Origin of the sequence: Pseudoalteromonas sp. Of7M-16, assembly GCF_022347805.1 — a bacterium.
GTDB classification, from domain to species: Bacteria; Pseudomonadota; Gammaproteobacteria; order Enterobacterales; family Alteromonadaceae; genus Pseudoalteromonas; species Pseudoalteromonas luteoviolacea_F.
Window position 1 is genome coordinate 1 of record NZ_JAKRFY010000001.1, and the last position, 115,343, is coordinate 115,343.

At 42.7% G+C, this 115,343-nt stretch carries 101 protein-coding genes and 3 tRNA genes (1 of these 104 running past the window's edge); 31 read left to right on the top strand and 73 right to left on the bottom strand.

Translation table 11 applies throughout. The annotated features are described in order from the left end of the window. Positions 1-243: 243 nt before the first annotated feature. Complete coding sequence (locus MHN81_RS00005) at positions 244-1,182, bottom strand: porin (protein ID WP_023399944.1); 939 nt, start codon at positions 1,180-1,182, stop codon at positions 244-246. Between the two features lie 165 nt (positions 1,183-1,347). Beyond that, positions 1,348-2,196, bottom strand: coding sequence for a LysR family transcriptional regulator (locus MHN81_RS00010; RefSeq protein WP_023399943.1), 849 nt, complete (start codon positions 2,194-2,196; stop codon positions 1,348-1,350). Between the two features lie 84 nt (positions 2,197-2,280). Between MHN81_RS00010 and maoP the strand changes: the two genes are divergently transcribed. Next, on the top strand, positions 2,281-2,655 hold the full coding sequence (gene maoP / locus MHN81_RS00015) for a DUF413 domain-containing protein (RefSeq protein ID WP_023399942.1): 375 nt from the start codon (positions 2,281-2,283) through the stop codon (positions 2,653-2,655). Positions 2,656-2,833: 178 nt separating this feature from the next. Further along, the gene (locus MHN81_RS00020) at positions 2,834-4,069 is read left to right on the top strand and encodes a response regulator (RefSeq protein WP_023399941.1); all 1,236 of its coding nucleotides are present in this window, start codon (positions 2,834-2,836) and stop codon (positions 4,067-4,069) included. A gap of 44 nt (positions 4,070-4,113) precedes the next feature. On the opposite strand, the gene rarD is transcribed toward MHN81_RS00020, so the two are convergent. Further along, positions 4,114-5,016, bottom strand: coding sequence for an EamA family transporter RarD (gene rarD / locus MHN81_RS00025; protein ID WP_023399940.1), 903 nt, complete (start codon positions 5,014-5,016; stop codon positions 4,114-4,116). A gap of 266 nt (positions 5,017-5,282) precedes the next feature. Between rarD and recQ the strand changes: the two genes are divergently transcribed. From recQ to MHN81_RS00040, 3 genes are all read left to right on the top strand, one after another. Then, positions 5,283-7,097, top strand: coding sequence for a DNA helicase RecQ (gene recQ / locus MHN81_RS00030; RefSeq protein WP_036976516.1), 1,815 nt, complete (start codon positions 5,283-5,285; stop codon positions 7,095-7,097). A 12-nt stretch (positions 7,098-7,109) separates the two neighbouring features. Continuing rightward, the gene (locus MHN81_RS00035; protein WP_023399938.1) at positions 7,110-7,409 is read left to right on the top strand and encodes a DUF3630 family protein; all 300 of its coding nucleotides are present in this window, start codon (positions 7,110-7,112) and stop codon (positions 7,407-7,409) included. A gap of 70 nt (positions 7,410-7,479) precedes the next feature. Then, positions 7,480-9,174: a BamA/TamA family outer membrane protein gene (locus MHN81_RS00040; protein WP_023399937.1), complete on the top strand. Its 1,695-nt coding sequence runs from the start codon at positions 7,480-7,482 to the stop codon at positions 9,172-9,174. Positions 9,175-9,206: 32 nt separating this feature from the next. Here the strand turns inward: MHN81_RS00040 and MHN81_RS00045 are convergent. After that, positions 9,207-9,281 (bottom strand) — tRNA-Arg (locus MHN81_RS00045). 210 nt (positions 9,282-9,491) lie between these two features. Here MHN81_RS00045 and MHN81_RS00050 point away from each other — a divergent pair. Beyond that, entirely contained in the window at positions 9,492-9,674 is a 183-nt protein-coding gene (locus MHN81_RS00050; RefSeq protein ID WP_239424739.1) for a helix-turn-helix domain-containing protein, read from the top strand. Between the two features lie 28 nt (positions 9,675-9,702). Here MHN81_RS00050 and MHN81_RS00055 read toward each other — a convergent pair whose 3' ends face one another. The 16 genes from MHN81_RS00055 to trmJ all read right to left on the bottom strand — a co-directional run bounded on the left by MHN81_RS00055 (position 9,703) and on the right by trmJ (position 23,690). Beyond that, a complete protein-coding gene (locus tag MHN81_RS00055) occupies positions 9,703-10,518 on the bottom strand; it encodes a phosphotransferase (protein ID WP_239424740.1) in 816 nt (271 codons plus the stop codon). Beyond that, positions 10,505-11,125, bottom strand: a complete 621-nt coding sequence (gene pnuC, locus MHN81_RS00060) for a nicotinamide riboside transporter PnuC (RefSeq protein WP_023399934.1) — start codon at positions 11,123-11,125, stop codon at positions 10,505-10,507. Before pnuC ends, MHN81_RS00055 begins: the two co-directional genes overlap by 14 nt. Next, positions 11,125-11,379 (bottom strand): YkoF family thiamine/hydroxymethylpyrimidine-binding protein, encoded by a 255-nt coding sequence (locus MHN81_RS00065; RefSeq protein ID WP_023399933.1) that lies wholly within the window; start codon positions 11,377-11,379, stop codon positions 11,125-11,127. Before MHN81_RS00065 ends, pnuC begins: the two co-directional genes overlap by 1 nt. A gap of 77 nt (positions 11,380-11,456) precedes the next feature. Then, positions 11,457-11,957: a nuclear transport factor 2 family protein gene (locus MHN81_RS00070; RefSeq protein WP_239424741.1), complete on the bottom strand. Its 501-nt coding sequence runs from the start codon at positions 11,955-11,957 to the stop codon at positions 11,457-11,459. 69 nt (positions 11,958-12,026) lie between these two features. Beyond that, complete coding sequence (locus MHN81_RS00075; RefSeq protein ID WP_239424742.1) at positions 12,027-13,400, bottom strand: Gfo/Idh/MocA family oxidoreductase; 1,374 nt, start codon at positions 13,398-13,400, stop codon at positions 12,027-12,029. 371 nt (positions 13,401-13,771) lie between these two features. Further along, entirely contained in the window at positions 13,772-14,839 is a 1,068-nt protein-coding gene (locus MHN81_RS00080; protein ID WP_036976512.1) for an aminoglycoside phosphotransferase family protein, read from the bottom strand. A gap of 43 nt (positions 14,840-14,882) precedes the next feature. Next, positions 14,883-15,770 carry an NTP transferase domain-containing protein gene (locus MHN81_RS00085; protein ID WP_239424743.1) on the bottom strand — a complete coding sequence of 296 codons (888 nt, stop codon included), beginning with the start codon at positions 15,768-15,770 and terminating at the stop codon, positions 14,883-14,885. Between the two features lie 136 nt (positions 15,771-15,906). Then, positions 15,907-17,340, bottom strand: coding sequence for an NAD-dependent succinate-semialdehyde dehydrogenase (locus MHN81_RS00090; RefSeq protein ID WP_023399928.1), 1,434 nt, complete (start codon positions 17,338-17,340; stop codon positions 15,907-15,909). A 66-nt stretch (positions 17,341-17,406) separates the two neighbouring features. Then, positions 17,407-17,745, bottom strand: a complete 339-nt coding sequence (gene fdx / locus MHN81_RS00095) for an ISC system 2Fe-2S type ferredoxin (RefSeq protein ID WP_023399927.1) — start codon at positions 17,743-17,745, stop codon at positions 17,407-17,409. Between the two features lies 1 nt (position 17,746). Further along, positions 17,747-19,609, bottom strand: a complete 1,863-nt coding sequence (gene hscA, locus MHN81_RS00100) for a Fe-S protein assembly chaperone HscA (RefSeq protein WP_239424744.1) — start codon at positions 19,607-19,609, stop codon at positions 17,747-17,749. 32 nt (positions 19,610-19,641) lie between these two features. After that, positions 19,642-20,166: a co-chaperone HscB gene (gene hscB / locus MHN81_RS00105; protein WP_023399925.1), complete on the bottom strand. Its 525-nt coding sequence runs from the start codon at positions 20,164-20,166 to the stop codon at positions 19,642-19,644. 63 nt (positions 20,167-20,229) lie between these two features. After that, positions 20,230-20,553, bottom strand: a complete 324-nt coding sequence (gene iscA, locus MHN81_RS00110) for an iron-sulfur cluster assembly protein IscA (RefSeq protein WP_023399924.1) — start codon at positions 20,551-20,553, stop codon at positions 20,230-20,232. A 10-nt stretch (positions 20,554-20,563) separates the two neighbouring features. Then, entirely contained in the window at positions 20,564-20,947 is a 384-nt protein-coding gene (iscU, locus tag MHN81_RS00115; protein ID WP_023399923.1) for a Fe-S cluster assembly scaffold IscU, read from the bottom strand. A 59-nt stretch (positions 20,948-21,006) separates the two neighbouring features. Continuing rightward, complete coding sequence (locus MHN81_RS00120) at positions 21,007-22,221, bottom strand: IscS subfamily cysteine desulfurase (RefSeq protein ID WP_023399922.1); 1,215 nt, start codon at positions 22,219-22,221, stop codon at positions 21,007-21,009. 22 nt (positions 22,222-22,243) lie between these two features. Beyond that, positions 22,244-22,735, bottom strand: a complete 492-nt coding sequence (gene iscR, locus MHN81_RS00125) for a Fe-S cluster assembly transcriptional regulator IscR (protein ID WP_211010968.1) — start codon at positions 22,733-22,735, stop codon at positions 22,244-22,246. Positions 22,736-22,967: 232 nt separating this feature from the next. Continuing rightward, on the bottom strand, positions 22,968-23,690 hold the full coding sequence (trmJ, locus tag MHN81_RS00130; protein WP_023399920.1) for a tRNA (cytosine(32)/uridine(32)-2'-O)-methyltransferase TrmJ: 723 nt from the start codon (positions 23,688-23,690) through the stop codon (positions 22,968-22,970). Between the two features lie 182 nt (positions 23,691-23,872). Here trmJ and suhB point away from each other — a divergent pair, with 182 nt between their 5' ends. After that, positions 23,873-24,676, top strand: coding sequence for an inositol-1-monophosphatase (suhB, locus tag MHN81_RS00135; RefSeq protein ID WP_023399919.1), 804 nt, complete (start codon positions 23,873-23,875; stop codon positions 24,674-24,676). A 67-nt stretch (positions 24,677-24,743) separates the two neighbouring features. On the opposite strand, the gene MHN81_RS00140 is transcribed toward suhB, so the two are convergent. The 4 genes from MHN81_RS00140 to MHN81_RS00155 form a co-directional block, all read right to left on the bottom strand. Then, positions 24,744-25,919: a mandelate racemase/muconate lactonizing enzyme family protein gene (locus MHN81_RS00140; protein ID WP_023399918.1), complete on the bottom strand. Its 1,176-nt coding sequence runs from the start codon at positions 25,917-25,919 to the stop codon at positions 24,744-24,746. Positions 25,920-25,927: 8 nt separating this feature from the next. Then, positions 25,928-26,695, bottom strand: a complete 768-nt coding sequence (locus MHN81_RS00145) for a class II aldolase/adducin family protein (RefSeq protein WP_023399917.1) — start codon at positions 26,693-26,695, stop codon at positions 25,928-25,930. A 151-nt stretch (positions 26,696-26,846) separates the two neighbouring features. After that, positions 26,847-27,170 (bottom strand): c-type cytochrome, encoded by a 324-nt coding sequence (locus MHN81_RS00150; RefSeq protein ID WP_023399916.1) that lies wholly within the window; start codon positions 27,168-27,170, stop codon positions 26,847-26,849. 121 nt (positions 27,171-27,291) lie between these two features. Further along, a complete protein-coding gene (locus tag MHN81_RS00155; protein ID WP_023399915.1) occupies positions 27,292-27,834 on the bottom strand; it encodes a DUF2058 domain-containing protein in 543 nt (180 codons plus the stop codon). A 254-nt stretch (positions 27,835-28,088) separates the two neighbouring features. Here MHN81_RS00155 and MHN81_RS00160 point away from each other — a divergent pair, with 254 nt between their 5' ends. Next, a complete protein-coding gene (locus tag MHN81_RS00160; protein WP_239424915.1) occupies positions 28,089-29,240 on the top strand; it encodes an MFS transporter in 1,152 nt (383 codons plus the stop codon). On the opposite strand, the gene MHN81_RS00165 is transcribed toward MHN81_RS00160, so the two are convergent. Then, positions 29,204-29,707 (bottom strand): prolyl-tRNA synthetase associated domain-containing protein, encoded by a 504-nt coding sequence (locus tag MHN81_RS00165; RefSeq protein WP_023399913.1) that lies wholly within the window; start codon positions 29,705-29,707, stop codon positions 29,204-29,206. The two genes, MHN81_RS00160 and MHN81_RS00165, sit on opposite strands and share 37 nt — an antisense overlap. Further along, positions 29,704-30,105 (bottom strand): hypothetical protein, encoded by a 402-nt coding sequence (locus tag MHN81_RS00170; RefSeq protein ID WP_052027392.1) that lies wholly within the window; start codon positions 30,103-30,105, stop codon positions 29,704-29,706. The genes MHN81_RS00165 and MHN81_RS00170 overlap by 4 nt, the downstream gene beginning before the upstream one ends. Before the next feature lie 109 nt (positions 30,106-30,214). Here MHN81_RS00170 and MHN81_RS00175 point away from each other — a divergent pair. Continuing rightward, positions 30,215-30,290 (top strand) — tRNA-Ala (locus MHN81_RS00175). Positions 30,291-30,321: 31 nt separating this feature from the next. Continuing rightward, positions 30,322-30,397: transfer RNA gene (locus MHN81_RS00180), tRNA-Ala, on the top strand. A gap of 5 nt (positions 30,398-30,402) precedes the next feature. Here the strand turns inward: MHN81_RS00180 and MHN81_RS00185 are convergent. Further along, positions 30,403-31,650 carry a glutamate-5-semialdehyde dehydrogenase gene (locus MHN81_RS00185; protein WP_023399911.1) on the bottom strand — a complete coding sequence of 416 codons (1,248 nt, stop codon included), beginning with the start codon at positions 31,648-31,650 and terminating at the stop codon, positions 30,403-30,405. Positions 31,651-31,919: 269 nt separating this feature from the next. On the opposite strand from MHN81_RS00185, the gene MHN81_RS00190 reads away from it, so the two are divergent. Next, positions 31,920-33,776 carry a sodium:proton antiporter gene (locus MHN81_RS00190; protein WP_023399910.1) on the top strand — a complete coding sequence of 619 codons (1,857 nt, stop codon included), beginning with the start codon at positions 31,920-31,922 and terminating at the stop codon, positions 33,774-33,776. Position 33,777: 1 nt separating this feature from the next. On the opposite strand, the gene MHN81_RS00195 is transcribed toward MHN81_RS00190, so the two are convergent. The 11 genes from MHN81_RS00195 to MHN81_RS00245 all read right to left on the bottom strand — a co-directional run bounded on the left by MHN81_RS00195 (position 33,778) and on the right by MHN81_RS00245 (position 45,933). Further along, the gene (locus tag MHN81_RS00195) at positions 33,778-34,401 is read right to left on the bottom strand and encodes a flagellar protein MotX (RefSeq protein WP_239424745.1); all 624 of its coding nucleotides are present in this window, start codon (positions 34,399-34,401) and stop codon (positions 33,778-33,780) included. Between the two features lie 116 nt (positions 34,402-34,517). Continuing rightward, positions 34,518-35,834, bottom strand: a complete 1,317-nt coding sequence (locus MHN81_RS00200; protein WP_023399908.1) for an adenylosuccinate synthase — start codon at positions 35,832-35,834, stop codon at positions 34,518-34,520. 185 nt (positions 35,835-36,019) lie between these two features. Next, positions 36,020-36,898, bottom strand: coding sequence for a protease modulator HflC (gene hflC / locus MHN81_RS00205; protein WP_023399907.1), 879 nt, complete (start codon positions 36,896-36,898; stop codon positions 36,020-36,022). A gap of 5 nt (positions 36,899-36,903) precedes the next feature. Further along, positions 36,904-38,067, bottom strand: a complete 1,164-nt coding sequence (gene hflK / locus MHN81_RS00210; RefSeq protein WP_023399906.1) for an FtsH protease activity modulator HflK — start codon at positions 38,065-38,067, stop codon at positions 36,904-36,906. Between the two features lie 91 nt (positions 38,068-38,158). Beyond that, a complete protein-coding gene (gene hflX / locus MHN81_RS00215; protein WP_023399905.1) occupies positions 38,159-39,448 on the bottom strand; it encodes a ribosome rescue GTPase HflX in 1,290 nt (429 codons plus the stop codon). Positions 39,449-39,469: 21 nt separating this feature from the next. Then, positions 39,470-39,733, bottom strand: a complete 264-nt coding sequence (gene hfq / locus MHN81_RS00220) for an RNA chaperone Hfq (RefSeq protein WP_023399904.1) — start codon at positions 39,731-39,733, stop codon at positions 39,470-39,472. A gap of 77 nt (positions 39,734-39,810) precedes the next feature. Next, positions 39,811-40,701, bottom strand: coding sequence for a tRNA (adenosine(37)-N6)-dimethylallyltransferase MiaA (miaA, locus tag MHN81_RS00225; protein WP_023399903.1), 891 nt, complete (start codon positions 40,699-40,701; stop codon positions 39,811-39,813). Between the two features lie 28 nt (positions 40,702-40,729). Continuing rightward, positions 40,730-42,646, bottom strand: coding sequence for a DNA mismatch repair endonuclease MutL (mutL, locus tag MHN81_RS00230; RefSeq protein ID WP_023399902.1), 1,917 nt, complete (start codon positions 42,644-42,646; stop codon positions 40,730-40,732). A 2-nt stretch (positions 42,647-42,648) separates the two neighbouring features. Next, the gene (locus MHN81_RS00235) at positions 42,649-43,989 is read right to left on the bottom strand and encodes an N-acetylmuramoyl-L-alanine amidase (RefSeq protein WP_023399901.1); all 1,341 of its coding nucleotides are present in this window, start codon (positions 43,987-43,989) and stop codon (positions 42,649-42,651) included. Then, positions 43,982-44,458: a tRNA (adenosine(37)-N6)-threonylcarbamoyltransferase complex ATPase subunit type 1 TsaE gene (gene tsaE, locus MHN81_RS00240; protein ID WP_023399900.1), complete on the bottom strand. Its 477-nt coding sequence runs from the start codon at positions 44,456-44,458 to the stop codon at positions 43,982-43,984. The genes MHN81_RS00235 and tsaE overlap by 8 nt, the downstream gene beginning before the upstream one ends. Further along, entirely contained in the window at positions 44,455-45,933 is a 1,479-nt protein-coding gene (locus MHN81_RS00245) for a bifunctional ADP-dependent NAD(P)H-hydrate dehydratase/NAD(P)H-hydrate epimerase (protein ID WP_023399899.1), read from the bottom strand. Before MHN81_RS00245 ends, tsaE begins: the two co-directional genes overlap by 4 nt. On the opposite strand from MHN81_RS00245, the gene queG reads away from it, so the two are divergent. Then, positions 45,913-47,082 (top strand): tRNA epoxyqueuosine(34) reductase QueG, encoded by a 1,170-nt coding sequence (gene queG, locus MHN81_RS00250; protein ID WP_239424746.1) that lies wholly within the window; start codon positions 45,913-45,915, stop codon positions 47,080-47,082. The two genes, MHN81_RS00245 and queG, sit on opposite strands and share 21 nt — an antisense overlap. An 18-nt stretch (positions 47,083-47,100) precedes the next feature. On the opposite strand, the gene MHN81_RS00255 is transcribed toward queG, so the two are convergent. Further along, positions 47,101-48,234 (bottom strand): response regulator, encoded by a 1,134-nt coding sequence (locus tag MHN81_RS00255; RefSeq protein WP_239424747.1) that lies wholly within the window; start codon positions 48,232-48,234, stop codon positions 47,101-47,103. Positions 48,235-48,290: 56 nt separating this feature from the next. Continuing rightward, a complete protein-coding gene (locus MHN81_RS00260) occupies positions 48,291-50,243 on the bottom strand; it encodes an ATP-binding protein (protein WP_023399896.1) in 1,953 nt (650 codons plus the stop codon). A gap of 344 nt (positions 50,244-50,587) precedes the next feature. Here MHN81_RS00260 and MHN81_RS00265 point away from each other — a divergent pair, with 344 nt between their 5' ends. From MHN81_RS00265 to MHN81_RS00280, 4 genes are all read left to right on the top strand, one after another. After that, complete coding sequence (locus MHN81_RS00265; protein WP_023399895.1) at positions 50,588-51,121, top strand: glutathione peroxidase; 534 nt, start codon at positions 50,588-50,590, stop codon at positions 51,119-51,121. A gap of 71 nt (positions 51,122-51,192) precedes the next feature. Next, on the top strand, positions 51,193-51,474 hold the full coding sequence (locus MHN81_RS00270; RefSeq protein WP_023399894.1) for a peptidylprolyl isomerase: 282 nt from the start codon (positions 51,193-51,195) through the stop codon (positions 51,472-51,474). Between the two features lie 152 nt (positions 51,475-51,626). Continuing rightward, entirely contained in the window at positions 51,627-52,205 is a 579-nt protein-coding gene (locus MHN81_RS00275; protein WP_023399893.1) for a glutathione S-transferase N-terminal domain-containing protein, read from the top strand. Positions 52,206-52,224: 19 nt separating this feature from the next. Next, complete coding sequence (locus MHN81_RS00280; RefSeq protein WP_036976436.1) at positions 52,225-52,575, top strand: DUF2750 domain-containing protein; 351 nt, start codon at positions 52,225-52,227, stop codon at positions 52,573-52,575. Here MHN81_RS00280 and MHN81_RS00285 read toward each other — a convergent pair. The 10 genes from MHN81_RS00285 to ndk form a co-directional block, all read right to left on the bottom strand. After that, complete coding sequence (locus MHN81_RS00285) at positions 52,552-52,941, bottom strand: VOC family protein (RefSeq protein ID WP_239424748.1); 390 nt, start codon at positions 52,939-52,941, stop codon at positions 52,552-52,554. The genes MHN81_RS00280 and MHN81_RS00285 overlap by 24 nt on opposite strands. 163 nt (positions 52,942-53,104) lie before the next feature. Beyond that, positions 53,105-54,577: a ribosome biogenesis GTPase Der gene (der, locus tag MHN81_RS00290; protein WP_023399890.1), complete on the bottom strand. Its 1,473-nt coding sequence runs from the start codon at positions 54,575-54,577 to the stop codon at positions 53,105-53,107. A gap of 73 nt (positions 54,578-54,650) precedes the next feature. Continuing rightward, positions 54,651-55,826 (bottom strand): outer membrane protein assembly factor BamB, encoded by a 1,176-nt coding sequence (gene bamB, locus MHN81_RS00295; protein WP_239424749.1) that lies wholly within the window; start codon positions 55,824-55,826, stop codon positions 54,651-54,653. A gap of 9 nt (positions 55,827-55,835) precedes the next feature. Beyond that, positions 55,836-56,450: a tetratricopeptide repeat protein gene (locus MHN81_RS00300; RefSeq protein WP_239424750.1), complete on the bottom strand. Its 615-nt coding sequence runs from the start codon at positions 56,448-56,450 to the stop codon at positions 55,836-55,838. A 9-nt stretch (positions 56,451-56,459) separates the two neighbouring features. Continuing rightward, entirely contained in the window at positions 56,460-57,737 is a 1,278-nt protein-coding gene (hisS, locus tag MHN81_RS00305) for a histidine--tRNA ligase (protein ID WP_239424751.1), read from the bottom strand. 143 nt (positions 57,738-57,880) lie between these two features. Beyond that, the gene (gene ispG, locus MHN81_RS00310) at positions 57,881-59,002 is read right to left on the bottom strand and encodes a flavodoxin-dependent (E)-4-hydroxy-3-methylbut-2-enyl-diphosphate synthase (protein ID WP_023399886.1); all 1,122 of its coding nucleotides are present in this window, start codon (positions 59,000-59,002) and stop codon (positions 57,881-57,883) included. A 5-nt stretch (positions 59,003-59,007) separates the two neighbouring features. Further along, on the bottom strand, positions 59,008-60,006 hold the full coding sequence (locus tag MHN81_RS00315) for a RodZ domain-containing protein (RefSeq protein WP_239424752.1): 999 nt from the start codon (positions 60,004-60,006) through the stop codon (positions 59,008-59,010). Further along, positions 60,003-61,682, bottom strand: a complete 1,680-nt coding sequence (gene pilW / locus MHN81_RS00320; protein ID WP_023399884.1) for a type IV pilus biogenesis/stability protein PilW — start codon at positions 61,680-61,682, stop codon at positions 60,003-60,005. The genes MHN81_RS00315 and pilW overlap by 4 nt, the downstream gene beginning before the upstream one ends. 67 nt (positions 61,683-61,749) lie before the next feature. After that, the gene (locus MHN81_RS00325) at positions 61,750-62,880 is read right to left on the bottom strand and encodes a bifunctional tRNA (adenosine(37)-C2)-methyltransferase TrmG/ribosomal RNA large subunit methyltransferase RlmN (protein ID WP_023399883.1); all 1,131 of its coding nucleotides are present in this window, start codon (positions 62,878-62,880) and stop codon (positions 61,750-61,752) included. A 190-nt stretch (positions 62,881-63,070) separates the two neighbouring features. Then, positions 63,071-63,502, bottom strand: coding sequence for a nucleoside-diphosphate kinase (ndk, locus tag MHN81_RS00330; RefSeq protein WP_023399882.1), 432 nt, complete (start codon positions 63,500-63,502; stop codon positions 63,071-63,073). 216 nt (positions 63,503-63,718) lie between these two features. On the opposite strand from ndk, the gene yegQ reads away from it, so the two are divergent. The 4 genes from yegQ (at position 63,719) to MHN81_RS00350 (ending at position 67,633) form a co-directional block, all read left to right on the top strand. Then, entirely contained in the window at positions 63,719-65,077 is a 1,359-nt protein-coding gene (yegQ, locus tag MHN81_RS00335; RefSeq protein WP_023399881.1) for a tRNA 5-hydroxyuridine modification protein YegQ, read from the top strand. Positions 65,078-65,080: 3 nt separating this feature from the next. After that, a complete protein-coding gene (locus MHN81_RS00340; protein ID WP_036976504.1) occupies positions 65,081-65,338 on the top strand; it encodes a YfhL family 4Fe-4S dicluster ferredoxin in 258 nt (85 codons plus the stop codon). Between the two features lie 198 nt (positions 65,339-65,536). Further along, entirely contained in the window at positions 65,537-66,688 is a 1,152-nt protein-coding gene (locus tag MHN81_RS00345) for a M23 family metallopeptidase (protein ID WP_023399879.1), read from the top strand. Positions 66,689-66,916: 228 nt separating this feature from the next. Next, positions 66,917-67,633, top strand: a complete 717-nt coding sequence (locus tag MHN81_RS00350) for a response regulator transcription factor (protein WP_023399878.1) — start codon at positions 66,917-66,919, stop codon at positions 67,631-67,633. Here MHN81_RS00350 and MHN81_RS00355 read toward each other — a convergent pair. From MHN81_RS00355 to MHN81_RS00370, 4 genes are read right to left on the bottom strand one after another with little or no spacing between them, the layout of a single operon-like run. Next, the gene (locus tag MHN81_RS00355; RefSeq protein WP_023399877.1) at positions 67,599-68,432 is read right to left on the bottom strand and encodes a CsgG/HfaB family protein; all 834 of its coding nucleotides are present in this window, start codon (positions 68,430-68,432) and stop codon (positions 67,599-67,601) included. The two genes, MHN81_RS00350 and MHN81_RS00355, sit on opposite strands and share 35 nt — an antisense overlap. Then, positions 68,432-68,845, bottom strand: a complete 414-nt coding sequence (locus tag MHN81_RS00360) for a curli assembly protein CsgF (protein WP_023399876.1) — start codon at positions 68,843-68,845, stop codon at positions 68,432-68,434. Before MHN81_RS00360 ends, MHN81_RS00355 begins: the two co-directional genes overlap by 1 nt. A 2-nt stretch (positions 68,846-68,847) precedes the next feature. Continuing rightward, entirely contained in the window at positions 68,848-69,246 is a 399-nt protein-coding gene (locus MHN81_RS00365; protein ID WP_023399875.1) for a curli assembly protein CsgE, read from the bottom strand. A gap of 33 nt (positions 69,247-69,279) precedes the next feature. Then, positions 69,280-70,812 (bottom strand): hypothetical protein, encoded by a 1,533-nt coding sequence (locus MHN81_RS00370; protein ID WP_023399874.1) that lies wholly within the window; start codon positions 70,810-70,812, stop codon positions 69,280-69,282. A 716-nt stretch (positions 70,813-71,528) separates the two neighbouring features. Here MHN81_RS00370 and MHN81_RS00375 point away from each other — a divergent pair. Then, entirely contained in the window at positions 71,529-74,030 is a 2,502-nt protein-coding gene (locus MHN81_RS00375) for a S8 family serine peptidase (RefSeq protein ID WP_239424753.1), read from the top strand. A gap of 47 nt (positions 74,031-74,077) precedes the next feature. On the opposite strand, the gene MHN81_RS00380 is transcribed toward MHN81_RS00375, so the two are convergent. From MHN81_RS00380 to MHN81_RS00400, 5 genes are all read right to left on the bottom strand, one after another. Then, positions 74,078-74,692 (bottom strand): flavin reductase family protein, encoded by a 615-nt coding sequence (locus MHN81_RS00380; protein ID WP_239424754.1) that lies wholly within the window; start codon positions 74,690-74,692, stop codon positions 74,078-74,080. A 104-nt stretch (positions 74,693-74,796) separates the two neighbouring features. Next, positions 74,797-75,936 (bottom strand): sigma-70 family RNA polymerase sigma factor, encoded by a 1,140-nt coding sequence (locus MHN81_RS00385; RefSeq protein ID WP_239424755.1) that lies wholly within the window; start codon positions 75,934-75,936, stop codon positions 74,797-74,799. A gap of 188 nt (positions 75,937-76,124) precedes the next feature. Continuing rightward, positions 76,125-78,545 carry an ATP-binding protein gene (locus tag MHN81_RS00390; RefSeq protein WP_239424756.1) on the bottom strand — a complete coding sequence of 807 codons (2,421 nt, stop codon included), beginning with the start codon at positions 78,543-78,545 and terminating at the stop codon, positions 76,125-76,127. Between the two features lie 312 nt (positions 78,546-78,857). Next, positions 78,858-79,412 carry a hypothetical protein gene (locus MHN81_RS00395; protein WP_023399869.1) on the bottom strand — a complete coding sequence of 185 codons (555 nt, stop codon included), beginning with the start codon at positions 79,410-79,412 and terminating at the stop codon, positions 78,858-78,860. A 99-nt stretch (positions 79,413-79,511) separates the two neighbouring features. Beyond that, positions 79,512-80,423, bottom strand: coding sequence for a LysR family transcriptional regulator (locus MHN81_RS00400; protein ID WP_239424757.1), 912 nt, complete (start codon positions 80,421-80,423; stop codon positions 79,512-79,514). Positions 80,424-80,546: 123 nt separating this feature from the next. Here MHN81_RS00400 and MHN81_RS00405 point away from each other — a divergent pair, with 123 nt between their 5' ends. Continuing rightward, positions 80,547-81,392, top strand: a complete 846-nt coding sequence (locus tag MHN81_RS00405) for a type 1 glutamine amidotransferase domain-containing protein (protein ID WP_239424758.1) — start codon at positions 80,547-80,549, stop codon at positions 81,390-81,392. Between the two features lie 317 nt (positions 81,393-81,709). Next, complete coding sequence (locus MHN81_RS00410) at positions 81,710-82,582, top strand: SDR family oxidoreductase (RefSeq protein WP_239424759.1); 873 nt, start codon at positions 81,710-81,712, stop codon at positions 82,580-82,582. 42 nt (positions 82,583-82,624) lie between these two features. On the opposite strand, the gene MHN81_RS00415 is transcribed toward MHN81_RS00410, so the two are convergent. The 3 genes from MHN81_RS00415 to MHN81_RS00425 form a co-directional block, all read right to left on the bottom strand. Beyond that, positions 82,625-84,979, bottom strand: coding sequence for a response regulator (locus MHN81_RS00415; protein WP_239424760.1), 2,355 nt, complete (start codon positions 84,977-84,979; stop codon positions 82,625-82,627). After that, positions 84,976-86,004: a cytochrome c peroxidase gene (locus MHN81_RS00420; RefSeq protein WP_023399867.1), complete on the bottom strand. Its 1,029-nt coding sequence runs from the start codon at positions 86,002-86,004 to the stop codon at positions 84,976-84,978. Before MHN81_RS00420 ends, MHN81_RS00415 begins: the two co-directional genes overlap by 4 nt. A 480-nt stretch (positions 86,005-86,484) precedes the next feature. After that, positions 86,485-87,546, bottom strand: a complete 1,062-nt coding sequence (locus MHN81_RS00425) for a hypothetical protein (protein ID WP_023399866.1) — start codon at positions 87,544-87,546, stop codon at positions 86,485-86,487. A 648-nt stretch (positions 87,547-88,194) separates the two neighbouring features. On the opposite strand from MHN81_RS00425, the gene MHN81_RS00430 reads away from it, so the two are divergent. The 5 genes from MHN81_RS00430 (at position 88,195) to MHN81_RS00450 (ending at position 95,568) form a co-directional block, all read left to right on the top strand. Then, positions 88,195-89,913, top strand: coding sequence for an alkaline phosphatase D family protein (locus MHN81_RS00430; protein WP_239424761.1), 1,719 nt, complete (start codon positions 88,195-88,197; stop codon positions 89,911-89,913). 388 nt (positions 89,914-90,301) lie between these two features. Further along, positions 90,302-91,423: a DNA cytosine methyltransferase gene (locus MHN81_RS00435; RefSeq protein WP_239424762.1), complete on the top strand. Its 1,122-nt coding sequence runs from the start codon at positions 90,302-90,304 to the stop codon at positions 91,421-91,423. Positions 91,424-91,541: 118 nt separating this feature from the next. Beyond that, positions 91,542-93,500: a DUF262 domain-containing protein gene (locus MHN81_RS00440; protein ID WP_239424763.1), complete on the top strand. Its 1,959-nt coding sequence runs from the start codon at positions 91,542-91,544 to the stop codon at positions 93,498-93,500. After that, complete coding sequence (locus tag MHN81_RS00445; RefSeq protein ID WP_239424764.1) at positions 93,497-94,651, top strand: DUF3696 domain-containing protein; 1,155 nt, start codon at positions 93,497-93,499, stop codon at positions 94,649-94,651. The genes MHN81_RS00440 and MHN81_RS00445 overlap by 4 nt, the downstream gene beginning before the upstream one ends. A gap of 2 nt (positions 94,652-94,653) precedes the next feature. Further along, positions 94,654-95,568, top strand: coding sequence for a hypothetical protein (locus MHN81_RS00450; RefSeq protein WP_239424765.1), 915 nt, complete (start codon positions 94,654-94,656; stop codon positions 95,566-95,568). A gap of 1,221 nt (positions 95,569-96,789) precedes the next feature. On the opposite strand, the gene MHN81_RS00455 is transcribed toward MHN81_RS00450, so the two are convergent. Further along, on the bottom strand, positions 96,790-97,977 hold the full coding sequence (locus tag MHN81_RS00455; protein ID WP_239424766.1) for an NAD(P)/FAD-dependent oxidoreductase: 1,188 nt from the start codon (positions 97,975-97,977) through the stop codon (positions 96,790-96,792). Between the two features lie 366 nt (positions 97,978-98,343). On the opposite strand from MHN81_RS00455, the gene MHN81_RS00460 reads away from it, so the two are divergent. Next, a complete protein-coding gene (locus tag MHN81_RS00460; protein WP_023399855.1) occupies positions 98,344-100,476 on the top strand; it encodes a S8 family peptidase in 2,133 nt (710 codons plus the stop codon). Positions 100,477-100,926: 450 nt separating this feature from the next. Here MHN81_RS00460 and MHN81_RS00465 read toward each other — a convergent pair whose 3' ends face one another. The 4 genes from MHN81_RS00465 to prlC all read right to left on the bottom strand — a co-directional run bounded on the left by MHN81_RS00465 (position 100,927) and on the right by prlC (position 107,196). After that, positions 100,927-102,849 carry a methyl-accepting chemotaxis protein gene (locus tag MHN81_RS00465; RefSeq protein WP_036976428.1) on the bottom strand — a complete coding sequence of 641 codons (1,923 nt, stop codon included), beginning with the start codon at positions 102,847-102,849 and terminating at the stop codon, positions 100,927-100,929. 169 nt (positions 102,850-103,018) lie between these two features. Next, a complete protein-coding gene (locus tag MHN81_RS00470) occupies positions 103,019-103,786 on the bottom strand; it encodes a class I SAM-dependent methyltransferase (RefSeq protein ID WP_023399853.1) in 768 nt (255 codons plus the stop codon). A gap of 87 nt (positions 103,787-103,873) precedes the next feature. Continuing rightward, the gene (locus MHN81_RS00475; RefSeq protein WP_023399852.1) at positions 103,874-105,028 is read right to left on the bottom strand and encodes a response regulator; all 1,155 of its coding nucleotides are present in this window, start codon (positions 105,026-105,028) and stop codon (positions 103,874-103,876) included. Between the two features lie 122 nt (positions 105,029-105,150). Next, positions 105,151-107,196: an oligopeptidase A gene (prlC, locus tag MHN81_RS00480; RefSeq protein WP_239424767.1), complete on the bottom strand. Its 2,046-nt coding sequence runs from the start codon at positions 107,194-107,196 to the stop codon at positions 105,151-105,153. Between the two features lie 152 nt (positions 107,197-107,348). Between prlC and gorA the strand changes: the two genes are divergently transcribed. Both gorA and phnW read left to right on the top strand, forming a co-directional pair. Next, complete coding sequence (gorA, locus tag MHN81_RS00485; protein WP_239424768.1) at positions 107,349-108,707, top strand: glutathione-disulfide reductase; 1,359 nt, start codon at positions 107,349-107,351, stop codon at positions 108,705-108,707. A 277-nt stretch (positions 108,708-108,984) separates the two neighbouring features. After that, positions 108,985-110,073: a 2-aminoethylphosphonate--pyruvate transaminase gene (phnW, locus tag MHN81_RS00490; protein ID WP_239424769.1), complete on the top strand. Its 1,089-nt coding sequence runs from the start codon at positions 108,985-108,987 to the stop codon at positions 110,071-110,073. A gap of 65 nt (positions 110,074-110,138) precedes the next feature. Here the strand turns inward: phnW and MHN81_RS00495 are convergent, their stop codons facing one another. The 6 genes from MHN81_RS00495 to MHN81_RS00520 form a co-directional block, all read right to left on the bottom strand. Next, the gene (locus MHN81_RS00495) at positions 110,139-110,831 is read right to left on the bottom strand and encodes a UTRA domain-containing protein (RefSeq protein WP_239424770.1); all 693 of its coding nucleotides are present in this window, start codon (positions 110,829-110,831) and stop codon (positions 110,139-110,141) included. 6 nt (positions 110,832-110,837) lie between these two features. Then, the gene (locus MHN81_RS00500) at positions 110,838-111,389 is read right to left on the bottom strand and encodes a phosphohydrolase (RefSeq protein ID WP_239424771.1); all 552 of its coding nucleotides are present in this window, start codon (positions 111,387-111,389) and stop codon (positions 110,838-110,840) included. Continuing rightward, the gene (locus tag MHN81_RS00505; RefSeq protein WP_239424772.1) at positions 111,386-112,780 is read right to left on the bottom strand and encodes an FAD-dependent oxidoreductase; all 1,395 of its coding nucleotides are present in this window, start codon (positions 112,778-112,780) and stop codon (positions 111,386-111,388) included. The genes MHN81_RS00500 and MHN81_RS00505 overlap by 4 nt, the downstream gene beginning before the upstream one ends. Continuing rightward, positions 112,777-113,583, bottom strand: coding sequence for a phosphonoacetaldehyde hydrolase (gene phnX, locus MHN81_RS00510; RefSeq protein WP_023399837.1), 807 nt, complete (start codon positions 113,581-113,583; stop codon positions 112,777-112,779). The genes MHN81_RS00505 and phnX overlap by 4 nt, the downstream gene beginning before the upstream one ends. Then, positions 113,580-114,962: a DUF5690 family protein gene (locus MHN81_RS00515; protein WP_239424773.1), complete on the bottom strand. Its 1,383-nt coding sequence runs from the start codon at positions 114,960-114,962 to the stop codon at positions 113,580-113,582. The genes phnX and MHN81_RS00515 overlap by 4 nt, the downstream gene beginning before the upstream one ends. A 61-nt stretch (positions 114,963-115,023) precedes the next feature. Further along, positions 115,024-115,343, bottom strand: partial view of a TonB-dependent receptor gene (locus tag MHN81_RS00520; RefSeq protein WP_023399835.1) — the 3' portion only. It continues 2,518 nt past the right edge of the window; the window shows 320 of its 2,838 coding nt (coding positions 2,519-2,838); its start codon lies off the right edge, out of view — the gene reads right to left on this strand; its stop codon occupies positions 115,024-115,026.

Genomic DNA, 115,343 nt, shown 5'->3' on the forward strand with positions numbered 1-115,343 from the left:
TTAAGCTTTCCGTTTAACTTTGACCTTCACTTTGGTTTGCGTTTTCTCTTGCAGCCCGCCGTGTCAGTGGGTGCGCATTATAGGGAGATTTAAGATTGGTGCAAGCGTTTTTTGTAAAAAAATACGAAACACAGCCTAATCGTTCAAAAATAAGACAACCCGTGCGATCAGCACAAAAAAGCCTGCTTTTTATATCAAAAAGCAGGCTTCCTTAATTCTTGCTTATTCTAATGTACTTTTTAATTAGAATTTATATTCAATACCTAATCCTAGGTAATCTTCTTCAGTGCCAGCATCTTCATCAACAGAAGAATAGAAAGCGTAAAGTTTTGCTGCTTTTGCAAGCTTGTGGTCAATACCAATGCTGATACCATCTACGTCTTTTGACGCTGCGGCATCAAAGTCAATCATTTGATATTGCACTTTAAGTGTATTTGCACCAAAGCTATAAGCTGCGTTTAATAAGAAACCATCTGCAGTACCTGTTCCATCTACTTTTTCTTGCTTTTGGTACATCGCACCTAACTTCAGGTCATCTGTTGCTTTGTATTGGCCAGACAAACGTAATGCATCATAGCCTTTTACTTCACTGTCACCAGCAAGTGCTAAATAGAACTTAGACTTTTTAAGTTTAGCGTCACCGTATGTAACTGCACCTGAATATCCGTTTTCACCGTCTGTTGCATCTTCAGCGATAAAAGTACCTAGAACTTTAAAACCATTATAGCTAGCTGATTTAAACGAAAGAGAATCTCCTAAGCGGTTTTCACCTTTCCAGATATTTTTAATATCAGCTTCTAAATCGTTGAATAGGTCCATTTTGCCTTGAGACTGTTTAAATGCAGTGTCATTGCGGCCAATCACCACTTCACCGAATTTACCTTTCAGACCTACATACTGATTACGAGCAGTGATATTGTCATCGTCACCTTTCGAATCTGCATCAGAAACGTCTACTTGAAATTCTAACTTGTATATAACCTCAAGTCCTGAATTTAGTTTTTCAGAACCTTTAAAACCAAAACGTGAAGCATTGCTTTTTACTTCAGTAAATGAACCGTCACCTTCGTCAGAAGATTGTACAGAAAGGTTTGCTTTACCATATACATCAACATCGGCATGAGCATTCAAAGATAGACCACTAAGAATCGAGAGTAATAATGCTGATTTGGTTAGTTTCATGTGTATTTCCTCAATATCGCAACACGTAATTTTTTAGACAGGCGCAGTCTGCCAGCTATAAGTGACAGAAATATTACACACAAAATAAAAATGACATTTAATTGAAACTGAAATTTCAGCTTTGTGTCATAAATAGGTAATTATAATTAAAACAACATGATTAAATTACTCTGCAATAGAGGCTAATAGATTTACGACTGTTTCTATATGCTCCAACTGCTCATTCCCTTTATGATAAGCAACAAACACTTCCCGAAAACTTTGCGAAACGGCCTCAACAAGAAACAGCTTTTGCTCTTCTATTAGATCCGCAGCTAACATTTTAGGTAAGTAAGCTGAACCACCACATTGTAAAATAAGCTCCAAGGCAATACGCCCAGTATTAGTACGAAAATAAGGCGGTCCAGCTCCTTCGCATTGCTTTGCATGCCATAGCGAAAAAGAAGTTCCCCAATCTACATAAACATACTGTTTGCCAAAAAAGTCATCTCTATTTGTATAATTAAAAGTACTGACTGGAATTATAGACAAATTTTTAACTTGTCTAACGATTAATTCATCAACTTTTGGTGGGTCAAAAAGTACAGCAATATCCAGTGTGCGCTCTAACAAAAGTCTGACACTCTCTTGATGAGCTTTTACTTCGGCAACTAGTGATACCTCTGGTATTGATGAAATAACTTGATTAATACCAAAATGTAAATATGCATCCCAAATATTTGGCGTTCCCGCCAACGAAAGTTGCTGTTGCCGATTGTTAGCCAAGGCCACATCTAACCGCGCTCTCTGCATTGCGGTCAACAGCATTTTAGCATGAGGGAGTAATCGTTCTCCTGCTGCGGTTAGTTGGATATTGTTTCGCTGTCGGGTGAATAAACTTACTCCGAGGTTTTGTTCCAATTGCCGAATCCTAAAACTCACAGCAGACTGAGTAATGTATAAGTTTTCTGCAGCGCGTCCAAAATGACGGGTTTTTGAAACTTCGACAAAAGTTTTTAATAGTTCTTTGTCCATCACCCTACCTTTTAATAAAAAATATTCGTTTAAAAAAGCAGCTGCGTTAGTTCATACTTTTCCAAACAATGTGAGGAAACCATCATGGATATGACTATAGCCGAACTAAAAGAAGCTTTTGCTGCATCTAAGCCTTTTTATGATGATGCAAACTTCCCCCGAGGATTCTCTCGAAGTGGACACTTTACGTTACTTGAATCGGAGCTATTGCAGCAGCATGGACAGCTTCTGTTGAGTTTATACAAACAAAAGTACCCGCCAACCAACTCTCTTCAACAGCAATTTGTAGACACCTTCATCCAACATAAAAGCCCCTCCAATCAGATGGAGAAAATATGGTCAAAGTACTTAGATTTGACTACTCGGAAACATAAAATCCACACTTTGAGCAGCCAAAAGCCGTTCACAAAAAGCCATAGTGTAGCCGAACAACCTGAAGTCGAAGCCAGTTTAGAATAATACTTTAGATTTAACGTCAATCAGCCTCTTTTAGATCAAACCCACGCCTGTAGGCGGGTTGACGTTATCAACAGAGATATTAAACAGAGAATTGCCCTAGTGAATCTTATAATCATCATTGCTTTTTTCATGCTTTCAGTTAAAACTGAAGTAAAGAAAAGCTGTTAAGGTTGAGCATGTGTTGAGAAAGGTGCTGATAATAGAAGACACTCCAACTATCGCAAAAGTTCAGAAACATATTGCCAGCTCCGTCGGTTATGATGTTGACGTTGCAACCACTTTAGAGAGCGCAAAGCGACTGATAAACGAGCACAATTATTTTTGTGCTGTTGTAGATTTTGTTTTGCCTGACGCCTCGAATGGGGAGGCGATCCCATATACGGTTAAAGCCAATATTCCAACAATAGTTATGACAGGTAACCTCGAATCCAGCACACGAGATACTGTGGATAAATACCCTGTTATTGACTACATCACCAAAGAAAACAAGCAAGCTTATCAATATTTAAAAAGACAGTTACAGCGTCTGCCACGTAATGAGCAGGTTAAAGTACTAGTTGTCGACGACTCGGCAGCTACAAGGCGACATATTAGTTCATTGTTGCAACGCCATAAATATCAAGTATACGTCGCTGAGGATGGTATAAAAGCCTTGGCTACGCTAAACGAAAACCCAGACATTGATGTCATCATTACTGACAACGAAATGCCTAACATGCGTGGAGAGGAGCTCTGTGCAGAGATTAGGCGATTGTATAGTAACGATGATAAGGCCATTATTGGTATCTCTGGTACAGACAATGCCTATTTATCCGCTAGGTTTTTGAAAAGTGGTGCCAACGATTACTTGCGTAAACCGTTTAACCCAGAAGAGTTTTATTGTCGTCTAAGCCAAAACGTAGATATGTTGGAAAATATCGCCACGATTAGACGTCAAGCGAATACCGACTATTTAACACAACTACCTAATCGACGATACTTCTTTGAGCATGCGAGCAAACAGCTCACGATGAATAGCAGGCAAAATCATGGCTGTATGCTCGCCATGATCGATATCGACTTTTTTAAAAAAATCAACGACCAACATGGCCACGATGCTGGTGATAAAGTGCTCCAGTCGATAGGGGAGTGTTTCGAAAAGTTTTTTGAACATGATCTGTATGCAAGGTTAGGTGGGGAAGAATTTGCAGTCCTATTTCGATCTCAAGATAGAGAAAAAAACGCGCAACAATTAGAGCACTTTAGACTCTATTTGGAGAAAAACAGTAGCTCACTGACGCCGTACCACATCCCATTTACAGTTTCTATTGGTGTTGCAGACAAGGGGGTCGAAAGCATAGACCCACTAATTAAAATCGCTGACGAAAATCTCTATAAAGCAAAGGAATCTGGTCGCAATCAAATCGCCTTCTGACCTTATATAAGGCAGAAGGCTATGTTATCTGCACTAGAACGAGATCAATTGGCATTAACTAATTTTGATTGACTCGCTTTCCAAGAGTCGATACTAAATAAAATTAAAGCACCCCATATAAAGACAAAAGTGACCGCCCTTTCAATATCAAATGACTCTCCGTAAAAGGTTACTGCCAACATGAACATTAAGCTTGGCCCAATATACTGGAAAAAGCCCAATGTTGAATAAGGAAGCCTTTTCGCTGCTGCTGTAAAACTCAGTAATGGTAATGTGGTCACGACACCAGCTGCAATTAACAACATATTTAAGTCGATGTCATTCAAAAGCATATTACTGGTTGAACTCGGCGCCATCATTAGCCAATAGGCACCTGCCAATGGCAACAAAATAACCGATTCGATCAGTAGGCCCGGTAAAGACTCAACAGCCATTTTCTTTCTCAGCAGTCCATAAATTGCAAAGGAACAAGCGAGCGATAGCGCAATATATGGAAAAGACCCAAAACTAATTAATTGGATCACGACCCCAGTAGAAGCCAGTAACACTGCTATTTTTTGGCCTGTTCGAAGCGTTTCAGATAAAAATAACATACCCAAAAGAACGTTAAGTAACGGGTTAATGTAATAACCTAGGCTCGCATCAAGCATATATCCATTGTTTACGGCCCAGATAAATAGACCCCAATTGAAACCTAGTAGCAATGCCGTGACCACTAACATCAATAAAAGTTTAGGGTTCACCAAGATAGCGTATACTTTACGCCAATTGTTGCGCAGCGCAATCACAGCAACAACAAACACAACAGACCAAACGACTCGATGTACCAAAATTTCGAGCGCTTCAACTTGTTCTATAGACTTGAAATAAATTGGTGCCAAGCCCCACATAATGAAAGCAAGGATGGCATATATATAGCCTTGCCTCGCGTTAGTATCCCCTGCCATTTCACTCCCCTATTCACCCAGATGCGAAGAAGGCGAGCATTATACAGATATAATACTGCATCTCCATTTTACTGTGCCATTGCAATAACGCGTCAGCATTGCGATGTTTACAATAGTGTATCGAACTGCTGCCACCGATATTCCCCCTGTACAATATCATTGTCATTAATGGCTAATAGCCAACATTGACTAAAACTCCCTCAACTCGCATTAAGAATAATCATTAAAGGAAGACAATTACATCAAAACCCTCTAAAATGCGCGCAATGGACACTCTTGCAACTCAACAATCATTGACTCCCCAATCTGTACTAAAAGAATTTTTTGGTTACACCACTTTTCGCGCGGGACAACAGGACGCGATAGAAGCATGCCTTGCTGGCCGTGATAGCTTAGTGTTACTGCCCACAGGAGGCGGGAAGTCTTTATGCTACCAGGTTCCGGCACTGATGTTACAAGGTGTCACAATCGTAGTTTCGCCACTTATTTCTTTAATGCAGGATCAAGTCGCGCAATTACAAGCTCAAGGAATTGCAGCTGAGTTTGTTAATAACAGTGTAGAGTGGCAACAACAGCAACAAATCTATCAGCGTTTACACAACGGCGAAATTAAAATGCTCTATGTTGCTCCTGAAAAGGTGTTACAAAGAGAATTTATCGATCGCCTTCAAAGTTTGCCTTTATCATTATTTGCAATTGATGAAGCCCACTGTGTCTCACATTGGGGTCATGACTTTAGGCCGCACTATTGTAGGCTGAGCGAACTAAAACAATTATTTCCTCATGTTCCTACCATTGCGCTTACAGCAACCGCTGATATGGCCACGCGCAATGACATTATTTCGCAACTCAACTTGAATGATCCATTCGTTCACACTGGCAGCTTCGATCGCCCAAATATTCGCTATACCATTGAAGAGAAATTCAAACCGCTTTCGCAGCTCATGCGATATTTAAAAACACAAAAAGGCCAAAGCGGTATTATTTACTGCTCAAGCCGCCGGCGTGTTGATGAGATAGCCGAAAAGCTCTCTGAAGGTGGGTTTAATGCAGCTGCTTACCACGCAGGTATGGACAATGAACAGCGCCAGTTTGTGCAAAATGCGTTCGCGCGTGATGACGTTCAAATTGTTGTCGCAACCGTTGCATTTGGTATGGGGATCAATAAGCCCAACGTCAGGTTTGTATTACATTATGACATTCCCAAAAGTATAGAGTCCTATTATCAGGAAACAGGTCGTGCCGGACGTGATGGACTGGCAGCGGAAGCTATTATGTACTTTGACCCAGCGGATATAGGTAGAGTGAGACGCTTTTTCGAAGATATCCCTGATGAGCAAAGACGTAAGGTGGAGCAACAAAGATTTAATGCAATGGCGAACTTTGCGGAAGCACAGACCTGCCGCAGACAAATTTTACTCAATTATTTTAGCGAGTATCAGCGAGAACCTTGTGGCAACTGCGATATTTGTTTGAACCCTCCTAAACACTTCGATGCGACTATCGTTGCACAAAAAGCGCTGTCTTGTGTATATCGTGCCGAGCAACGTTTTGGGCTGGGGTATATTGTCGATCTACTGCGTGGTGCAAACACTGCACGCATACGCGATAACCAACATCATAATTTAAGTACCTACGGTATAGGTAAAGATCAAAGCAATGAATACTGGTTGAGTGTGCTTAGACAGCTTATTCATCACGGCTTGTTGGCTCAAGATATTACTCAAGGGGCTACTTTAAAACTGACTGAGGCAGCCCGTGCAGTACTTAAAGGTGAATATACGTTAAATTTAGCTGAACCTAGATTACAAGCAAGCCACGTATACCAAGATAAACTTGCACAATTTAATTATGATAGGAAGCTATTTGCTAAGCTGCGCAGTTTACGTAAGGAGCTCGCAGATCAAGATGATGTGCCACCTTATGTGGTATTCAATGACAAAACGCTGGCAGAAATGGCACAGCAAATGCCAACCGAAGACAGTGCTTTTCTTAAAGTATCAGGTGTCGGTTTTACAAAATTAACTAAGTATGGTGCTCCCTTTATGCAGCTGATCCGTAATTATTTAGCCGCAGAGTAAGTCGAGGAATCTATGACCAATATAAAATTACTGAGCGACAAAAGTACCTTACAAGTCATACCCAGCGTATTTCCAGATAGCGATGAATTTCAATTGTGGGGAAGTATATTTCTCACGATGGATGCCCTTACCACACTCGAATTTAACGAAGGTGCAGATCGCCACCAGTGGCGCTTTAATTACCAACATCAATCGTTTTGTCTTAATTTCGAATACTATAGCGAGAGCATTTGGATCTCACCTGAAGGGGTTGAAGCTACACAGCTGATCCCAAGCCTGCATACTTACCTTAGATTAAATTTACAACAATAATATAGACTTGCCGAAGCATGTATGCCTAACATAAGCCATACTAATAATAATAGTAGCGTTAGGCATACACATGGTGATATCTAGGTTTTGCTTCTTTGTTTTTTTGGCCACATCAATTATTGGTGTTGCAACACCTACTCATGCAAATGAGCAAACGGCAACTCCTGTTAGTTGCTCGAATGCTTCTTACGATACTCATAACAATTACAGCCAAGAATTAAGTACAGAACATACCTTGCCCAAAAAAAACGGTGGGAAGATAAGCTCTATTGAATTACACCAGCTCAATGTATTTGATACATCTTTGCCTGAAGAAGATAATGCGCTGTTTAGATTCGCTAATGAGGCACACATAACAACGAAACCAGAAGTTATTAAAAGTGTCTTATTATTTACCGAAAACTCAGCCTACGATCCGCAATTATTAATTGAATCAGAGCGTTTATTACGACAGCAATCCTATTTGTACGATGCTCGAATATTCGCCGAAGAAAATTGCCACGGTGATATTACGGTCACCGTCGTCACCCGTGATCTTTGGACTCTCTTGCCCGACCTCAGCTTTAGCCGTAGCGGGGGGGAGAACTCAAGCCGCATAGGGTTTCGCGAAAGTAACCTATTTGGATATGGCAAGCGCCTCTCCCTCACACATATTGAAGATGCAGACAGAAGCGGCTATTTATTTGTATACGACGACCCTAATATCTTATCTTCTCGATATCAAGGCCGAATTGAATATTCAGATAATGACGACGGAGAACGCCACTACATCGGCGTAGATTATCCTTTTTTCTCGACGCGTACTCCCGTTAGCTATGGCTTCCTAAACTTTGCCAATAAACGCATTGAGCCCCTGTATGAAAATGGGGAAACCGTCTCGGAGTTTGAACAAGATACTGAAGTTACCCAGCTTTATTACGGCATAGCAACAGCTCAACAAGCAAACTGGACTCGCAGAGTCATCGCCGGATATAGAGATCAGACGGAATCATTTCGTGAAGTAAAAGAAACAACTTTGCCCATTGCGCAACAACGAAAACTCAGCTACCCATACGTGCAAGTGCAATGGTTAGAAACGAATTTTATCAAAGTCAAAAATTTTGACTCCATCTACAGAACAGAAGACCTGAACTTAGGTTGGAATATCAACTCGCAACTGGGTTACTCTAACGATTCTATTAGCAATGATGATTCAAGATGGATATTTAATACGACCATCAGCAAGGCTCATTATACTTCTGAAAGAAGTTTGTTTCGGGTCAACTTTGCATTCAATGGGTATTGGAACTTAGAAAAAGGTGAAAGTGAAAACCTCATTACACAATTAAACCTGGAGTATCACTTAGCGACTGGAGATTATCAATCTTGGTATTCTCAGCTCAATATAGCCCATGGCAAGCACTTGACCGAAGACAGGCAACTGACATTGGGTGGAGAAACCGGGCTAAGAGGCTTTCCTGCGAGGTACTTACAAGGCGATAGACGTATCGTGTTAAACTTAGAAAAGCGATACTACTGGGAATATGACTTACTACATTTATTTAAAGTAGGTGGAGCCGCGTATTTTGATATAGGCCGCGTAGATGGTAAAACCCTTTTCAACGTAAACCATAAGTTTTATAAAAATGTCGGGTTTGGTATTCGCATGGCACCAAGTAGAGCCAACTCAGGCTTGGTACTGCATTTAGACTTGGCTGCACCAATTGATAAACCTAGCGGTGTGGACACACTACAATGGCATTTTACTGTGAAAAACAGATTTTAACTTAACAGGAAAGCATGTTCGTAGGGCTTAACTGGCGCTCTCGACAGGGATCGAACCTGTAACTTAGCTTCCGGAGAGCCACGTGATATCCATTTCACCACGAGAGCACAGCAATTTAAGCAGCCCCATAATAATCACATCTTAAATGAAATGCCAGCCTAGTGACGTTTGTATGACTATTTATTAAACTAAGATGCGAAAAAACATCACTAACTAGACTAAAAGTCATATATTTAGCTATGATTAAAGTTCAAAAATAATAAATGTGTTTGGATTTTAGTAGCCAAGCTACCAACATCATCTTGAGGATTTGTATTATGACCCCTATGACCACTGAGCAAGTTGCTGAATTTTTAAGTGTAAAAGTGGAGCGTGTAAGGCGGCTAGCGAGAGAAAACTTGTTAGTTGCGAAGGAACATGATGAAAATGGAGAGCCTATATTCGACAAGGATGATGTTGAAAGATATAAAGAGTTAGCCAAAAGACTAGGCGGAATTTAAAAGTATCACGCCTCGTAAAACCTCACATTTACGAGGCATAAACCAAGTTGCGCTGTCGGCACCAAGATTTAAACTGCTTATCTAATATCTCCATTTCAGTATTGATATTTTTTTGTTTATACCAAGCAATACTAACCAGCAAATAAATACCTCGAAACATGTCTAACTTACGTATTGCGTGATCCGGCTTTAGGCTGCGTCGATAAAAAAAGTAACGCTCTAACAAAGCCTGCCTTTGTTTTTCGTTTAGTTGGTAGGAGCAGCAGATCGCTGCTAAATCAAAAAAGCAGTCGTTGTATTGCGCATATTCAAAATCAATAATTCGTGCACCGCTAGGTGTATTTAACACGTTACCTTGCACCAAATCATTGTGGCAAAAACAAATATCAGGTGGCAACACCGATAATTCACCAATTAAGTACTCGCCAAGCCTAGTATGCTGTAAAAAGGAAGCAGCCTCCAAGATCGCAACCTTTAAATTGAGCAGTGACGACTTTTCAACAGACAAACTATGTATACCAGATAATAACTTTGGAATTTGCTCTTCTAGACAGATAGGGGCTTCAACGGCGGTTAAAAACTCTAGCACAGCGACGTTATCTACTTTATCTAGGCATAAAATAGCTTGAGAAATTTGCTGCTGCGCCAGTGTATTTTGCGCATTCAATGCGGTTGCAGGCACTACACCGTTAAACGCTTTCAACAAACAGGGTTGGGCGTCCAGCTCAAAATAGAAGTTATGGTTACTTAGCCCTTTATCTAACTTAGAAACCTGTTCAATTAAACTACCGGGAAATAGCCTTTGTAGCACTTGCAATGCGCAGCTTATATCAAAGCTGCGCAAGTGTTTTGCCTGCTCTGTTACTATGCTCTTCGTACCACTTCATGTAACCCCAACACGCCATGAATGTATAAAAGATATATAACGCAAGTGTTGGGTAATAACCTTTTAAATAATACAGATACATAGATGCCGCATCGATCACTACCCAGTAGAGCCAGTTTTCAAGTACCTTTTTTGCCACTAAATAAGTAGTCACAACCGCAAAACAAGTTGTAAAGCTATCCAGATAAGGCAGATCGGCATGGGTGTAATTATCTGTCATATAGCCCATAAATACGGCGACACAGCCCGTTATTAAAATGATTTTCATATGCTTGGTAAATGACCAGGATACTATCTTTGATTCAGTATTTTTTTGTCCTGAACGCCACATCCACCACCCGACAAACGCCATAACCAAATAATAAAAGTGCAGCAAGGACTCCATCAAAAGCGCACCATTCCAATACATAATGGTGTATATAAATGTGCTTAAAAAAGCGGCTGGCCAACACCAAATATTTTCTCTGATTGCCAACAATAGATAAAGTATCGAGAGTGCTACAGCCAAATACTCCCAGCTAGACATAGCGGTAAAGCCAGCAAGAGTCTTAGTTATTAATTCCATTATGCCTCAGGGGATAAATCACCAGAAATAAACTTACAAACAAATACGCACTTTCCGTATTGTTCAAATGACGCTTTCATTTGAGATTGAATTACCGACATGACGAGATCAAACTCACCAAACACTTGAGTCGACATGGTATTGGTGATCACAGTTAACCCTTCATGCTCATTCAGCCTTTCAATAAAAGACTTTATAAAAGGGATATAGTCAGAATGAAGTGGGTACTTACTAATCTCTACAGAAAGCTGCATAAGATGTTCCTAATTCTCAAATTTCAAAATAGTTGCAATGCAGTTTACAGGTAAATGCAATATTTAGGTAAAATAACTTACTCGTCAGAGTTTAAGTTTGGTGCCTCTAACACAAAACTTCTCGGAAAGTAGTTGATCCAATCTTGATGATAATAAATTAAACCAGCACCGTTGAACTTTAATACGGTTGTAAATCGCCATGGTCCTAGTTGCTGACCATTGTAGGAAAAAAGATTAAAAGTGCCGCGTATAACAGCAGTACCTTGCTCTTGGGATATTATTATTTGTTCAACCGAAAAGGTCTTATTTGAGTCCAGTACATGTACTTGTTCCGCATCCCAGTTAAAGAAATCAGCTAACTGCTGCTTACTTGTTGTTTTATATCCATACAGCATATCTTCAAGCACAACGTCATCTGCATAAAATGCTAGAAACCGCGCAAAATCAGAGCGTGCTTGATAAACCTTGATATAGTTTTCCACTACTTCATTTAAGCTAGGCTCACTACTTTTTGTTTTTGTACTAGTACAACCTACTAACATGAATGTGAACATCAAACTGACAATAAACTTATACATTGTTTACCCTTAATAAGTCGTTTGACCATATTTAAACATAAAAAAAGCGCCCTTTGGCGCTTTTCTTTTCTAGGCTCCGACAATCCCTAGCGGTTTAGCTGTTTGCCAATGACCTCGGGTAAAGTCTGGAATTGATACTGACTCGCTGCGATTGGCAACTGACTGAGCTGACAATGGAGATATAACTGACCAGGCAGCCCCATCATAAACATCTTGATCTAATGGCTCACCATTTCTTAAACAGTAAATCATGCGCCAGAACATCAAAAAGTCCATACCGCCATGCCCACCATTACGCTCAGCTTCCTCTCCCATCTTCACCCATAGTGGATGATCGTATTTGCCGTACCAGTAATCCATATCCTCATCCCAATCATGAAATGAGCCTCTGCCTCCTTGCTCCAGCGCAATTCGGTTGGGGAACCCTGCAAAAACACCATTGGTCCCTTGGATCAGGTTGTGACGTGAATATGGTCTCGGTGTAGTAGTATCATGTTGGACCACAATTGAACGGCCATTTACCGTTTTGATCATGGTGGTATTCATATCGCCACAAACATAGTTCCATTGGTTACGCTGGTGCGTTTTTGGAAATTCCCTTTGCGCATAAGCGGCTCGCCCAAGTGCTGGAGAACTCATAGAAGTGAGGTAGTCAAATCTATCCCCTCGGTTGATATTCATATACTGAGATACCGGTCCAAGGCCATGAGTGGGATATAGATTACCGTCTCGTCTGGTGTGCCATTCTGTCCGCCAAGAACCCGTTTTATGCTCTAGCTCTTTCATTTGCCAGCGCAGCTCATGAATATACGCAGCTTCACCATGTAAAAGCTCACCAAACAGTCCTTGACGGACCATATTCAGCACCATCAGTTCATCGCGACCATAGTTCACATTTTCCATCATCATGCAGTTTTTCTGCGTACGCTCAGCTGTGTCGACAATCTGCCACATTTCTTCTACTGTCAATGCAAGCGGCACTTCTACGAATGCATGCTTTCCGCTCTCCATGGTGTCAATGGCCATCGGCGCATGCCACTTCCAGGGGGTAGAAATAATCACAATATCAATATCTTCACGTTCAAGCATTTCTTTATATGCAAGCTCTCCTGTCCCATACAGTGCTGGTTTTTGTAGCCCTTTGTCAGTGAGAAATTTTGCAGAACGTTCCAAAACTTCATTGTGAGTATCGCAAATAGCGACAATCTCAGCGCCTTCAATATGACTCATGCGCTTCACATGTCCATATCCTCGCTGGCCCACACCAATAAATGCAACTCGGACTACATCCATTTTAGGCACCACAAGCCCGATAACAGACTTACCTTTTGGACTGGAAGATAGTGCGCTGTTGCTATTCGATTGTGCACAACCTGCAACTACACCAGCAGCTGCAGCTACGCCTGCTGCTTTTAAAAAATGTCTTCTATTTATTTGTGTCATGAAGGATCCTAGATTACCACTTTATTCTAATTCTTAATTTCATTTTTATGCTTTCCAGTACGGCTGGGAAATCTGAAAAAGCTTTATTATTTTCAGGCCCCTCAACTTATACTTGTTGTTATGACAACGCTATCGTATGCAGCGCAGAGAATCAAAACAGATGCGACTAATCCGCTGATAAAAGTGTCTGATGCTTAGCCTATTCGTCACTCACCAACTAAATAAGCGCTGTCATGTTGGTTTTCTCCAAGCTCAACTATTCTGAGGTAAAAAGTGAGCACGGATCTGACGCTATTTGTAACTAGCTCAGCCCAAAAAAAAACCTGATGGTGATTCATCAGGCTTTTATTCGTTAATTGGCGCAAAACAATCTAGTTTATCAAAGCACTTAATTGCGTTTCTTTTTTCAGAATATCTTGATAAAGCGCGAATTGATTGCGTGCTCGCTCCAAGTTATGGGTTTCATGGTGCGTTGCAAAATAATTGTCACCATCCAAGTAGTCGGTCAAGAATCGAATACCTATCATGAGTGGCATCACTTTCGCGCCAAGTATTAAACTCTTTCTTTCAATATCAGTTAACTTTTCTGATACTTCTGCGATATACCCCTTTACGATCGCTTCAAAGATTTCAACGCGAACCACAACATTACTTAAATTCGTAGAATCTTCTGGTTCAGGAGAACAAAAGGTACGAACCATATCACCAAAATCATACAGCCAATACCCAGACATACAGGTATCAAGATCTATAACAGCTTTGGCTTTATTGGTAGAGGCATCAAACAACATGTTGTTTATCTTGGTATCATTGTGGCAAACACGCAATGGTAGCAGTGCTTCCATTGCTGTTACTTCATTCGCGAGACGGTATTGCGATTGGCAAAACTCGATAACGTCTAAACACGTATCAACACGACCAACAGGATCCGCTTCAATCACACTTTTTAATTTATCGATTCTCATTGCTAAATTATGAAAATCAGGGATCACCGGAAACAACTGTTTTGCATCAAAGTCATTTAATGCGTTAGCAAAGCATCCAAACGCACCTGCAGCAGTTTGCGCTTTAATCGCACAATCTACGACATCTTCACTATAGCTCTTGCCAATAAATTCAAGCGCGCGCCACACCTCTCCTTGGTATTCAACCAAGAACTTGCCAGCACGGGTAGGCACGTGTTTTATGATACCTAATTCGTAAGAGCCTGAATCTAATTTAGACGCCAGGTGCTGTTCAATTAAACGAGCATTTTCAACCAGCTGATTAGGTTCAGGAAATACAGTTGTATTTAATTTTTGAACTACCAACACACGTTTGCTGTCCTTTAAAAGCATGGTGGTATTAATATGCCCGCTGCCAATAGGTTTCATTGAGATTTCTTCCTCACACAGGCCGTACTGCACAGCCAAATGCTCAGCGATTGAAAGGTATTCCATACTTACCCTATAAACTGGCTTATTAATTACACTTGCGGTTAATTCATCCGTGACGTAGTTCATATATTTTTCCTGCGACACTATCTATTTCTTCTTTATAAGTAACACCAAACCACCTGTCGTGAGCTTCAAATACTCGGACGGCAGCTTGGTCAAAATTAATCATATGCTGAATACAATCGGGTAGATAATACTCTTTTTTGACATCGCTGTCATGAGATTCTAGAAAATGCTCGAATAACATTTCAAGATTATCAAAAAGTTGCTGAGTTACTCCCCAGCATGTCATCGAAACGAGGCTGTTTGCTGCGACATGTACGTCTCTGTTATTAAAACACCCTCTATAGCCATCGTCGACCCGACGTATATTTAAGTACTCATGCACTTGCGTAAGGTAGTTTTCTGACAAGGCACATATGCCCCTATTTACTCCACCAAGCTCTGACATGGTTTGGGTTAAAGGATAGGCTACTATCGCCATTTCGCTAGTATTATGATCTTTATTACAAAAATGCGAAACTAGCTGCCGATATGCACTAGGTCCATAGTAGTCGTCCGCAGTAATTACAATGGCATTACCTGCGATATTTGAACGGGCACACAACAACGCATGACCTGTTCCCCAAGGCTTTGAACGTTTTTCGGCAATATCTTTAAACCGCTCTGGCACACACTCAATTGACTGCTCTACCAGCTCAACTTTTAACTCGCGAGGCAGTCTAGGTAATATCACTGACTCAATGGTAGATCTGACCAAGTCATTAATCACCAACACGACGTGCCGTACACCAGCGCTATAGGCATCTGCAATGCTCAGCTCCATGATTGTTTTACCCAATTTTGGTAACTCTGCTATCTGCTTATTGCCACCAAAGCGAGTACCTAACCCGCCAGCAAGTACAACCAAGGTTGGTAAGTCTGCGCTTGTCATTATATTTTTATATAAAATTGAAAACTACAGCGCAGTCTACCTAGCTTTTTTACAAATTTAAAGCAATTGCAAAAATTGCATTGTTCCAATAATAATTTTTGTCGTCATGTTTGAGTTCTTATCTCTGGCATTGTCTTTATAAAGTACGCTGGCAAATATATTTAGTTTCCAGATACTCCTCAAGTCCTTCTGCTCCCCCTTCTTTGCCTAACCCAGATTCTTTCATGCCTCCAAAAGGGGCTGCTGGATTGGATATTCCCCCTTCATTAATGCCTAGCATCGCAAAATCTAGGTTTTGCGATACACGTGCGATTTGTTTGATATCTTGAGAATAGAAATAAGCAGCCAGCCCGGCATCAACTTCATTCGCCTTGTCTATCACATCAATTTCAGATTCAAACTCTATAATGCAAACTACTGGCGCAAAAATTTCACTATGATAAATCGCCATCTCAGAGGTCACTTTTTCTAGTATTACTGGAGACATACTAGAGCCATCTAGCGCTTTAGTTGAGTAAGTTGCATAAGCCCCTTTACTAAGCGCGTCTTCGATTAATTGTGTAGCCTTATCTTTGGCTAGCTCTGTGATCAGTGGACCAATATCATAGTGCTCATCCAACCCAGAACCTACTACTAATGCACCTACACGGTTTATTAGTTTCTCTAGAAATTTTGTCCGTATTGCTTGGTGCACAAAGATACGGTTTGCGGCAATACAGGTTTGCCCAGCATTTCTAAACTTGGCTGCGATTAACCCGTCAACGGCAGCATCTACATCGGCACTCTCGAATACAATAAATGGCGCATTACCTCCCAACTCCAATGAAACATGTTTCATCGTGTCGATGCATTGTGCATACAGCAACTTGCCAACTTGGGTAGAACCGGTAAAAGTCAGTTTTCTAATTTCTTTCTTGCTCGTTAGATGTTTTACCAACTGCTCGGGCTGTGCGCTTACTAACACTTGAAAAGCTCCGCTTTCCATACCAGCTTCAAGTGCCAACTTCGCAATTTCTATCGCACTAATCGGCGTTAATTCAGAGGGCTTTAAAATAAAGCTACACCCTGCCGCATAAGCTGGCGCGACTTTACGCGTTATCATAGCCAACGGGAAGTTCCATGGCGTTACACCAAGTACCACACCGACGCCCTGTTTCACTGTCAATAGCTGGTGATTTTGCGAGTGGGCGGGGATAACTGTGCCATATGCGCGTTCGGCTTGTTGCGCATACCACCTCACATAGCCCGCAGCATAAGTAACTTCAGCCAGTGATTCTTTTAGAGGCTTACCTTGCTCTAAGGTGATTATTTCAGCTAAGTGAGCGCGCTTTTCCATTATTAGTTGATACCAACGATAAAGCGTATTACTGCGTGCCTGTGCGGTGGTGCTTTTCAGCTCGAGAAAACAGGCATGGGCACTCTCTAGTGCTTGGTCAGCTTCAACTAAACCCGTTTGTGTCACCTGTGCAAGTAAAGAACCATCAGCCGGGTTATGTACGGCCAATAACTTGTCACTTTGGTGATTTAATCCGTTAATGATTGAACAAATAGTCTGACCGTTTAAGTACATAATTTTTCACTCCAAATAAAAAAGGCTGTAGTGATAAGCTACAGCCTTTTCGATAAAATTTATGAATTAGTGCTCTTCATTAACAATGTTTAAATTATATTTTGGAATTTCTACAACCAAATCTTCATCGTTAATTACAGCCTGACAACCCAGACGTGATTCAGGTTCCAAACCCCAAGCCTTGTCTAACATGTCATCTTCAAGCTCATCACTTTCTTCCAGCGAGTCAAACCCTTCGCGGATAACAACATGACATGTCGTACAAGCACATGACTTTTCACATGCATGAGGGATACTGATCCCATTTTTTAACGCGACATCTAGCACTGTATCACCAGATTTTGCGTCGATCGCCGCGCCCTCAGGACAAAGCTCTTCATGGGGTAAAAAGATAATTTGTGGCATATTAAACCTCGTCTACAGACTGACCTTGCAGTGCCTGTTTGATTGATACATCCATGCGGCGAGATGCAAATTCACTACTTGCTTCATCAACCACTTCAATTGCATGCTTTATCGCATCTGGATCCGATGCATTTTGGCGTTTTTCATCTAACATCGCCATCGCCTCTCTTAGGCAATTTAACTCTTCTTCGTTCAATAACGCAGACTCTGTTGCCAATGAAGCTTCAAGGGCTTCAAGTACTCTCAGCGCCTCAACCTGCTGCTCTTTGAGCATACGTGCTTGCATGTCTTCTTTAGCAAAACTCATCGAGTCTTTTAGCATTTGTGCAACCTGATCATCGCTCAAACCGAATGACGGCTTTACTTGGATCTCGGCTTGAACGCCAGTCGACTTTTCACTCGCAGACACGCTCAACAAACCATCCGCATCAACTTTGAACGTAACGCGAATATGTGCAGCACCTGCCGCCATGGCAGGAATGCCTTTGAGACTGAATTTAGCCAGCGAGCGACAATCATCCACTAATTCTCGTTCACCTTGCAGTACATGTAATGACATCGCAGTTTGACCATCTTTGAAGGTGGTGAACTCCTGCGCACGAGCAACTGGGATGGTTGTATTACGTGGAATGATTTTTTCTACCAAACCACCCATAGTCTCTAGACCTAAAGACAGAGGTAAAACGTCCAATAACAGCATATCCGAGTCAGGCTTGTTACCAGCTAAAATATCGGCCTGAATGGCAGCGCCAATAGCTACAACTCGATCAGGATCAATGGAGGTCAATGGCTCTTTTTCAAAAAACTCACCAACCGCTTCACGGATCACTGGCATACGGGTTGACCCACCAACCATCACGGCTTCAAGTACTTCTTCTTTGCTGATACCTGCATCTTTTAGCGCTCTACGGCATGCTCTGAGCGTTTGTTTAACAAGTGGTGCAACTAGCTCAGCGAACTGTTCTTGCGTCACTGATACCAAATGCTCAGTTGAGCGCAGTTCGAGTTTCACGTTGACTGTTAAATAGCTACTTAAGGCTTCTTTACAGGCTTTTGCTTTTTGGATCAATAAACGTAGCTCTTGTGGCGTTAGCTCACTCAGCCCTAACTCTGACTTAAAGTGCTCAACCAGCACAGCATCAAAGTCGTCTCCACCTAAACTTGAGTCACCACCCGTTGCCAATACCTCAAAAACACCTTGATTCAAACGCAGTATTGAAATATCAAACGTACCACCACCTAAATCATAAACGGCAATTACACCTTCTTGGCCTGAGTCTAAGCCATATGCAACCGCTGCTGCTGTTGGCTCATTGAGTAATCTTAGAACTTTTAAACCAGCTATTTCAGCAGCATCTTTGGTACTTTGCCTTTGTGCATCATCAAAGTAAGCAGGTACAGTGATAACACTCCCTACTATATCCTCTCCCGCAAAGCTCTCTGTCGCTCGCTGATAAAGGGACTTTAAAATTTCTGCTGATGCTTGGATTGGGTTGATTGGGCCTGCAACCGTGTTGATTGCCAGTGCGCCCTGATGTTCAACAAACTCATAAGGTAGGCTTTGGTAGCGCGTGGTAACTTCCGCAACAGATTTGCCAAGAAAACGCTTCACTGAAATAAGCGTATTAGTTGGATCTTCAACCGCAGCCAATTGCGCTTGTTGACCTACAGTGACATTCTCAGCATGGTATCTTACGACAGACGGCAGCATAGCGTCGCCATTAATATCCGCAAGCGTTCTGGCTTCACCACTTTGTACTGTGGCCACCAAAGAATTAGTTGTACCTAAGTCGATACCTATTGCCAGTTTGTGTTCGTGAGGTGCCGCGCTCTGCCCCGGCTCAGCAATTTGCAATAATGCCATAATGCTCTTTTAACTTAAGTGGTGACGCTAGATTAATCGAAAAGGCTATCTTCAATACGAGACAGCTCTTCACGTAATTTATATATGAATTTTAACTTGCGAATATTGTCGGCAGCAACTTCTAACACCGCGAGATCTTGATCAATAAGCTGCTCAGCTAGTTTCGCGCTGTACTGTTGGTCCAGCACTTTAATTTGGGCTTCAAACGCATCGATTTCATCTTCTGGATCGCTGCTATGCTGAATGTCCTCCAGTGCCTCTCTTAGCTCCATTTGCTGCATTAAAAATGCTGGGTCTTGCAGTGTTTGCTGCTCCGCTCTGATATCGACACCTTGCTCACTTAACATATACTCAGCACGCTTCACAGGGTGTTTCAAAACCGCTAAAGCGTCATTTATCTCAGACGTTTTTTGCACAGCAATTAGCTTTTCACGCTCACTTTTCCCCGCAAACTTATCGGGATGAACGGCACGCTGTAGTTCTAAATAACGCTGATTTAATACTGATAAATCTACGTCATAACTTACTGGTAAATTAAATAATTCAAAATATCGCATACGGACCTAATACAGCAAAGCCCTACCAAGGCAGGGCTTTAGCTCACTATCTGTTATAGATGGTTAAACGGTAAAGCTTTCACCACAACCGCATTCGTCTTTTTGATTTGGGTTGATAAACTTAAACCCTTCATTAAGACCTTCTTTGGTGTAGTCTAGCTCGGTACCGTCAATATAAACCAAGCTTTTTGCATCAACGATGATTTTTACGCCCATTTCTTCGAACACTTCATCACCTTCTGCAAGCTCATCAACGAACTCGAGTACATACGCAAGACCTGAGCAGCCAGTGGTTTTAATTCCCACTCGCAAGCCAAGACCTTTTCCTCGGTTCGCAAGGAAAGTCTGCACACGATTTGCAGCTGCTTCAGTTAATGTCACTGCCATAATTTATCTCTTACTTCGCCTGCTTGTTTTTGTAGTCTGCAATCGCTGCTTGAATTGCGTCTTCAGCAAGGATTGAACAGTGGATCTTTACAGGCGGTAGTTCAAGCTCAGCAGTAATGTCTGTGTTTTTAATTTCTGCAGCTTGGTCAAGAGTCTTACCTTTCACCCACTCTGTTACCAAAGAAGATGAAGCAATCGCACTACCACAGCCGTATGTCTTAAACTTTGCGTCTTCAATAACACCTTCGTCAGACACTTTAATTTGCAGTTTCATTACGTCGCCACAAGCCGGTGCACCAACCATACCAGTTGCTACATTTGGATCGTTTTTGTCTAACGTGCCTACATTACGTGGGTTTTCCACGTGGTCAATTACTTTATCACTATATGCCATAACTCTTTCCTCACTAACCGCTTATATACTTGCTACAGTGTCAATACAAGCTGTCTTGTTTAATGGTGTGCCCATTCAACTGAATCTAAATCAATACCGTCTTTAAACATTTCCCAAAGAGGAGACATCTCTCTCAAACGACCGATTGAGTCTTTGATAAGCTTGATGGTGTAATCAATTTCCTCTTCTGTTGTAAAACGACCGATACTGAATCGAATTGAGCTATGTGCCAATTCGTCATTGCGGCCTAGTGCACGAAGTACATAAGACGGTTCAAGGCTTGCTGATGTACAAGCAGAACCAGACGAAACGGCAATATCTTTCACAGCCATCAGAAGAGATTCACCTTCAACATAGTTGAAGCTGATATTAACAATACCCGGTACAGATTGGTCTACAGTGCCATTGAAATACACTTCTTCCATATCCATAATGCCGTCAATTAGACGCTGGCGTAGTGCGCTAATGTGTGCATGATCTTTGTCAAAATCATCCTTAGCGATACGGAAGGCAGAACCCATGCCCACAATTTGGTGTGTTGCTAAAGTACCTGAACGCATACCACGCTCATGACCACCACCGTGCATTTGCGCTTCAAGGCGAGCACGAGGTTTACGACGCACATATAACGCACCAATGCCTTTAGGGCCATAAACTTTGTGGCCAGAAAAAGACATGAAATCAACTTTTAACTGTTTCATGTCGATTGCAACTTTACCTGCGCTTTGTGCACCATCTACATGGAACATGATTTTGCGCTCGCGGCACATCTCACCGATTGTCGCAATGTCTTGAATAACACCCAGCTCGTTATTTACATGCATAACGCTGATTAAAATAGTGTCTTCGCGGATTTCACTTTCTAGCTTTTTAAGATCTAATAGGCCGTTTTCTTCTACATCCATATAAGTGACCTCAAAGCCTTGACGCTCTAGTTCACGACATGTATCAATGACCGCTTTATGCTCAGTTTTAACTGTAATGATGTGCTTACCTTTCTTTTGATAAAAGTTCGCAGCACCTTTAATTGCCAAGTTATTTGATTCAGTTGCGCCAGAAGTAAATACGATTTCACGCGGGTCTGCGTTAATCAAATCAGCGATATCATTACGTGCTTGGTCAATTAGTTCTTCGGCCTGCCAACCAAAACGGTGTGAACGGGACGCAGGATTACCAAAGTTACCATCCATTGTCAGGCATTGCATCATCTCGTCAGCAACGCGCTGATCAACCGGCGTGGTCGCAGCATAATCTAAATATATCGGTAATTTCATTTCTTTCTCCGCTTGACGCCAATTATAGTTGGCAACTCACTTGAATATTATCTAATTGCTTCATCGCATCGCTAACGCTTCTATCTTGACGTGATGCAACTGATTGCACATCAGAGTTAGCGACTAGCTCGGCAAGGGAAATACTGTTTAAAAATTCTTCTATTCGCACGCTTAAATCCGACCACAAGGTGTGGGTCAAGCAGCGCATACCACTTTGGCAACCACCACCTTCGCCGTGACATCTTGTTGCATCAACCGACTCATCCACCGCGTTGATTACATCTCCAACAGAGATCGTGTGTGCATCACGCCCAAGGAGATAACCTCCACCAGGACCCCGCACAGAGCTAACCAGCCCATTTTTACGAAGGCGTGCAAATAATTGTTCTAAATATGATAGAGATATTTCCTGACGTTCAGAAATATCAGCCAGAGGCACAGGTCCAATGTTTGCGTGTAGCGCTACATCTAGCATTGCAGTTACTGCATACCTGCCTTTTGAAGTCAGTTTCATACGCGCCTCTAGGTTACATTTATCAAATGCCGCAAATTGTAATTACCTGACTAAGATAGTCAAGTATTAACGACACCTATTGCTTATAAAATAAGTTACTACTTACTCAGTCTCATTTAGCTAATACCTGACTAATTTAATCAGGTATTATCGACATTGTAATTACCCGAGTAATTTAGTCAAGTATTACTGTGATGAAAGTATCTAATCTTTAGATTCTTTCCAATCTTGACTACTTCGTTGATTTGTTAACTGAGCTGAGAATGCCACGCAGGATGTTAAGCTCTTGATCTTCTGGTCTTGCGCGATTGAACAAACGCTTGAGTTTTGTCATCACCATGCCGGGGTGCTGCTTTACAATAAAACCAGTGTCATTCAAGGTTGATTCAAGGTGCTCATAGAATAAGGCCATTTGCTCAGACGTAGGATACTTTGTGTCATCAACTTCTGGCTTAGCTTCTTGTGTGTCCAAAAACGTCATGCGCGTTTCGTAGGTAAGTGTTTGTACAGCCATTGCTAAATTCAAAGAGCTGTATTCAGGATTTGCAGGAATACAAACATGGTAGTTACAAAGCTGTAGCTCTTCGTTTGTTAAGCCACTGTTTTCTCTTCCAAACACAAGTGCAACTGGACCATCGTTAGACTCTGTCACGAGTTTTTGTGCACATTCTCTTGGATCAACCATAGGCCAAGACAAAGTGCGAGAGCGTGCGCTTGTACCAATCACCAAACTACAATCTGCGATGGCATCTTCTAGTTTGTCTACGGTTACTGCATCACCAAGGACATCTGTCGCACCAGCTGCCAGCGCACTTGCGTGACTGTCTACCTCGCAAGCAGGATCGACTAAATATAATTTTGAAAAGCCCATGGTTTTCATTGCGCGTGCAACTGAACCAATATTTCCCGAATGTGAAGTGTTCACAAGTACGATTCTAATATCTTGTAATGCCATGCTATTTATCTCAGACAAAAATAATGGCGTAGTTTACCATAGGTTGACAGGATCAAACCACCAAACCAACTGAACAAAAAAACACCAATCTTTTTCATGCAAAGTTATTTACTTTATCGAGAAAATCGCTAGAATACGCCGGCTCAAAAAATTTAGTTCTTTTACAATTCAAAGGTAATGCTATGCATCCAATGTTAAACATTGCGGTACGCGCTGCGCGTAACGCGGGTAAAGTGATCTTACGTGCAACAGAAGATCTGTCTCAAGTTGAAGCGACTCAGAAGGGTACTAACGACTTCGTGACAAGTGTTGACACAGAAGCTGAACGTGTGATCCGTGACACAATTCTAAAATCTTACCCAGATCACGCAATTGTTGGAGAAGAACTTGGCCACACTGATGGCAAAGACAAAGATTACCTTTGGGTTATTGATCCTCTTGATGGCACAACTAACTTCATCAAAGGCATCCCTCACTTCGCAATTTCAATTGCACTTAAAGTAAAAGGCCGCGTTGAACAGGCTGTTGTTTACGATCCAATTCGTAGCGAGTTATTCACCGCATCTCGTGGCCAAGGCGCCCAATTAAACAATAAACGTATCCGTGTAACTAAGAGCAACGAGCTTGCAGGTAGCGTGCTAGCAACTGGTTTCCCATTCAAGCAAAAGCACCACTTGGACGCGTACACCGAAGCTTTTAAAGCACTATTCATTCATACAGCTGATATTCGTCGTGCAGGATCTGCTGCACTAGACATGGCATACGTTGCTGCTGGCCGTATTGACGGTTTCTATGAAATTGGTCTTAAGCCTTGGGATACAGCGGCAGGTGAACTGTTAGTAAAAGAAGCTGGCGGTATGCTTATGGACTTTGCAGGTGGTGCAAACTACAACAACAGCGGCAACATCGTCTGTGGCGCACCTAAATTGTGCCAAGCGATTGTTAAAGAGATCCGTCCAGTACTGACTGAGTCTCTACTTAAATAAGTAAACGCATTCTTTGAATACAAAAAAACCAGGCTAAGCCTGGTTTTTTTATTGGATATCACGTGTGTTACTTAATTTCCACACGCTGCGAACGCATCACCACTTCATCGTTCAGCTCAATCCCAATACCTGGCTCTTCCGATACCTTAAATACCCCTTTTTCAGGCTGTGGATCCTGAAGGCAAAGCTCTCTATTCCACTTTTTAATAGCATATGTATGATGCTCATGAATTAAGAAGTTAGGAATAGCCGTTTCTAAATGCAATGAAGCCGCTGTTGCGACTGGACCGCCACAAACGTGTGCTTGAATACGGATATCAAAGATATCTGCGTAGTCACAAACTTTTTTAGTTTCAGTAAAACCACCACATAAACCAATGTCTGGCTGCAATACATCAATACTTTGATCTTCAAAATAAGGTCTTACATCCCAGCGATTATAAAGGCGTTCGCCTCCTGCGATAGGTACAGCTGTTTTATTGGCAACTTTGGCGTGTAAGGAATGGTTTAAGTAGTTCACAGGCTCTTCGTAATACATGCAGTCAAATTCTTCTGCAATCTCTGCAATTTGAATTGCCGATGTCGCACCCGGTAAACTGTGACATTCAAAAATAATATCAACTTCGTCGCCTACCGCTTCGCGGATAGCTTGCATACGCGCTCGATATAGCTTCATTTCGCCGCGAGAGATGAGCTTTGTGCGGTCATAATATGTATTGCCATCTTTGTCATACATAATTGGATCGACCTTCACCGCGTCATAGCCTTCTGCTAGCGCTTTATGAGCCGCTTCAGCATATTCATGAGGCTGTACCAATGCCTTAAACTCGCTATCCCAGTCAAATTGCAATTGTGATGCATAAGTACGTAACTCTGGATTTACTTTACCACCTAACAACTGGTAGACAGGTAAGTTTAGCGCCTTGCCTTTAATATCCCAAAGTGCAGTATCAATGGCACTCATTGCAGCATATACAACAGGACCACCGCCTAATCCCCAGAAGCTCTCTCGCAACATACGAGACCATAATAGCTCAGTTTGGAATGGGTCATGACCAATCAAAAATGCCTCAGCCATTTCTTTGATCATACTTGCCGCAGCACTGTGCCCCAAGTCATAAGCAAGCCCAGCCTCACCTACTCCCGAGATCCCTTCATCAGTATGAATTCTGATGAAGACAGGTGTCCAAGCTGGTCTGTCTGGACAGTGTATATCAAATACTTCGACGCGATTTACTTTCATTTCGACTCCTATTTGGCAAAGCCAGGATCTAAGCGATATGCTTTTCTGAGCATTGCAGGCCAAGCTAACTGACCACCGGTACTCCCGCTGTGCACAACTTTAGCTTGATTATAAATGTTATCTTGGATTGGTTGAGGTACTGCAATTGCAGGTTGCCCAGTGGCTAATATCGCCACTTGAATTTCACACGCTCTTTGCAAATCATAAAAGCGCATAAATGCATCTCCAACAGTTGGCCCCAACGTCAGACCACCATGGTTTACCAAAAGCATATGATTGGTATTGCCCAGATCTGCTTGCAAACGCGCCCTTTCGTCATCATTTACAGCAAGTCCTTCATAACCGTGATAAGACAGAGAAGGAAGAGAAAACATACTGTGTTGACTCAGAGGTTGCAGTCCACCTTCAAGGCTTGCAACGGCAATCGTTTCTTTGGTATGTAAATGAATAACGCAGTGGGCATCTTCACGTACTTCGTGGATCGCACTGTGAATTGTAAAACCAGCTGGGTTTATCTCGTAGGGTGTATCGTCGAGAATATTTCCTTGCAGATCTACTTTGACTAAATTGGATGCGGTTACCTCGTCAAAGCTCAGACCAAATGCGTTAACTAGATAATGATTGGTCCCTGGCAACCTAGCTGACATATGGGTATAAATTAAGTCACCCCAACGAAAATGCTCAACCAAACGATAACAAGCTGCAAGATCAACGCGTAACTTCCACTCTTCATCGCTCACTTTACCCTTTAGGTTTAACTCAGGTAGATCAAACATCTCTGCTCCTTACACTCACCATGGTGTTTTTAGATGTATAGAAGTCTAAAACACATAAAAAAATAGTTCAATACACAGAGCTCCCCCTGTGCAAATTAATTCGGTACTAAAAAAGCCACCATGAAAGGTGGCTTTTTCCGGCAGTCAAAACTTAGTTTACTGTAGAAAGATAGGCAGCAATCGCTTCTAGTTCTGCATCAGATACATTGGCCACCATGGCTTTCATCGCCGCAGACATACCATTGCTACGTTTGCCTGTTTTAATATCTTTCATTTGTGCTAAAAGATACTCTTTACTTTGCCCATTAACTTTTGGGTACAAAGGCATTATAGGTGACTTCCCTTCCGCTCCATGGCACGTTTGGCATAACTTTGCAGAGTACAGTGCTTTACCATCTGCAGCAGCTACATTACCACAGAGCATTGCGGTGACAGCCATGCTCGATGCAAACACAAATTGCTTTATCTTCATCATATCATTTCTCTTTTTTGACGGTTATTTAACCAGTGTAGACGACTCAAAGCCGCTCTACACAATTACTTAATTCAGTTTTAGAATATGAACCAAGTCAACGAAGAGAAATGAACCTAATACATTACCAAGTCAGGTCGTCTGGTACTTCATACCCAGCGTATGGGTCATCGTCATCCTGTTTGTCATTATTATCTTCGACATGGAAAACGATATACTTTTCATCGACCTCAGCAATTTTTCTAGCTGGATCATCTTCTAATACATAGAATTGTCCTTCCAATACACAAATTGCTAAACGCCCCTTTGATAAAGCCTGTTGTGTCTGTTCGTTTACATCTAACTCTTTTATCTTACTTTCATAAGTGAAGTTAAATGTACGATCGCCCCTGATCTCGGCTTGGTTATGGTGTTCTAGGATTTGTTTAACACGTGCGACTTGTTCACGTTCTTTTAATTCGTCTTGCTTCGCTTTATTTTGCGCTTCTGCTTTTTGCTGTTGAGCAAGCTTAGTTTGCTCAATATGTTTTTGCAGATCTGTTTTATCGCTTGTTGCGCCTTTTTTCTTTTTCTTCTTTTGCTGCTTGCGTTTTTCCGTCTTGGCAACTTTCATTTTGTGCTCAGTTGTCAAACCGGCTTTTAACAGCTGATCCTGTAAAGAACCCATAATGCCACTCCATCAATCTAAACTTGCCGCCATTTTAATAAAAAAATTAGCAAATCTCTAAACAATTTCTTTAATAGCTAGGGAAAAGTACATACAGCTTCTAACAAACACGAATTCATTTTTGAGCCATGTGCACTAATCTAGCAAAGCCACTGAAGTAATTTATGATGTATAACAAGTTTTTACTTCTTTTTAGAGAAAAAGATCCGTCAATTGTAGATAATAATAAAGTACATTCATCGCTAAGAAATTACATGCCAATATTTCATTTACTGCTCTGCTCTGTGGTTATATTTTTTGTGCTTTATGCGCCACAACCTATGCTGGCTCAATTTGCAGAATACTTTGCCATCACACCAGCGAAAGCGGGCCTTTTAATGACAGTCACCATGCTACCTTTGGCTGTGGCACCCATTTTTTATGGGCTGGTTTTAACTAGGTTTTGTAAACTCATTGTGCTTCGTAATACTATGATTGCGCTGGCACTGTGTTGTACCGTGATTGGTCTCACTGGGCAGTTCGAGCTGTTTTTAACTATGCGATTTATCGAGGGGCTATTACTACCGGCGGCGCTGACTTCAATGACAGGCTATATAGGGCAAACCTGGCAAGGCCAATGCCTGCGTAAAAACATGACCTGGTATGTAGGTAGCACCATTGCTGGGGGGTATTTAGGAAGAGCTTTGGCAGCAAATTTTGCAACATGGTGGGGGTTTGAAAGCTTTTACCTATTTAATGCTTTTTTGCTATTGATGCTTGCTTTGGTGATCAAACCAGCGTACAAAAAAACAACAATCCAACCGCCGCTCACTTCTCCAAAAGCTTATTTAAAACCTTTAAAATCGGCCAAGTTGCTGCGCCTTTATGGGGCGGTGTTTTGCATGTTTTACTGCTTTTCAGCGTTGCTAAATTACCTACCTTTTATATTGAGTAACGAGTATCAAATCAAAGACCCTAAGCTGATAGCTTGGGTATACAGTGGCTATTTAGTCGGCGCATTGATCTCTATGGTTACCCCTTTGCTATCAAAATTAACCCACAATAATTGGCAGATTTTAACGACGTTATTTGCAATATACAGCATGACTTTATTGGCCATGCAATGGAACTCTCTCAGCCTCTTTGTCGCCATGTTTACACTCTTTTGCGCTTGTATGTTTATGATACACGCCAGCGCAGCTCCCCTAGCTAACGAGCTCAGTACGGCCAATGCAAGCATCACCAATGGCGCTTACGTATCATTTTATTATTGTGGCGGAGCACTAGGTACTTTCGTACCCGGCTTTATATATCAAATATATGGGTTGGCAATCTTCTTACTTAGTTTATTATTCGTGTGTATATTTGGCGGGTACTTAGTAATGCAAAATCAACGCACTGGCAGTGAAACCCAGTGTGGAGTGTGACCACTACTTTGCCAAAATACCTTTAAATCAGCCAGCTGTAATACCCAGGTTTTGTCATTTTCAAAAGGGTGGCACTGCCATTGCTTAGCATCTTCCAATTCACTATCTAACCACAATTCAACATGATTTTCTGAGTCATTGAAGGTCGCAAGAGCAGAGACACAACCAGGCTTTACTTGCAGGTATTTCTCCAAACGCTCACTGGAACAAAACCCAAGTCGAGAAAGCCCCTGCTGCTTTGACAAACTTTTTAGATCAAGCTGCTTTTCAGCGAGCGTGATCACTAAAAAGTGCCTTTTACCATAGTTGTCGCGTAAAAATAGGTTCTTTAACCCAGTCCCATCTCGCTCAAGGCCTATTTCTTGGGCTACGCTGCAATTTTCCAATGGCATATGTTGATAACTTGTATAGCGAATATTTAATTGAGCTAGGTGTCGCTCTAACGCCTCATAGCGAGATGTAGTCACAAACAGTGCCCTCGCAATTGCACACTGCGTTGACGCCAATAAACATTGTCAATGTTATAACCGCTCTGACAATAGTTGTCGGCTTTCAAAGCTTGCTGTAATAGTGTCACAGCAGTATCCTCAAGTGCTAACTTCAATTCAGACGACTCTTCAACTCGCTGGTATTCTGCAAACCTTTTTAGCTCCTTTTTTGATATGGGCTTATTCTTAGCAAGATCCATTCGAGGTGATGACTTTACAGTCACTACAAACGCGAATTCAGGCTGACCTTCAGCGTTGACGCGCTTATGTAAGGTTTGTTTTTCTATTTCAAAATCTGGTTTTGGGGCGGAACTACATGCAACCAACATAGTTGACAAGAGCAGTAAAAATAGACGACTCATAATTTTCCTATCCATAAATTTGCCCCAGTGTACCAAAGCTGCTCGTATTTTTGAGTTTTTTAATAAAAAAACTTGACGCGGGAAGCAAAAGTCTTTAAATTTCGCCTCGTCCAAAAGACATGTTGGGGCTATAGCTCAGCTGGGAGAGCGCCTGCCTTGCACGCAGGAGGTCAGCAGTTCGATCCTGCTTAGCTCCACCAATTCTCTTTTGTGATATTCCCAATTTAAAGTGGGGCTATAGCTCAGCTGGGAGAGCGCCTGCCTTGCACGCAGGAGGTCAGCAGTTCGATCCTGCTTAGCTCCACCACTTTACTAACTTCTTATATTTCCCGTTCCATTAACCAAATATTTTTCGGTTGTTAACGACTCCAATCCCATTGGACCATATGCATGCAATTTAGTAGTTGCAATACCGATTTCAGCGCCTAAACCTAGTTGACCACCATCACTAAATCTAGATGACGCATTTACCATGACAACAGATGCATCCACGCATGTCTGAAACTGTTTAGCAGCTTGCTCAGATTTAGTACAGATAACTTCAGTGTGGTGACTGCCAAATTGGTCTATATGTACCAGTGCCCCAGAGAAATCATCAACTATGCGAATTGCGATTTCTAGTCCCAAATACTCTTCGCCAAATTCGCTATCATCCAGTACGTTTGCACAGCTAAAATAAGCAGCCGCAGACTGACAAGCATGAACCTGAACACCTGCCTCGCTCAACACTTCTCTCACCCGTGGCAAAAAGGTTTGCGCTATTGCACTGTGTACTATTAGCCCTTCGAGTGCATTGCATACACCAGTCCTCTGTGTTTTGCCATTTAAAAGCAATTCGATTGCCATATCTAAATCTGCATCTTTGTCTACATACAAGTGGCAGACCCCCTTAAAGTGCTGAATAACTGGAACAGTACTGTGCTTAGTCACAAACTCTATCAAGCCTTCCCCCCCTCTTGGGATTATTAGATCGATATAGTCCTTTTGCTGCATTAGCTCTAGCATAAGTGCTCTATCAGGATCCGGAACGACAGTGATCAGCTCAGTAGGTAAACCATGTGTATCAAGCACACTATGCATAACATGCGCTATCGCCAAGGAGCTATTTAGCGCCTCCTTTCCACCGCGCAAGATTACACCATTGCCAGACTTGAAACACAGGGCACCTGCATCAGCGGTCACATTTGGCCTAGCTTCGTAAATCATGCAAATAACACCCAAAGGTACGCGCATTTTTTGCACTTCAATGCCACTCGGTTGCTTGCCAAGAGTTCGCGTCTCACCAACTGGATCTGGAAGCGCCGCCACTTCCTCTAACCCTACAGCCATATCGTTTATACGTTGCGAGTTTAAAGTTAAACGGTCTACCATTGCCTGAGAAAGCTGATTGTCCCGTGCCGCGCCAAGGTCTAGCGCGTTCGCCTCTAAAATACCCTGCTCGTTTGCTCTAAGCGCGCTAGCCATCTCGATCAGTATGGCGTTTTTCTGTTCAGTATCGAGAATCGCCAGCTTTTTTGCAGCCTTTGCGGCGTTCTTCGCCAAATTAGTTATTAATGTCATTGCCTTCCTCTCATCCCTTGCTTTATGTGTCTTCACACAAAACCTGTCACTCAGACCTTGATAATACGCATTTTAAAAGAGCTGGGTAAAGTGAATATTGTTTAAATTGCACACTTAAATTGCTCGTCCCCCTACCAGAAAATTTGTCAAAAGAATCGGAAAAAAGAGCGCACTTTTAACAACTTATTCTCTTTTTTGACTTATTTACTATGATATAACGAGGCTAACACTATACTAATATTCAATAAGCTAACTAAGCTGGAGAGTTTATGTCGGCTATTTACATCGCCGCAATTGCCATATGTTCTGTATTTGCCCAATGGCTGGCATGGGTTGCCAAAGTACCCGCTATTTTATTTTTACTTTTGACAGGGCTATTGCTTGGCCCTGTTTCTGGTGTGTTAGACCCCGATAAACTATTAGGTGATCTCCTTTTTCCCGTCGTATCCCTGTCTGTTGCCATCATTCTTTTTGAAGGATCTTTGACGCTTCACTTTCGAGAGCTAAAGGGAATTGGAAAAGTAGTTCGTAACCTCTGCTCAATTGGCATGTTAACCACCTTCGTTATAATTACGGCCTGTGCCATTTATGTATTGGAGCTGGATTGGCCCGTCGCGGCCGTTTTGGGCGCAGTACTGGTTGTAACCGGACCCACAGTTATAGCGCCAATGCTTAATGCCATGCGTCCAACCAAAGATATAGATCGAATTTTACGTTGGGAAGGCATTGTTATTGACCCAATCGGCGCTTTATTCGCTGTATTGGTGTTTGAGGCTGTCAGTTTAGTCGACCAAGACGGTGTATTCAGCCACACATTAATGGCACTGCTATCAACACTCGGCGTCGGATTAAGTGTGGGTATCGTTTCTGGCTGGTTTACCAGCTATATTATCCGCAAAGAGTGGCTGCCATTTGAGCTGCACAAGTTTGGAATATTAGCTCTGGTCTTGATGAGCTTTACACTGTCAAACCATTTAAGTCACGAGTCAGGCTTACTAGCCGTGACGATTTTTGGTATTTGGCTTGCCAATCAGGATGATTTAGAAATAGATGCTGTGCTAGAGTTCAAAGAAGACTTGTCGATGATATTGATTTCTAGCCTATTTATTTTACTTGCTGCACGTTTGAAGCTAGAAGAGCTAATGATGCTAGATAGTGGAATTTTTTGGTTTTTAGCCATCGTGTTATTTGTCGCCAGACCCCTCAGTATTGCCGTTTCGACTTTTAACAGTGACATTCCGCTCAAATCTCGCTTAATGCTCGCATGGATTGCCCCACGCGGTATTGTTGCCGCTGCGGTAGGATCTGTATTTGCGCTCAGTATGGCACAATCCGGGCACCCAGATGCGGCTAAGATTGTACCGCTCATTTTCACTGTCATCATTGTCACAGTCATACTCCAAAGTTTAACTGCAACACCTTTGGCACGGCTACTGGGTGTACGACAACCCAGTCCAAATACTCTGTTGATCATTGGTGCCAACCATGTAGCACGCGCAATTGCCTGTGGACTAAAAGAGCAAAATATAGACGTTTACCTATCTGATCCAGCATGGGAGAACTGCAAAATGGCGAGAATGGACGGCCTGCCTTGTTATTATGGTAACCCGCAATCGGAACATGCGGAGCGCTACCTGCCCCTAACCAGCCTTCACTCGGTACTCGCTTTATCGCCAAATCGCCACCACAATGCATTAGGCGTACAGTACTTTTCTCATTTACTCGATGAGCAGAGTGTCTATTCGTTAAAATCATCGACAAACCACGCCAAAGCAAATAAAGACAGTGCAACGTTTTTATCTCGGCAAATCTTATTTGGAGACACAGGTAATTACGCCAAACTAAGTAGTTTAATGGCAAAAGGCGGTAAAGTAAGTGCAACTAGACTGTCAGAGGAATTCAGTTGGGAGCAATACTTAGAAATTAATAAAGAAGCAATTCCCTTGTTCATCATTTCTGAACAGAAAAAAGAGGACGATCCTTTATCCGTGAGGCCTTTTACCTCCGAAGAGGAGAAGCTCCCACAACAGGGTGACAAAATTTTGGCTTTGCAGCCACCTAAAATGTCTATTTTGAAAGACCCTGCAAGCAAAGAATCCTCTATTGGAGAGAAGTTAAGTAGCTAAGTTAATTTGGTAATCTAGCCCGTTTGATAACACTCTCGGGCATTTTTTTAGCTAAGCTCGTCAGTGAACTTTCAATTTGTTTGTGCACCTGCTTATCTGCAACTACAGCATGAAACAACCATCGATAAGCATCTTCATAGTCTCGGGGGCTTCCAAACCCCTGATTGAATAACCCAACAAGACGCAATTGGGCATTTAAGTTCCCAAGCGCAGCTGCTTCGCGTAAATATACAATTGCCATCGCTTTGTCAGCCTGTACCAACTGACCTATGTCATAGTATCTGCCGAGTTGCTCGAGCGCCGCGGCTAGGCCTTGCTGTGCCGCTTGCTTCATATAATACAGACCCAACTCCACATCGCGCTCAACGCAGACTGCATATGCCAACATATCGCCATACAAAAACTGATAAGAAGGCAGGCCCATAATTTCCGCTCGCGCTTCTATATCCTGCACTAACTGGCAATCATCGTCTTTCACACGCTGTAAATGGGCATTATTATTGATTAAGGTGATCAACTCATCTTGAGTGTATAAAGGCACTGCCTCTATTTGTTCATTGGCAGCACAGTGTCCTGCAAGTATGAACCCAAGCGTTATAAGAGGAAGTCGAAGTGTTCTAATCATAATATTTGGCAATTATTTGATGTCTACAAATATGAATACAAAAACCATACCAAATTATTTTATAGGACATAATTGGATATAAAAAAAGCTGCCGAAGCAGCTTTTTTTACTTTTCATTATTCGCCGAATGGGTTGCGAACAATCATTGTTTCTACACGGTCTGGGCCTGTTGAAATGATATCAATTGGCACACCGGTAATTTCTTCTAAGCGTTTGATGTAGTTAATAGCTGCTTCAGGAAGCTGCTCAACTGAAGTTGCGCCGAATGTGTTCTCGCTCCAACCTGGCATCTCTTCATAAACAGGCGTTACCTTCTCGTAACCTTCTGCCGCAAGAGGTGTTACGTTTGTAACTGTGCCATCTTCTAGTTGGTAACCAGTACAAATTTTGATTGTCTCTACACCATCTAAAACATCTAGTTTAGTTAAGCAGAAACCAGTGATACTGTTGATTTGTACCGCACGACGCATAGCAACCGCGTCAAACCAACCTGTACGACGTAAACGGCCTGTCGTCGCGCCAAATTCATGACCTTTTTCACCTAAGTGCTTACCAACTGGGTCCTGCTTGTCTACACCGTCGTAAAGCTCAGTTGGGAAAGGACCTGAACCAACACGTGTTGTGTAAGCTTTAACAATACCTAGCACGTAATCTAGGTTTAACGGACCAAAACCAGCACCCGTGGCTACACCACCTGCTGTGGTATTTGACGAAGTAACATAAGGGTATGTACCGTGGTCGATGTCTAGAAGTGTGCCCTGCGCACCTTCAAACAAGATGTTGTCACCTTTCTCACGAGTTTGATCAAGTAGCTCTGTTACATCAACAACCATTGCTTTCAGGATTTCAGCAATTTCCATTGCGTCATCGTAAGTCTTCTGGAAATCAACAGGCTCAACTTTGTAGTAGTGCTCAAGTGAGAAGTTGTGGTACTCAATAACTTCTTTAAGTTTTGCAGCGAATTGCTCTGGATTGAATAGGTCGCCAACACGAAGGCCGCGACGTGCAACTTTGTCTTCGTACGCTGGACCAATACCACGACCGGTTGTACCGATTGCTTTGTTGCCACGTGCAAGCTCACGAGCTTGGTCTAGTGCAACATGGTAAGGAAGAATTAGCGGACATGCTTCACTGATTAGTAGGCGTTCGCGAACAGGTACGCCACGCTCTTCAAGCATGTTTACTTCTTTCATTAGTGCATCAGGTGCTAATACAACACCGTTACCGATCACACACTTTACGTTGTCACGTAAAATACCAGATGGGATCAAATGTAGTACTGTTTTCTCACCATTAATAACCAAAGTATGGCCCGCGTTGTGTCCACCTTGATAGCGTACAACTAAAGAAGCCTTATCTGTAAGTAGGTCTACAACCTTACCTTTACCTTCGTCACCCCATTGGGTGCCTAATACAACGACGTTTTTACCCATTGCAATATCACTTAGAAAAAATTAGGCGCAGATTTTACCAGAAAAGGTAGGGTAAAATCACCCTGTTTCGAATGATTTTTCTTCAGACATTTTGATATTAAATAAAAGCGTTTGAAATAAATACAAAAAAGCCCGACACATTGCGGGCTTTTTATTTCAAATTAATGACTTTACGACAGCAAAGGCTACTTGGCGTCCTTCTGCTTCATGTAGTCAAAAAACTCACTATCAGGCGAAAGTACCATAACATCGCTTTTGCTCGTGAAAGTTTTCTTATACGCTTCTAACGAACGAATAAAGCCAAAGAACTCAGGATCTTTATTGTACGCTTGAGCATAAATGTTTGCGGCTTCAGCATCACCTTCACCTCGAACTGTTCGCGCATTACGCTCAGCATCAGCTAGCATAACAGTTACACGACGGTCCACTTCTGCACGAATGGTTTCTGCTTTCTCTTGACCTTCTGAACGGTGCTCTTTAGCAACCGCCGTACGCTCAGCACGCATACGTTGGAAAATTGAATTGCTGACTTCATTCGGTAAGTTAATTTGCTTAACGCGCACATCCAGTACTTCAATACCTAGTTCTTGTGCACTATCAGATGCCTGAACCAGCGCTTCCGCCATCAACTCACTGCGCTCTCCCGAGACAATTTCTTTAATTGTACGAGAACCAAAGTTTGTTCTTAAGCCATTGTTTACTTTCTGTTTTAGTAGCGTTTCTGCATATTGCTTGTCACCGCGAGCTCGCAGGTAGAAGTTAGAGAAATCACTGACACGCCATTTGACATAAGAATCAACGATAAGGTCTTTCTTCTCACTTGTAACGAACCTATCCGGTGCTCCGTCAAGCGTTTGAATACGTGCATCTAGGTGACGTACTTGGCTAAAGAAAGGCACTTTAAGATGTAAACCAGGCTCATAAACAACCGCGTTATCTGCACTATCTTTTTGTACTTTACTAAATAGCAGCACAATCGCACGCTGCCCTTCAGTTACAACAAAGACAGAAGAGAACCCCAACAGGGCGAGAAGTATTAAAAAGACAAAACCAAAATTTCTCATCAATATTATCTCCCGCTGTTAAAACGATCTTGTGAGAATCTATCATTACTGCTGTTTACGCTGCTGTTACGAGACTGACCCAGTGTTTGACGCAACTGGTTAATGTCGTTTCGGCTAGGCAGAGTCACAGGCGCAGATGATTGAGATTGCTGCATGATCTTATCAAGTGGCAAATACATCATGTTATTGCCGCCTTTCACATCAACGATAACTTTAGAGCTACGACCTAGAATTTCTTCCATCGCCTCAATGTATAAACGTTCACGTGTTACTTGTTTCGCTGCTGCGTATTCAGGTAGTAACTTTTCAAAGCGAGCCACCTCACCTTGAGCTTCTAAAATGATACGCTCTTTATAACCTTCTGCCTCTTGAGTCATACGAGTCACTTGACCACGTGCACGAGGCTCAATTTCTCTCGCGTATGCTTCTGCCTCACGAATGAAACGTTCTTCATCCTCTTGTGCAGCAATAGCGTCATCGAATGCATCTTTAACTTCAGCAGGAGGACGAGAGTCTTTGAAGTTGACGTCCGTCACAATCAAACCAAGGTTATACGGTTCAATAATTTTGTTAAGCTCATCCCACGTACGTTGACGCACCTGCTCACGGCCTGTAGTTAGTACTTGGTCCATGCGAGAGTGGCCTACTACATAGCGAAGTGCACTATCAAGCGCTTGCTGCAAACTGTGGTCTGCATCCGTTACACTGAAGCGATATAATGTTGGATCAACAACACGATACTGCACTTCAAACTCAACACTCACTACGTTTTCGTCTTCTGTCAGCATAAAACCAGATGCTGATAGTGAGCGAACCGCTTCGATATCAATTGGAATTACGCGCTCGATAAACGTCATTTTCCAGCGTAAACCCGGCTCAGCAATGCGGTCAAATTTACCAAATTGCAGCACGATACCACGCTCAGCTTCTTTAACCGTATAAATACCACTTAGTGCCCATACAATTAAAGCGATAATGAAAATGAAGGTAATTCCAGCACCGCCAAGTCCACTCTTATTGTTACCTGGCTTACCGCCAAATATCCCGCCAAACTTGTTGTTAAACTTGCGGAATACCTCGTCCAGATCAGGTGGCCCTTGATCTCGTCCACCGCGATTTTTCCACGGGTCGTTATCATTGCCATTATTACCCGGTTCGTTCCAGGCCATAGCTATACTCCATTGTTATAAAATGAATTAAATTAAATCTAACAAAAATTGCCGCATTCTTATAGAGAATTAGGCCGAATTAGTATTTTTTTCAATTTTGAGCAATAAACCGTTCTATTTCCGGCCCTTGTTCTTTTTTCAGTCGCTCCCAGTCGGCTTGAGGTAACCTCACATCAAGTAACCAGTTGCCGAGCTCATCGTAGCTCTCGCTATGAACAGCATTGAGATTAAACAACGCTCCACGTAACTTGCCAAAAGCAGGCGGCACCAAGAGCTGATGACAAAACATCTTTTTCGCAAGCAATTCAGATATCGCTTGCGAGAGCAACTCTATGCCTTCATTCGCTTGCGCTGAAAGCCATACTCTAATCGGCACACCATTTTCGTCTCTATCGATTTTAGGTTGAATTTCCTCAACTAAATCAATTTTGTTGTAGACCAGCAGTTGAGGAATTTCATCTGCCTCAATCTCTTCCAGGACCGATTGTACCTGTTCTATATTTTCTTTTCTTCTTTGATCTGCAACATCTACCACATGAAGCTGCAAATCGGCTTCACGTGTCTCTGTCAGTGTCGCTTTAAATGCGGCGACTAAATCATGAGGTAAATGCCTGATAAACCCAACCGTATCGGCCAGTATTACAGCGCCTACATCATCAATTTCAAGTTTACGCAGCGTCGGGTCAAGCGTTGCAAACAGTTGGTCAGCTGCATACACATCGGAATTTGTAATTCGGTTGAAAAGCGTGGACTTGCCAGCATTCGTATAACCAACTAGTGACACTGTCGGTATTTCATTGCGGCTTCTCGCTCTGCGTCCTTGTTCTCGAACAACGGCGACTTTATCCAGCCTTTTACGAATACTCTTTATACGTTCTCTGAGTAGTCGACGGTCCGTTTCTAATTGTGTTTCACCTGGGCCCCGCAGGCCTATCCCGCCCTTTTGCCTCTCTAAGTGCGTCCACCCTCTAATCAAGCGTGTAGAAATATGCCTCAGCTGAGCCAACTCAACTTGCAACTTACCTTCGTGCGTTCTTGCTCGCTGAGCAAATATATCCAAGATAAGCGTTGTTCTATCTAGCACACGGCATCGACAAATATGCTCTAAATTTCTTTCTTGAGAAGGACTTAGTTGGTGATTAAATATAATGACGTCTGCTTTATAAGTTCTGACAATCTCGGCAATTTCTTCTGCTTTACCCGTACCGACAAATAGCTTGGGGTGAGGTGCCTGACGGCTGCCTTGCACAACCGCCACGCTACTAACACCAGCAGAAGATACTAGCATTTCCAATTCTTGCAGATCTTCACGATCTCCTTCATTAGGAAACTCTATGTGCACTAAGACTGCCTGTTCGCCGGCTTCATAACGGTCAAACAAGCAATATGCTCCTAATATCTATTAAAAATTTCCATCTTCACTTTGTTCTGCGCCTTCATTTCCTTGTGTATTTTGGAAATTGACAGCTCTAGCAGGAACAACTGTTGAGATAGCATGTTTGTAAACCATCTGGTTCACTGTATTTTCAAGTAAAATTACAAATTGGTCAAAAGACTGGATTTTGCCTTGTAATTTGATGCCGTTAACTAAAAAAATTGAAACTGGAATGCGCTCACGACGCAAGACATTCAAAAACGGGTCTTGTAACGATTGGCCTTTTGCCATTTTCTTATCCTTCGTTCTAGGTGTTATTATGTTGAGTTAGTTGAATAAAACAAAACAAATTATCGGTTCAACTACTATTAGCTTAGCGAACTTAAAATTCGTTGCAAGTTTTCTTGCTCTCCGGTCTCTAGCCAAGTTACATTTGGCCAACTACGAAGCCAGGTCAACTGTCGCTTTGCAAGTTGTCTGGTAGCGGCGATACCTTTGAATACCATTTCATCGTAATCGCATTCACCGCTTAAATGCTCCCACATTTGCCGATATCCAACACAGCGGATTGAAGGCAAATCAGGATGTAAATCATCTCGATTATATAGGGTCAAAACTTCGTTTTTAAACCCTTGATCAAGCATTATTTTAAATCTTTTCTCGATTCTTTCATGTAATACTTTACGATCGCTAGGTGCAATCGCAAATTGGTAAAAAGTATAAGGTAGCTCTGGTTGTTTTTGCTTTTGCAATAACGACATGGGCTTGCCTGTTATACGATACACTTCTAAGGCCCGATTAATACGCTGAGAATCATTTTCGCTTATTTTCTCAGCTGCCTCAGGGTCAATTTTAGCCAGCTCAGCGTGAAGTGCCGGCCACCCTTGCTCTGCAGCATCACGCTCTAATTCAGAGCGAATCTGTGCGGAGGCTTCTGGCAATGGCGATAACCCCTCAATAAGCCCTTTGAAATACATCATTGTACCGCCAACCAACACCGGGATTTTGCCCTGTGCGTGTAGTTTATCAATCAGGGCAATCGCATCACGACGAAAATCTGCCACCGAGTAGCTTTCTATGGGGTCGATCAAGTCGATTAGGTGATGAGGGGCTTGTGCTAACTCACTGGGTTCAGGTTTAGCGGTACCAACATCCATACCTTTGTATACTAGCGCTGAATCAACACTGATAATCTCAGTATCTAAATGCTTACATAGTTCAATGGCCAAGGCTGTTTTACCAGCAGCCGTCGGCCCCATCAGCGTAATAACGGGTTTATTCTGCAAACTAATACCCTTTTGGTAACAAATCTAAAATATAATTGGGGTCTATTTTAACGGCTTTTGCCGTAATTGCTGCTCTGCTTTTCTGTTTTTTTAGCATTTTTTCACGAACCAAAGCAAAATGCTGTGAGCGGAAGTACCCTGAAGGGGTATTTTTCAGCAACCACTCTAACCAAAAATGTAATTCGTTTACCTGACTTGCCTGCTCACAGCAGGTTTCAACCAATTGCGATACACACTGGGCTACATCTAAACTGTATAAACTGACAGGCAACTTTTTAACCATCACATGCGCATCTTGAAAAACCAGCTCGAAACCTAACAACGTCAGCCAAGAATTTACTTTTTCTAATACTTGCGACTCTTCTTTAGTGTGACTAACACGCACTGGGAGTAGCAATGCTTTGCCCAATAACGTGCCATCAGTTTCTATTTGCTCCAGCCACATAGCGCAGAGCCCCTCTCTGCCATGGGAGAGCATTAACCCTTCGTCACTTTGTAATAAAATTGCGCCTTCAGGCAATGCCATCCACTGAGTTTGCTCAACCTCCTGAACGGTGTCAGATTCTTTTTGAGAAGTATTATGTTCTGATGGCGAATGTTTTACAGGACGTTCTGGGGCCTCGGCTGTGAACGCTTGATAAAGCTGATTTACATTAACCTGCTTTTTATGACCTGACACTGAACCGCTGCTTATTCTAGAAGCTGAACTACTGGGTTGGTTAATTCTACCTGAGGGAGGAGTGCTGCTATGATAATCAGAATTAGATTGTCGGTCACTAAATAAACTAGGTTCTGCTACTTGAGCACGCTCTTGGCGAAGCGGAGTCCTGTATGATTGATGCAACCCCCCTTGGCTTTGCGAAGTATCTGGTCTATCCATTTCCAACTCAGGTTCAATCTGGGTCACGTGTTCGGCATATGGTAATTGCACTGAGCTGGGTTCAACAACTTGTTTGATTGCCTGCACAATAAAGTCATGAACCAGCCGCGCTTGATGAAATCTGACCTCGTGTTTGGCGGGGTGAACGTTCACGTCCACTTGCCTAGGGTCCAACTCTAAATAAATCACAAATCCAGGAGTCTCTTGACTCCCTGTCGCCTCTTCGAAAGCCTGTCTAATCGCATGCAAGATCAACTTGTCACGCATCATTCGACCGTTTACATAGGTATACTGTGGTTGGGTATTACTGCCAATAGGTAGCACCCAGCCATACAACTCTAAACCTTCATACCCAGATTCTATGAAACTGGCCTCGCGTTGAAATACTTTACCTGCAACCTGCGCCACTCGCTCAATGCTGCGAGAATCTTGTTTTGCACGATATTGTCGCACTACTTTTTGATTGTGGGTCAACGTGATTGCAACATCAAACCGACTTAGCGCTATCCTTTTCACAAGTTCATCAATATGGCTAAACTCAGTTTTTTCAGTGCGTAGAAACTTTCTTCGTGCTGGCGTATTAAAAAATAAATCTTTGACTTCGATTGTGGTTCCATCAGGGTGTGCCGTCGGCTGAACTTGTACCGCCATATCACGCCCCTCTGCGCAAGCTTGCCACGCAGTATCTTGAGACGCCGGTTTCGAGCTAAGCGTTAACCTCGAAACCGAGCTTATTGAGGCCAATGCCTCCCCTCTAAAACCCAATGACGCAATTGCTTCAAGGTCATCTAAGTTCTTAAGTTTACTGGTGGCATGCCGAGATAGGGCCAAAGCTAACTCATCTTTATTAATTCCAGACCCATTGTCTCGAATACGGATCAGCTTGTGTCCGCCGCGTTCAATCTCTATTTGAATCCGGTTAGCCCCAGCGTCAATGCTGTTTTCTACCAGTTCTTTTACAACAGAAGCTGGTCGCTCGACCACTTCACCAGCTGCGATTTGGTTAGCTAACCGCGCTGGTAAGATTTCAATTGCCATTTTTACGCCTTTGGAATCGTCAACACTTGACCGATATGTAAAATATTATTTTTCAATCTATTAGCCCGCTTTAAAGCTGACACCGTTGTACCATATCTGGCAGCCAACACACTTAGTGACTCGCCTCTCCTAACCTTGTGATGTAACGGTTTCTTTTCTTTTAACCGTGCGAATAAAGAGTCATCAGGCGGATTCTTTTGATAATACCGCTTAATCGCAACAAAAACAGCATTGGCCAATCGCTGTTGATGATACGCAGTTTTCAGCTGTTTCTCTTCTTGCGGATTAGAAATGAACCCGGTCTCGACAAGAATAGAGGGAATATCTGGCGATTTCAGTACACCAAAATTTGCTGCTTGTGGTCTTTTTTTATGTAATTTAGCAACTTTTTGCAGCTCTCCCACGACTTGCTCCGCAACTTGAAAACCTGTTTTCATGGAATGATCCATAGACATATCTAACAGGGTTTTTGCTAGATATTTTTCATTTTCAGTGTCCTTGAGCACCCCGGCAGCACCACCTAATAATTGTGATTGCTTTTCTCTGTTCTCTAACCATTTACCAATTTCAGAGTTAGCGCGGCGCAGCGACAAAGTCCATACTGAGGCGCCTCTGGGCCGTGGGCTAGAAAACGCATCAGCATGAATTGAAACAAAGAAGTCTGCACGCTTTTTTCTCGCCTTTGCGGTACGGGTGTTTAACTTAAGAAAATAATCACCTGAACGTGTAAGCTGTGCTTTCATTCCCGGCTGCTTATTAATCAAACGTTCAAGTCTTTTAGCTATTTGCAGTGTAATGTGCTTCTCGTACGTACCCGTTGGTCCTATAGACCCGGGATCTTGACCGCCATGTCCCGCATCTATGGCGATAATAATATCGCGGTCACGCTTTACATTGCGCTTCTTACTAGCAGACTTGGTTGCAACTGGCTTTTTTTGACCATAGAGATCAACCACCAAGCGATCAGAACTTTTACCTGTCGGAGCCAGTGCAAAAATAACGGGCTTTGTAGGTCGATTCAATTCGAAAACGACCCGAGTGCTAGTACGCTTTTTAGGTGTACTGTAGCGCATTTTATTGATAACACGATGGCTTTTGGGGATCGCTGGTAATCTGGGTAGGCGTTTAGTATTTTCAAAATCGACCACTAAACGCAAAGGCTTTTGCAGCACAAAGTAACTAAAATCGGGCTTTTTAGTGAGATCGAATACCACCCGAGTACTTTCTGCTGATGGGCTAATGCGCACATTTTTAATGGTATTTTTAGCAACTGTTTGTGCTGCGAACATCAGCAGCACACACATAGTTATAAAATGAATATATTTGATATGTACGCTACGCATAACTACTGATAGCTAATAATACTTGTATTCCACGTTCACTATGCGCTTTGAGCGTAACCGTTCTTGCATCACCCTCATAAGCTAGATAAATATCAATGTCTGGGTTAGGAATAAATCCTTCGCCCTTTTCTGGCCACTCTACAATGCACACAGCATTTGCAGCAAAGTAATCTCGGATCCCCATAAACTCAAGCTCTTCAGGATCACCAAGTCGATATAAATCAAAATGGTAAACCGATTTTGAAGGTAACTCGTACGGTTCCACCAGTGTATAAGTTGGGCTCTTCACGTTACCTGCATGCCCTAACCCTTGCACAATGCCCCGAGTCATCGTGGTTTTACCAGCACCTAAATCACCGTGCATATAAAATACGGCGCCCTCGATAATCGAAGAGGCAAGCCTGCGCCCAAGATCGACGGTTGCTTCTTCATCACTAAGAGAAAGCGTTAAAGTACTGTTTTGGCTCATCCCATAATACCTCTAATATGGTCAAATAAATCACTCGCAAGCATGCCAAGATGCCCATCGCGAGCGGCTTGCTCTGCTGCAAGGCCATGAATATACACACCAAGCGTCGCCGCTTCATAACGACTGAGGCCCTGTGCTAATAAACCCGCGATTATACCAGATAATACATCACCCATCCCAGCACTGGCCATTGCAGAACACCCTGAGCGGTTAATATTTATTCGTTTGCCATCAACAATTAAACTTCCAGGCCCTTTGAGAACAATACAAGCTGCATATTCCTTGCTCAATTGTTCCGCCATGTCAAAGCGTTTTGACATATTTAGCGTGGTATTACCTAGCAAACGCCGAGCTTCCCCAAAATGGGGAGTTAATATTGCACGATGCCATGGAAGGTGAGACTGCGCAAGTAAGTTCAAGCCATCCGCATCACAAACCACCAACCCCGTGAAGTTTTTAACCGCAGCATACATTTTTTTTGCCCAAGCATCTTGGCCAAGTCCTGGACCAATTACAACCACATCCGCTTTATCAAGTAAGGTATCTAACTCTTTAGGTAAAGAAACGCCATGGACCATTAATTCATATCGCCCATTCAACACAGCAGCTTGATTGTCAGGGTGAGTTGCCACACTCACCAAGCCAGCACCGGTACGCAGACACGCTTCAGCAGCCAACCGAATTGCTCCGGCCATCCCTTTTCCTCCGCCGACCAATAAAACGTGACCACACTGATTTTTATAACTATCTGCGCTTCGTACTGGCTTTAGAGAGTGTAGGTACTTCCCCCCCGGGTAACAGCAGTTAGTATGAGATAACTCGCCGAATGCTTGAGCTATACCTAAATCCGCCAACAGTAATTCACCACATAAACTTGCAGCGCTTCCCGTGAGCATCCCCTGCTTTAATGCAATAAAAGTCAACGTTGAATCCGCATCAAAGCTGTCCGGCGCTACTTCTGCAGTCGAGCCATTTACACCACTGGGAATATCGACAGCCAGTTTCCAAGCTTTACTGGATTTGAAATGGTTAAACGCCTCTTTGACTGGATCGGGTAGCTCCCCTCTAAATCCGGTCCCAAATACGGCATCAACGATTGCATCAAAGTCTCGGCCTATACATGAGCGCAGTGCAACGACATGCCCTCCGCTTCGACAAAACAGTTGATAGGCTTCCCCCGCGTCTCCTTTGAGCAAGGAGGGTTCAAACAGTGCGCACACAGTGACATTAATTTGCGCATGCAAGCAACGCTTGGCAAGCATAAACCCGTCACCAGCATTGTTCCCTTTACCGGTGAAAATCAAAATATTTTTAACCGCTTTATTGCGTACAAGTTCAAATAAAGCGTGACCAGCTCGCTGCATCAGCTCACTGAGCGTTGTACCCGAATTTAATGCTGCTTGTTCTTCATGCAGCTTTACTTCTTGGGCGCAATAAGCAATTTGTGGTAAATTATGCGTGTATTGACCTTGCAAAATAGACAGTCCGTGAATAAAGCCATACCTACTATTAACTATACTGAACTTGCCGAAAAAATTAAGTGCTGGGGAAAAGAATTAGGATTTGCAGAGGTCGGGATCACCGATATAGACCTGAGTGAACATGAAAAACAACTCCAGCGATGGCTTGATTTAGGCTATCACGGTGAAATGGAGTATATGGCTGCACACGGTATGAAACGAGCACGACCCGCAGAGCTGGTCCCTGGTACCAAAAGCATCGTATCAGTAAAAATGAACTACCTTCCGCCGGATGCTAGCTTTGCTCGAGCACTTAAAAATAATACAACAGCCTATATAAGCCGCTATGCCTTGGGTCGTGATTATCACAAAGTGCTGCGAAACCGGTTAAAAAAATTAGGTCAAAGGATCGAACAAGAAGTAGGCCAATATGGGTTTCGTCCATTTGTTGACTCAGCGCCCGTGTTAGAACGACAAATTGCCGAAAAGGCGGGCCTTGGCTGGCGAGGAAAAAACAGTTTACTCATTCATAAACAAGCTGGTTCTTGGTTTTTTCTTGGCGAGCTTTTTGTCGACTTACCACTGCCTCCGGACAACAACAAGGTTGAGGAAGGGTGTGGCAAGTGCAACGCCTGTATCAGTTTGTGCCCAACAGGCGCAATTGTTGAACCCTATGTCGTCGATGCAAGACGCTGCATTTCATACCTCACCATTGAATTACAAGGTGCGATCCCGGAAGAATTCCGCCCCTTATTGGGCAATCGCATCTATGGCTGCGATGACTGCCAACTCGTCTGCCCTTGGAATCGCTTCGGCCAGCTAACCGAAGAAGCTGATTTTCACCCTCGAAAAACCCTAAAAGACAGAGAGCTGCTTGAACTATTTGCGTGGGATGAGAGTACATTTTTAAAAAATACGGAAGGAAGCCCTATTCGACGTATAGGTCACGAGCGATGGCTACGCAACCTTGCTGTAGGACTTGGCAACGCAAACTATGACGAGCAGATTGTCGAAGCACTTAACAACAAACGACACCTTGTTAGTGAATTAGTGCAAGAGCACATTCAATGGGCACTGGCACAGCAACACAAAAAGCAACACGACGAGCGGAAAAAAGCTCGACTAATACGGATTGTAGAAAAAGGCTTACCACGAGATGCTTAGTAAGCTTCAATTCTATCGTTAAGGTTCATCTCGCGTGAGTGTACACAGGTCATGCTCTATTTCGGCAAACGCTTCCTTCACTTGAGCGATTGCCTCCTCTCTCGCTACAGAACTCTGAATTGCTTCATCAATATGCGTAAAAATAAACACCTCTTGATCTTCATCTAACCCCATTGAAGGAATGCGTGATTCAAACAACTCTTGAAGGCGTTTAAATATTGCTTCGTTTTGCGAACGGTTGTTGTTGAGCATAGATAGCAAACCGGAAAATTTGCTATGGATGGTTTTAATTGCCCCGTTTAGCTCTCGCTGTTGATTTATCAAAGTGTCTTTGGTCAAAATCGATAACAACTGTTGCTCTGTCACACTCACGATAAAACATATATGATCACGAATGCGGCCGTGTTTATCTGGATCTTCGGACGGCATATTGAGGATGAGTACGCTTAGCAGCTCGTAGTTAACCAGTATTCTATTTGTAAACTCATGCAGTCGCCCCTTTGAATGTAAAATTTCAAACAGCTCCATCACAATTGGTGAACACAAGCCGGTAGAAGCAAAGTGCTGCCTTTCACCACTGACCCGCATTTCAATATTGCAGCTCAAACCAAAATTGGCGAGACAGCTGATCAGCGCATTTGCAAGCTCGGACACATCTTGAATATTACCCACTTGCTCAACAAAATTGACAATTTGGCCCATTTCACTACTTGTCGCCATCGCGCTAAATGCAGTGGTTGTCGCATCTTCTATTTGCTGCTCTAGAATATCTTTTTCTAATAACATCTGCCCTAAATGCAACAGTTTTGCTTTTAGTTCACTGTGACCAAACGGTTTTACAATATAGTCTTCGGCGCCAACAGAGTACCCCTCCATACGCTCTTCAACAGACCCTCGCGCCGATACAAACATAACTATAATATGCTGTAATTTGGGGTTGGCCTTGATTTCTCTGCACACTTCATAGCCACTCATCTGGGGCATGCTAACATCCAGTAGAATCACTTGGGGGTCAAAGGACTCAACAACTTCCAGACACTCATGCCCGCTGGTTGCAGTCATGATTTCAAAGTCTAGATCTTCTAAAATTTCTTCAATGATTTCGAGGTTAAATGGTTCATCGTCCACTGCTAAAATTCGTTGTAGTGCCATGATTTAAATTCCTTGTGCTCTTTCCATATAGTTATAGTCGGGGATTTAACTTGTCGCTAGTTACCTTGATTGTAGGGCAATTCAATGACGAACTCAGCGCCACCACTATCGCCATTTCGCGCATAAATACACCCTTTATGTAACAGAACAAACTCTTTGCAAATAGCAAGGCCTAAGCCTGTTCCCCCTGCTCCGCTATTGGTTTTGCTGCTTTGTGCAAATTTATCAAATATGTGTTCCAACTCATCTTTAGGAATACCAACTCCTTGATCACAAATCGTCAGGTTTAAAGTATCCACAGTGCTGGAAAGATAAACCTGCACCTGACTGTTTTCCGGACTGAATTTAAGCGCATTACCCAATAGGTTTCTAACCACTTGTACCATTTGGTCTCTATCGCATAAAATCTCGATCCCACTTTCTTGTGCATGCAAATTAATAGAAATGCACTTTTTCATCGCTAATCCGGATACATCCTCCACTCCCTCCGCGAGAATGGCGGTGAAATTATGAACACTGGGATTAAAAGGGAAGCGCCCAGCATCTAATTTCGACAAGTCGAGTAAATTATTGAGCAGTAGAAGCAACCTTTCACCACTGGTTTCGATCCTTGATAAATACTTGGTGAGCTTTTCAATTGGCGCTTCATTCGCGGCCAGCTTATCAAGACCAAAGCGCGCGAAGCTCAAAATAGAATGCATTGGAGTGCGCAATTCATGGGACATATTTGCTAAAAACTCTGATTTACTGATATTCGCGCGTTCAGCTGCCTCTTTTGCAGATTGAAGTTGTGCGGTTCTTGCTTGAACTTCCGCCTCTAACACTTCTTTGGCTTCTTCTAGTAACTGCTGTTTACGCTTCAGATGCGCGACGTTTTTGAAAATCGCCGCCAGCCCTATTTCTCCGTGATGGTCAATTTCAATAAACGTACCCATTAAAGGAATTGAGAGCCCATCGGGCCTAGGCAGAACCAAGTCACAGTCAAAATGCCTTGCCATCAAACCGGCTTCAATCCGGTTTTTTAAAGCCTCTACAGACTGACGCTCAAATAAATTAAAAATAGAGTGGGATTCAAGCTGCTCTGCATTGAGGCCAAACAGATTTAAACAGGCATCATTCGCTTCAATTACAAACCCTTTTAAGTTAAACAGCATAATCGGATCTGGAGTGTGTTTATAAATGACCCGCAGTAAGCTATCACGCTCGATCAATGCATCGACTGTGTCTTGCAAACGCTCAACCAGCTCTTGATTGTGCCGCCTCAACAGCTCTGTTTGCCAGAGTTTATGTAACGATTGCAATAGCGCATTCTCATCAACGGGCTTTGTCAGAACATCTTCCACTCCCTGTCGGATTGCTTTTAATGTATCAACTTGACTCTCTCTTGATGTCATTAATAAACAACGACAATTAATATGGTAACTTCTAACTTGTTCAAAAACGTCCAGTCCCGTTTCTTCTTGCAAGTTAAAATCACAGATAAGCAAATCAAAGCTATGCTCTTTCGCTAACAACCCCGCTTCATGTGCATTACTCGCAGTTTTCACATCCAATTGCGCACCAGTGAGGCTCACCGACAATTGCTTGAGCCGTGAAGGAATATGGTCAACCAATAACACTTTTGGCAGCAGCAATTGTGCCTGCTCACCAATTTCCATTACTCGTTCTAGCAAACCTGTAATTTCTTTATTGCCAAAAAATGGGTAAATCACAATTGCATTTGACAGTACACGGTTTAACTGGCTAAAGGCACTCAGGTGTTCAGAGTTTTCTGGTTTTGGGGCCAACAAGATGATTTTCTCATGCTGACTCAGCACATCTAAAATTTCAAAATACTCAGGCGGGATCCCGTGAGCAATAGCAATAACATCAAAGTGAGCGAAACAAGTTTGATTATCCAGTGTTTCGTAATGTATGTGTTCCACTTCACTGCCCAGTAACTCGAACAGCACTTTAATACGCATAGCTAAAACACTATTGCTGTCTATGATCAATACTTTATTTGTCATAGTTATACCCTTTTTCCATGGTACAGCTTAGTGTAGTTCAATTTATAACAATCATTGCACGAATCAAAAAGAAGGGACTTTTACGCTAAAAAAACTATCGTGTACAAGAGCTGTATGTCGACATCAATCAGGCGCTATCAATTTATTGTCGCAGACTTTGGGGCAATCACTCTTTATCAAATTTGTGATAATCTCTATTGTGTAAAAAGGCGTGTAGCTCCATTAGATTGCACCAAAATTGTTGGTACAGTGAACGTATTCTTATTTAGCTATCGCTAAATTGCTAACACAAGATGAACTATTTCTTTCGACACACGTAAAAACAATAAACAACGGAATTCACCATGTTAAAAAAGACAATTTTAAGCCTTATATTCGCTCTAAGCAGCCCACTTGCATTTGCTCAATGCGATGACTTTACCGCTGTCGAACTGAGAAAACTGCGCTCAAAAGACACTGTCAATTTATGCCAGTTTAAAAATAAGCCGTTACTCATTGTAAATACCGCTAGTAATTGTGGCTTCACCGGGCAATTTAAAGATCTTGAAGCGTTACATCAACAGTACAAAGATAAGGGTCTTGTAGTGCTGGGCTTCCCATCTGATGATTTTTTCCAAGAAGAAAACGATGAAGCAGACACCGCTAAGGTATGCTTTGTAAACTACGGCGTTACCTTTACCATGCTTGCAACAAGCCCTGTTCGAGGCAGTGATGCCAACCCCGTTTTTAAACATTTAGGTGAACAAGCAGGCTCTCCAAAATGGAATTTTTATAAATATCTTGTCTCTGCAGATAGAAAAACAATACAGCGTTTTGGCAGCCGCACAAAACCATTGTCAGAAGAGCTCGCGAAAGCAATTGAAAAGCAAATCAGGTAAAAGCATGCGCTTTTACCACTTTTGCATTAGAATAAGGTATGAATAAAAATCAGGCAAGGCATGGAGAGAAGATGACATTAGCAAGTGCAAGACATATTTTAGTAGACAGCGAGGCGCAATGCTTGGAGCTTAAGCAACGTATCGCAAGTGGAGAAGACTTTGCGGATCTAGCCAAAGAGTTTTCCAATTGTCCTTCTGGACAAGACGGTGGTGCACTTGGAGAATTTGGACCTGGCATGATGGTACCTGAATTCGATAAGGTTGTATTTTCTGCACCACTAAACGAAGTTCAAGGGCCTGTACAAACACAGTTTGGCTATCATCTGTTAGAAGTCACAAGTCGACAAGATTAACATCACCTAGGGTAGGAGTTATATTGTCTACTACCCTAATTTCCAACCCTTTCAAGTCTAATACGCTTCTAGTACATCCAAACATTACACTCTTAAATTCAGCTGATGACATGCTACACTCATAGTCACTAAAACCAATGAGGGAACACACTTTGATTTTATATGGCTCCAATACATCACCCTATGTCAGAAGATTAAGAATATACTGCGCAATGCATAATCTTACAGTAGATTATAAGGCCATTGATATATTTAACCCTGAAGAGCGTGAAACTCTTATCAAGCACAATCCCGCGCGTAAAATTCCCTTTTTAATCTGTGGGGAAAACACTGTATGTGATTCCAATGTCATAGCCAGATACTTGCAAACAAAGTACTCATTACCCCATTTAAACTGGCAGCAGGAAAACTTACTAACAACCATCAATGCCTGCAACGATTCACTGGTCGAGATACTACTAGGCGAGCGTTCAGGGTTTGATACAAAAGCGGATGTGTTGTTTTTTAATTTACAACGCGAACGTATAACTGAAACATTGACCTATTTAGATAGACAATGCACAACAGATGTATTTTTGAACTGCGAGTATTTGCAGATCAGTTTATACTGCCTGTTAGACTGGATCCGATTCAGAAATCTAGCCGATATTAACAATCACGAAGGGCTGTTAAATCATCTAGAGAACTGGCAAGACAACAAACATGCTCAAGCAACGGATCCGCGCAGTTAATTTTATACTGGTAAATAATATGAATGATCTTGAATTAGAGTCAGAAGTAGTCAACTTTGTCACCGTTGTGAAACAAAGTGAACAGTTATGGGCACTGGGTGCGGAAGATGGCGGTTTTGTGATTGTGGAATCCAATCAGTTTGAAGAATCAGACGTGTTACTACTCTGGAGCGACGAATCCGCAGCGCAAGAGCAGTGCAAAGACGAGTGGGAAGAGTTTAAACCTATTGAAATTGGTCTAGATACTTTCCTAGATGAGTGGGTAGAAGACTTAAGGGATGACAGTGCACTGGTTGGTATCAACTGGAATAACGATAACGTATGTATTGAAATCGAGCCTGTCAGTCTAGCTCGTGCTCTCGCTGACTAACGCAATTAGCGTCCCCTCTATCGCGCGTACATATGCCTGTATATGTACGCCTTTTTGGCATGGAGCACACAGAGGCTCAGCCCCCGCTGCAACGGCTTTATCATAACTGCTAGACACATTCTCACAACCAAGTGTCAATTCAAATCCCAAAGCTGGCTGCTTTGGCTGAGAGCGAATATAAGTTTGCTTGAATTGGGATTGCGCAACTGGGTGTGTTGCAAAAGCCAGCAGGACTGTTCCGGTGTCTAACTCACCATAATCACCATTCTCTGTTACTGAGTGAGCACTCAACCCAAAAGCTTGATAATAAAAATCTAAGACTTCTTCGACATCATCTACATAAATGACTGTTTTAAGAAAATGCATCACAACAATAAGTTAAACAAATTTATACTAATAAAGCATAATTAATGAGCAGCGTAAAGGCTAGCTCACAAATCAATACCTACCGCCTGTTGCATGTAAAAAATATATTTTACAAAATTTAATAAGGCAAATAGCAAAAAAATGGCGCTTTACGCGCCATTTTTTATGTTTTGTTCCGTTGCTCTTTAGTAAACGCTCTGAGTTTGCGTTTTTGTGACAACGTCATTTTATTAGTTCGGCCTGAATACGGGTTATCACCCTCTCTGAACTCAATTTTTATCGGCGTCCCCATAATATTGAGCGCCTTACGATAATAGTTCATCAGGTAGCGTTTGTAGCTATCCGGTAAGTCATGCACTTGGTTGCCATGAATAACAATCCTTGGGGGATTGTAACCACCGGCATGCGCATATTTTAGTTTCACACGTCTACCACGCACTAGTGGCGGCTGGTGATCTGCTTGTGCCATATCCATGATACGTCTCAGCATTGCGGTGCTGACACGCTTCGTTGCAGATTCATATGCTTCATCAACTGACTCAAACAAATGGCCAACACCTGTACCGTGCAGCGCAGAAATAAAGTGTAAACGGGCAAAGTCAATAAAGCCTAAACGACGATCCAGCTCAGACTTAATCCTCTCTTTCACGTAATTATCCAACCCATCCCACTTATTCACAGCTATAACCAGTGAACGGCCAGAGTTCAAAGCAAAGCCCAGCAGGCTTAAGTCTTGGTCAGAAATCCCCTCACGCGCATCAACAACTAACAAGATAACGTTGGCATCTTCAATCGCTTTTAAGGTCTTAATAACCGAGAACTTCTCAACCACATCACTGACTTTTTTACGCTTACGTACACCTGCCGTATCAATTAAAACGTACTCTCGCTCATTGCGGGTCATCGGAATATAAATTGAATCGCGCGTCGTGCCAGGCATATCATAAACAATCACACGCTCTTCGCCTAAAATGCGGTTTGTTAGCGTTGACTTTCCTACATTAGGGCGACCAATAATTGCCAGCTTAACAGGCTTGTCTTCAAATCCTGTTTTTCCTTCTTCAGGTGCTTCCTCACCTTCAAGGTAAAGCTCGGCAATACTGTCATCATCTTGTGCAATTTCGTCATCTTGCTGAGCAAGTTCAGAAATGATGGGGCTCAGTGTTGCATCAAGTAATTGAGTCACACCACGGCCATGCGCTGCTGCGATTTGATGAATATCACCCAGTGCTAATTGGTAAAACTCCGCGCAGCTTGAATCAGCGTCTATGCCGTCAGTCTTATTTGCAACAATGAAACTCTTTTTTTCTTGCTTCCTTAAGTGCTGCGCAATGGCTTGATCCGCAGCTGTCATACCTGCGCGCGCATCCACCAAGAACAATACAATGTCCGCTTCTTCAATCGCCAGTAGCGACTGCTCAGCCATTTCCGTTTCGATGCCCTCTTCACTGCCGTCGATACCACCTGTATCTACAACAATGAACTCATAGCCATCATAGTCAGCCTGACCATATTTACGGTCGCGAGTTAGACCCGGAAAATCGGCGACAAGTGCGTCTCGTGTACGCGTTAAACGATTAAATAATGTGGATTTCCCCACATTTGGTCGCCCTACCAGAGCGATCACAGGAAGCATAGACTACCTCTTCTTTAAACAACAAAAGGCTTCGCAGTGCGAAGCCTTACAAAAACCTTTACGTCAGTGATGATTAAGGGATTCTTATCGCACTGATCTCACCATCACGGGTGTATACGATCAACTTATCATCGACTACGATGGGTTCAACAAAAAAGCCCGAACTATCAAACTCTTGACGAGAAACTAAATCACCAGTTTGTTTATCAAGCCAGTGCAGGTTACCTTCCTGATCACCAACAACAACATAATTACCAGCAACAGCAGGTGCCGTTAAGTACCAACCTCTTAGGCCAGCTTGGCTCCAGCGCTCTGTTCCAGAGTCTTTATCTAGAGCATAGAGCACGCCATCACTATCTACCAAGTAAATCGTATTTAGTTCAATGGCCAAATCGCGATAACTGCTATATTCACGATCCCATACAACGCTACCATTACGCACATCAATGGCTGCAAGTTTGCCATTATACGCTATCGTGTAAACGTACGCACCGGATACCACAGGTTTTGTATCAACATCGACCAAGCGCTCAAACTCAGAGGCACCTTCTGCAAGTGCAACATCGGCGCTCCAAGCTGTAAATCCACTTTCAGCGATAAGCACACTAAGCTTGCCACTTTCTTCACCGATCAAAACGCCGCCATTTGCAGACGTTGGTGAGCTTAACCCTCGAAGTGTTAAAGCCGGAACTTCTTGCTCATAACTCCAACGCTCTTCACCTGTATCAGGGTGCAACGCAAGTAATTTGCCAGAACCTAAGTTGACATAAACTAAACCGTCACCAGCACTGGGAGAAGACAAAGCTTCACCGGGTACAGACTTGCGCCATACAACGTCGCCGCTTTCACGATCCAGCGCGATAACTTCACCATGTTCAGAACCGATATATATCTTGCCATACGCCTGCAAAATACCCCCGGATAACTTTGCCGAGTCATCGTCTGCCCACGGCCAGATTGAGGTATCTTTTCGGGTGTCAATTTCCCACAGTTGCTCGCCATCTTCCGCACTGTATGCAGCAACCAAGCCTTTTCGCTCCGCTGCAAAAATTCGATTATCGTGTGCAGTCGGTGTCAAGCGCGAGAAATAGTGTTCGACACCATCACCTAGCGACTCTTGCCAAACTGTTTGTGGTTCAAATTGATTGACGATTTCAGGGAGCACTAACTCCTCTTCATCGTCACTTGATGAACAACCCATTAACGACGCCATACACAATGCCAGTGAGGCCATTGCCAACTTCTTCATGGCTACTCCTTAGTTCGATGCGATTGCCAAGTCATCCAATTTAATCTGCAGCAACGCATTATTTTTTGCGCCATCTGCATCTATTGCAGCTTGATATTGCTCTCGAGCTTTATTTTTTTCGCCTTGAGATAAATAAATATCCCCTTTCACTTCTGCCACTTGTGCAGTAAATCCTGCTGGCATTGGTTGCGACAAAGTGCTCAAAGCTTGATCATAATTACCCTGAGAAGCCTGCACACGCGCTAAACGTAACAGTGCAGTTGCTTTTAACTCTGGGCTTTTTACTGTATCAGCAACAAAGGTTAACTTAGTTGCTGCTTGTTCTAATTCACCGGCTTCAACTGCTTCTCTAGCCGCAACAAATGCTGCCAACACTGAGTAATTAGAATCCGCATTGTCTGCCATAAAGGCATCGCTTTTTGACAACACTTCACCACTTTCAATCAGTGTATTATATGCTTCTGAACTTGCTTCAGCTGTTGAAATTTGATTTTGGTTATACGCTTTCCAGCCATACAAACCACCTAGACCTAAAACAGCACCAATAATTAATGAAGTCCCGTTTTCTCTAAAAAAATTCTTTATTGCTTCAGCTTGTTGTTCTTCTGTTGAATAAATTTCCATTCTAACCTCTTACCCTACCAACTCGGCTAAAGTAGTGTGAGCTTCAGCCATAGGTAAGGTCAATTGTTCTTTTTGTTCACGTAAATACTTAATTGTTACAGTATCATTCGTGATTTCATCTTCACCAAAAATCAGCGCAACAACCGCACCGCTGTTATCAGCACGTTTCAGTTGTTTTTTAAAGTTGCCGCCACCTGCGTGTACTTGAACACGTAGCCCTGGTACCGCGTCACGCAACTGCTCTGCAATCGCTGGCGCTTTGATACTAGCAACATCACCCATCGCTGCAACATACACATCTACATTGCGACGAATGTCACCAACGCTATTGAGCTCTTCTAGTAGTAATACTAAACGCTCCATACCCATTGCAAAGCCGACCGCAGGTGTGCCTTTGCCACCTAGTTGTTCTACCAACCCATCGTAGCGCCCACCTGCACATACGGTGCCTTGCGCACCTAGACTATCAGTAACCCACTCAAATACAGTGCGGTTATAATAATCTAAACCACGTACCAAGTTCTCATTTACCTGATATTCGACGCCAGCCGCGTCCAAACGTTCACATAAATTTGCAAAATGTTGTACAGACTCTTCATCTAGGTGTTCAGAAAGCTTCGGCGCATCCGCAACAACAGCCTGTACATCTGGGTTTTTGCTATCTAAAACACGCAGTGGGTTGGTGTACATGCGGCGTAAAGAGTCTTCGTCTAATTTATCTTTATGCTGCTCTAAATAAGCAACCAACACCTCTTTATAGGCTGCGCGCGCTTCATTAGAGCCCAAAGAGTTAAGTTCTAATCGCACATGATCTGAAATCCCAAACGACTTCCAAAGACGTGCTGTCAAAATGATTACTTCAGCGTCAATATCAGCAGTCGCGATACCGAAAGTCTCTACACCAAATTGGTGAAATTGGCGATAACGGCCTTTTTGCGGGCGTTCACGACGAAACATAGGGCCCATATACCAAAGTCTTTGCTCTTGGTTGTAAAGCAAGCCACCTTCAACGCCAGCTCTTACGCATACTGCTGTTCCTTCTGGACGCAGAGTTAAAGTGTCGCCATTACGATCTTCAAAAGTGTACATTTCTTTTTCAACAATATCGGTTACTTCACCGATTGAGCGCTTAAACAGATCTGTTGATTCAACAACCGGAAAACGAATTTCCTGATAGCCGAACGCACCCATTGTGTCTCTTAAAGTCCCTTCAATTTTTTGCCAGATTTGAGTCGTGCCCGGCAGGCAATCTTTCATGCCACGAATTGCCTTAATTTGCTTTGCCACTGAAATTCCTAACTTTAAACTATTCTTTTCATTAAATTACGAGTGCAGGATATAACAAAACCCTGAATACGGTACGATAAAATGCGTCTATTATACCCTGCTCGATTAAAACGTAAACGAAATAAATTCAGCCTCTAAAAGGCTTACTCTTCGATAATTTTGACATCAATACTCGGCTGAGCTTCTTTTTTAGCAACATACTCGCGTACTTGCTCTTCTAACTGCTCAACAATGTTGTCATTATCTATTCGGGTCTTTTGACGCTCACCATTAATATACAGGCCTGAACGGCGATTTGCCCCAGCTAAACCGAGATCACTCACCAGAGCTTCACCCGGACCATTAACCACACAGCCTATCACCGATACTGTGACAGGTGAAATGATGTCTTCCAGTCTTTCTTCTAGCTGGTTCATGGTGTTGACTACGTCAAACTCTTGCCTTGAACAGCTTGGGCAAGCAATAAAATTAATACCACGAGAGCGGATCCGTAACGACTTTAAGATATCAAAACCGACTTTAATTTCCTGAACAGGATCAGCCGCCAGTGACACACGCAATGTATCGCCGATACCTTCAGCCAGTAGCATACCCAGACCAACTGCTGATTTTACAGAGCCAGCTCTAAAACCACCGGCCTCTGTGATACCTAAATGCAGTGGCTGATCAATCTCTTTGGCAAGTAAACGGTACGCACCAACAGCTAAAAATACATCTGATGCTTTTACAGATACTTTAAACTTGTCGAAGTTTAATCTTTGCAAAATCTCTACGTGACGCATGGCTGATTCAAGTAATGCTTCCGGTGTCGGTTCGCCATACTTTTCTTGTAAATCGCGCTCCAATGAGCCTCCATTTACACCGATTCGAATCGGGATATCACGCTCCTGAGCAGCATCAACAACGGCTCTGATCCTATCTTCGCTGCCGATATTACCCGGGTTTATGCGTAGACAGTCAACACCATATTGCGCCACTTTTAAGGCGATACGGTAGTCAAAATGGATATCCGCAACCAGCGGAATATCAACTTGCTCTTTAATACTCTTAAATGCTTCAGCTGCATCCATTGTCGGAACGGATACACGAACAATGTCTGCACCGGCATCTTGAATAGCCTGAATTTGTGCGACGGTTGCATCTACATCTAATGTGTCGGTATTTGTCATTGACTGAACAGCAATTGGAGCGCCATCACCAATCGGGACATTACCAACGTTAATACGTGTGGATTTTCTGCGTTTTATAGGAGATTCTGAAAACATGACGACTACTCTGCTAACGGTAATTTAAACTTTGCTAAGCGGTTTCGAGGCAACCCCGAGATATCAATTGGCTGACCATCCAATTCAATACTCACCACTTGATGCTTACCCAAAACGACAGAAAACGGCGCAAGGCCAGTAACTGTCATGGTATACCCTGCTTTTTTTACACCAAATGCAACACGTTCCTGCGTTGCATCAAAAATTTCTACCCAGCTATCTTGCTCGAAATACATCACAACAGTGCTTGTTTCAGGCACTTCTGACGATATTGCAGCCTCGGGTTGCTCCGCGACAGGCTCGCTTTGTTGAGCTGATGCTGTAGGTGATGCTTCAACTGCTTTACTCACATCGTTTGTTGCGGGCTCCACTGCGAGTTTATCGGATGTAACTTCTGTGTTTTGAGCCAACACAGATTCATCTTTTGGCTGCTGCTCTCGAAATTCATCACTGGCCGTTTGAACCGAAACATCAGTTTTCGCTATATTTGATTCTAAGGCGTGTGACGCATCACCATTAGTCGCCAAAGGCAACGGTGTCGTCTCTGGTGCGGTGATCGCTTCATTTAATCCGCTGATCTCTTCGGAGCTTTCAGAATTACTTGCTGTTTGCCACCACCAAAATGCTGACAGGCCAACAAATACTAGCAGCACTAAGTAACTGACAACCATCAGGCGGTTGTCGTTAGCCTCTTTTTCAGTGCGCCTTGAAAAGCTTTTCATATTTCGCTTTTGTTCTGGAACCTCTGGGGTTTCATACAAAGCAAGTACTTGCTCACTATCTAAACCAAGTAGTGCGCTGTAACTTTTAACATATCCACGTACAAATGTTTCGGGCCCTAAACTTTGGTACTCATCATTTTCAAGTTTAGTGATTTGACTGTGGTTTAATTTTAGCCGTGCAGCAATATCATCAAAGCTGAGATTTTGCTCAGCTCTGGCATGTGCAAGGGTCTGACCGAGTGACAATGACTCAGTCGTTGTTTCATTCTCTTCTTGATTCATAAAATATAGTTATTGGGATCTACTATTAAAATATGTCGCCCGGGCGTCAGGGCAACATCAGGCGTTAATCTGTTCCAGCGCATCAAATCATCAATTAATAACTTATGCTTCATAGCAATATCAAATAATGACTCCCCTTTAGCAATCGCATGAGTTGTATTAGGATTATTTAAAAACACAACTTGTCCAATCGCCAGTCGATCTGACTTTTTCAACGCATTCCATTTTAGCAACTTTTCTAGCTTAATATTATATTTAACTGACAAGCTGAACAGGTTTTCCCCCATTTCCATACGATGGGTAGGCACTTGAGGAATCAACACTTCTTCATTCAACATTTTACCCAAATTTTCATCGTTCCTTAAATCTACACTAGGTGTTTGTTCAGTAAACCGAATCTCACTGGGGTCAATACGATGGAACACAACTTGCTCAGGAGTATCTGGCTTCTGACTGGTTGTAAAACGTACTTTGGACTCTTCTGTTGGATTGGTAACAACTACCTCTTCTAACGTTGTTTCATCAAGAGTGGGTAATGTACGCACCACAGGTGAACCATTCGTGAACGTTTTCTGCTGTGGCTCTCGTTGCGCACTGCTCTTAGCTTCAATATCCGAAGCCTTTACAGTGTGTAAGTTCTTGCTTTGCCCATCGCGCAATAACGAACGATTGCGCTCTGCCCTACTGGTATTTTCTTTTGTCGTGTTGGCAACTTTATTCGAGCTAGGAACTTTGCGCTTGATCTTGATTTGCGGATTTGCAACGACTCTGTTTTCGTCTGCTTGGGTTATTTTATCTAACTGGGCTGTTCTGTATTGTTCTTTGAGTTGCTCAAATTCGCTGAGTTGCAAGGTGTTATTAAGGACAAGTCTGGCCTCAAGAGAGTTTGGATAAGTTTGTAATAACAACGTCTCTAACTCTTGTGCATACTGTAAACGCCCCATTCGGGCTGACAGCAGGTGCTCTAACAACATGCCTCTTGGTGACACAAACCCTTTATCAGCATAAACTTTTAAAACATCTTCAGCTCGGTGTAGTTCACTCTTGGCATAAAAAACACTCGCCATTAAAATTAATACCGACTGGCGCTGAGAATTGTGATCAAGGGCGCGTTTTAAATACTCAAGTGCTAACTCAAAGTTGTCTTGACGCAGCGAACACAAAGCAAGATTTTCGTAACTTTCCGCTACGCGCAAGTAACTTGGAATATCTATCGCTTTAAAGAATTGTTCAGTCGCAGCGTCAAACTCTCCAATACGACACAAAAATGTACCATAGTTGTTACGTGTATTAGGATCATTTGGCCCGTACTCCAACGCCGCAATGTACGCTTTTTGCGCTTTCTCGTTTTCGCCAACTTGTTCAAAGTAATAGGCCAGCGCGTAGTGACTTTCTGGTAGCTTGGGCGCAAGATTTAAAGCCCGGTCAAGGTTATATTTTGCCTGTGTGTTATTACCCGCATTAAGATATTGAAGCGCCAGTGCAATACGGGTTTTTGCCGCATCTTGGCCACTGGTCTTTTTTTGCACTACGGGTTTGTTACTGTTGGCATATCGTGTTTCGGTTACACAGCCACTCAGGCTGGTCAAAATGACAGCACAGCTTGCACCGAGCAGCAAACGCCGACGCACACTACACGCGAATTGAGTGAGTAAACCATCCGTTAAAGCAGGCATTGACCACCTTTTTGCTAAGACACAGTGACTCTATCTTACCTGAAAGCCACTGTGTTTCATCTATTTTTTAGCCTACTTTTACTGCTATTGCATTATCTTGATTTTGTTGCTTTCTGACCACGCGTTTGGTTCTGTCAACAACATCCCCTACTAACTGCCCACAAGCAGCATCAATGTCATCTCCACGGGTACGACGTACAATGCATGTCAGACCAGCAGCTTGTAGTACTTTCGAGAAGCGATCAATACGGCTATTACTTGAACGGCCATATTCATTACCCGGGAATGGGTTAAATGGAATTAAGTTAATTTTAGACGGTGTGCCTTTGAGCACTTGTACTAATTCATGAGCATGATCGGTACTATCATTGACACCCTGAAGCATCACGTACTCGATCGTGACATCTTTATTTGCTTTTGAACCATCGATATATCGACGACATGCCGCTAAGAACTCTTCAATTGGATATTTCTTATTGATCGGTACTAGTACATCACGCAATGGGTTGTTTGGCGCATGTAATGAAATAGCCAAAGCAACATCAATTTTCTCTTTTAAAATATCCAGTGCAGGAACAACACCTGATGTGCTCAGTGTAACGCGACGCTTCGACAGGCCAAATGCCCAGTCATCCATCATAAGTTCCATCGCGGGCACCACATTGTTGATGTTGAGCAGAGGTTCACCCATGCCCATCATTACCACATTGGTGATAGGTCGCTTGGTGCTGTCGCCATTGTGCAAACCGATGTCTGTGGCAACACGCCATACCTGACCAATAATTTCAGATACTTTGAGGTTACGGTTAAACCCCTGTTGCGCCGTTGAACAAAAAGTACATTCCAGTGCACAACCAACTTGAGAAGACACACATAAAGTCGCGCGATCCTTTTCAGGGATCCAGACCGTTTCAACTTCCTGACCACCTTCCAAAATCATCGCATATTTTATCGTGCCATCACTGGCCACTTGTTTTACTGAGATTTCGGGAGCCTTGATCTCACATTGGCTTTGTAACTTTGCTCGCAACTTTTTGTTGATATTGCTCATATCATCAAAGTTGTCGATACCAAAGTGATACATCCACTTCATCACCTGATCGGCGCGGAATGGCTTTTCGCCAAATGAAGCAAATAACTCGCGCATCCCCTCGCGGTTTAAATCTAATAGGTTAATTTTTTTCTCAGTCGTGGCCATGAAACAACCTCAGTTCAGGTGACGGATTGAACAACATAAATAAAAGCGCGCAATTGTACAAAAATCAATCAAACATCGCAATGATGTAATCGCTTTCAAAAACACCCCAATTGCTTTTCAAAACGATCAACGTTTATTAAAGGGATTAAAAAAGGGCCCGAGAGCCCTTTTTCATCTGCTCAACTCGAAATTAACGAGTACGTGGGCAGATTTCTTCGTCGCTGAAGAAGTAAGCGATTTCGCGAGCTGCAGACTCAGTTGCATCTGAACCGTGTACTGCGTTCTCGTCGATGCTATCAGCGTAGTCAGCACGTAAAGTACCAGCTAGTGCTTCAGCAGGGTTAGTAGCACCCATGATTTCACGGTTTTTACGAACAGCGTCTTCACCTTCAAGAACCTGAACCATTACTGGACCAGAAGTCATGAACTCAACTAGTGCACCAAAGAAAGGACGCTCTTTGTGCTCTGCGTAGAAACCTTCAGCTTTCTCTTGAGAAAGGTGAACCATTTTAGAAGCAACGATCTTAAGACCAGCAGACTCAAAACGGTTGTAGATTGCACCGATGTGGTTTTTAGCTACCGCATCAGGCTTAACGATTGAAAAAGTACGCTCTAAAGCCATCTTTTTAGCTCCAATAATAATTGTTGATATTTACGGGCGCGAATTATACGCGCTTTATGCGTAAAAGCCCACACCCTTGTTGAAATACCGTGTTTATAGCCCTGAGATAAACCTGATCTACGTCAAAATCTACCGTGCAAAACTCACTTATACTGCGCCGCTTTTTAATATCCCCAGCAGCTGGTTTGTACCCAGTTCAATGTATGAGGTTTAGATATGTTTGTACCAGAGCTACTTTCACCCGCGGGCAGTTTAAAGAATATGCGTTACGCTTTTGCGTATGGCGCCGATGCCGTGTATGCGGGACAACCCAGATATAGTTTGCGTGTTCGCAATAATGAATTTGACTTGGCAAACCTAGAGATAGGTATAAATGAAGCCCGCCAGCAAAACAAAAAACTTTATGTGGTTTCCAATATCGCTCCTCACAATAGCAAGGTTAAAACATACTTAAGGGATATAGAACCTGTTATCGCAATGAAACCAGATGCACTGATCATGTCCGATCCTGGCTTGATCATGCTGGTGAGAGATAAGTGGCCTGACATGCCCATTCATTTATCTGTACAAGCCAATGCAGTCAATTATGCCTCCGTGAATTTTTGGGCAAGTCAAGGGATTGAGCGTGTTATTTTGTCACGGGAGTTATCACTGGAAGAAATCGCTGAGATCCGCTCGCTTTGCCCAAATACTGAGCTTGAAGTGTTTGTCCATGGCGCACTATGCATGGCATATTCTGGACGCTGCTTACTTTCTGGATACATCAATAAACGCGACCCTAATCAGGGCACCTGCACAAATGCTTGCCGTTGGAGTTATGACGTTAAACCAGGTCAAGAATCCGAACTTGGCGATGTTGTCCACAAAGTAAACCCTCAAGATGTGATCCCGACGCTCGGCGAGGGACAGCCAACTGAGCAAGTCTTTATGTTAGAAGAGCAAGGCAGGCCCGGTGAATTTATGCCAGCTTTCGAAGACGAACACGGCACCTACATTATGAACTCAAAAGACTTGCGTGCCGTGCAGTACGTTGATCAGTTGACGAAAATGGGCGTCCACAGCCTAAAAATAGAAGGTCGAACAAAGTCTTTTTATTATGTTGCACGCACGGCTCAAGTTTATCGCAAAGCCATTGATGATGCGGTGGCTGGAAAACCTTTTGATCCTAATTTGATGCGGACTTTAGAAAACCTCGCACACCGAGGTTATACGGAAGGCTTTTTAAAACGCCATGCCCATCAAGACTATCAAAATTATGAATACGGCCACTCGGTGTCAGACAAACAACAATTTGTTGGCGAAGTGCTCGGACGCAATCAAAATGGATTGGTCGAAATAGATGTAAAAAATAAATTTTGCACAGGCCACAGCTTGGAGCTGATGACACCGCAGGGGAATATTGCCTTTAATCTTGAACACATGGAGAATAAAAAAGGCGAAACCATCAATGACGCCAAAGGCTCTGGGCATATCGTGCAAATCCCGCTGCCAGAAAACATTAATTTAGACCATGCAATTTTGATGCGAAATCTGGGCACTCAGGAAGATACCAGAAACCCATTTAAAAAGGCTTAAATGATGGCGTTACTCATCACAAATAAATGCATCAATTGTGATATGTGCGACCCTGAATGTCCAAATCAGGCCATTTATATGGGCAATAAAATATATGAAATTGATCCCCATAAGTGCACTGAATGTGTTGGTCACTATGACCAACCTACCTGTGTCAGTGTCTGCCCTATCGATTGCATAAAGCCAGACCCTAATCACCGAGAAAGCCTCGACACACTAGCTGAAAAGTACTTACGCTTGACAGGGCAACTAGACACTTAAATTACGAGGCGAGCACCTTCAATCTAGAAGGTGTTTGTCTTTACATCGCAATTATTGCAGCCTCATTGATTATTCGTTCAATTTGTACTCATTTTTTTACAGCCCACCTGATTTAGTGTCAAAGCTCTTATTTTACAATTTTATTACTTCTCGATATACAAGTTAAAGCAGTACAAAAAACAATCAAGAGGATACAACATGAAACGACACATAATCACCTTGGGCACGACCTTTGGGGTACTCTTACTCACAGCTTCAGAAACTAAGGCACAAGGTCAGCACCTAGATATTCCCGATTTTCAATTTGAAAAGTCTCAGATCCAACAATTGGCCATCAACCCTCTGATCCAAGTGGATGAGTCACAATTTATCTTTACTGATGAACTACTCAATGAAGATTGGCAATCTCTGTTATACAGCACCGCACCACACCTCATCGACCATCAAGAGGCCCTATTGCATTGGGCTGGGTACACCAGTATCAACCCTAAACTACTTCTCGCGCTGATGGAGCAAGCCAGTCAGGTACTTAGCCAACCAAATAAGGCCGCTATAACAAAACCTTTCGCTAATTGGTCCGATAAAACCGGGTTTGAAGCGCAACTTGAAGACGTAGCACTGAAACTGAGTCAACGTTTTTACGCATTTGAAATGTATGCAACTAAGCATAAATCTGTAACCAGCAACTCTGCGACAGCGGCACTATCAAGCCTATTGGGAGACGCAAATGCTCTGGCTCCCTTAGCACAGCTTTACAGCACCGCCTTTGCAACACATTTATTATCACCTCAACAAGTTCGGTTTGAAGCTAAATCTGTTGCGCCTAAAGTAAACTTTTCAATGAACTTACCTTGGCCTTCAGGTTACGCTTGGTACAGTGGCGGTGCCCATTCCAATACCGGCTCTGGTTACCCGTACTCTTCTCTTGATTTTAATAATGGTTCTGGTGGCTGGGGATCAAACACTCCTTGGGTACAGGCGGCCCATGGCGGAAAAGTGACACGTTATTCAGCATGTAATATCAGAGTCACCCACTCAAGCGGATACTCGACTCAGTATTACCATATGGACAACTTACAATATAGTACTGGAGACTATATTTCAGCGGGTGATTGGTTAGGTAGATATGCAAACAATCGCAATATGGCTCTTTGCCAAGGGGGACAATCGAGCGGACCACATGTCCACTTTTCACTCCTATACAATGGTCGTTTTATCTCCTTACACAACGCCTATATCAGTGGCTACCGTATCGATGTAGGTAATTATAACTATGACGGTAATTGTTACCGTTTTTACTTCGAGAAAAACGGTTATAAAACATGTGCTTGGTCAAGACTCTATCACTAGGATAAACAAACTTTAAGTTGTCTTGTTAGGCCGCATTCTCAAACGGCCTAACATTTATTGTAAACCGCCCAATTGAATTGACATGCCTTCCAATTCCTTCAGAGCATTTAATCATACTTTATAACTAAATAATGATACAGCCACAGCAAATTGAAAATTAAAGCTAAACTTATTGTGAAAAATATGTATATTTAAAGTAATAGGAACAATAAAAGGTCGTCTAAAAACATGAAAGCGATTCAAACTAGCAACAAGGAAGTTAGTCTATTTGTTTTAACCCACAACAAAACGGATACTCAAGACTTTGAATTTATCCGTTTCGTGAAAATACTGGAAGCAACCAGTAATCAAATTAAAATAGATACTCGCCTGCCTGACACACCGCTACGGGCACAACATCATTTATACTTGGTAGATATTAGCCACCGAGAATGCCAAGATTTACTTAGTGCAGAAGTCAGTGCCTTGGCGGCACAACAAAATGTATTGTTATTTAACGCTCAGCCGAGCTTAGTTAATGAGCAAACTGCGCTTCTTGCACGAATTAAAGGCGTAATTTACCAAAACACGTCAGCAGAAAATATTTTCAAAGGGATCCAACGCGTGCTTAATGGCGAATTGTGGTTTTGCCGCACCTCTATCTCTCAGGCCTTTAACGAACTGATCCAACAAATACCCAATATCCCTCGTCCACAATCTCTGGATATTCAAGACTCTGAACTCGAGTTGCTGACTGCTCGGGAAAAATCAGTCATTAAATTATTGGCCAGCGGTGCGAAAAATGACGATATAGCAGATTCGCTCAATATCAGTAGCCACACCGTCAAAACCCATATTTACAGCGCCTTTAAAAAAACCAACTCTCGCAATCGTATAGAGTTGGCAAACTGGGCACAAAAACATATTCCTCTTAACTCTGCTCCGGTCTCAATACAGCGTCATTAACTACCCTTGGTAAGGCAGCAATAGCTTGCTCTTTTGCTGCCCAAACTCCCCTATCTATTCCCTGCTCCACCAGCATAGTTAACGCCTTTTCAATAGCTTGTGTCACACAAATATGCATAGGCTCATTTTCACTAAAACCCGCTTCAGCTTCAGCCAGTCGCTTGTAACTCACATAGCGGAAAAAACCAGCGCGCACCTCCATTGAGAGCACCTTTTTCGTTGTCGCAACCGACAATAATACCTGACCGGTCCGCACATCCACAGCTCGTAAATAAATTGAGATCACGTCTTCACGGTATAACTCCGAAGCACCAATACCAAAATACTCCATGCCTAAGCCGCCCGTTTTTACATTTGAGTCATAGCTAATGATCCCGCCTTCAAAAATGATTTTTGCCATCGTTAAAGGGGGTAGCTGCGCTGATTTTTTTTGCTCATCTGTCATTGCTGCACGAGTAATTTTTCGCTCTGTTAGTAAATTCTGCAACCCTTCACGCTCTACCGGAATAAACCACTCTGTTTCATGTAATGCTTGCATCAGAATAGAGTTGGCCCCTTGAGTTACTGCCGTTGAGAATGAACTGACATTATCCTTTGGTTTGTATTGACCAGTTTGATCTCGAAATGAATACACTGCGACAGGGATCCTACCTCGCGGCTCGGGGAGTGCTTTAAGCGACTGAAACTCATGGCTTTGCTCTAATGCTTCAGGCAAGCTTTGATCCGGCGGTAACACAGCCCCAATACTGCTACACCCAGCGAGGAACACTAAACAACATACTGCAACTACTTTATACATTAGCCAAACCTCGGCACTTCAATGATAGTGGTATCTCCATTATCGATATGTTTGATCTGCACCGTTATTGAATCAGGTGTACTCGTGATTACTTGTATTTCATAGTCGCCACTTGTAAATGTTGAGTCTTCATTAAAAATGCTGTCTTCTACATCGTCGCCAAATGCCATGTCAGAAATCTCTCGCACCATACGGTTGAGGTATGTCCGCTCTAACGATTCTTGAAATCGCTCTCCGTAAGACTTTTCGATAATTGGCGCACGATGTTTATTTTGTGCATTGGCTTTATTGAGTAGCATATTTGCATTTAGTGGATTACCACCAAATGAAGGGTTAATGGGTTTGTAAACAATCTCCGTTGCTGATGCACTCAGAGTGAAAAAAGATAAATAGACCAATATTGTTGTTTTCATTACTACCATCCACTTTCCGCTAAATCAGGAGAACCTTGTTGATAGCGATCACTGGCCATGGCATCCATAACCGCAAATAGCGCAGCTTCAACTCGCTCATCCATAGGGCCCCCGCGACGTCCCATTGCCGTACTGTAAACTAAACGACGATTCATGCGCACATCTAATCGAGTACCAGCACGAGGTAATACAGTTTCTTTTATCGTGATATTTACACCAGAAGTATTAGGCAGTTCTCGCCAAAGTTGTGAGAAGTCATAATAAAATTGATAACCAAAGCGACTAATACTTTGGTCCATAACCAGGCCGCCTAATTCAACTTCTTCAGTCTGTTTGGATGTTTGTGCAATTGAGGTGCTACACAGGCCAAACAGTATCAACATGCATAATAAGTGTTTCATAATAGTCAGGGGGCAAAGCCCCCTCTTGTATTATTACTGTTGTGTCACTGTCGCGACGTTATTGTCACCAATTTGTGTAATACGCAAAGTTTGCGCATTGCCAGTAACACCACCTTCAACCAAGTTACCATTACCTGTTTGGCTGATAGACACAATATTGTCATTGCCAGCTACCACAAAGCCGCCAGATTCAATACCCGCAACAAAGTTATTGCTGCCATCTTGCGCTAAGTCAATTGAGTTATTGCCACCTTCAAGCAATAAATCGATCACGTTGAGCTCACCAGCTTGTGCAATATCAATTTGGTTGTTTGAGCTTGCTACCGCGTATCCCATGGTAATTGCAGTGCTATTACCAATGTCATTTTGTACAACAGTTACATCATTGTTGTTAGCTTCAATACTTGGATCAGGCTCTGAGGATTGTAGTAAAAACTCATTTTGACTACCGTTTTGAACAAGGTCTACGTCGTTGTCATCACCATTAAAGAGCGCAATGTGGGCATCATTTTGCTCACCAATTTGCATGGTTGTGATCTCGTTATTGTCGCCCGCTAGACCGACATAAAGCGTGTTCAGACCCGCATCTTGATTAAGCGCTTGCTGTGCACTCGTAACAGTGTTGTTATCACCTTGAATATCTACACCGACAGAGGAGTCATCGCCTCGTTGAGTCACAGTGACATCATTGTCACTTCCTTGGAACAGGCCACTTTCAAACTTAATTTTGTTGCCTTCTTGATCTACCTGTAAGTCATTGTCGCTACCTACAATGCCAGCAACATTGATGGTGTTGTCATTACCTTCACTTTGTTCAAATTCAATGTCATTGTCATTGCCAGTTACTTGACCAATTTCTATGCGGTGATCCTCGCCTATTTGCGACACTTCAATATCATTATCATCACCAACGAGTGTTTCAATTTCTACCTTATTGAATACGCCATTTTGATCAATTGTAAAGGCGTTTTGGTCACCCGTTACATTATTCAAATGCACTTCATGCCAACTGCCTGATTGAGTACTTGTGACAGTATTCTGGTTGCCTTGCATGTTTTTGTTATACATCCAATGACCGCCAGTGCTTTGCGACACGCGTACATCGTTTTCATCACCATTGATGACATTGATAACTTCATTGTTGATACCAAAGTAACCTTCACCTGTTTGTGCCACCGCAAGTTGGTTGCTGTTACCTGTCAACGTTGTTTCAACGCCGTGAGAGTCACCGTCTTGGGTATAGCTTTGAATATTGCTATCACCCGTTGTTGTTACAAGTATTGCGTGGCTTGTGCCCGTTTGGTTCGTCGTGGTTTCATTGAAGTTACCAGTTGTAGTTACGTTCGCCTGGTTACTTGTCCCCTCTTGGAAACTCACCTGTGAATTACCGCCCAATGATGAGTTTTGTGTGAGCGTTAACGAATTTCCTGATGTCAGGCCTCTTTCTATTTGACTCAAGTTAGAAATAGATTGTGTTTTGCCTGTCTCTTGTACCGTTTGAGCTGCAACTGATTGAGTAAATGCAACGGCCAACGCGCAGCTAATTAATGATTTAGAAAACTTCACACTTTTCTCCTTAGTGTTTTAGAGTTTTAATTTTGGTTTTAGTACCTGATATGCTTCACATTTATTGAAATTAACTGCGCGAAAATTCGTCGTTGCCGGGACAAAAAAACTCAAACTAAAATAAAGTGCATTCGCTATACAAAGTACTACTAATTAAAGTTGATCTATTCCAGTTCATAACAACTTGAGAATAAATCATGATGCGTCCTGTTCTTATTTAGAAGTTCTTTAATTATTGGTTTGTCACTTTTTGATCTAATTCAGTATTTATTCTGTTGAAACTGAGTAGACTGGAAAGCAAGTCACGTATTCACTCTAATTTGCTATTTGATGAAGATAAATGAGAAATTTTATTGAATAAATTACTCTACTATAATCATAAACTTATATTAAATTATCAATTTTATGTAAGTAACTCCCTCTCCCAATACCAAAAAAGTATGAGCGAAAAAAGGACAAAAAAACTGTGCCCTAAGTGACTGCAAATACCAAAAAAGCATGAGTCATAGCTAAAAAGCATACATAAAAGCCACAAAAAAACATGAAATTTAACTATTGAACTAATTTCAATTTGATGTCCACTAATTCTCTATATTAGGTTTTAAGACGTTGCCCAAAATGATGTCGTCATCAGTTCTTAGAAGAAGTCACAAAAAAGTAGTCGTGCTCACATGCACAACTTCTAACCACTTAGAACAACTAATATTGGAAGAATGATGAAAACTAAACTTACAGCTTTAACTCTGGCACTCACGCCATTGCTTGCCTTTAATTCACACGCAGCAGTGCAAATTCAATCTACAACACAAACTATTGATGACAGTGTACTCGTAGTATTTAAAGACAATGCCAGTGTTGCCATGCGTGCTCAAGCTCGACAACTCGTCAAAGCTCGTATTTCCGATAGCAATGCCGATGAAAAAGATGACAACTATAAGAATGTTTTGAACGGCCGATTAGCCAAGTTTGACTTAGATGGCATGACGCCCAAGCAAGCTATCAAACTACTAGAAAAACACCCTGCTGTTTCATATGTTGAACCAAACTATATCGTCACGGCTCTGGCTATTCCTGACGACAGCCGCTTTGATGAACTTTGGGGTTTACACAATACCGGACAAACTGGCGGCACTAATGATGCTGATATTAATGCCCCAGAAGCATGGGACATCAGTATCGGTTCTCGCGACGTCATTGTCGGTGTTATCGATACCGGTGTAGATTACAACCACCCAGATCTGGCAGCAAACATGTGGCTCAACCCTGGTGAAATTGCTGGCGATGGTGTTGACAACGATGGTAATGGCTATGTCGATGATGTATATGGTATCAACGCAATCACCGATAGCGGTGACCCGATGGATGACCAAGGCCATGGTACTCACGTGTCTGGTACCATTGGTGCTACCGGGAACAATGCACTAGGTGTTGTCGGTGTTAACCACGAAGTTTCCATCGTCGGTTGTAAGTTCTTAAACTCTTCAGGTAGTGGTTCTACTGGCGATGCGATTAAGTGTATTGACTATATGGTAGGGCTAAAAAATGCAGGTCATAATGTCAGTGTTCTGAACAACAGCTGGGGCGGTGGTGGCTTCAACCAAGCGCTTTACGATTCAATCTCAGCGAGCGAACAAGCTGGTATTTTATTCGTCGCAGCGGCAGGTAACAGTGCAAGAGACAATGATGTTTCACCCGGTTACCCGTCAAGCTATGATCACGATAGTGTCCTTGCCGTCGCATCAACAACCCACACAGACAGCATGTCTTCGTTCTCACAGTGGGGACTTACGTCTGTCGATTTAGGTGCACCTGGTAGCAATGTGTTATCAACAGTACCCGGTGGTGGCTATTCGTCTTTTTCTGGTACTTCAATGGCAACACCTCATGTAGCTGGTGCGGCTGCATTGGCACTGGCAGTGAACCCAAGCCTGACAACTCTTGAACTAAAAAATCTTCTAATGGAATCAGGCAAGCCAATCGCCGCATTAGATGGTAAAACAGTGTCAGGTAAACGACTTGACGCACACCAAGCACTGATAGACGCAGATCCAGAGCCAGGCTTTAGAGTGATTGCCACACCGATATCGCAACAGGTAACCGCTGGAGAAAATGCTGATTATCAGCTGACGTTCAATTCAATTGCTAATTGGGATGGTGACATCGCGTTGACAGCAAGCGGCGACTTAAATGGTGTCACACTGTCAAAGACAACAGTAAAGCCTGGTGATACCGCAGTGCTTAGTGTACCAACCACAGCGGAAACTGCATGGGGCGATTATAGCTTCACAGTTGATGCGACTTCTGGTCAGCTCAGTCAACAAAAACAGGTGTCTCTAACTGTACTACCTCAAGGGTTGCGTGATTTCACCTATGACAATACGACCAGTGTAGACATACCTGATAACAATCAAGCTGGTGTAGAGTCAAAGATCAACATCGTGGACCCTATCACTATTTTTGGCTCTAGCGTGGCATTAAACATCAGCCATACATATATTAGTGACCTATTGGTAACGCTCACATCACCAGCGGGCACTGTCGCAACTTTGCACAATCGTACCGGTGGCGGCGCTGATGACATCGTCGGTAACTTTGCTTCAGATGCGTTTAATGGAGAAGTGGCAACAGGTGAGTGGACATTAAAAGTCGTGGACAATGCGACTTTAGACACAGGTACTTTGAATAACTGGTCTGTGACTCTTACAGGTATTGGTGAGATCGCTGATCAACCACCTGTCTCTGGTTTCAATTTTGTTCGTGAAGGACTAAACGTCACCTTTACTGACACCAGTACAGATGTCAACGATGACATTGTCAGTCGAGCATGGGACTTTGGCGATGGAAACGTCAGTGATCAACAAAACCCTATCCATACTTTCGCTGCCTCTGGTACATATGACGTTGCCTTGACTGTAACTGACAGTAAGGGAAATACCCATACAAGCACACAATCTGTGATAGTAAGCTCAGATAATCCACAACTTGAAATCGTCCGTGCGAATAAAACACGTTTGGGTTCAATCCGAGTTGAATTAAAATGGAGCGGCTCTACTGCCGAGCAGGTTTCAATTTACCGTGACGGACAATTGATCCGCACAGTCAATAACACAGGTAAATTCCGTGACTTCTCTCGCAATGCAGCCGCAACAAGTTACACCTACAAGCTGTGTCAAGATGGTGACATTTGTTCACCGGAAGTGACTGTTAACTTTCAATAACATAAGCGAGTGAACGCTAGGTAACCTAGCGCTCGTTATCTGCACGGCTATTGTGGCCGTGCAGACTTAAATACCTCACCTAAACTAGCAAATTCAGCACCACCCAACCTCGCCAACGGGTCTAATTTCAATGCATCAACTTTGCTGCGCGCTTTTTCATCCAGTTGAACAATTTCATCATCAATATAAGCCTGTGTTACTTCTACAAACACTAACTTCATGGGCAGCTCCCCCATTTCAACCACTTTATGTAGTTTGCACGCGAACGCTACTTTTACTTTTTCTAGTCTGGGCAGAGGTGAGTCGGGAAAATCAACCAATGCCAAATCAAGTAGATCTAACTCTGACTCATCATTTGGCAGTGATGCCGCCGATTGAGTAACCTCATGAGCCAAGGCGCTGTCGGCAATGTGAATAATTAACTCTTCTGTCGCTTCAACATTTACCACAGAGTCTTTGTACTCTCCTGTTGGTTTTTGTCCCACTGCATACATTAAAATGGCCGGATCAGAGCTGATCGCAGTGAAGTAAGAAAAAGGCGCTAAATTTAATACCCCTTGCGTGTTTTTCGATAGTACCCAAGCAATGGGTCTAGGGACCACGGTTTGGGTCAGAGTGTGGTAAACACGATTTGGTGATAGTTCCTTGAAATTTAATATCATCCCAATTGCCTCAAAGAAATAAAGCAGCATATGTTAGCCTGCTATTTTTGTACATAGAAAATAACAGGCTATGGCGGTCTTCATCGCTGGCACAAGCGTTCGAACTAAAGTAATTGTGCTAATCGCCCCGTTTGCACAAATCCACCTATTAACCCAGCAGAGCCACCTATTACGCCTAAACACCAACCAAGCATGCCATATTTTTGTTGTTTTGCGAGACGCTGATAAGCGCTTTTATCAAGCTCAGCTTGCTGTAATAAACGACGCTTATTGGCGACGGCCATCAATAACGTGAAGCGCGTCACGCCAATCAACAAAAATACAAAACTCAACGATGGCAACAGCCAGCCTGAACTAAATTCGTAACACACCATCATGATAGCGACACTTGCGATGATCCACAGGTTGGTGATTTTTCTCGCGCGATGTAATTGTGCGACGACCGCTATATCATCAAAATGCTTGAGGGCACGTTTTGCACTTAGGTCGTTGGCCAGTAATGCCAATATTCCCCCGGTGACGGCACCTCCTAATAGACTAATAAACTGCCAAAACCACGATGTCTGATAACCTGACATAATTGTACTTACCGTCATTGCAGCTGCCGGTGGGGCTGTCACTGCAAGAGACATCACCATGGATGACAACCCTACCGGTGCCGTTGCCAAAATCACTTTGCCATATTTTGCCAAAATTTGACTCTTGAGTTGCCGACGTACCCGCTCAAGGCGCTTTCTTACAACCGCTTCATTAAGCCCAAGTAATACGCTGACAGCATGCGTGCTTTGCTCTTCTCGATAGTACAGTAAAACCACTTCCCGACTTTCATCGGGCAACGAATCTACAAAGTGGTAGAGGACTTGGTTTTGTTGTTGCTGAACAAGTGATGAGTCTAGGGGCATACTGCCATCAAAGAGCTGATTTAATTGTACCTCTGCACAAGCTGAACTCACTTGGTGTTGCTCTATCGCTCCTAAATCTCTTAGATGGTTTATCGCCGTATAGCGTGTAAGCTGCCTGATCCAAGGCAGTATACTGGCATTATTCTTGAGCTCCCCTAGCTTTTGCCAAACCTTAATAAATACTTTTTGGCTGACGTCCTCACTGTGATTCACATCTTTAGTGATCGCCAATGCGATGCTACTGACCACGTTCGAGAGCTGATCAATCAGTGTGGAAAACGCTTTTTGATCTCCTGACTTTGCAGCCTCAACTAATTTTTCCAGTTGTGTATCTACGTTCATTCCCTTACCTCCTTGCTAGCCACAGTGAAACAGCATAGTGATTTACCGACTTTATCATATGTTTTCCTTTTTAATGGTTGCTATAGATAAAGTCCCGGTGGATAAACAAACTGTGACATTTTTTATTAATTCATGAATGGAGGGTTGAAGTGGCATAACACTGTGCAGCCCGTCACAGCGCTTATATGCTATTGGTCAATGGGGCACAATATAGTAAAGCATGTGCCAGAGTGCCCGCTTTGCGACTGTAATTCAATTTTGCCATTGAATTCATTTTTGATGATATTGTATAAACGGCCAAGCCCTAAGCCACCACTGCCCTTGCCCAATGCATGTGCTGCAAAAGGAACAAAAATGTTCTTCGCCATTGTTTGCTCTATCCCACAGCCATTATCACAATAAATAAGTTGGACCATGTGCCCCGCATCTATGATATTTGCACTTATTTCAATATGCCCTGTTTGCGCTGCGGTAAAGCCATGCTTAATCGAGTTGTCTATCAACTTACTCAGTACCTCATCCATCGCTTCTGCAGAGCCATGTAAAGATATATTTGGATCGATATTCAACGCATAGGTCACCTTGTTGTCTGCAAAGCGCACTGCAAATTTTTCTAGTACTTGTGTGCCAAGTTGAGATAATGAAAAGACATTGCGCTGCGTATCTGTTTCATGCCGATAACCTAGACCTTGAAACTTCTCACTCAACGCCACCAACTTGTCTACGCTCGCACTATTTGACTGTAAGCTCATTTGAATCACATCAAGTGTTTCAAGCAAGCTGGTCTTTTTCAGCTGGTCATGATTAATAGCATACAACAAAGCCTCTATTTTTGATTTCATAACCGACTCTGCAATTGCAATATTGCCAATCGGCGTATTGATCTCATGAGCCATGCCCACCACCATATTGGTCATAGACGCCATTTTTTCCGCTTCAACCAGCTCACTCTGGGTTTGTTGCAGTGCTAATAAAGAGGCCTGCAATTTAGTTGTTTGATCGGTCAGTTCTTGATTGGCAACTTGCAATTCTGCTGTTTTTAATGCCACCTTTTCATCTAAAGTCATGTTTGAGATTTTTAACTTTTGCTCAGCTTCTTTGAGCTCAGTAATATCGGTGATCACGCCCTCAATGCTCTGCTGATTATCACTATAACCACCACGCTCAATCATCCATCGTACACCTCCGGCGCGATGGATGACTCTGTAAATTACCTTAAATTTTCCTGTGGTCTCTAGCTCATCTTGGATCACCTGCCACACCATACCTTGATCATCTGGATAAATAATATCGGCAAATGCCAGCGCTTTATTGTCGATAAAGTCTTCAGCGAGGTAACCTGTGACAGCTTCTATCGCACCGTTTAAGTACAACATTGTCCAATATTTGTCATTTTTGCAGCGATAAACGATTGAGGGGATTTTATCTACCAGCGCCTGATAACGTTGCTTTTCCTGTGCAAGGGTTTGCGAAATATCTTTAAGATGTCTGACATATGCTTTGTTGCGACGATGGAAAAACGCAAACAACACAGTCAAAATGATGACCTCAACTGCAATACTAATAAACGCCATTGTTTGCAGCGCGGTAAAAGCTTGTTCAATTTTATCTGTGGCGGGTTCAAGTGGCATTGAGGTGAGTAAAACCCACCCTTGAGAATCAATAACCGACATAGTGAACAGTCGCGATTTATAGGCTAGATACGACTCACTGTGCGCCCAAAGTTTTTGATACGCCTCATACCACACGCCGCGCTCAAATGTTTTAAAGTCTTCCGCGTCCCCGGCTTGCATCAAGCTTTCAATATCAGATGCAACAATTTCACTTTTTTCGTTTAACAAAATAAAAGCACTATATTGCTCCCCTTTTAGCAACTTTGCGTTATCCAGCAAGCTCTGTAAGGTAATGTCATGCCCAACAGTGCCATACCATTTATCTTCGATATAAACTGGCGTTACAGCAGACAACATCAATAGTTTAGGAATTGGGTCCTCCACCAAAGGGGTCCAGTAGGTACCCGGTGGGGCGTTTGGCACTAACCACGGTGTGCCCTTATAGCTAAACCCAGCTTGCGCTTTGAAAACGAAATCAGGCACTTCGGGCCAATAAATAACAATGCCACCGGTTTGATTCATAAACCAAGTATCAGAAAATTGATTCGACAAAGCCCCCTGACCAAAGGTCTCAACAATTTGTTTTGCCGTTAATAACCTTTGAGACTGTTTTGCTGACAGCTCGCTACCCGGTGGTAAATAAATACCAGCTTGGTGAAAACCATCAAACCCACTTTTGCGCGTCCGCTGTGAGCCATCAGGGTACGGTTGGATAAGTTCCGATAACTGCTTACCTAAAGTTGGATAACCTTGTTCTAAGCGTAATTGCAAAGCCCTTGCTAAGCGCCCCGATGATTCAGATGCATACTGTAACCTTTGCTCAATTTGCTCAGCGATAAACCCCGCTTGCCAGGCCCGTTGCTCTTTGATCTCATTAAGTTCTTTGTTGATCAATTTTGACTGTTCTGACATGCTGAAATAAAGCAATACTGACAATACCAGTAATGCCGAAATAGCCGGGACAAACCACGGGGTTGTACGATACTTTACGCCCATATGCGCTCTTGTGGTGCCCAACCCAATAACTCGGCACGCTTTAATTGACTAGAATTCATATTTCATCTAACCACTTATGCATTTACTTAATCATTGTCAAAAACGCTAATTTTTCAAATTAATCCTGCAACTCCGTCTTAGCATTGCTATGAGTAGAGGAAATTGATGACATCTAAAAATTGTATAGTGCAGTGATCAAACGCATTATGCGCGACGATACGGATTGGGGTAATGGTAAGTTTTATAAACGCTGGCGTGTGAACGTTAGCACACCCGGGAGTGTGCTTGTAGACAGTCGTCTTTACTCTGACGTTATTGCAAGTTTAATTGGTGAATTGTCATGGATGCTCGACCACCAGCTTTGTCTGTTAAGTCAGGAACAAAATATAACGCAGAAACCGAAGATTTGATGATCCCTCTATCCTTAGACCACACAGGTGTCCAGTCAGGTCGAGTAAATTGCTGTAAGGTTACTCGCTGAGTTTGAGGTGTGAGTGCGCGCGGTAACACCACTTGATAGTGCGCATAACTTTTGTCTCCCTGACCGCCATATTCTTGCTGCGATAATTTAATCACAAGCGGTTGATCACTTTGATAGGTCAATTCGATACTATCTAAGCCATTCAAGTTTCCACTGGGAATATCATAAATTAATTCTACCCAAGAGTTATTTTGCTTATCTACCCTCGGCACACGATCAAAGCCTATTTTAACGCGGTTATTTTGTACCAGAGGTTCGTCGAGTAACACTTGGCTACCGTGCGGGTCGGTTGCATATCGCCAGTCACCCTGATCAAATTTTACTGGGGACTGCGTACTTGTGCACCCGACCAATAGCAACCCACTTAAAAAAGAAACTACACGCATTAAGCTCTCCTTATTCATTTTCTGCGGTGATGATAATTCAACCGCCTCGTTTTAACAGGCAATTGCGTTTAGTCACGATGTGGACTCGATCAAATGCACTCAGAGCTCACCACGTGTGACAATAATTAGCTGCTCACGAAACCACTTGATGGCTTGCTCATCATTGTTTTTTATGTGCCAATATAATTTCATTGCATACGCATCTACAGCAATAGGGGTTTCAAATTTTGATACTTGGAATTGATGACCAATCGCTTTGATGAACTTCCTCGGTGCAGTAAAAATCGCATTCGTTTGCTCTACGATATAGGGCGCGCTGGAAAAGTTTGCGACCTTGTACTGAACTGTCCGAGATAACCCCAGAGCATTTAACGCATCATCCACCATACCTCGCGTATCCTTACCCGTTCCAGCTAATACATGTGGATAGTGACAAAATGCTTTCATGTCTTGAGTCTTCTCCAAAACTGGATGCCCATTTCTGGCAATTGAAACAAAGTCATCTTTGTATAGGATTGTTACCATTAAGCTTGGGTGGCTAGATTCCATAACGCTGATAGAAAAATCAACTTCACCACTTTCAATTTGACTGGCCAGCCCACGCTTATCCAGCTTACAGAACACCACTCTGATCTGTGGCGCAATACCGGCTAGATGTGTTATTAGCGGCGCTGATAACGCTTGCTCAACTAAATCACTGGTAGCGATAAAAAATGTTCGAGTAGACGTTTTTGGTTCAAACTGCTCTTGGAAAAGAATGTTTTTTTCAAAGTCGTTCAGCCACCTATTTAACTGCGGCTTTAATGTCTCGGCACGCGGAGTCATGACCAACTGGTTGCCCTGTCGAATTACCAGTGAATCGTTGAAGCTGTGGCGGAGTTTTTTTAGCGTATGACTAACCGCTGATTGCGTTAACCCTGCGCGTTCTCCTGCCCGTGTTAAGTTTTTTGTTTCAAAGATAATCTGCAACAACCTAAGTTGGTTTAGTTCAATATCCGAGATATTTGCCATTGGGCCGTCTCAACCATTAATAATATTCATGATTATATTAAGCTAATTAATTTCAATAATGAAGAGGGAGTTTATATGCTGTTTTACATCGCAATCACCTACAGATAAAGCATAGGAAATACAATGAAATTAAATACCTTAATCGCGCTGGGCGCTTTGACATTAAGTCCACTAGCTCTTGCAGACGAAATTTTAGTGGTTATGTCTGATACGCATAAAATGACTTTAAAAAAAGGCACAGAATATAAAACCGGTGTGTATCTCAATGAGTTGATGGAGCCCGTAAAACTATTCTTAGAGGCTGGTCACACCCTTACCTTTGCGACACCAAAAGGCATGGCCCCTAGGTTAGACCCTGTGTCAGATACACCAGACCATTTTTTAGATACCAGCAAAGCCAATTACAACTCACATAAGGCGCTGTTTAATCAACTTATGATTGATGATAAAACGTACAGCCCAGTTGTCAGTTTTTCACGTATCGAACAAATAGGCGTTGATAAGTTTGACGCCATATTTGTTCCAGGAGGCCACGCGCCACTCGGGGATTTAGTCGCCAACCCAAAATTAGGCGTTTTTTTAAAACACTTCAATGCAGCACAAAAGCCGACAGGATTAGTCTGCCACGGCCCTGTTGCACTTTTATCTGCGCTGCCTGATGCAAAAGCGTTTGAGACACAAATGAAGCTAGGCAAAGAACCGACATCTACAAAAGGTTGGATATATGAAGGGTATAAAATGACCACTTTCAGTAATTCAGAAGAAGCTGTTGCGACACAGTACTATCTTGGTGGGGATGAGCTATTTTACTGGCCACAGGATGCGTTAACTGAGGCTGGCGGCAAGTACGACCGAAGTGAGCAAGACTGGCAACCTCATATTGTTATCGACCGCGAACTGATAACAGGACAGAACAATAAGTCCTCTGTTGGCGTTGCTCAGGCGCTTTTAGATAAGCTTAACAAATAAGCTATTCTCACATTCTTTTATCAGCGTGCTATTGCACGCTTTTTTGATCGCATTTACCATTTATCATCGCCCAAAGCCCGCTTGTCCCCAACCCCTTAAATTCTACTTTGTACTCTGCCTTAACCTATTCTAGATTCTAGCGCCGCCCACATCTATTTCAGTGGTTAATTTGCCTAATCACGCCTGTACCAATCAAAACTAACAACAATCCGAATTAATTTTGCTAATAGCAAAATGAAAGCAATTAATTTCATTAATAACCTTGGGCGCAATAAGCTATGTGTAACTCAACAGACACCCGAATTTGGAGAATATACATGACACAATCTGTTTTAGTAACTGGTTCAAATAGCGGCTTTGGCTACCTAATTGCAAATACCTTAGTGCGCCAAGGTTACAAAGTAATAGGGACAATGCGCGACCCACAAGGCCGTAACGCTTCGATAGCAAATGAGATGAAGGCAAATGGCATTATCGTCATCGATATTGATGTCACAGATGACAGCAGCGTTGCCAATGGTATCGCCTTAGCAATTGAAAGCGTAGGTGACATAGACGTAGTAATTAATAACGCAGGCGTCGGGACACTTGGTTGGCAGGAAAGCTTCGATATTGATGATTTTAAAAAGGTATTCGATATCAACGTGTTTGGTGTTCAGCGTGTTACCCGCGCGATTTTACCGCACATGAAGCAACGAGGAAGTGGCACATTGATCCAAATTTCTAGTATTCTTGGTCAGTTTGTACTGCCATTTTTAGGCTCTTACAATGCCACCAAGCACGCCGTAGAAGGATTGGCGGAGAATTATCGCGTAGAACTGTCTCAATTTGGCATACAGTCACTGATCGTTCAGCCAGGTGGGTTTGGCACTGATTTTGGTGCCAATCTGCTGCGCTCAAGTGATTCGAGCGTCACTGAAAGTTATAGTGAGTTTGCAAGTGCACCAGAAGCTATGTGGGCTGGAACAGAGGCTGGCCACGATGCTGACAATGCGCCTGATCCACAAATGGTGGCGGACGCAATACTGAACCTTTTACAGACTCCTGCAACTCAGCGTCCATTTAGGACCACAGTAGATGGCACAGGATTAAACCAGACCATAGAAACCGTTAATCGCGCAACGGAAGCCGCTATGCAACATATTTACGCATTATATGATATGGAACACCTACTGACACTGAAACAATAAAGGTAGAAGAAGCATACCAAGCCACCTTAGGGTTGCTTGGTATTACTCTAAATTCAGTTCAGCCATATGTTGCTTGAAAACCGCTTCGAGCTCATCCATTTTAAAAGGTTTGCCTAGATGCCCGTTCATGCCAACTTCTAGGTATTTGTCTACTTCACTTTGCATAACATTCGCTGTAAGTGCCACTATTTTCAATTGCTCAGGAGAGAACTCTTCCCGGATCAACTTTGTGGCTTCAACGCCGTCCATCACCGGCATTTGAATATCCATAAATACAATATCAAACTTGCCATCCGCCTGATTGATTTTATCTACTGCAATCTTGCCATTTTCAGCCACTTGCACATCTATTCCAGGGATCCTATCAAGCAACTTCAAGGCAACAATTCGATTGATATCATTGTCTTCAACCAACAATACGCGTAAATCAATTCCTCCTAAGATATTTTCGCTTTGCTGCGCTGGGGTGTTATTATCTGCTGGTATATTAATAGTCCCATCTTGCGCTACTGTAGTTGATAACTGGGGCGGTTTCTTTGAGCTTAAAGCGTCTATTAAATCTCGTTTCAATAACGGCTTGTATAAAATAGGGAAGCCGGATTCGGTGTCGATACTCTCTTGCGTGTGAGCGGTATATATGACTACGCGTTGTGGTAAATTTCCTTGAGCTTGCAGTGTTTTGAGGAGTTCATTCGCTTGACAGTCAGGTAATACCCAATCAACCAATAGGATATCAAACGTTTGATTAGCGAGTATGGTTTGTGCATCGCGTCCATTGGTCACACCCGATACTTGTAACCCGATAGAGCGAGATATATTTTGACTGATCTCCAAATAAATGGGGTCATCTTCCACGATAAGCATTGAACCAGAGATTGATTTGGGTTTGACCACCTCTTTTTCAGTGACTAACGCCAGAGGCAGTCGTACAGTAAACTTTGACCCTTTGCCCAACTCACTTTCAACCTGTATTTCACCACTCATCAATTCAGTAAGCAATTTACAAATTGTCAGTCCTAATCCAGTTCCGCCATACTTTCGCGTTGTCGATGACTCTGCTTGAGTAAAACGCTCAAATAACTGGTCGACACTCTCTTGGGCAATACCGATCCCAGTATCTGCGATGGAAATTACCACCCATACTTTGTCTTCTTCATACTCCTCTTGCTTCACACTCAAAGTAATCGAGCCATGTTCTGTAAACTTGACAGCATTTGAGGCAAAATTCAGCATAATTTGATTAATTCTGACTGGATCACCAATATACTGTTTGCTTATATTCGGGGCCAAGTCAAAAATCAGCTTAACGTCCTTAGTATTGGCTAGAGGTGTGATCAAAGAACGTAAATTATCAAGCAGATCTTCAAACTGAAATGGAATATGTTCTATATGTAATTTCTTCGATTCGATCTTTGAGAAGTCTAGAATATCATTGATAATGGTGGTCAAGGCATTGGCTGAAAACCTTACTTTTTCTAAGTAGTTACGCTGAACGCTAGTTAATTCCGTAGAGAGTAAAATATCCGTTAGCCCCAAGATTCCATTCATCGGTGTTCTTATTTCATGGGACATATTTGAAACAAATAGAGATTTGGTTTCAGCCGCTTGGTTAGCCAGTATATTGGCTTTTTTCAGGTCCACTAACAACCTAGATAGCGCGATAATAATCAGTAAGAATATCGCGCAGATCAGCATAAAAACAGCACGCACCATCAGCCATTTTGCCGCTTCAATTGACTCTGAGACATCGTGAACAGTGTGCAAAATCGTTTTCACCACCTCACTTTCTTGGATGGGCACTAGTAGATTCGACGCCTTCAATGCATTGTCCAAAACAAATTCGATATGCAAGCGCAATACTCTCAATCTGGGCGCTTGTGATTCAAGCTGCTTGAGCTCAGGTACCAACAAAGCCAATTGGTTATTAACCGTCTCAATAACGGGAATTGAATTGGTAACATGTAAATTGGAGACAAGTGCAATACTGCGACTGATCAACACTTGCGCTTGTTGATTAAATTCTGTCTTAGACAACTCTAATTTGGCAATATAGCGATAAGATGTTTTGAGCATAGACGCCAACTGCATATAGGTATCAATGGTGTTTTTGAACTCATCTAAAGATTGATTCATCTCAGGGTTTAAACGTGCATTCAATTCCAACTCATTGATCAAACGTTCAAACTCCAACTGCTTTTGGGCATGCCTATCAAAGTGGTATACATTTCGGTCCATCGCAGATAAAGTCTCTAGTGACAACTCTGTCGCCATTCCCTGAAGTTGTCTTTTGAGCAGTAGTTCTTGTTGCAGGTTTTTTGATAGGAAATAAGCATCTATGGCTTGAGAGCCAAAAAACCAAATTAACAGTAAAAGGCACCCTTCGATTAAATATTTCACTCCGCTAATGACCTCGGCAATTCTCCAGTAAAGGCCTGTAATAAGGCTTCAATATCTGCCACATCTTCGTCACTGAGATCCAAACCCAATTGCCCTTTTGCCATGATCCGGATGGCATCAGATAAATTATCCACAGAGCCATTGTGAAAATAGGGTGCAGTCAGTGCGACATTGCGCAGACTAGGAACTTTAAATACAAACTTGTCCTGTGGGTTTTGAGTCAGCGCAAAACGGCCAACATCATCTAACAAGTGACTGGGAACTCTGTCCAAGCGGCCAACTTTTTGATACAAATTGCCGCCTATATTTCGCCCTTGATGACAAGTCACACAACCATAGCTAACAAATTTCTCGTAACCGCGTTGCTGCTGAGTGGACAAGGCACTGGTATTGCCAAGCAAAAAAGCATCAATAGGGCTATTTTGTGAAATGAGTGAGGCTTCAAATGCCACAATGGCTTTGATGATATTTTCGGTCGTTACCCCCTCTTTTGAGACCGCGTTGAAACTTTTGACAAAACCCGGCTGTGCTTTGAGCTTTTTTATTATGTCTTGCCAATTGCTGCCCATCTCTATCGGGTTGTGAATAGGTTCAGGGGTTTGCGCTTCTAAGTTGGGACTACGACCATCCCAAAATTGGCGGAAATTCAAAACCGAATTGAATACTGTTGGAGAGTTTCGCTCGCCCAATTGCTGCTTTATACCAACAGAAACAGAAAATCCGTCATCTCCGCCGTTATATAGATCATGACAAGATGCACAAGACACTGTGTTATCGGCTGATAATAGCGGGCTTTTAAACAGCGCCTTGCCCAATCTTGCCCAAGCAATATCGTATTGCTCAACCACAGGGAGCGGCTGGATCGGCGCCTCAACTTTGCGCTCTAAATAAGTGACGCCAGTTGACTGTATTTCGACTTCTTTTTGCCACTGGTGTTGCTGCTGGGATGCTTTTAACTGCATGGCAAGTACCAGCACTATGGCAAGTAAACACACAGTTACAAGAACCACATACCTACTACTCATAAATGCATCCTTGATAAACACCCTATTCAGTTAGACCATTGATCAAAGTATAGACAGTCGCCACCATTTTAACTGGAATTTTTATGTAAAGCGCGAAGGAAGAATTTAGATTGGCCTAGAGCATTGAATAGATCGTATTTTTACACTCACGCATGAGACCGGGTACACAGAAAAAGTAATGCAAACAAGTTAGTTGCAAAGCTTCCAATAGTGCTTAATTAACGACAGATACACTTTACTCATAGAAAATCAAAGAACACCTAAAGTACCCAGCGCTTTAAAATTCTCCCTATATGGTCTGAAATACAAAGAGTGAGGCGCATTCAGGTGCCCAAAACATAAGTGTTCCACACTATGTTATGTTTTTATTTTTGATAAACAACCACAAGAGGAAGGTAATAGTTGTCTAACTAAACAATTGCAATTAAAAAAGCAGCAGATGATGACTGCCGCTTTTTCATCTTGAGTAAAAGGGTTAAATCAGCTGAGCTTTTCCAGCAAGCCTTCAAGTGCTTTATTCACTTGCTCGTGATCGTCCCAATCCAATGCTCCCCAATCAATGTTGGTATCGAGCGTAGATACATCCACAAAGAGCAGCTTTTTCAGCACATCTACTTGTGTAATCTTTTTAACGTTATATGACTTCACTTTTGCGCTAGCAGGCTTTTTACCAAATAACCGGGCAGCTATTTGCTCACCAATTTCTCGCTTGTCACCAACACCCAACATTTTTTTATCGTGCAGTGTTTTATATTCTTGCTCACACTCCAAAATAATCTTTTTAACTTTGACAAATGAAGCGCTTAAGCCATCCTCATAAGCTTGAATTACTTCAGGGTAGCGAGTCAGTACATTGTAGTTGTCAAACGCGCCCATAGAAACGCCCAAGTTTTTCGCTTTCTCTCTGACGGTTAACTTCTTTTCGCCAATTTTTAACCTTGCCTGATCAATACCTTCAATTTCTAGCATTGCAGACAAGAAAGCTTGCAACTTACCGTATTGTGGCAAATCTTCACGACTGGCGTTTTCTTGAAATTGCTTAACTTTATAAAGCAAAGGCTTGGAGTCATACACTTTGAACTGCGCGGCATGGTCAAGGCCATATGTGTAAATCAAAGCAAAGAAGCGTCTGTGCCCTGTTAAAATTTGGTACTGGTTGTCTTCAAGAGGATAAACGGTAGGGACTTGGATAATTTCAGATACGGAAATGTTTTCGCCAAGCTCTATAATCGACTCAATAGATTGGTTCGCTTTGCGCCAATCACTCGTTCCATATTTTAAACAGTTGATGATGCAGTCTTTCCCTATGATCACCTTACCATCTGCTTCGTAAATTTCGACCAACTGGTTTTTAGACAACCTTCTTTCGACGAATAACCTTGCGTGCTCATTCTCGATAAACACGCATGGTAAAAAGCGCGCATTGGTTTCGTCTGGGGTAATTAAATTTAAAAATAGAGATTTATACTCAAAACTCTCACTGTGAAGTTTTTGGCTATTACTCAAAGTGGCTAAAATCAGGTCATCTCTACTACTAAACATCGTATCTCAAACTATTTTTATTGCGTTGGAAGATCATAACATACCTACAATTGGATGCCATATAGTTCATATAACCACAATTAACTATAAATACTTTAATAACTTAGGTTACTCTATTCTCGATCAAAAAATTAAACGAAAAGCAGCAACACGCCATCATTGATTGAAAAGTTGCAAATATACAACCAAAGACGACGCTGACAGGCCATTTTTTATCAAAAAAGCGAATTAAACTCTGCTTAACTTACTAAGTTTTGCCAAGTTCAATTTGCCTCACAAAGTAGATAACGGTGTATCAAGGCTCCTGTGAATAGGCTTATGACTATATCTATAATTGGCGTGAAAAATGTATTACAGATGCTTACCCGGCCATTAACTTAACTCTTAGCTTTTCAGGGGAGAAGCTTAAATCCTGAACGCTTGCCAATGACACAGTCTGAATACCTGCTTGCATCCATGTATGGGAAAAAGTGACTATAATTTTTATGTAAGTAATACGTAGCGTTCTAGAGCCGTCTCAAAAACAACACACTGTACTTCAAAGCAGTGCCATCAACGATACAGCAGCGCTATCAAATTAAGTCACTCGGTAATGTAGGTTTTTTTGCAAAGTATCAGATTACTTTGCATAACAACAAAGGAATAACTATGACTCATCTACCATCTCCCAATCAATACGAATCATCCCTGCCCAAACTCAAGTCAATGTGTATAGTTGGGCACACAACAGACACCACCACCAAAATTTGGGTGAGGACATTTCAACCTGGTCAGTGGTGCTTAGTACTGGTGAATGAAGCAAATATTCAGCAAGTCAAAGGCACGCTGAATGCATTTACTTCACATCCAGATGACGCTTGCTTTTCTGCATCAGGCATTGTCAAAGCCACATTAAACACAGATGAAAAATATGATAACTGTGAGTGTGTGACAATCGAAAACCTAACGCCAAATACCCGTTACTATTATTACCTGTTCGCCTATGGGGATACATATGACCAACTGCCGCGAAAAATAGAGCGTGGTATGGCCATCGAGCACGCATTTTGCACCGATGAAGCAAGCCCACATTGGCAGAACTTTAGTTTTGGCTTTTATAGCTGTCACGATCCTTTTGGCCACCGCTCGATATCAGATGGGCTTTGGCCAGACTTTGGGGAAATACTAGAAGATAAAAACACCCGCTTTGTCATTGGCGGAGGCGACCAAGTATATTGCGATACCCACGGTAAACGCTCACGTCGGCAGGCTAAAAAACAAAAACCAATCATAGAAGATCTCTGGGTTTGGTTAAGCAAGCATAAAAATGACTTATACAACGCCTATATGGAAGGTGAGGAACTCAATACCGAAGGCGTGATCGACTACCTTGCGAAGCTCTATCGTATTTATTATCGAGTGTATTGGAATTTCGATTCGCTCAGAACCGTTTACTGTTCTTATCCGCAATACATGATGTGGGACGACCATGAGATTATGGATGGCTGGGGGTCGCTGACAAGGGATCAGAGAATAGATAAATTAAGCAACTTCTGGCAAGACGATGAAGATCACATTAATTCAAAAATCGCTAGATTAGCTTATCAAGCCGCTAAAAGAGCGTATTTGGACTACCAGCATTTACATAACCCAGATACCAATGTATCGAATAGACAATACGATATCGTAGACAAACAGCAACAGTGGGATTATGGCTTTACAAAGGGTCCCATTGGCGTTTATATGCTTGATACACGTTCTCATCATGATGTTGAACACCAAGCAGACGGTGCACGTTTGTTAGGGCCTGAGCAAATGACGCGCTTTTTACAATGGCTTAACACCACCGCAGCGAGTGGCGTAAAAGCCCTGTTTATTGTCACCGCCGTGCCAGTTGTGCATTGGAATGACACTGTTATGAACAACATGGATCTGCTATTAAAGATTTTTGGCGCGATGGATGATGCCATTGATGAGTGGGGTAACGAAACCAATATCACAGAGCGAAACAACCTGTTAGAGCAGATATTTAAAGCCTCACACGCCAATCAGATCCCCATTACTTTCTTAAGTGGTGATGTACACTGTTCATCAGCTTTCAAATTGAAGTCAACTAACTACAAATACGCCAAAGTAATGAACATCACCTCGAGTGCAATTTCACGCAAACCACCTCCTGCGATGGCCTCAGTCGCTATTGAAGGCAGCAAAAGTATGTACCGTTCGACCCATATAGAGGTAGAAAATGTGTTTGAAATGGCCGGGAAAAACAATTTTCTGGTAGTCGATGTTGAGAACGAAGGCAATGACTTGTCTATTAAAGCGAATATCTATTATGGCAAACCCAATGATGATGAGTTGCAATGTGCACAAATCGACATTATCTAAGTCAGGAAACTCAAAAATAAGCGGCTACCCGTAAATCAGCTTTAAAACTGAGCACTAGAAAAGAGCCAAGCGGGCGATAAATGCAAATTAGACCCCGTTTGGCTTTGAAAGTGGCGTTAGATGGCCTATGAACCGACTGAACTGAAGCGAAGAAAAATTCGCTTCGCAGCAGCCTGACTACAGCCATAAAAACTTGCTCGAATCTAAAATTAAAACGAAGACAGATTTATACGAGCACTATGGTTGCTTTGCTTGTATACTTCAACGGTATGTCCTTCTTATTTGCTAGTAGAGTCGAAATTCTATGTATTATTTAGTGCCTCTGAGCCTTTTATGAGATAAAATTTCAGTCATTTTTTCGTATCATTAGCGTATAAAGGCTATAGAGTTGTCTTCAGTAACTAAACCAATCATTTTTTCTTTCTTCTCGGGTAGTGGCTTTTTAGATCTTGGCTTTGAACTCTCTGGGTTCGATGTCCGTTTCGTAAATGAATTTCATCAGCCTTTCTTGGAAGCCTATAAGTATTCAAGAGAGGATATGAACTTACCTAAACCTAAGTATGGGCATCATTTGGCAAGCATTGATGACTTTGTTACAGGCGATAAGAAACAATTACTTCATGATTTTGTGCAAGAAGCAAAGTCTGAAGCATTAACGGGTTTTATTGGTGGTCCTCCTTGTCCTGACTTTTCAGTAGCAGGTAAAAACAAAGGCTCTGATGGTGACAATGGCGTTCTAACTCGTGTTTATGTTGATTCAATAGTCCAAAACCAACCTGATTTCTTCTTGTTCGAAAATGTGAAAGGTCTGTGGAGAACTATAAAACATAGAGCTTTCTATGATGAGATGAAAGCAAAGCTAGAAGCTGCCGATTATGTTCTAACAGACAGATTAACAAACTGTATTGAATTTGGAGTACCGCAGGACCGAGACCGTATCTTAATGTTTGGTATTCATCGTAAACATGTTGGTGGAGAACTTACGAGCGAACAGCTAACTACTGATTTTCATTGGGAGCGAGAAGTTAAGTTTGATAAAGCTAAGATCTTAGATAAATCTATCTGGCCAGTGTTTTCAGATTACAAAGAAAACTCGGTTCGTAAACTTCCTAAGTACTTAGAACAAGTTAGTGAACTCACGATTGACCATTGGTTCAAAAAAAATGATGTGTATAAGCATGTGAATGCTAAGCATCACTTTAAGCCATATTCGGATAAGTTTAAGACCATTCAAGAAGGCGACGACAGTAAAAAGTCATTCAAGCGTCTTCATAGATTCCGTTATTCTCCAACAGCTGCATATGGAAACAACGAAGTACATTTACACCCATATAAATCACGTAGATTAAGTGCAGCTGAAGCATTGGCAATTCAGTCCCTTCCTAAAGAGTTTCATTTACCATCTACAATGACTCTTTCTGATATGTTTAAAACCATAGGCAATGGGGTTCCTTTCCTTGCATCTGAGGGAATAGCCAAAACCGTACACTTTTACCTCGATACTTTATAAAAGTATGAGCTTTTCAGCTCCTACTTTTATATGTTTCAAAACGTTGAAAGCCAATCTAGTGCATTTCCATATTGGCATGTTAGACTGCATGCAAGATAGTTTATATTAGGCCTAGTTCATGCATTTTAACGATGTTATATCAGATATTGAAAAGTTAATTGGGAAACAGCTTCAATCTATCAACCCTAATACCGCCCCAATTTATCTAACAAAAGTAGATAAAAAGGCCCGTAGATACTACATATCTAGCAATGCAAATAAGCAAGGTAATGCACGTTCCTTCAGGGAATTAGAAGACATTTGGCAAGATCTACTTTTCAAAGGATTTAGTAATGTAGACCAAGCTTTATATGGCGGTGGCAGTAGCCGCAATCAACCTGAAACTGTCTTTGCAAACTTACCTCATATTGAACATTTCAAATATAAAAAAAAGAAACACCTCCTATTATGCAACGAAAAGACTCATGAAATAGGTACTCTCAGAGAAGTTGAAGGCGCTGAATTTCGAGCTCTTAGAAGAAAGATAGATAACTATTTTGAACTATCAAACAAAGAGCTAGTGAATGAGCAAAGAGACTTACTTGATTCACTGACCACATCTTTAGATGCAGTAATGAATAAGTACCCAGGTGAAGTTTCAATTCAGGATACTGAGAAAGTATTAGATCGATTAAGTGACTTAACCGATAAAGTCGTTTCCGCAACCATCTCGAAAATTGAAGATAAAACTCACTTATTGATATCCGAAAGAAAAAATGAGGAAACGGACATTTCTAATAATGCTCTTCCTATTGAACAAATACTAGATAAACCCGTGATGACAGGTGTCGATGATGATGGTGAAATTGACGACGAAGTCAATACTTCATTTGAGTCTAGAAGTAAAAATGTTAAACCGATTAGGCAGTTAACGCCGGTTTTATCGCTAATTTATGATCGTATTCAGTTTGAAGATATAGAGCTACAACCAGACTTTCAACGCAAGGATCGAATTTGGAAACAAGACAAGAAAGCAAAACTTATTGAGTCAATTTTAATGGGATTGCCTCTCCCAGTTTTCTATTTTGCGGTTAAGCCCAATGGTACATGGATTATCGTAGACGGCTTGCAAAGAATAACCAGTGTTTATGACTTCATGAGAGGGAAATTCCCATTAAAAGATATGAAGGTTTTAGGTAAAAAATACGAAGGGTTGTATTTTAGAGATTTAGAAAGAACTCAGCAACGTAGTATCAGAGAATATGCAATAACAGCTTATTTAATTGATATGGATAAAGACACTGATAATTCAAATGTGTTAGTTGAATTATTCCACAGGATTAACACTTATGGAGTGAAATTAAGTCCTCAAGAAATTCGTTCTGCAATGAATCAGGGAAGTAGTGTTAAGTTTTTACGTTATCTGTCTGCAACAAACGAGTTTAAAAAATCTACACATCATAAAGTTAAACCAGATAGGCAAAAAGATATGGAGCTGTGTTTGTCAGCTTTATCTTTTATGGTAAATGGCTATCATAAATTTGGCACTAAAGATTATGAAGGTTATGATGAATTTTTGTCACAAGCGATGATGCGAATCAACTCATACCAATTAAATGTTGATGAATCGAAAGGTCTCGATGAAGGAAGTTCATCTTTAGCTGCTGGAACTAGTACTTATTTTTATGAGTTGGAAAAAAAGTTTACGCAGGGTTTAAAATTAGCTTATGAAATATTCGGTACTAGTGCTTTTAGAAAATCACTAAATAGTAAAAATGCGCCTATTAGTAAGCAGCTATTTGAATTAACTGTGTCATATTTTTCGTTACTTAACCCTGAGCAAATCGCACAGCTCAAGAAAAATTCCACATCGTTAGTAGATTGTTTATACTCAGCGATAGAGAATGATACTACTGAATATGCTGTGTGGGAATCAAATATTTATACTGAGGCTAACCGAGGGTTTATGTACTCAATATCCACATCTACAGGTAAGAAAGTGACTGTAAATTATCGATTCCAGTCATTTGAGAAGATATTAAAAGAAAGTACTGGGATAGATATTAAATTTTGTCCGTTATTTAGGGATGTTAAATGAGACCTATTGAAGAGCTCAATCTAAAAAATTTTAAGTCTTACAAAAAACAACCTTTCGAGTTTTCGAATTTAACTGTATTTTGTGGGAATAACTCCGTTGGTAAAAGTACAGCAATACAGGCAATAGGAATATTGCTCCAATCTAATTTTGGGAAGTTTGTCAACCTGAATGATGAATTAGCTCATGTCGGGAACCTTGATGATGTACATAATGCGTATAATCGTGATGAAGACGAGCTATACATAGAAATTAAGTCTAGAGGTAATCTGTATAAATGGGGTTACAACGATGCAGATCAACGGGAAGGCTTATTGGGTAAGAATTATCTTCCGTATTGTTCCAGTAACTTGATGGAGACTATTGAATTAAAGGAAAAAGTTCAAGGAACTTTTCATTTTCAATATCTTGTGGCAGACAGATGGGGGCCGAAAGATAACTTACTATTGTCTGAAAATGTTCCCCACCCTTTATGGTTGGGAACAAAAGGCGAATATGTTGCTGAAGTTTTAGATAAATTATTAAATAAGTCAGACAATTCAATATCAAAATTCTCCACCAATGGAGACCCAAGAAGACACAAAAGTACTACTAGTCTTTTTTTATTTGACAATATCGTTTCTTGGATGGGCGAAATTACACCTGGTTACAACTTAGAGCCAGGTACAGAACCCAGGGCCAATGTTTCATATAATTCAATAATCCACCAATCTGGTAAATTAATTAAATCCATTAATACTGGTTTTGGTTACAGTTATTCAATGAGTATAGTGGTTGCCTTGTTAGTCTCTTCTCCTGGAGATTTAGTAATTATTGAAAACCCAGAAGCGCATTTACACCCTAAAGGACAAAGTTATTTAGGTCGACTTATTGCTCTAACAGCAAAAGCAGGGGTTCAAGTTATTGTAGAGACTCATAGTGATCACTTGTTAAATGGCATACGTGTAACTACGAGATTGAAAGAGGATTTTGATCCCAAGCTATTTACTCTTTATTACATATCCCAAGGCGAAGCGCAAAGTAATGTAGAAAAAATAACTATGACTAAAGATGGAAAGTTATCAAATTGGCCTGAGGGTTTCTTTGATCAGCAAGCCCAAGATATGTTCATGATTATGACTGGACAAACGCAGCTCCCAACTAAAGGAGCTTAACCTTGAAAGCTAACATTTGTTTTGTTTCTGACAGTTTCGATTTTTCAAAAGACCAAAAATCAGTAGCCTTATCAATTAAAGCTACTTCTGAGTTAATCGAGAAATACTTTGAAGATGATGGATTTATTGCATTTGCGAAAGCAAAAGATTTTGACGAACTTGCTGCAATTGAGCTATTTCAGCAACCTCAACACCTAGATGCTGGTACCATAATGAGATTGCTCTATGATGCAAATATGGGAAAGGCAACTACTATCACAGATTTAGACTCAGGGGAAGTGAAGGCTTTGGTTGATTTAGCTAAACCAGAATATAATGGTGCATGGATGTCCTTATATTCATCAGATTCAAACAATGCTTTAACTGCACAAAAACACCGTAACGTCTCAGGTGATAAAAGTTTGGTAGTATTCTGTTCGAATGTACTTGTGAATAATCAAAGAACTCACTCTGAGTATGCTCGAGATTTTGTGCAGCTATATCAAAATCTGATTTTTTTAGACTACCCAGGACACAAGAATAATGAGACTTTTGATAGCATTCGAAAGATAGAAGGGGGTTATCAATCATTTATTCAAGGTATTACAGATTGCCTTAATTTTATGAATCAGTATGAAATAATCCCTCGAGACTCTAAGAACAACATTATTAATCTCAATGCAAATTTAGACTTTCCAGTAACCCCAGAAGGTAAAGGTAAAAACAAGAGAACAATTGCAGCTTTAAAAAGAGATTTTTTAATTGATGACGTCGAATATACGAATGTTAATTGTGAATATCACTATAAGTTAGAGCACATTGATGGGGCTAACGGTAAGGGTACTTATTATTTTAACCGTATATATTTTGGTTTCTTTAACAGGATAGACCCTGAAAACCCCAAAATTGCTATAGCGCATATTGGTGAGCATTTATAATAAGGTTATTAGCTACATTTTTTCTTTACAACCTTTAATTATTCGATTTTCAATTAAGTTATTCAAAACGGAACTGTAGTTAAGTTACCAATTGAGGGTTAACGTCTGATAGGCACTTGCGCCGATCTCTTATCAGGGAAATAGCGCACTAGCCTAACCGTTTGATTTATTATCGTATTATTCATTTGTAGAACTAAAAAATGCATTTTTCCGCAAATTTTGTAGAAATTTGCTTCGGTTCTAATCTCGCATACGACTTGGTTGATAAATCAACGGGGTATGCTCCTGCCTTAGATCTCTTGTAATCAAAAGGGTCAGAGTCATTGATACTCCAATCCCCCTTGTTTGTCGTCGCCAACACGACAAAATGTTTAGTTGAAAACAACCATTACGACCAAAGTCATTGTTAAAAGTGACAGCTCTAATCAAAAGGGTCAGAGTCATTGATACTCCGCTGCAAGCAAACAACTCAACGGACAACGCCACCTTCCCCCTCTATGACACCTGAAAATAAGCAATTGATGACTAATGTGCTTGCATGGATGTGTTCTCAGTACTTTTTAATATTTGTGTAAGTTGCACATTTCACCTTGCGCAAAAGTAACCTTGCTTCGCAACGTATATTTTGCACCTTCATCAAGTGATTATTTGAAGTAGAAACGTGAATAGTTAGGTGCGGGGAGAGTCCAAAAAGGAGCCAGCGCCAACCCATCTTTGATTGTCGTCACTAACACGACAAAATATTTAGTTGAAAACAACCATTACTACCAAAGTCATTGTTAAAAGTGACAACACTGAAAAATGGTTTCTTACTTTCGTCAGAATGACGAGGGTGAGGTTGCACCTAGACCTAGCACCTTTGCTCAATGGCTCCTGACCTTCGTCAGGATGACAAGGGTAATGATCTAATCAAATGATCAAAAGGGTCAGAGTCATTGATACTCCAATCAAAACAACCATTACAACCAAAGTCATTGCTAAAAGTGACAGCTCTGCAAAATGATTTCTGACCTTCGTCAGAATGACGACGGTGAGGTTGCACCTAGACCTAGCACCTCTGCTCAATGGCTCCTTTCCTTCGTCAGGATGACAAGGGTAAGGCTCAAGCTGAATTTAAAACGCCAAGTTTAGAAATCATATTCATTGATATGAAAATGAAATCATAGGTAGATTTTCTTAGTTCTCAGGTGAAAAACCTTGATTTTAATTAGCTAAAATCAACTAACACACCTGCCCGCACGCCCAGCCACTTGACCATGCGTATTGGAAGTTATAGCCGCCGAGCCAGCCGGTGACTTCGGTCACTTCGCCGATAAAGTACAGACCTTTGGCTTTTTTCGCTTCAAATGTTTTAGAGCTCAATTCATTACTGTCTACGCCACCTAAGGTCACCTCAGCGGTGCGATAACCTTCTGTACCGTTTGGTTTTATTTGCCAAGCGCTTAATGTGGTGGCAATGGTATCAATCTCACCGTGAGTTAGTTGGTTTGCAGGTTTATCTGGCACGCTGTTTTCATTGATCAGCGCTTCAACAAAACGCTTAGGTAAAAGCTGCCCTAGTAGGTTTTTTACCGACTTTTGACCTTGGTTTTGACGCCAATCATGGAGCAGCTCTGTCACGTTTGTATCTGGTAATAAGTTGATACTGACGGCCTGCCCTGCTTGCCAAAATGACGATATCTGTAATATTGCCGGGCCGGATAACCCTCGGTGAGTAAAGAGAATATTTTCTCTAAATTGGGTGCCATCTTCACTGGTGACTAAACTGTCGACACTGATCCCGGACAAGCCTTCAAAACGCGCTTTGTCGTGATCATGTAAAGTAAATGGCACCAAAGCCGCAGTTGTTGGCAGTAGCTTTAAACCAAACTGTTCTGCGATTTTATATCCTATGGGGGTTGCACCAAGCTTAGGCATAGTTAATCCACCCGATGCGACGACTAAAGATGTACAACTAAATGTTTGCTCTGATGTTGTTACTATATATAAGCCTTGTTCATCGCGCTCAACATTAAGCACTTCATTGCGCAAAAAGATTTCAACGCCGGCCCATTCGCACTCAGTCTTCAAAATATCAACAATATCTTGTGCACTGTTATCACAAAAGAGTTGGCCCAATGTTTTATGGTGATAATTTAAGCCATGACGGTCCACCAGCTCAATAAAATCATGCTGGTTATAACGGCTCAAACTGGATTTTACAAAGTGAGGATTGGCACAGAGGTAGTTTTCTGGCGCGGCATTTTCATTGGTAAAATTGCAACGGCCACCGCCACTTATGAGAATTTTTCTTCCCACTTTTTTACCCATATCAACAATAGCGACCTTGCGGCCTCTGTAACCAGATTGTGCCGCACACATTAATCCTGCGGCGCCCGCACCAATAATCACCACGTCAAATTGCAACATTGTATACTCTGAAACGAAAAACTTATGTCGCAATTATAACTTTTTTTAAGCTTAGATGGGAGTTTATAGTTCAAAACACAACCAAAAAGACATATTTTTATCACTTTTTAGAATATGAGATAAATCATTTACATTTTTTTACATAGAAAAATAGATTATTCTTTAACCGGGAATATTTTGAAAAATTTTAATGAAAACATAATGATACTGTAATAAAGAAGCCTTTTATCCATCCGCTTATAACCAAATTAATAGTGTAAATAACAAAACAATACTTTCACACAAATCACAACAAGTTTACGTTTGTTAACCACTTGGCATGGAGAAGTTGCCGAGAAAAACAACAAGTAAAACAAGGGTAAAAAAATGACAACAGGAAATTTTAAATTAGCAGCACTTTCAATGGCTGTGACGGGATTACTTTCAGCAAACGCAGCAATGGCTATGCCAGAAGGTGTTAACACACAAGTTGAGTCATTCGGACCAGCAGTGCCAAGTCAAGCTCAAATCGCACAAAAATTAGAATCACAAAGCGGTTTCGGTACTCAGTTCATCATCAAATATAAAAACAACAACAATGACATCATGTCACTATCAAGTGCTGATGCATCACCAGCAATGATGAACACTCGCGCTCGCAGCTTCGTATCAGGCTTCAACAGCAAGCGTGCAGCTGCTAAAGCACAATACGTTCGTCCTATGGCATTGTCTAACCACCACGTAATGCGTGCAGACAAAAAGCTAAGTGCAGCAGAAACACAAAAATTCATGCAGGACATGATTGCATCTGGTAACGTTGAGCACATCGAAGTTGACCAAATGCTACAGCCATTCGCTGTTCCAAATGATCCTAGCTACAGTTCACAATGGCACTACTTCGAAGCAGCGGGCGGTATCAATGCTCCGGCAGCTTGGGATAAAGCAACAGGTAGCGGTGTAGTAGTAGCAGTACTAGATACTGGTTACCGTCCACACGCTGACTTAAACCCAAATATCCTGCAAGGTTATGACATGATCTCTAACCTGTCAGTTGCAAACGATGGTGGCGGTCGTGATAGCGATGCACGTGACCCGGGTGATGCAGTTACTGCAAACGAATGTGGTTACACACACAGCGCACGTAACTCAAGCTGGCACGGTACTCACGTTGCAGGTACTGTTGCAGCAGTGACTAACAACGGCGAAGGCGTTGCTGGTGTTGCTTACGATTCAAAAGTTGTTCCTGTTCGTGTACTTGGTAAGTGTGGTGGTTTAACATCTGATATTGCTGACGGTATCATCTGGGCATCAGGTGGTTCTGTTTCTGGCGTGCCTGCAAACGCAAACCCTGCTGATGTTATCAACATGAGTTTAGGTGGCAGCGGTGCATGTAGCTCTACAACACAAAGTGCAATCAACCAAGCTCGTGCAAACGGCACTGTGGTTGTAATCGCAGCAGGTAACGACAACGACAATGCAAACAACTACAACCCAGGTAACTGTTCTGGCGTAGTAAACGTTGCATCAGTTGGCCGTAACGGTGGTCGTGCTTACTACTCTAACTACGGTACTTCTATTGATGTTGCAGCACCAGGTGGCGCACAAAGTTTCGCAAACGACCCAGAAGGTATCCTTTCAACTTATAACTCTGGTAGCAACACACCTGTGAGCGATAGCTACAGCTACTCACAAGGTACTTCAATGGCTGCACCTCACGTTGCAGGTATTGCGGCACTAATCAAACAAGCTAAGCCTACTGCTACACCAGATGAAATCGAGTCTATCCTAAAAGATACAACGCGTAGCTTCCCTGCAACGTGCACAAACTGTGGTACAGGTATCGTTGATGCAAACGCAGCTGTTGATAAAGCGCTTGGCAATGACAACACAAACCCAGGTGACAACGTACTTGTAGACGGTGAAGCTAAAACAGGCCTAAGTGGTGCGAAAAATGCTGAAGCTTTCTTCACTTTCGAAACACCAGCAGGCGCAAGCAAAGTGACTTTCACAATGAGTGGTGGCACAGGTGATGCTGACCTATATGTAAGAGCTGGTTCTAAGCCTACAACAAGCACTTATGACTGTCGTCCTTACGAAAGTGGTAACAACGAAGTATGTACAATTGACAATCCATCTGGCACATATCATGTGATGATGCGCGGTTATGCTGCATACAACGGTGTAAGCTTAGTGGCAAATACTGAAAGTTCAGGTACTCAACCTGGCGGTATCACAGAGACTAACCTATCTGCTTCAACTGGCAACTGGAGTCGTCACCAAGTGACTGTTCCTGCTGGCATGTCAAGCCTAACGGTTAAAATCTCAGGTGGTTCAGGTGATGCTGACCTTTATGTAAATCCAGGCAGCGCTCCTTCTACTTCAACTTATCAGTGTCGTCCTTACGAAAGTGGTAACGTAGAAACTTGTACTATTACAAACCCAGCAGCTGGTGTTTGGCACTTTGGTATTCGCGCTTACCGTACTTTCTCTGGTGTAACACTAGACGCACAGTACAAATAATCCCTAGTACTTAAGTAACAACACAAAGCCGGACTCGCATCGGCTTTTTATATATCCGCGTTATGCCTCAATACTGAGGCATAAAAAAGCCAAACATCCGTTTGGCTTTTTGCTTTAATAGTTAGATCGATTCAGTTATCAAACTAAGCAGGCTATAGCCTGTCCCATTTGTGTGTTCCAAACAATTGCCAATTTACTTACATACAGCTTTATTGATCCTGTTTATCAACCAAAGCTATCTCTACCGCATTTATTCGTACTTACCCGACTTATTCTGTAGTAACACCAGAGACACTGTACAAATCATTCTTAGTGCTTAACTAACAGCACAAATCCGGGCTTCACGTCGTCTTTTTATATCCGCACTATGATTCCAAAGCTCGGCATAAAAAAGCCAAACATATGTTTGGCTTTTTGCTTACTCTCACGTTAATAGTCAAACTAACCTTGCTATAAACCCAAGCTTGCTCTTATCTGTGCCATTTGCTGTTCCAGGCTTTGTTGTATTTGGTTTATTTGTTGGTTTGAGCCACTTACTTGCTGCTTCATTGATGCCATTGAACTGCTAAAGCTATCGACCAGCTCAGTTTGTTGATTGGTCAATGCCATGGCATCTGCCGCAACTTGGCTTGCCCCCTGTGCACGCTCAGCGACCCCTTCAGAATTGCGTTTTAACTCTTGAGCATGATTGGTTTGTTGCTGCGCCTCTGATGCCAGCGCGCTTATCTGGTTAGATACCTTGCTGGAGTTATCACTTAATATATTCAGTTGTGCATTGATATCCGTCAGTGAATCTTGTGTTTGTCTGGCAAGCTTTCTCACCTCATCGGCGACCACAGCAAACCCTCGACCATGTTCACCAGCACGTGCCGACTCAATCGCAGCATTGAGCGCTAGTAGGTTTGTTTGCTCCGCAATGGTGTGGATCATTTCGATGACTTTACCCACATCTTCAACCCCAACTAAGAGTTCATTTAGACTGATCAAACCTTGGTCAACACGATCTTGTGTACTTGAACTGGCTTTAAGCATCGACTCAGCAAAACCCACACTTTGGGTCATCGCGTTATAGGTGTCACTGGCATTATCAGCAACTTGCTGGTTGATATTGCTGGCCTCAAAACCTATCGATTTGATTTCATCAAGTTGCAACTGGTTGTGTTCAACCTGCTCATAAGTATGTTCTGATTGCTGACTAATGCTGGCCAAATTGCTGTTCATATCTTGCATAAAGTCGTTGATCACTTGCAGCATTTGCTCACGCTCTTGGGCCTCAATACGTTGCCTTTCAATCAACTGATTAAAGTACTGTGCAATTTCACCCACTTCTGTATTAGCACGCTTGCATTTGATCTGCTTAAGCTCATTACTCTCAATCAAAAACGCAAACCCATCTCGTAAATTACGCAGTGGCGTAAGCACTTGGCTAAACTGTACCCAGTAAACACCTACCGCTAAAAGCACTAATAAACCTATCGCTGCACCAAAGATGGTAAAGACTTGTGACTTGAGTTCTGTCTGGCGGTGTTTTAGCTGCTCACCAGCCGCAAGCATTAGAGTAGACAGACGTTTGATGTCATCTCGTAAAGCAGATATTCCCTGCTGTCTCTGCTGTGCTTGGCGCAAGGTGTTTTCTAAGTCTCGGCTAAATCGATTCGGCCAACTGGTCAGCTCGGATTTGATCTCTTGACCAAGGTCCTCAGGCTCTTCGCCCAAAAATAATTCGTCCTCGTCTACTTCAGCCATTACGCCGAGATCATCTAAACGCTCTATCTTAGCGGCTAAATTTTGCAATCGATTGAGAGATTGATGCAAGCTTTGTTGAGTGGCCTTATCGTAATGTAAAACCAACTGATAGGTATAAATGCTTAAATTGGTGGTCTCAAAATAATAGTCAGACGCCAGCGAGTAATATTGCTCACCAAGCGAATGACCTTGAGCCTGTGCAACATAATTCATCAATGACGACGCAGAGCCAGCCATTTGTCTCAGCGCATTATCTAATAGCGCCAGTTCATTGCCTGATAGTTTACCAAGTGCACGATATTTACCCTGAATGTCGCCATTGAGCGCATCGAGCTGCTCTTCCATATCCGTCATCACATCACTGGACATGGTTGCCAAGTGCTGGTTTTTAATCGTGCTGATATGTTCACTGGCTTGATTTAAATACAGGCTGTCACCTGAGCTCAGGTAGTCCTCGATGGTCCCTGCCAAATCAATCAAAACCGTATTTTTAAGCTGAGTATATGCGCTATCTTGCTGATCTAGCTTACTAAAAACCTGACTCGCCCAAAATAAGGTCGCCGCAAGAATAATACTGGCAATAGCCAGCAAAACCGCCAGCAGCCGGGTAAAAGATGAAACACGCATATGTACTACAAACCCCAAAAAGTGAATTTCGGGCTCAGAGTATTAACCTTTTATGACAGTTTGATGTAACTTGTATACTAATCACTCAATCGAACGTAAAAGCATACTTTTTTAGTATGCTTTTTGTGTACAAAATTTCATGCTTAAGTTTTGAACTAATTGGAAGAGGTTATTTCATTGCCGCATTCACATAAACATCAAAGCGGTTTTTCTTGGTGGTAATTTGCATGCTAGGCGTATGCGTATTTAAAAACGGCGCATAATCAGGACGCTTGACGACCACTCGCTTGGTCGCTAGCTGCATCGCAAAAGGCAGTAGCGCGTCAGCATCGTTGTCAGCCCCAACCAATGACTGAAACACGCGCATTTCTTTTTTTACCTGTGCTGACTTTTCGCGATGTGGAAACATCGGGTCCAAATACACCACATCCGGCTTACTTTCTTCATTTTGCATTGCTTGCTCTAGCAATTCATGACTTGATCCATATGCAATGTGCATATTTTCCTGCATCCATGTGCCTATCTCCGAGTCTTGATACGCACGCTGTAAACCGTCATATAGCAACGCAGCAACCACAGGGTGCCTTTCATGCATCAACACTTTGCAGCCCAGTGATGCCAACACAAAGGCATCTCGGCCAAGGCCAGCTGTGGCATCTAGCACTTTGGGTGTAACCCCTTTATTCAGCCCCACCGCTTTTGCAATCGCCTGTCCTTTACCACCACCGAATTTACGCCTATGGGCACTGGCCCCGGTGACAAAGTCAACTCGGATAGCACCTAGTTTGGGCTCGTCTTTTTTAAACAACGCCAGGCCTTCTTCGTCATAAACCAATCGAAACTCCTCTTCGAGTGCTTTATGTTCATCTAGCTCAAAGCGTTTTGTTAGATCATCTAAATAAGGACGGTTTTCGATAAATGGCGTGTGAATATGCAACTGCAGGCTCCTGTCGTTTAAGCCTGCAGATTATATCGTTTAATTAAGTAAAAAAGAATGCGAGAGACACTCTGTGTTGTCATCTACTTAAAACAACTCAATATCAGTTTGTGCGGGCACGTCATCTTCGCCCCAGGGTTTAGCCATTTGATTTAAGCTTTGGATCAACTCTTGCCGCACTTGCGTGATCTCTCCAAGCTTGTAACGAATAATAGAAAACTCATCATTCACAAATAAAAAGTGCTCACATAAATGCTCAAGGGAGTTGCGGTGCTCTTCGCTCAATGCCGATTTTACAGCTTCATCTTTTACAAATGCTTCCAGCTCCGTAATTTTGCCGCCGTATACCTCACCTATCCCACTGAGCTGCTCGCTGAGCTGTGAAAATGCCAGACCAATCTCCTCTACTTTATTAAGGGCCACTTCACTAACTTCCATATCTTTAATCTTGGCATTTGTCGCCTCTAAAATATGTGGCAGTAAATCTTTAAATCGGCCATAAAGCGCAGGGTCATCAGTGGGCATATTTTTAATTAACAAAGAGACTTTTGGATAATTGATGATGGTACGCCTGCCAAAATCAACAAATCGGCTGCCATCTTTATTGGTTTCTAATAATTCTTGCTCAATGGGCTGAATAGCCCCCTCTTGCGAGAAAAACACCGCTTGATTGTGATACCAAAACGCCAGCGCTACCTCTAAATGCAAAGGGGTAAAAAACTCTAAAAAATATTCGGATAACGTATTGAGATCGTGAGCGTGATACGACTGGCCGACATACCGCATAATACGCCCCATATCACCAGAGTCAGTCATGGCTATCTCTGCGGTGATCTGCGCGCGCTGCATGTCTTGCTTTAACGCCACGGATTGTCGGCGGTAATCATCAAGGACTTTGATCCGCGCAAGTAGCTCGGAGCCTTCAAACGGTTTCACAATATAATCAGCAGCCCCTGCATTGTACCCTCGCATGCGCTCACTGATATCAGACTTGGAAGATAAGAACATGACAGGGATATCCGCGGTGTGCTCACCCGTTTTTAAGCGTTCGCACACTTCAAATCCCGACATTCCCGGCATTTCCACATCAAGCAGAATAATATCTGGTTGATATTTTATTGCTAACCTTAAGCCTTGCTCGCCATTTTTAGCGTGGATCAATTTGCAGTGTTGCGACAGTGACTGCTCGATAACATGGTGAATGAGCTTGTCATCGTCAATGGCAAGCACTAAATTTGTCATATGGCTTTCCCTACAAGATCAGGTCTTTACCAAAGCATAGACGGAACTGCTTATTTTGCGAGTGCAAAAACAACAAAGCGCCTAAACAGGCGCTTTGTGGTGATTAACTGAAATGCTAAGGCTTAGGCTGCTTGACCTATACCACTGTGGCGTAACAGTGCGTCGACCTGTGGTGCTCGGCCTCTAAAACGTTGGAATAACACCATTGGCTCTTCAGAGCCTCCCATTTCGAGGATGTTTTCCATAAACTCTCTGCCCGTTTGCGAGTTAAAGATCCCTTCTTCTTCAAAACGTGAGTAAGCATCCGCTGACAACACTTCAGCCCATTTGTAGGAGTAGTAACCCGCACTGTATCCACCAGCAAATATGTGGCTAAAGCTGTGCTGAAAACGATTAAACTCAGGCGCTTTAATGATCGCGATTTGCGCTCTTACTTGATCCAGTCTCGCTTGGATTTGACATGCTTCCCCCTGCTGGTAATCAGCATGGATATGGAAATCAAATAGCGAAAACTCAATTTGTCTTAACATTTGCATGGCTGACTGATAATTTTTTGCCGCCAGTAACTTATCTAGTAGCTCTTTAGGTAGCGGCTCGCCAGTTTCGTAATGCCCAGAAATAAAGCTCAGTGCCTCTTCTTCATAACACCAGTTTTCGAGGAATTGACTTGGCAACTCGACGGCATCCCACGCGACACCGTTAATACCAGCAACCGCTGGCGCATCAATTTGCGTAAGCATGTGGTGAATACCATGACCAAATTCGTGGAACAAAGTGGTGACTTCATTGTGGGTGAATAATGCAGGTTTATCACCTACCGCTTTGTTGAAATTACAGACCAAATAAGCAACTGGAGTTTGTAAAGTGCCGTCAGTCAATGTGCGACGCCCCATACAATCATCCATCCAAGCACCGCCACGCTTATGCTCGCGCGCATATAGGTCTAAATAAAAGTGACCGCGCAGCTCACCCGATTTATCATGAATGGCAAAAAAGCGTACGTCCTCATGGTAGCTATCAAAGTCGTTTACTTCTGAAACTTTGATGCCAAATAGACGATTGACGGTTTCAAATAAACCACTTAAAACACGGTCCGCAGGGAAGTATGGGCGCAGTAGCTCATCTGAAATTGCGTACTTAGCTTGTTTTAACTTCTCGCCATAGTAGCTATAATCCCACGCTTCTAATTGCTCAACTTGATGCTCTTTTTGCGCAAATGCTCTTAGCTCATCCACTTCTTGTTGTGCTTGAGGTTTAGATTTTTTAGCTAGATCATTCAAAAACTCAAATACTTGCGCTGGCGTTTCAGCCATTTTAGTCGCCAGTGATTTATTGGCATAGCTCTCAAAGCCGAGAAGTTGTGCCAGTTCATGACGCAGTGCAAGCGCCTCACTCATGATCTCAGAGTTATCAAATTCATTGGCGTTAGGGCCTTGATCAGATGCACGCGTCACAAATGCGCGATACATTTGCTCTCTCAGCGAGCGGTTATCCGCATAGGTCATAATTGGTAAATAAGATGGAATATCTAACGTGAATACCCAGCCTTCTAGCTCTTTGGCTTGTGCGGTGTGCGCGGCAAGTGCCAGTGCCGACTCAGGTAAACCACCTAACTCTGCCTCGTCAGTAACATGTAGGTGCCATGCTTGAGTTGCATCCATCACGTTGTTACCAAATTTAGCGCCTAGCTCTGAAAGCTTCGCGCTAATTTCACCGTAACGTTTTTGACCTGCATCATCGAGTGCAATACCCGACAATTTAAAATCACGCAGTGCGTTGGTAATGGTTTTTTGCTGCGCAGTGCTCAAGTCTGCAAAGTCATCGCTTTGTTGTAGCGAGAGATAAGCTTTGTATAAACCTTGGTGCTGACCGACATAGGTCGAGTACTCAGAGATTAGAGGCAAACACTCGTCGTATGCTTTTCTTAGTTCTTCATTATTTACAACGGAGTGCATGTGAGACACAGGGGACCACATTTTAGACAACTTATCGTCTGCGTCTTCAAGAGGCTGAACAAAGTTTTGCCAAGTACATTGTGGTTGTTCAAGCACCTTATCTATGGTTTCACGACAATGCTCAATCGCCGCTTTTAGGGCTGGTACAACGTGCTCAGGCTTTATTTTTGAAAATGGCGGTAATCCTTCAAGGCCAATTAATGGGTTGCTCATAGTGTCTCTCTTAATTTTTTATTTCCTGAATAAACTTGAAATAAGGGCTAATAGCGCAAATACAAGTAAAACTTACTAATCTAGTTGAAAGTTATGACGTATATAAGCTGTCATATCAAGACTAGTTCAGCGAATTCAGAAGAGGAAAGATTATGGCTCAACATTTTGACTACATTGCTATTGGCGGTGGTAGCGGTGGTATTGCATCAGCAAACCGAGCGGCAATGCGTGGCGCAAAGGTCGCCCTTGTCGAAGCAAAACACATGGGTGGCACCTGTGTGAATGTCGGCTGCGTCCCTAAAAAAGTAATGTGGCATGGCGCACAAGTTGCCGAAGCCATTAAACTGTATGCACCAGATTATGGCTTTGACGTTGAGCTAAAAAACTTTGATTGGGCTAAATTGGTCGAAAGCCGTGAAGCATATATCGGCCGTATTCACCAAGGCTACAACAAGTACCTTGCCAGCAATGGCGTGACAGTGATCAACGGCTTCGCCAAGTTTATCGACAACAAAACCATAGAAGTCAACGGTGAACAGTATACCGCCGATCATATTTGTATCGCAGTAGGCGGTCGTCCAAGCATTCCAAATATTCCGGGCGCAGAGCACGGCATCGACTCAAATGGCTTCTTTGAACTCAATGAACAACCTCGTCGCGTTGCCGTCATAGGCGCAGGCTACATCGCAGTTGAATTAGCCGGTGTGTTGCATAGCTTGGGAACTGAAACCCACTTATTTGTCCGAAAACATGCCCCGCTGCGTAATTTTGACCCCATGATTGTTGAAACCCTCACCGAGGTGATGGATAAAGAAGGCGCAACATTGCACACCAATGCCACACCAAAAGCATTAGTAAAAGAAGCAGACGGTTCAGTCACGCTGCAACTTGAAAACGGCGAGTCTCACACCGTTGATCAAGTTATTTGGGCAATCGGCCGTGAGCCTGTGACAGATCTCATTAACCTTGATGCTACTGATGTAGAAACCACTGAGAAAGGGTATGTCAAAGTCGATGAGTGGCAAAACACCTCAGTGTCTGGCATTTATGCGCTGGGTGACATTATGGAAGGTGGCATTGAGCTAACGCCAGTAGCGGTTAAAGCAGGCCGAATGCTGGCAGAGCGCCTGTTCAACCCAGAATTGCCAAATGCTAAAATGGACTACAACCTAGTACCTACCGTGGTATTTAGCCACCCACCGATTGGCACCATTGGACTCACTGAGCCTGAAGCAATCGCTCAGTACGGTGAAGAGAACATCAAGGTTTATAACTCCACCTTTGCAGCTATGTATACAGCGGTTACACAACACCGCCAGCCATGTCGCATGAAGTTAGTTTGCGCAGGACCAGAAGAAAAGGTCATCGGCTTACACGGCATCGGCTTTGCCGTTGACGAAATGATCCAAGGCTTTGGCGTTGCCATGAAGATGGGCGCTACCAAAGCCGACTTTGATTCAGTCGTGGCTATCCACCCAACAGGCTCGGAAGAGTTTGTTACTATGAGATAACTCCCACAGCCAAACTACAGAGCGCGGACGCCAAGTACCGCGCTTGATACTCTATACCACGCCCTTCAAACACTTTATCAACCGCTATTCAGCCGAGTAAATATAAACATTATTCACTGTCACAGCTCACGCCGCTCTGCAATCACCTCACAGCACTAACCCCTCACAACACTACGTCCCTATATGACATTTCTATTAAACGTTATTGCGGCATATTGTCTAAATGAGTTCCTCCCCCTACAATCTGGTCTAGACCAAAATAAAACAAGTTAGAACTATGAATCACTACTTATTGTTAACGCCGGGCCCTTTGACTACATCCGAATCCGTAAAAAAAGCCATGTTGAAAGATTGGTGTACTTGGGATGATGATTACAACCTTGATGTTGTACAAAAAATTCGCCAGACCTTAGTTGCTTTGGCCACACCGTCAAACGATTACTCTAGTGTATTGATGCAGGGCAGTGGTACAGCATCTGTCGAGTCTGTATTAGGCAGTGCGATATTGCCTGATGACAAACTACTGGTGATCAATAACGGCGCTTATGGCAAACGTATGGTTGAGATCTGCCAAGTTCTCGGGTTGAACCATGAGGTATTGTCATTTAAAGAAACTCAAGCACCTGACTTAGCGCTGATAGCAGACACTTTAGTACAAGATCAGTTTAGCCACTTAGCCATGGTGCACTGCGAAACCACCACAGGCATGTTAAACCCACTCGAGCAGGTTGCTAAGCTGTGTAACCAACATCAGGTGCGTTTTATTCTCGATGCCATGTCGAGCTTTGGCGGGATTGACATGGACGTAGCTGCGCTCAATATCGAGTTTTTAATAAGCTCAGCCAACAAGTGTATTCAAGGCGTCCCCGGGTTTGGTTTTGTGATTGCTAAACAAGCTGCGATAACGCGCTGTAAAGGGAATGCAAAGTCGCTCAGTCTCGATTTATACGATCAATGGCATACCATGGAACATGCCAATGGCAAATGGCGTTTTACTTCTCCAACCCACGTTGTAAGAGCCTTTGCCCAAGCGCTGATGGAACTGGAAGAGGAAGGTGGCGTATCAGCTCGACAAGCCCGTTATACACAAAACCAACAGCTTTTGTGCCACGGCATGCACGAACTTGGCTTTAACGCTTTACTGCCGACCGACATGCACTCGCCCATCATTACATCATTTTATTCGCCGACCGAGCCTGAGTATGATTTTAAGCGCTTTTATCAGGCCCTTAAAGCGCTTGGATTTGTGATCTACCCTGGCAAAGTCTCCGATGCAGATTGCTTTCGCATTGGCAATATCGGGGAAGTATACCCTGAAGATATTGCCCGATTGTTGTCGGCTATTGCGCAAGCAAAGTATTGGTAGCGCATCAAAAAAGGCCGCAGTTGCGGCCTCTTTCAATCTTAGTGTTTGGTAAAATTTACTGACTGTTATTTACTATCCACTTCAATTTCTATCGTACTGTGCACCCAGTATTCCAAATTATAATCTATTAGTTTATCCAGTTGATTAAAGCGCTGACGAATGATCTTCAAACACAGTGCCCCTTTATTGACATTGAGGAGCTCAGCTTTGTCATCCGGTATTGCGGTCACAATCAAGCTACTGCGTTCATGGGTCACATTAACCCCATAATCTTGCTCAAATATGGTGGTAATTGAGCCCTCTAGTGGTTTATGTTGTAAGTCATCAAATTGGGATGCAAGGCAGTATATTTCTTCTACCATCACAGGCCGCTCATCCAATGAACGCACACGACATATCTTATGAAACTCACCCGGTGAGCCCAGTTCAAAAGCATCATTGATCACCTCACTTGCGGCCGTAGTTTCAAATGAAACCAGCTGAGTTAACGGCGTAAAGTGTTGCTCTTGGGCCAATTGATAAAAGTTGACCTTTTTAACGGGATCCCACTTTAATCTTGGTGGGCAAATAAACCAGCCCTTGCGATTTTGTCGATAGATAATCCCCTCCGCTTCGAGCCGAGTGAGTGCCTCTCTCACCGTAATGCGTGTCGAGTTAAATTTTTCCAACAACTCGCGTTCTGAGGGGAGCTTTTTAAGCTCGGAATGTTCCGCAATCAGTGCAAATAAATATTGCCGAATTTCTTGATAGAGCAGCATAGGTCCCTAATTTCCTGTTAACACTTGTTTTGTTATCGCTAACCATGGTGAAAGTGACGTCTCGATGGCCTGATGAGGTTTGCCTAAATCATCGTAGCGCCTCAGTTCCATCGCCTGTGAAAAGCAAGCGAGCTGTTCAAAATCACGTGCTTCACTGTCTGTCATTGGTCCGCCTTGCTGTTGCAAAGTTTGCCGGCTCGCATTTGACAATGCGTCTGTCCCGCTGCGCCGCGCGGCATACCGTTTTGCCTCGATATGATAGCGAATTGGTAGATAAACGCTAGCGGCAAAGCCCTTTTGTTGTAACCAATTACTTGCCAAGATGTCGTGGTCGATATGGCCCCATTGATCTAACCCCGCCAATTGATTTTTATCTGCAATAAAATGCCCAATATCATGTAAAAAAGCAGCACATACCATGGTTTTCGGCGCATTTTGTTGTTGCGCATGCCAAGCGCTGCTGATGGCGTGCGTACGTTGGTCGCACGCTTCGCCGTAGGTTTTATCACCAAATTGCTTAAACAAGTGTGCGATGTCTGTAATGGCACTGTCGATCATTTGTCTGCTTTTCCTGCCGCGGCTGCCAACTTTGCCATTTGGCTATCAATCCACCACGGCGCTTTGTTTGCATCTTCAAAACGCTCTTTTCGCTGCACTGAACGCTTGACTAATTGAGCGCCAAGATAACGAATTGGTTCAGGCGGAAACGCCCCCAAAGGGCCTTTTGCCAAACCACACTGAGACCAAAAATTACTCTCGCCCAGCACCAATGACGACAATATTTCACCGCCTAAATAACTTTGCACGACGCCATTACCCGAATAACCCAAACCATAAAAAATATTTGGATTGTCATTGAGCCGACCAAAAAATGGTAAGCCCGTGGCCGAGCGATCTGAAGCCCCCGTCCAACTGGTTTCAAAGCCAGCATCTAATGCAGGAAATAAACGTCGAAAGCTATTGCGCAGCATAGGTTCAAACGCACTTTTTTGCTCAAATGCAGGTAGCATTTTGTTTGAATAGGCAAACAAATTGCCACCCTTACCCAACATCAACCTGCCATCAACGCTGGTTCTGTAGTAGTGAACAAATATTCGCGAGTCCGCGACTGCTTTTCCATGGGATAAACCTATGTCCGCCAACGCCTCGTGTTGTGGCTTTGTGATCACCATATCCGAAGACACCAACACATAGTGACGATTAAAGCGCGGAAACATCTGTCCCATCCAGCCGTTGATCGCCATGACGACTTTTTTGGCTTTCACACTGCCCTGTTTGCTTTCCACCCTCGGGCTAACGATTTCATGCAAGCGCTCCATGGGAGTATTTTCGTAAATATTTACACCCAAAGCCAAAGCCACTTTTTTCAGTCCGAGTACTAACTTCCCCGGATGTAAACTTCCAGCCGCGTCAGTCGATATTGCAGCCAGAGTCTGAGCGCTACCAGAGAGTTCAACGGCTTCATTGGATGTTAACTGCGCCCAGCGATTAATGCCGTACTGCGCTAACAAGGAAAGTGGTTGGTACAAGTTGCGCACTTGCGCATCATTTGTCGCAGTATAAATTGCACCGTCAACACGCACATCGGCATCTATTTTGTGGTGCTCGCAAAAGTGCTGAATTGCAAATACCGCTTGCTCTGATGCTTGAACAAGCTGTACGGCTTCACTGACACCAAACAATCTGATCAAGGTATTGAGTTTTGTCGCAAAGGTTAACATACAGCCACCATTGCGCCCTGATGCGCCTTGCCCACAACGTCCCTTTTCTAGCACAGTGACATCGGTATTGGGCGACTGCTGCTTTATCTTGATGGCAGTCCAAAGGCCTGTATAACCGCCGCCAACAATGCACACATCGGTATTGATATTGGCGGTTAATGGCGGCATTGCTTGATCATCAGTCTGTGTTAATGCCTGCTTAAACCAAAAAGGTTGCGTGTGACTCATGGACGTAAGTATCTCGCTCTTTTTGCCATAATTTGTTGGATCACAGGAATTGCATCAGCCAGTGAATCAACAACAAAGTGGGCACCCGCTTGAAACAGCTCACTGTATGCTTTTTCTCTTAACAGGCTCTGTTCCTGTGCAGACAAATCTCGCCACTCAGCCTCGGTCAAACCAATTGCATTGCCAGTTACTGCAAGGCCCACTGTCCACATGCCTGCACGCAGCCCCTCTGTAATACCTGGCGCTGAATCATCAAACTTAATGCAGTTTGCAACGTCATTGATCCCTAACTTTTGTACGTTCTCCAATGCCATCCAAGGGCCTGGTCTTGAACCTATGGTGTCATCACTGGCCACCCAGTAATCCGGCGTATACCCTTGTTTGGCTGCTTCTGGCACTAAGATTTCCATCACTTCCCGTGGGTAACCTGAGCAAGATCCCACTTTTATTTGCTGCGCCTTTAACCAACTGATGGTGTCTAACGCTCCGTTGATAGGTGTTGCGTGTTGTGCAACTTTGGCTTTTTGCAGCGGCATAAACGTTTGATAAATTTCATCGACAATGTCGTCTGTCATTGCTTGACCAAACTTAGCTTGCCAACGCTTGTCTACTGATGGCAATTGACCCAGTGTTTTGATGTGATCCCACTTGCCCATTCCCATCGGCACACGCGCCTCGGCAAGGGAAATATCAAAATCATAGGCCTGTTTAAACGCTTCAACAAAAATGGTTGTCGGGGCAACAGAGCCATAGTCGACGACTGTGCCAGCCCAATCTAAAATAACGGCTTCAATGTGATTCATGTGTTTTCCTTATAAATAAGTTGGCGAGTATTAGCTGATAGTTCTTTGGGTTTTGAAGCCAAAGGTCTCGTGTTATCTTCTGGGCGCGGTGTTTGTGATGAGGGCTTGTTTCGCAGTAATCGAATACTGAAATATCCCATTGACGCCATCACCAGCGCGCCCCCTAAGATTGCGACCAAGTAACAAAGGTGGATAAAGAATTCGAGCCAGCTGATATCCGGCGATGCAAACGTTCTGTATAGCAGCATACTGACGCTACCTAGGTAACCTGCGGAGTCAGCGAGATAAATTAAAAAACCCGCATTGGCAGTAGAGCCAACCGCGGAGATCATGCGGTCAAATAAAAAGCAGTTGTAAGGTATGTAAGCTATATATAGCCCAGCGCCTAACCACACCATCCAAGTTTTGCCATCGATCCACTGTTGTTCAAAGGCGTAGGTTGTGCCACCTAAAAGTACACAGCCCAATAAGATAAAGCCGTGGTTACTTAAAAAGGCGTTGGTATTGTTTTTAATCATTACCATGGCAGCCAATACCAACAACACAACCCCGGCAATACGAATCCCAGCATAGGCAAATATCGCTGGCTCTTCACCGTGTCCCAAGGCCTGCCATATCTCCGCTGAAAAGTTATCGCGAAAATCTCGCAGGCCGGTAAACAGTAAAAAGCTGGTGATAAGGAGCAATATGCCGGGGGCATAACGTAAAAAAAATGCCAACCGCTGCTCTCCATTCATCGGCGCCCGCGCTTGACGTGCTGCTTTATCACTCGTTGACGGGGGCGGTGTTTGCGCCAAAAAATACACAGACAAAAACAGTGGCACAGTGAAAATTGCACCTGTGGCTGCTGGCATCCAATATTCAGTGACATTGAGTTCTAGGATCAGCCACTGCCCGACGGTACGCACTAAGCCAGAGGCAACTATAAACGTGACACTTAAAAAAGCCCCGAGGATCTCAGAAGTTTTTCTGCCTTCCAGAAAGCTAAAAACTATGCCCCAAATCATGCCCAGCGGAACACCGTTTAAAAACATCATCAGCGGTTTAAAAGGCTCAGGGACCAAGGCAAACAGTACCAAGGCGAATTGCGCCACTAACACCAGCGACAACAGGGCCGCCGCTCTGCGATTGGCTGTAAGTTCAGACACGACTTTGATACCAATGAATTTTGACAATAAATAGCCAAAAACTTGCGCAAGTACCAAGGCAATTTTGAAATCGAGTACCCCCATAAAAGCATCAACTTGCTCAAACTTGCCCACTGAAAAAGGTTTGCGAAACGCATACATGCAAAAGTAAGTCATAAATGCCGCTGACGAAGCATAAATTACAAACACAACCGTGTTACTGCGCTGAAGAAAGTTACTGATTAGAGACATTGATCACTTACCTAATATTGAGAGAAGCTGGGAAGGTTAGCCTTCCCAGTTGACAGCGCGATTAAAAGAAGTCGTATTTGAAGCCAACTTGACCACGGATCCCGTAGTATTCAATTTGGTTTGGACGACGTTCTGAGCCAGTGAAGTATTGCAGTGGCTCATCGGTGAGATTATTGAGCTCAATGTAGATCATGGCATTGTCATTGATGTAGTAAGAAGCGGTGGCATCCACACTGGTATAGTCACCATAATAAGTATCTAACATGGTATTGCTACCGTGATCTTCGATGTACTCACCTTTGTGGTTTACTGCGATACGAGCGGCAAAGTTACCATCATCGTAATACAGCGCAACGTTGTATAACTCATCGGCCTGACGAG

Bases quoted from the DNA above. Each gene is read 5' to 3' on its own strand.
- MHN81_RS00005 (WP_023399944.1), bottom strand. From the start codon at position 1,182: ATGAAACTAACCAAATCAGCATTATTACTCTCGATTCTTAGTGGTCTA.
- MHN81_RS00010 (WP_023399943.1), bottom strand. From the start codon at position 2,196: ATGGACAAAGAACTATTAAAAACTTTTGTCGAAGTTTCAAAAACCCGT.
- maoP (WP_023399942.1), top strand. From the start codon at position 2,281: ATGGATATGACTATAGCCGAACTAAAAGAAGCTTTTGCTGCATCTAAG.
- rarD (WP_023399940.1), bottom strand. From the start codon at position 5,016: ATGGCAGGGGATACTAACGCGAGGCAAGGCTATATATATGCCATCCTT.
- recQ (WP_036976516.1), top strand. From the start codon at position 5,283: ATGGACACTCTTGCAACTCAACAATCATTGACTCCCCAATCTGTACTA.
- MHN81_RS00035 (WP_023399938.1), top strand. From the start codon at position 7,110: ATGACCAATATAAAATTACTGAGCGACAAAAGTACCTTACAAGTCATA.
- MHN81_RS00040 (WP_023399937.1), top strand. From the start codon at position 7,480: ATGGTGATATCTAGGTTTTGCTTCTTTGTTTTTTTGGCCACATCAATT.
- MHN81_RS00050 (WP_239424739.1), top strand. From the start codon at position 9,492: ATGACCCCTATGACCACTGAGCAAGTTGCTGAATTTTTAAGTGTAAAA.
- pnuC (WP_023399934.1), bottom strand. From the start codon at position 11,125: ATGGAATTAATAACTAAGACTCTTGCTGGCTTTACCGCTATGTCTAGC.
- MHN81_RS00065 (WP_023399933.1), bottom strand. From the start codon at position 11,379: ATGCAGCTTTCTGTAGAGATTAGTAAGTACCCACTTCATTCTGACTAT.
- MHN81_RS00070 (WP_239424741.1), bottom strand. From the start codon at position 11,957: ATGTATAAGTTTATTGTCAGTTTGATGTTCACATTCATGTTAGTAGGT.
- MHN81_RS00075 (WP_239424742.1), bottom strand. From the start codon at position 13,400: ATGACACAAATAAATAGAAGACATTTTTTAAAAGCAGCAGGCGTAGCT.
- MHN81_RS00080 (WP_036976512.1), bottom strand. From the start codon at position 14,839: ATGGAATACCTTTCAATCGCTGAGCATTTGGCTGTGCAGTACGGCCTG.
- MHN81_RS00085 (WP_239424743.1), bottom strand. From the start codon at position 15,770: ATGACAAGCGCAGACTTACCAACCTTGGTTGTACTTGCTGGCGGGTTA.
- MHN81_RS00090 (WP_023399928.1), bottom strand. From the start codon at position 17,340: ATGTACTTAAACGGTCAGACTATTTGTTCAATCATTAACGGATTAAAT.
- fdx (WP_023399927.1), bottom strand. From the start codon at position 17,745: ATGCCACAAATTATCTTTTTACCCCATGAAGAGCTTTGTCCTGAGGGC.
- hscA (WP_239424744.1), bottom strand. From the start codon at position 19,609: ATGGCATTATTGCAAATTGCTGAGCCGGGGCAGAGCGCGGCACCTCAC.
- hscB (WP_023399925.1), bottom strand. From the start codon at position 20,166: ATGCGATATTTTGAATTATTTAATTTACCAGTAAGTTATGACGTAGAT.
- iscA (WP_023399924.1), bottom strand. From the start codon at position 20,553: ATGGCAGTGACATTAACTGAAGCAGCTGCAAATCGTGTGCAGACTTTC.
- iscU (WP_023399923.1), bottom strand. From the start codon at position 20,947: ATGGCATATAGTGATAAAGTAATTGACCACGTGGAAAACCCACGTAAT.
- MHN81_RS00120 (WP_023399922.1), bottom strand. From the start codon at position 22,221: ATGAAATTACCGATATATTTAGATTATGCTGCGACCACGCCGGTTGAT.
- iscR (WP_211010968.1), bottom strand. From the start codon at position 22,735: ATGAAACTGACTTCAAAAGGCAGGTATGCAGTAACTGCAATGCTAGAT.
- trmJ (WP_023399920.1), bottom strand. From the start codon at position 23,690: ATGGCATTACAAGATATTAGAATCGTACTTGTGAACACTTCACATTCG.
- suhB (WP_023399919.1), top strand. From the start codon at position 23,873: ATGCATCCAATGTTAAACATTGCGGTACGCGCTGCGCGTAACGCGGGT.
- MHN81_RS00140 (WP_023399918.1), bottom strand. From the start codon at position 25,919: ATGAAAGTAAATCGCGTCGAAGTATTTGATATACACTGTCCAGACAGA.
- MHN81_RS00145 (WP_023399917.1), bottom strand. From the start codon at position 26,695: ATGTTTGATCTACCTGAGTTAAACCTAAAGGGTAAAGTGAGCGATGAA.
- MHN81_RS00150 (WP_023399916.1), bottom strand. From the start codon at position 27,170: ATGATGAAGATAAAGCAATTTGTGTTTGCATCGAGCATGGCTGTCACC.
- MHN81_RS00155 (WP_023399915.1), bottom strand. From the start codon at position 27,834: ATGGGTTCTTTACAGGATCAGCTGTTAAAAGCCGGTTTGACAACTGAG.
- MHN81_RS00160 (WP_239424915.1), top strand. From the start codon at position 28,089: ATGCCAATATTTCATTTACTGCTCTGCTCTGTGGTTATATTTTTTGTG.
- MHN81_RS00170 (WP_052027392.1), bottom strand. From the start codon at position 30,105: ATGGATAGGAAAATTATGAGTCGTCTATTTTTACTGCTCTTGTCAACT.
- MHN81_RS00185 (WP_023399911.1), bottom strand. From the start codon at position 31,650: ATGACATTAATAACTAATTTGGCGAAGAACGCCGCAAAGGCTGCAAAA.
- MHN81_RS00190 (WP_023399910.1), top strand. From the start codon at position 31,920: ATGTCGGCTATTTACATCGCCGCAATTGCCATATGTTCTGTATTTGCC.
- MHN81_RS00195 (WP_239424745.1), bottom strand. From the start codon at position 34,401: ATGATTAGAACACTTCGACTTCCTCTTATAACGCTTGGGTTCATACTT.
- MHN81_RS00200 (WP_023399908.1), bottom strand. From the start codon at position 35,834: ATGGGTAAAAACGTCGTTGTATTAGGCACCCAATGGGGTGACGAAGGT.
- hflC (WP_023399907.1), bottom strand. From the start codon at position 36,898: ATGAGAAATTTTGGTTTTGTCTTTTTAATACTTCTCGCCCTGTTGGGG.
- hflK (WP_023399906.1), bottom strand. From the start codon at position 38,067: ATGGCCTGGAACGAACCGGGTAATAATGGCAATGATAACGACCCGTGG.
- hfq (WP_023399904.1), bottom strand. From the start codon at position 39,733: ATGGCAAAAGGCCAATCGTTACAAGACCCGTTTTTGAATGTCTTGCGT.
- miaA (WP_023399903.1), bottom strand. From the start codon at position 40,701: ATGGGGCCGACGGCTGCTGGTAAAACAGCCTTGGCCATTGAACTATGT.
- mutL (WP_023399902.1), bottom strand. From the start codon at position 42,646: ATGGCAATTGAAATCTTACCAGCGCGGTTAGCTAACCAAATCGCAGCT.
- MHN81_RS00235 (WP_023399901.1), bottom strand. From the start codon at position 43,989: ATGCGTAGCGTACATATCAAATATATTCATTTTATAACTATGTGTGTG.
- tsaE (WP_023399900.1), bottom strand. From the start codon at position 44,458: ATGAGCCAAAACAGTACTTTAACGCTTTCTCTTAGTGATGAAGAAGCA.
- queG (WP_239424746.1), top strand. From the start codon at position 45,913: ATGCGTGTATTGACCTTGCAAAATAGACAGTCCGTGAATAAAGCCATA.
- MHN81_RS00255 (WP_239424747.1), bottom strand. From the start codon at position 48,234: ATGGCACTACAACGAATTTTAGCAGTGGACGATGAACCATTTAACCTC.
- MHN81_RS00260 (WP_023399896.1), bottom strand. From the start codon at position 50,243: ATGACAAATAAAGTATTGATCATAGACAGCAATAGTGTTTTAGCTATG.
- MHN81_RS00265 (WP_023399895.1), top strand. From the start codon at position 50,588: ATGTTAAAAAAGACAATTTTAAGCCTTATATTCGCTCTAAGCAGCCCA.
- MHN81_RS00270 (WP_023399894.1), top strand. From the start codon at position 51,193: ATGACATTAGCAAGTGCAAGACATATTTTAGTAGACAGCGAGGCGCAA.
- MHN81_RS00280 (WP_036976436.1), top strand. From the start codon at position 52,225: ATGAATGATCTTGAATTAGAGTCAGAAGTAGTCAACTTTGTCACCGTT.
- MHN81_RS00285 (WP_239424748.1), bottom strand. From the start codon at position 52,941: ATGCATTTTCTTAAAACAGTCATTTATGTAGATGATGTCGAAGAAGTC.
- der (WP_023399890.1), bottom strand. From the start codon at position 54,577: ATGCTTCCTGTGATCGCTCTGGTAGGGCGACCAAATGTGGGGAAATCC.
- bamB (WP_239424749.1), bottom strand. From the start codon at position 55,826: ATGAAGAAGTTGGCAATGGCCTCACTGGCATTGTGTATGGCGTCGTTA.
- MHN81_RS00300 (WP_239424750.1), bottom strand. From the start codon at position 56,450: ATGGAAATTTATTCAACAGAAGAACAACAAGCTGAAGCAATAAAGAAT.
- ispG (WP_023399886.1), bottom strand. From the start codon at position 59,002: ATGTTTTCAGAATCTCCTATAAAACGCAGAAAATCCACACGTATTAAC.
- MHN81_RS00315 (WP_239424752.1), bottom strand. From the start codon at position 60,006: ATGAATCAAGAAGAGAATGAAACAACGACTGAGTCATTGTCACTCGGT.
- pilW (WP_023399884.1), bottom strand. From the start codon at position 61,682: ATGCCTGCTTTAACGGATGGTTTACTCACTCAATTCGCGTGTAGTGTG.
- MHN81_RS00325 (WP_023399883.1), bottom strand. From the start codon at position 62,880: ATGGCCACGACTGAGAAAAAAATTAACCTATTAGATTTAAACCGCGAG.
- ndk (WP_023399882.1), bottom strand. From the start codon at position 63,502: ATGGCTTTAGAGCGTACTTTTTCAATCGTTAAGCCTGATGCGGTAGCT.
- yegQ (WP_023399881.1), top strand. From the start codon at position 63,719: ATGTTTGTACCAGAGCTACTTTCACCCGCGGGCAGTTTAAAGAATATG.
- MHN81_RS00340 (WP_036976504.1), top strand. From the start codon at position 65,081: ATGGCGTTACTCATCACAAATAAATGCATCAATTGTGATATGTGCGAC.
- MHN81_RS00345 (WP_023399879.1), top strand. From the start codon at position 65,537: ATGAAACGACACATAATCACCTTGGGCACGACCTTTGGGGTACTCTTA.
- MHN81_RS00350 (WP_023399878.1), top strand. From the start codon at position 66,917: ATGAAAGCGATTCAAACTAGCAACAAGGAAGTTAGTCTATTTGTTTTA.
- MHN81_RS00355 (WP_023399877.1), bottom strand. From the start codon at position 68,432: ATGTATAAAGTAGTTGCAGTATGTTGTTTAGTGTTCCTCGCTGGGTGT.
- MHN81_RS00360 (WP_023399876.1), bottom strand. From the start codon at position 68,845: ATGAAAACAACAATATTGGTCTATTTATCTTTTTTCACTCTGAGTGCA.
- MHN81_RS00365 (WP_023399875.1), bottom strand. From the start codon at position 69,246: ATGAAACACTTATTATGCATGTTGATACTGTTTGGCCTGTGTAGCACC.
- MHN81_RS00375 (WP_239424753.1), top strand. From the start codon at position 71,529: ATGAAAACTAAACTTACAGCTTTAACTCTGGCACTCACGCCATTGCTT.
- MHN81_RS00380 (WP_239424754.1), bottom strand. From the start codon at position 74,692: ATGATATTAAATTTCAAGGAACTATCACCAAATCGTGTTTACCACACT.
- MHN81_RS00385 (WP_239424755.1), bottom strand. From the start codon at position 75,936: ATGAACGTAGATACACAACTGGAAAAATTAGTTGAGGCTGCAAAGTCA.
- MHN81_RS00390 (WP_239424756.1), bottom strand. From the start codon at position 78,545: ATGGGCGTAAAGTATCGTACAACCCCGTGGTTTGTCCCGGCTATTTCG.
- MHN81_RS00395 (WP_023399869.1), bottom strand. From the start codon at position 79,412: ATGCGTGTAGTTTCTTTTTTAAGTGGGTTGCTATTGGTCGGGTGCACA.
- MHN81_RS00400 (WP_239424757.1), bottom strand. From the start codon at position 80,423: ATGGCAAATATCTCGGATATTGAACTAAACCAACTTAGGTTGTTGCAG.
- MHN81_RS00405 (WP_239424758.1), top strand. From the start codon at position 80,547: ATGAAATTAAATACCTTAATCGCGCTGGGCGCTTTGACATTAAGTCCA.
- MHN81_RS00410 (WP_239424759.1), top strand. From the start codon at position 81,710: ATGACACAATCTGTTTTAGTAACTGGTTCAAATAGCGGCTTTGGCTAC.
- MHN81_RS00420 (WP_023399867.1), bottom strand. From the start codon at position 86,004: ATGAGTAGTAGGTATGTGGTTCTTGTAACTGTGTGTTTACTTGCCATA.
- MHN81_RS00425 (WP_023399866.1), bottom strand. From the start codon at position 87,546: ATGTTTAGTAGTAGAGATGACCTGATTTTAGCCACTTTGAGTAATAGC.
- MHN81_RS00430 (WP_239424761.1), top strand. From the start codon at position 88,195: ATGACTCATCTACCATCTCCCAATCAATACGAATCATCCCTGCCCAAA.
- MHN81_RS00440 (WP_239424763.1), top strand. From the start codon at position 91,542: ATGCATTTTAACGATGTTATATCAGATATTGAAAAGTTAATTGGGAAA.
- MHN81_RS00445 (WP_239424764.1), top strand. From the start codon at position 93,497: ATGAGACCTATTGAAGAGCTCAATCTAAAAAATTTTAAGTCTTACAAA.
- MHN81_RS00455 (WP_239424766.1), bottom strand. From the start codon at position 97,977: ATGTTGCAATTTGACGTGGTGATTATTGGTGCGGGCGCCGCAGGATTA.
- MHN81_RS00460 (WP_023399855.1), top strand. From the start codon at position 98,344: ATGACAACAGGAAATTTTAAATTAGCAGCACTTTCAATGGCTGTGACG.
- MHN81_RS00465 (WP_036976428.1), bottom strand. From the start codon at position 102,849: ATGCGTGTTTCATCTTTTACCCGGCTGCTGGCGGTTTTGCTGGCTATT.
- MHN81_RS00475 (WP_023399852.1), bottom strand. From the start codon at position 105,028: ATGACAAATTTAGTGCTTGCCATTGACGATGACAAGCTCATTCACCAT.
- prlC (WP_239424767.1), bottom strand. From the start codon at position 107,196: ATGAGCAACCCATTAATTGGCCTTGAAGGATTACCGCCATTTTCAAAA.
- gorA (WP_239424768.1), top strand. From the start codon at position 107,349: ATGGCTCAACATTTTGACTACATTGCTATTGGCGGTGGTAGCGGTGGT.
- phnW (WP_239424769.1), top strand. From the start codon at position 108,985: ATGAATCACTACTTATTGTTAACGCCGGGCCCTTTGACTACATCCGAA.
- MHN81_RS00495 (WP_239424770.1), bottom strand. From the start codon at position 110,831: ATGCTGCTCTATCAAGAAATTCGGCAATATTTATTTGCACTGATTGCG.
- MHN81_RS00500 (WP_239424771.1), bottom strand. From the start codon at position 111,389: ATGATCGACAGTGCCATTACAGACATCGCACACTTGTTTAAGCAATTT.
- MHN81_RS00505 (WP_239424772.1), bottom strand. From the start codon at position 112,780: ATGAGTCACACGCAACCTTTTTGGTTTAAGCAGGCATTAACACAGACT.
- phnX (WP_023399837.1), bottom strand. From the start codon at position 113,583: ATGAATCACATTGAAGCCGTTATTTTAGATTGGGCTGGCACAGTCGTC.
- MHN81_RS00515 (WP_239424773.1), bottom strand. From the start codon at position 114,962: ATGTCTCTAATCAGTAACTTTCTTCAGCGCAGTAACACGGTTGTGTTT.